Origin of the sequence: Burkholderia sp. BCC1998 (genome assembly GCF_905339875.1) — a bacterium.
Lineage (GTDB): Bacteria > Pseudomonadota > Gammaproteobacteria > Burkholderiales > Burkholderiaceae > Burkholderia.
Window position 1 is genome coordinate 335,098 of record NZ_CAJPHE010000005.1, and the last position, 82,781, is coordinate 417,878.

The 82,781-nt window shown below is 67.5% G+C and carries 79 protein-coding genes and 1 pseudogene (1 of these 80 running past the window's edge); 46 read left to right on the plus strand and 34 right to left on the minus strand.

Going from position 1 to position 82,781, the window contains the following annotated elements:
- Positions 1–605, minus strand: partial view of an oxidoreductase gene (locus U5A56_RS12300; RefSeq protein ID WP_321922552.1) — the 5' portion only. 316 nt of this gene lie to the left of the window's left edge; 605 of the gene's 921 nt are visible here — the first part of the coding sequence; it begins with the start codon at positions 603–605; the stop codon falls past the left edge of the window.
- A 162-nt stretch (positions 606–767) separates the two neighbouring features.
- Between U5A56_RS12300 and U5A56_RS12305 the strand changes: the two genes are divergently transcribed.
- From U5A56_RS12305 to U5A56_RS12380, 16 genes are all read left to right on the plus strand, one after another.
- The gene (locus tag U5A56_RS12305; RefSeq protein ID WP_321922554.1) at positions 768–1,355 is read left to right on the plus strand and encodes a TetR/AcrR family transcriptional regulator; all 588 of its coding nucleotides are present in this window, start codon (positions 768–770) and stop codon (positions 1,353–1,355) included.
- 569 nt (positions 1,356–1,924) lie between these two features.
- Complete coding sequence (locus U5A56_RS12310; protein WP_321922556.1) at positions 1,925–2,188, plus strand: hypothetical protein; 264 nt, start codon at positions 1,925–1,927, stop codon at positions 2,186–2,188.
- A gap of 520 nt (positions 2,189–2,708) precedes the next feature.
- Entirely contained in the window at positions 2,709–2,981 is a 273-nt protein-coding gene (locus U5A56_RS12315; protein ID WP_321922558.1) for a DUF4148 domain-containing protein, read from the plus strand.
- Positions 2,982–3,103: 122 nt separating this feature from the next.
- Positions 3,104–4,234: a CocE/NonD family hydrolase gene (locus U5A56_RS12320; protein ID WP_321922560.1), complete on the plus strand. Its 1,131-nt coding sequence runs from the start codon at positions 3,104–3,106 to the stop codon at positions 4,232–4,234.
- 779 nt (positions 4,235–5,013) lie between these two features.
- A complete protein-coding gene (locus tag U5A56_RS12325; RefSeq protein ID WP_321922562.1) occupies positions 5,014–6,048 on the plus strand; it encodes a hypothetical protein in 1,035 nt (344 codons plus the stop codon).
- A gap of 129 nt (positions 6,049–6,177) precedes the next feature.
- The gene (locus tag U5A56_RS12330; RefSeq protein ID WP_321922564.1) at positions 6,178–7,083 is read left to right on the plus strand and encodes a LysR family transcriptional regulator; all 906 of its coding nucleotides are present in this window, start codon (positions 6,178–6,180) and stop codon (positions 7,081–7,083) included.
- A 79-nt stretch (positions 7,084–7,162) separates the two neighbouring features.
- Positions 7,163–8,056 carry a LysR family transcriptional regulator gene (locus U5A56_RS12335; RefSeq protein ID WP_321922566.1) on the plus strand — a complete coding sequence of 298 codons (894 nt, stop codon included), beginning with the start codon at positions 7,163–7,165 and terminating at the stop codon, positions 8,054–8,056.
- A 270-nt stretch (positions 8,057–8,326) separates the two neighbouring features.
- Entirely contained in the window at positions 8,327–9,523 is a 1,197-nt protein-coding gene (locus U5A56_RS12340; RefSeq protein ID WP_321922567.1) for an MFS transporter, read from the plus strand.
- Between the two features lie 353 nt (positions 9,524–9,876).
- Positions 9,877–10,344: a (2Fe-2S)-binding protein gene (locus tag U5A56_RS12345; protein ID WP_321922569.1), complete on the plus strand. Its 468-nt coding sequence runs from the start codon at positions 9,877–9,879 to the stop codon at positions 10,342–10,344.
- A gap of 57 nt (positions 10,345–10,401) precedes the next feature.
- A complete protein-coding gene (locus U5A56_RS12350; protein WP_321922640.1) occupies positions 10,402–12,666 on the plus strand; it encodes a xanthine dehydrogenase family protein molybdopterin-binding subunit in 2,265 nt (754 codons plus the stop codon).
- Positions 12,667–13,640: 974 nt separating this feature from the next.
- On the plus strand, positions 13,641–14,477 hold the full coding sequence (locus tag U5A56_RS12355) for a 4-hydroxyproline epimerase (protein ID WP_321922571.1): 837 nt from the start codon (positions 13,641–13,643) through the stop codon (positions 14,475–14,477).
- Positions 14,474–15,766: an FAD-binding oxidoreductase gene (locus U5A56_RS12360; RefSeq protein ID WP_321922573.1), complete on the plus strand. Its 1,293-nt coding sequence runs from the start codon at positions 14,474–14,476 to the stop codon at positions 15,764–15,766. Before U5A56_RS12355 ends, U5A56_RS12360 begins: the two co-directional genes overlap by 4 nt.
- Before the next feature lie 21 nt (positions 15,767–15,787).
- Positions 15,788–17,269, plus strand: a complete 1,482-nt coding sequence (locus U5A56_RS12365) for an aldehyde dehydrogenase family protein (RefSeq protein WP_321922642.1) — start codon at positions 15,788–15,790, stop codon at positions 17,267–17,269.
- Between the two features lie 15 nt (positions 17,270–17,284).
- Entirely contained in the window at positions 17,285–18,331 is a 1,047-nt protein-coding gene (locus tag U5A56_RS12370; RefSeq protein WP_321922575.1) for a proline racemase family protein, read from the plus strand.
- Positions 18,332–18,395: 64 nt separating this feature from the next.
- Positions 18,396–19,103 (plus strand): GntR family transcriptional regulator, encoded by a 708-nt coding sequence (locus U5A56_RS12375; RefSeq protein WP_321922577.1) that lies wholly within the window; start codon positions 18,396–18,398, stop codon positions 19,101–19,103.
- Between the two features lie 401 nt (positions 19,104–19,504).
- Complete coding sequence (locus U5A56_RS12380) at positions 19,505–19,750, plus strand: hypothetical protein (RefSeq protein WP_321922648.1); 246 nt, start codon at positions 19,505–19,507, stop codon at positions 19,748–19,750.
- A 27-nt stretch (positions 19,751–19,777) separates the two neighbouring features.
- Here the strand turns inward: U5A56_RS12380 and U5A56_RS12385 are convergent, their stop codons facing one another.
- Positions 19,778–20,938: a DUF4382 domain-containing protein gene (locus tag U5A56_RS12385; protein ID WP_321922579.1), complete on the minus strand. Its 1,161-nt coding sequence runs from the start codon at positions 20,936–20,938 to the stop codon at positions 19,778–19,780.
- A 362-nt stretch (positions 20,939–21,300) separates the two neighbouring features.
- Here U5A56_RS12385 and U5A56_RS12390 point away from each other — a divergent pair, with 362 nt between their 5' ends.
- On the plus strand, positions 21,301–21,513 hold the full coding sequence (locus U5A56_RS12390) for a hypothetical protein (protein WP_321922581.1): 213 nt from the start codon (positions 21,301–21,303) through the stop codon (positions 21,511–21,513).
- Positions 21,514–21,573: 60 nt separating this feature from the next.
- Here the strand turns inward: U5A56_RS12390 and U5A56_RS12395 are convergent, their stop codons facing one another.
- The 3 genes from U5A56_RS12395 to U5A56_RS12405 form a co-directional block, all read right to left on the minus strand.
- On the minus strand, positions 21,574–21,873 hold the full coding sequence (locus U5A56_RS12395) for a hydrogenase maturation factor (protein WP_321802292.1): 300 nt from the start codon (positions 21,871–21,873) through the stop codon (positions 21,574–21,576).
- A gap of 86 nt (positions 21,874–21,959) precedes the next feature.
- Complete coding sequence (locus U5A56_RS12400) at positions 21,960–22,382, minus strand: NUDIX hydrolase (protein ID WP_124521180.1); 423 nt, start codon at positions 22,380–22,382, stop codon at positions 21,960–21,962.
- Between the two features lie 98 nt (positions 22,383–22,480).
- Positions 22,481–23,869, minus strand: a complete 1,389-nt coding sequence (locus tag U5A56_RS12405) for a uracil-xanthine permease family protein (protein WP_321922583.1) — start codon at positions 23,867–23,869, stop codon at positions 22,481–22,483.
- Between the two features lie 119 nt (positions 23,870–23,988).
- Between U5A56_RS12405 and U5A56_RS12410 the strand changes: the two genes are divergently transcribed.
- The 3 genes from U5A56_RS12410 to U5A56_RS12420 all read left to right on the plus strand — a co-directional run bounded on the left by U5A56_RS12410 (position 23,989) and on the right by U5A56_RS12420 (position 26,096).
- Positions 23,989–24,390, plus strand: coding sequence for an SDR family oxidoreductase (locus tag U5A56_RS12410; RefSeq protein WP_321922644.1), 402 nt, complete (start codon positions 23,989–23,991; stop codon positions 24,388–24,390).
- A 216-nt stretch (positions 24,391–24,606) separates the two neighbouring features.
- A complete protein-coding gene (locus U5A56_RS12415) occupies positions 24,607–24,942 on the plus strand; it encodes a putative quinol monooxygenase (protein ID WP_321922585.1) in 336 nt (111 codons plus the stop codon).
- The gene (locus tag U5A56_RS12420; protein ID WP_321922587.1) at positions 24,939–26,096 is read left to right on the plus strand and encodes an iron-containing alcohol dehydrogenase; all 1,158 of its coding nucleotides are present in this window, start codon (positions 24,939–24,941) and stop codon (positions 26,094–26,096) included. Before U5A56_RS12415 ends, U5A56_RS12420 begins: the two co-directional genes overlap by 4 nt.
- A gap of 164 nt (positions 26,097–26,260) precedes the next feature.
- Here U5A56_RS12420 and U5A56_RS12425 read toward each other — a convergent pair whose 3' ends face one another.
- A complete protein-coding gene (locus U5A56_RS12425; protein ID WP_321922589.1) occupies positions 26,261–27,169 on the minus strand; it encodes a LysR family transcriptional regulator in 909 nt (302 codons plus the stop codon).
- Between the two features lie 184 nt (positions 27,170–27,353).
- Here U5A56_RS12425 and U5A56_RS12430 point away from each other — a divergent pair, with 184 nt between their 5' ends.
- Positions 27,354–27,938: a putative glycolipid-binding domain-containing protein gene (locus U5A56_RS12430; RefSeq protein WP_321922591.1), complete on the plus strand. Its 585-nt coding sequence runs from the start codon at positions 27,354–27,356 to the stop codon at positions 27,936–27,938.
- A 20-nt stretch (positions 27,939–27,958) separates the two neighbouring features.
- Here the strand turns inward: U5A56_RS12430 and U5A56_RS12435 are convergent, their stop codons facing one another.
- The gene (locus U5A56_RS12435) at positions 27,959–28,951 is read right to left on the minus strand and encodes a sulfonate ABC transporter substrate-binding protein (RefSeq protein WP_321802297.1); all 993 of its coding nucleotides are present in this window, start codon (positions 28,949–28,951) and stop codon (positions 27,959–27,961) included.
- A gap of 214 nt (positions 28,952–29,165) precedes the next feature.
- Positions 29,166–29,573 carry a DUF427 domain-containing protein gene (locus U5A56_RS12440; RefSeq protein ID WP_257774924.1) on the minus strand — a complete coding sequence of 136 codons (408 nt, stop codon included), beginning with the start codon at positions 29,571–29,573 and terminating at the stop codon, positions 29,166–29,168.
- A 360-nt stretch (positions 29,574–29,933) separates the two neighbouring features.
- On the opposite strand from U5A56_RS12440, the gene U5A56_RS12445 reads away from it, so the two are divergent.
- Positions 29,934–31,595, plus strand: coding sequence for an ABC transporter substrate-binding protein (locus tag U5A56_RS12445; protein ID WP_321922593.1), 1,662 nt, complete (start codon positions 29,934–29,936; stop codon positions 31,593–31,595).
- Positions 31,596–31,637: 42 nt separating this feature from the next.
- Here U5A56_RS12445 and U5A56_RS12450 read toward each other — a convergent pair whose 3' ends face one another.
- The 6 genes from U5A56_RS12450 to U5A56_RS12475 form a co-directional block, all read right to left on the minus strand.
- The gene (locus tag U5A56_RS12450; protein WP_124521168.1) at positions 31,638–32,585 is read right to left on the minus strand and encodes a TauD/TfdA dioxygenase family protein; all 948 of its coding nucleotides are present in this window, start codon (positions 32,583–32,585) and stop codon (positions 31,638–31,640) included.
- 169 nt (positions 32,586–32,754) lie between these two features.
- Entirely contained in the window at positions 32,755–33,711 is a 957-nt protein-coding gene (locus tag U5A56_RS12455) for a TauD/TfdA family dioxygenase (RefSeq protein ID WP_321922595.1), read from the minus strand.
- 162 nt (positions 33,712–33,873) lie between these two features.
- Positions 33,874–34,725 carry an ABC transporter ATP-binding protein gene (locus tag U5A56_RS12460; protein WP_321922597.1) on the minus strand — a complete coding sequence of 284 codons (852 nt, stop codon included), beginning with the start codon at positions 34,723–34,725 and terminating at the stop codon, positions 33,874–33,876.
- Between the two features lie 35 nt (positions 34,726–34,760).
- Positions 34,761–35,585: an ABC transporter permease gene (locus U5A56_RS12465; RefSeq protein WP_321922598.1), complete on the minus strand. Its 825-nt coding sequence runs from the start codon at positions 35,583–35,585 to the stop codon at positions 34,761–34,763.
- A 24-nt stretch (positions 35,586–35,609) separates the two neighbouring features.
- On the minus strand, positions 35,610–36,449 hold the full coding sequence (locus U5A56_RS12470; RefSeq protein WP_044843864.1) for an ABC transporter permease: 840 nt from the start codon (positions 36,447–36,449) through the stop codon (positions 35,610–35,612).
- A 14-nt stretch (positions 36,450–36,463) separates the two neighbouring features.
- A complete protein-coding gene (locus U5A56_RS12475; protein ID WP_124488394.1) occupies positions 36,464–37,546 on the minus strand; it encodes an ABC transporter substrate-binding protein in 1,083 nt (360 codons plus the stop codon).
- A gap of 176 nt (positions 37,547–37,722) precedes the next feature.
- Between U5A56_RS12475 and U5A56_RS12480 the strand changes: the two genes are divergently transcribed.
- The 13 genes from U5A56_RS12480 to U5A56_RS12540 all read left to right on the plus strand — a co-directional run bounded on the left by U5A56_RS12480 (position 37,723) and on the right by U5A56_RS12540 (position 48,874).
- Positions 37,723–38,004: a hypothetical protein gene (locus U5A56_RS12480; protein ID WP_321922601.1), complete on the plus strand. Its 282-nt coding sequence runs from the start codon at positions 37,723–37,725 to the stop codon at positions 38,002–38,004.
- A 352-nt stretch (positions 38,005–38,356) separates the two neighbouring features.
- Positions 38,357–38,539, plus strand: coding sequence for a Flp family type IVb pilin (locus tag U5A56_RS12485; RefSeq protein ID WP_257774932.1), 183 nt, complete (start codon positions 38,357–38,359; stop codon positions 38,537–38,539).
- 88 nt (positions 38,540–38,627) lie between these two features.
- Positions 38,628–39,107, plus strand: coding sequence for a prepilin peptidase (locus U5A56_RS12490; protein ID WP_044843867.1), 480 nt, complete (start codon positions 38,628–38,630; stop codon positions 39,105–39,107).
- Positions 39,108–39,126: 19 nt separating this feature from the next.
- Entirely contained in the window at positions 39,127–40,161 is a 1,035-nt protein-coding gene (cpaB, locus tag U5A56_RS12495; RefSeq protein WP_321922602.1) for a Flp pilus assembly protein CpaB, read from the plus strand.
- A 53-nt stretch (positions 40,162–40,214) separates the two neighbouring features.
- Positions 40,215–41,594, plus strand: coding sequence for a type II and III secretion system protein family protein (locus U5A56_RS12500; RefSeq protein WP_321922603.1), 1,380 nt, complete (start codon positions 40,215–40,217; stop codon positions 41,592–41,594).
- 14 nt (positions 41,595–41,608) lie between these two features.
- The gene (locus U5A56_RS12505) at positions 41,609–41,992 is read left to right on the plus strand and encodes a CpaD family pilus assembly lipoprotein (RefSeq protein ID WP_044843870.1); all 384 of its coding nucleotides are present in this window, start codon (positions 41,609–41,611) and stop codon (positions 41,990–41,992) included.
- A gap of 22 nt (positions 41,993–42,014) precedes the next feature.
- The gene (locus U5A56_RS12510; RefSeq protein ID WP_321809841.1) at positions 42,015–43,238 is read left to right on the plus strand and encodes an AAA family ATPase; all 1,224 of its coding nucleotides are present in this window, start codon (positions 42,015–42,017) and stop codon (positions 43,236–43,238) included.
- Positions 43,235–44,647, plus strand: a complete 1,413-nt coding sequence (locus U5A56_RS12515) for a CpaF family protein (RefSeq protein ID WP_321809842.1) — start codon at positions 43,235–43,237, stop codon at positions 44,645–44,647. Before U5A56_RS12510 ends, U5A56_RS12515 begins: the two co-directional genes overlap by 4 nt.
- Positions 44,644–45,621 carry a type II secretion system F family protein gene (locus tag U5A56_RS12520; protein ID WP_044843872.1) on the plus strand — a complete coding sequence of 326 codons (978 nt, stop codon included), beginning with the start codon at positions 44,644–44,646 and terminating at the stop codon, positions 45,619–45,621. Before U5A56_RS12515 ends, U5A56_RS12520 begins: the two co-directional genes overlap by 4 nt.
- Entirely contained in the window at positions 45,618–46,562 is a 945-nt protein-coding gene (locus U5A56_RS12525) for a type II secretion system F family protein (RefSeq protein ID WP_124488402.1), read from the plus strand. Before U5A56_RS12520 ends, U5A56_RS12525 begins: the two co-directional genes overlap by 4 nt.
- A complete protein-coding gene (locus U5A56_RS12530) occupies positions 46,559–47,416 on the plus strand; it encodes a tetratricopeptide repeat protein (protein ID WP_321922604.1) in 858 nt (285 codons plus the stop codon). Before U5A56_RS12525 ends, U5A56_RS12530 begins: the two co-directional genes overlap by 4 nt.
- Positions 47,413–47,841: a TadE/TadG family type IV pilus assembly protein gene (locus tag U5A56_RS12535; RefSeq protein WP_044843875.1), complete on the plus strand. Its 429-nt coding sequence runs from the start codon at positions 47,413–47,415 to the stop codon at positions 47,839–47,841. The genes U5A56_RS12530 and U5A56_RS12535 overlap by 4 nt, the downstream gene beginning before the upstream one ends.
- Positions 47,834–48,874 (plus strand): TadG family pilus assembly protein, encoded by a 1,041-nt coding sequence (locus U5A56_RS12540; protein WP_124668360.1) that lies wholly within the window; start codon positions 47,834–47,836, stop codon positions 48,872–48,874. The genes U5A56_RS12535 and U5A56_RS12540 overlap by 8 nt, the downstream gene beginning before the upstream one ends.
- Here the strand turns inward: U5A56_RS12540 and U5A56_RS12545 are convergent.
- Both U5A56_RS12545 and U5A56_RS12550 read right to left on the minus strand, forming a co-directional pair.
- Positions 48,838–50,100 carry a glycosyltransferase family 87 protein gene (locus tag U5A56_RS12545; protein ID WP_321922605.1) on the minus strand — a complete coding sequence of 421 codons (1,263 nt, stop codon included), beginning with the start codon at positions 50,098–50,100 and terminating at the stop codon, positions 48,838–48,840. The two genes, U5A56_RS12540 and U5A56_RS12545, sit on opposite strands and share 37 nt — an antisense overlap.
- Positions 50,101–50,116: 16 nt before the next feature.
- The gene (locus U5A56_RS12550; RefSeq protein WP_321922606.1) at positions 50,117–51,193 is read right to left on the minus strand and encodes a glycosyltransferase family 2 protein; all 1,077 of its coding nucleotides are present in this window, start codon (positions 51,191–51,193) and stop codon (positions 50,117–50,119) included.
- A 289-nt stretch (positions 51,194–51,482) separates the two neighbouring features.
- Between U5A56_RS12550 and U5A56_RS12555 the strand changes: the two genes are divergently transcribed.
- A complete protein-coding gene (locus U5A56_RS12555; RefSeq protein ID WP_321922607.1) occupies positions 51,483–51,857 on the plus strand; it encodes a phage protein NinX family protein in 375 nt (124 codons plus the stop codon).
- 30 nt (positions 51,858–51,887) lie between these two features.
- On the opposite strand, the gene U5A56_RS12560 is transcribed toward U5A56_RS12555, so the two are convergent.
- Together U5A56_RS12560 and U5A56_RS12565 are read right to left on the minus strand one after the other, a co-directional pair.
- The gene (locus U5A56_RS12560) at positions 51,888–52,877 is read right to left on the minus strand and encodes an ABC transporter substrate-binding protein (protein ID WP_321922608.1); all 990 of its coding nucleotides are present in this window, start codon (positions 52,875–52,877) and stop codon (positions 51,888–51,890) included.
- Between the two features lie 131 nt (positions 52,878–53,008).
- Positions 53,009–53,887: a LysR family transcriptional regulator gene (locus U5A56_RS12565; RefSeq protein ID WP_321922609.1), complete on the minus strand. Its 879-nt coding sequence runs from the start codon at positions 53,885–53,887 to the stop codon at positions 53,009–53,011.
- 100 nt (positions 53,888–53,987) lie between these two features.
- Between U5A56_RS12565 and U5A56_RS12570 the strand changes: the two genes are divergently transcribed.
- Entirely contained in the window at positions 53,988–55,556 is a 1,569-nt protein-coding gene (locus tag U5A56_RS12570) for an MFS transporter (protein WP_321922610.1), read from the plus strand.
- A gap of 110 nt (positions 55,557–55,666) precedes the next feature.
- On the opposite strand, the gene U5A56_RS12575 is transcribed toward U5A56_RS12570, so the two are convergent.
- From U5A56_RS12575 to U5A56_RS12585, 3 genes are read right to left on the minus strand one after another with little or no spacing between them, the layout of a single operon-like run.
- Complete coding sequence (locus U5A56_RS12575) at positions 55,667–56,848, minus strand: LysR family transcriptional regulator (protein ID WP_321922611.1); 1,182 nt, start codon at positions 56,846–56,848, stop codon at positions 55,667–55,669.
- A 24-nt stretch (positions 56,849–56,872) separates the two neighbouring features.
- Complete coding sequence (locus U5A56_RS12580) at positions 56,873–57,601, minus strand: aspartate/glutamate racemase family protein (protein WP_044843884.1); 729 nt, start codon at positions 57,599–57,601, stop codon at positions 56,873–56,875.
- Between the two features lie 22 nt (positions 57,602–57,623).
- A complete protein-coding gene (locus tag U5A56_RS12585; protein ID WP_321922612.1) occupies positions 57,624–59,156 on the minus strand; it encodes an NCS1 family nucleobase:cation symporter-1 in 1,533 nt (510 codons plus the stop codon).
- Positions 59,157–59,411: 255 nt separating this feature from the next.
- Here U5A56_RS12585 and U5A56_RS12590 point away from each other — a divergent pair, with 255 nt between their 5' ends.
- Complete coding sequence (locus tag U5A56_RS12590; protein ID WP_321922614.1) at positions 59,412–59,669, plus strand: hypothetical protein; 258 nt, start codon at positions 59,412–59,414, stop codon at positions 59,667–59,669.
- 193 nt (positions 59,670–59,862) lie between these two features.
- Positions 59,863–60,429, plus strand: coding sequence for a DUF3005 domain-containing protein (locus U5A56_RS12595; protein WP_044843885.1), 567 nt, complete (start codon positions 59,863–59,865; stop codon positions 60,427–60,429).
- 60 nt (positions 60,430–60,489) lie between these two features.
- On the opposite strand, the gene U5A56_RS12600 is transcribed toward U5A56_RS12595, so the two are convergent.
- Positions 60,490–61,254 (minus strand): DUF4397 domain-containing protein, encoded by a 765-nt coding sequence (locus U5A56_RS12600; RefSeq protein ID WP_044843886.1) that lies wholly within the window; start codon positions 61,252–61,254, stop codon positions 60,490–60,492.
- Between the two features lie 444 nt (positions 61,255–61,698).
- The gene (locus U5A56_RS12605) at positions 61,699–63,006 is read right to left on the minus strand and encodes an MFS transporter (protein WP_044843887.1); all 1,308 of its coding nucleotides are present in this window, start codon (positions 63,004–63,006) and stop codon (positions 61,699–61,701) included.
- Between the two features lie 536 nt (positions 63,007–63,542).
- Here U5A56_RS12605 and U5A56_RS12610 point away from each other — a divergent pair.
- Positions 63,543–63,989, plus strand: coding sequence for a MarR family winged helix-turn-helix transcriptional regulator (locus tag U5A56_RS12610; RefSeq protein ID WP_044843888.1), 447 nt, complete (start codon positions 63,543–63,545; stop codon positions 63,987–63,989).
- 36 nt (positions 63,990–64,025) lie between these two features.
- Here U5A56_RS12610 and U5A56_RS12615 read toward each other — a convergent pair whose 3' ends face one another.
- The 5 genes from U5A56_RS12615 to U5A56_RS12635 all read right to left on the minus strand — a co-directional run bounded on the left by U5A56_RS12615 (position 64,026) and on the right by U5A56_RS12635 (position 69,893).
- On the minus strand, positions 64,026–66,308 hold the full coding sequence (locus U5A56_RS12615; RefSeq protein WP_321922617.1) for a xanthine dehydrogenase family protein molybdopterin-binding subunit: 2,283 nt from the start codon (positions 66,306–66,308) through the stop codon (positions 64,026–64,028).
- 224 nt (positions 66,309–66,532) lie between these two features.
- Positions 66,533–67,180, minus strand: a complete 648-nt coding sequence (locus tag U5A56_RS12620) for an isochorismatase family protein (protein ID WP_321922618.1) — start codon at positions 67,178–67,180, stop codon at positions 66,533–66,535.
- A gap of 19 nt (positions 67,181–67,199) precedes the next feature.
- Positions 67,200–68,240: a 2,5-dihydroxypyridine 5,6-dioxygenase gene (locus U5A56_RS12625; RefSeq protein WP_321922621.1), complete on the minus strand. Its 1,041-nt coding sequence runs from the start codon at positions 68,238–68,240 to the stop codon at positions 67,200–67,202.
- Positions 68,241–68,283: 43 nt separating this feature from the next.
- The gene (locus U5A56_RS12630) at positions 68,284–69,114 is read right to left on the minus strand and encodes an alpha/beta fold hydrolase (RefSeq protein WP_321922623.1); all 831 of its coding nucleotides are present in this window, start codon (positions 69,112–69,114) and stop codon (positions 68,284–68,286) included.
- A 26-nt stretch (positions 69,115–69,140) separates the two neighbouring features.
- On the minus strand, positions 69,141–69,893 hold the full coding sequence (locus U5A56_RS12635) for an Asp/Glu racemase (protein WP_044843893.1): 753 nt from the start codon (positions 69,891–69,893) through the stop codon (positions 69,141–69,143).
- Between the two features lie 298 nt (positions 69,894–70,191).
- On the opposite strand from U5A56_RS12635, the gene U5A56_RS12640 reads away from it, so the two are divergent.
- The 4 genes from U5A56_RS12640 (at position 70,192) to U5A56_RS12655 (ending at position 75,066) form a co-directional block, all read left to right on the plus strand.
- Entirely contained in the window at positions 70,192–71,355 is a 1,164-nt protein-coding gene (locus U5A56_RS12640; RefSeq protein ID WP_321922624.1) for an FAD-dependent monooxygenase, read from the plus strand.
- Positions 71,356–71,540: 185 nt separating this feature from the next.
- A complete protein-coding gene (locus U5A56_RS12645; RefSeq protein ID WP_044843895.1) occupies positions 71,541–72,047 on the plus strand; it encodes a (2Fe-2S)-binding protein in 507 nt (168 codons plus the stop codon).
- Positions 72,037–74,493, plus strand: coding sequence for a c-type cytochrome (locus tag U5A56_RS12650; protein WP_415749124.1), 2,457 nt, complete (start codon positions 72,037–72,039; stop codon positions 74,491–74,493). The genes U5A56_RS12645 and U5A56_RS12650 overlap by 11 nt, the downstream gene beginning before the upstream one ends.
- A gap of 240 nt (positions 74,494–74,733) precedes the next feature.
- Positions 74,734–75,066: a hypothetical protein gene (locus U5A56_RS12655; RefSeq protein WP_044843897.1), complete on the plus strand. Its 333-nt coding sequence runs from the start codon at positions 74,734–74,736 to the stop codon at positions 75,064–75,066.
- A gap of 106 nt (positions 75,067–75,172) precedes the next feature.
- On the opposite strand, the gene mmsB is transcribed toward U5A56_RS12655, so the two are convergent.
- The 3 genes from mmsB to U5A56_RS12670 form a co-directional block, all read right to left on the minus strand.
- Positions 75,173–76,063, minus strand: a complete 891-nt coding sequence (mmsB, locus tag U5A56_RS12660) for a 3-hydroxyisobutyrate dehydrogenase (protein WP_321922626.1) — start codon at positions 76,061–76,063, stop codon at positions 75,173–75,175.
- 16 nt (positions 76,064–76,079) lie between these two features.
- A complete protein-coding gene (locus U5A56_RS12665) occupies positions 76,080–77,606 on the minus strand; it encodes a CoA-acylating methylmalonate-semialdehyde dehydrogenase (protein WP_044843899.1) in 1,527 nt (508 codons plus the stop codon).
- A gap of 122 nt (positions 77,607–77,728) precedes the next feature.
- Positions 77,729–79,048, minus strand: coding sequence for an MFS transporter (locus U5A56_RS12670; protein ID WP_321922627.1), 1,320 nt, complete (start codon positions 79,046–79,048; stop codon positions 77,729–77,731).
- 157 nt (positions 79,049–79,205) lie between these two features.
- Here U5A56_RS12670 and U5A56_RS12675 point away from each other — a divergent pair, with 157 nt between their 5' ends.
- A complete protein-coding gene (locus U5A56_RS12675; RefSeq protein ID WP_124521113.1) occupies positions 79,206–80,165 on the plus strand; it encodes a LysR family transcriptional regulator in 960 nt (319 codons plus the stop codon).
- A 145-nt stretch (positions 80,166–80,310) separates the two neighbouring features.
- Here U5A56_RS12675 and U5A56_RS12680 read toward each other — a convergent pair whose 3' ends face one another.
- Positions 80,311–81,219, minus strand: a complete 909-nt coding sequence (locus U5A56_RS12680; protein WP_321922629.1) for a hypothetical protein — start codon at positions 81,217–81,219, stop codon at positions 80,311–80,313.
- Positions 81,220–81,266: 47 nt separating this feature from the next.
- The gene (locus tag U5A56_RS12685; protein ID WP_321922631.1) at positions 81,267–81,989 is read right to left on the minus strand and encodes a haloacid dehalogenase type II; all 723 of its coding nucleotides are present in this window, start codon (positions 81,987–81,989) and stop codon (positions 81,267–81,269) included.
- A 321-nt stretch (positions 81,990–82,310) separates the two neighbouring features.
- On the opposite strand from U5A56_RS12685, the gene U5A56_RS12690 reads away from it, so the two are divergent.
- Positions 82,311–82,538: a hypothetical protein gene (locus U5A56_RS12690; RefSeq protein ID WP_321803911.1), complete on the plus strand. Its 228-nt coding sequence runs from the start codon at positions 82,311–82,313 to the stop codon at positions 82,536–82,538.
- 126 nt (positions 82,539–82,664) lie between these two features.
- Here the strand turns inward: U5A56_RS12690 and U5A56_RS12695 are convergent.
- Positions 82,665–82,781, minus strand: a pseudogene (locus U5A56_RS12695) (hydrolase); the annotation flags it as partial.

Sequence of the window (82,781 nt, forward strand, 5' to 3'; positions counted from 1 at the left end):
ATCTTCGAGCCGGCTGCTCGCAGCCGCCTGTCCAGCTCAAAGAAGAACAGTGCGTTGGCGAGCTTGCTGGCCGCATAGCGTTGCATACGGTTGTAGCTCTTCTCTGCATTGAGGTCGTCCCAATCAAACGTCGCACCATGGTGCGCCACGCTGGAGGTCGTGACGACTCGCGACCCAGCAGTGGCGCCCAACTGCGGAAGCAGCAACGCCGTCAGCGCGAAACAGCCCAAGTGATTGACGCCGAATTGGAGTTCGAAGCCCTGCTTGGTGTGCATCAGCGGGGGCGTCATGACACCGGCGTTGTTGATGAGCCCATCCAGGCGTGGCTCGCTGGCGATGTGCTTGGCCATGTCCCGGATGCTGTCCAGATCCGCGAAGTCGATGGGCATGAAGCCCAGATTGGCACGCGGCGTAGTCCGCGTGATCTGCGCCATCGCCTCGTGCGCCTTCGCCTCGTCCCTGCATGCGAGCAGCACGCGCGCACCGTGCTGCGCCAGGACCCGCGTGATTTCATAGCCAATGCCGCTGTTGGCGCCGGTAACGATAAAACACTTGCCAGTTTGATCCAGTACATCGGCTTCCGTGAAGCCTCGGGGTTTCGACATGAGATTGCTCCTCGTGAGGTGAAGTGGGTTGCAGTAGGCGACTGCTCTCACCCTTGCTATCAGCGCAAAACGCGTTGTTAGCTTCGACGCTCAGGACTAAAATGAGGCAGCCTCCGAATAATAAGCGGAGCCATCCTCCGTTTGCAAGGGAGTTCAATTTGGATGTCGGAAAAAAATATGAGGCGCAAGCCACGCGCTGATGGCGAGCGAAATCGCAAGCGCCTGCTGGAGGTTGCGCGGGTGGCTTTTGCCGAGCATGGCTTATCTGCCAGCCTGGAGGACATCGCGCGGACGGCGGGGGTGGGTATCGGCACGCTGTATCGGCATTTCCCCTCGCGCCAGGTGCTGGTCGATGAGATTTATCGTGAGCAGGGAGAGCGCCTGACGGCCGCGGCCGCTGAGCTGAGCCGAAGTCACACTCCTGTCGATGCCTTGCGCGAGTGGTTGATGTTGTTCATCCAGTCGCTGGAGAACAAGCAGATCATGGCCGGGGTGCTCGCATGCATGTCGGAGGACGGCGGCGCGGACTACTGCGCCTTGTCAGGCGAGCTGCTTGTGACGGTTTTGGACGGCTTGCTGCAAAACGCGATCCGAAGCGGGAGCATCGGCCAGAAGATCGAATCGCTTGACCTGCTGTGCGCTATTGCGGGCATCGCGAGCTATAGTCCAGATCCCACCTGGGAACAGAGCGCCAAGCGCCTCGTGAATGTTCTCCTTGCAGGGCTGAAGTGTTCTGAAGGGCAGCTCTAGCCCCTAGCCATCTCTTGGCAGCCTTCCACCGCTGAGGCCGCCCCCTCGGCGCTACTTTCTGAGGTTGTCGCATCGCTTGTCACCAGCAGACGAATGCCAAGCGCGACCATCACGACGCCGGTGAGGCGCTCCTGCCAGGTCTGCAGGCACGGCCATCGAAGAAGCCACTGCCCCATAGTTCCAGCAGCGAGAGCCACCCCACCGAGAGACAGAACGCCAACGAGATTCTGGATCGAGCCCAACACAAGCAGCTGAAGCCAGACCGGGCCGGCTGATGGATCGACGAATTGCGGCAGGAACCGCTGGGTGGAGCAACCATGCTGGCATCAGGCAGCGCAGCACGAGGCGCAACTGCACTGGATCGACCATACCCGTGACGCGTACCCGGTCGTGCGCGGCGGTCCACTGACCTGACAGCATGAGAGCGAGGATGCCGCGCGGATCGACAAGGGGTTCGCTCATCGCATGCGTCTCACGTGAGGATTCAGTCACCCTGCAGCGCCTGCTGCACCAGGTGACTGTCTACATACTACTCCATGCTCACGATCATGCCTTCCTTGAGGCGGTAGATGCAGATCATGGCGGGGGTACTGAGTTGCATGTCGGGCGGCGGCGACGAATTCTGTGCGTTGTCCGGTGAGGTACTTGTGGCGGCATTGGACCGCCTGCTCGAGCGTGCGGTCCAGAGTGGCGACATCGTCCGGGCGGTCGAATCGCTCGACCTGCTGTGCGCGATCGCGGGCATTGCGAGCTACGGTCCAGAGCCTGGTTGGGAAGCAAGTGCTAGGCGCTTGGTGTCCATTCTGATTGCGGGGATGGTCCGGTCTGAATAGGCCCTTGGCCATTTCCGTGGCATAAGCCTTCTTGGTGTCGCCTCATTGCCGCTATCGGGAAGCGCAAAACCGTCTGCCGTGTACCTGCCTCATCGGCGATTGGTCGTTTCACGTCAGAGCGATCAGGTTTCCGAACGTCGGCATACATTCGGCGCGACCGCTCGTCGGCGCGCTTCGCATCTGTACCTGAGCGCCTCGGAGGCTTGCGCGCACGCGAATCCCGTCGTTGATTTATGAATGGAGCTAATAGGTCTTAGCAATTTTTGCTATCCACCTGATGATGGACAAACGATAAAGTGCAACGAACAGGGGTGTGCCGCGGCTGTGCGCGGAGCCCCGAAAACCAAATGCACAGTATTCCAGGAGGATCGATATCGCGTGGAGACGCTGTTCCCGGCTGCCGGTCGCATTGTGCGCAGTAGCGCGTAGTGCGCGGTCATCGACACAAGCGCGTCGACATTCTGTCGCTGCTTGATCGGGAATCGGGTAAGTCGCCACCATTCATTCTGGAGTACTTAAGTTGAAACGGAATCTTCACATCCTCATTATCGCGGTTGGTCTTGCTGCCCCGATTTTTGCATCTGCTCAATCGCTAACGAAGGGGCCAACGCGCGAACAGGTTCGTCAGGAAATGATCGAGTACGCAGCCGCTGGCTTTAACCCTGCACATCTGAATCCTGCCACATGGGTTGACGACGCGCGCGCGGCGTCGGCGAAAGTCGCTGCTGGTCGGGTAGCGGTCGCGCACTCGTCGCAATGGGTGGCCAGCAGCGAATCCAGCAACTGCGACTGATCCTCCGGATCTTGTCGCTCCGCCTCCGACATCGGTGACAGTAAAAGTCGTGTATTGCGCATTTTTTTGGTGTGCGTTCAACGAATCGATTCAGCCATTTCATCTCGACAGGAGCATTAGCAATGAGCAAGTCACCCAACACTGATTCCAATCTCGGCGATGAGGTTATCCCGATGGACTCGGAACGTCGCGACTTCCTGAAGGCCGCCGGCATGGGTGCCGTGGCGCTTGGTGCGCTATCCGTCTCGGGCGGGCTGGCCCTTGCGGCTGATGCACCCCAGGTCCAAAGCGCACCCACGGGCGCGGACAACTTTTACAAGAGCGACAAGGTGACTCTCCAGCGGGTCACATTCAAGAATCAGTATCAGATGTTTATCGTCGGAAATCTTTTTGTTCCGAAGAACCTGGATCGGAGCAAGAAGTCGCCGGCTATCGTCGTTGGGCACCCGAATGGTGCCGTCAAGGAGCAGAGCGCGAATTTGTACGCTCAGAAGATGGCGGAGCGCGGCTTCGTTACCATGTCCCTTGATCTGCCTTTTTGGGGGGAAAGTGAAGGCGCGCGCAATGCCGTCGCGCCGGACATGTACACGGAAGCCTATATGGCCGCTATCGATTTCCTTCGTGCGCAGCTGATTGTCGATCGCAATCGCATTGGCGGGCTCGGCATTTGCGGTAGCGGATGTTACATGGTCAACGCGGCGAAGATTGATCCTCGCATCAAGGCCATCGCAACCGTGAGCATGTACGACATGGGCTCTGTCAACCGGAACGGGTTGAACCACTCCCAATCGCTCGAGGAGCGCAAAAAAGCTATTTTGGCTGCGGCTGAACAGCGCGACATCGAGTTCGCGGGCGGGCCCGTGAAGCATGTCGACACCATGCTCGTAAAGCTGCGACCCAACGCCGATCCGATCGAGCGAGAGTTCTTCAACTTCTACCGCACTCCTCGCGGTGCCTACGTGCCGGAGGGCACAACGCTGTATCTCACGACGAACCGGCCGATCACTGCTGAAATCAAGCAGATGAACTTCTACCCGTTCAACGACATCGAGACGATTTCCCCGCGTCCGATGCTGTTCATCACGGGCGATCAGGCGCACTCCAAGGAGTTCAGCGAAGACGCATACAAGCGCGCGGCAGAGCCGAAAGAGCTTCACTACGTTGCGGGTGCCGGGCACGTCGATCTTTATGATCGCGTGAACTTGATTCCGTGGGACAAGCTCAACGCATTCTTCGTCAAGAATCTCGCATAAGCGTATATCCCATGACAAGTCGGGCTTTCAATGTGTCGGCGGCGGCGATCTGGCCTCGCCATGAGGCCGGCCATTGGCGCGTCGCTTTGGCAGTGACGCTGTGTGTCGCTGCGCAGCCCGCCTTGGACATCTACGTGACGTTGCTGACACGCTTTGCCGGATTGCTTAATGGAAACGAAGCCCTGGCAACTTACGGAATCGCGATATCCGGAACCTCTGCCGTACTTGGTGACCTATTCGTCACGGCCTTGGACGATATGACATACCGCAAATTTTCGTTGCTGCCAATTGTCTCGCTGGGAGGCGTCTTTGGCGTGGCTGTAGGTGCGCGATCCAATCGGGTCATCCACTTGGTCAGGCGCGCGCTAACGGCCGTGTTGGTTAGCAGTTTCTCGATGACGTCGGCTGCAATGTCTACGAGGCAGACACGGCTTCAACGTATCAGCAAGGTACTGAGGGTCATCATCGGCGGGACGGTTCCGGTTACTGTTGTCAGCGCTCCGTTGGGGTGCTATTTCGGACAATTCATCAGTCGGCGTGAAACGTTGTTCTGCATGGTACCGGTGGCGCTCGTTGCCTTCGTCTGTCAACGGCGGTGGAGCGCCAGACACTCACAACCCACGTGATGTGAACTCCTCTCCACCTGCGCGCTATTCATCGTCGGAGGTATCCAACCGAAGCCCGCTCCAACTCATCGGCAGGGTAAGGGGGAAGGGATGTTTCAACAGTGCAAAGGATGTCGGCCCTCTACCCCGAGCTAGGAGTTGGAGCGCACAGTGTTGACGGGTACGACTTTCGATAAATCAACGATCAATACAACGGATACCGACGTGGCGCTTTCTTCCTTTATGGCTGCGATTGCGGCTTCGGCGATACTTGGGTATTCGACACTAGCTGTTGCGGATGCGCCAGAGCGACCTTCAACGATAACCTTCGCCGCCGATCAGCTCTACCCGGAAACAGCAAGCTGGTCAGAAAAGGAAAAGGTCTTCTTTGTTAGTTCCATCCGTCACGGCACGGTGGGAAAGGTTGCAGTCGATGGACAATATACGCCGTTCATTTCCGACAATAGGCTTGTTTCGACTGTTGGGCTTCTCGCTGATGACGCGCACAACACATTGTGGGTGATCAATGCTGATCCCGGCCTCGGCGTACGTTCCAGTGCGACGACGCAGGGCAAGCTGGCCGGCGTCGCAGCATACGACGAATCTACCGGCGCGCTGCGCGCTTACTACGACTTGACGAGTCTGAGCCAAGGCGCACATTTCGCAAACGACCTTTCGGTTGACGATGCCGGGAATGCCTATGTCAGTGACAGCTTTGCGCCGATGATTTTCCGCATCGGTACGGATGGCAAGGCATCGATCCTTGTCCGTAATGAAACATTTGGCACGGGGGAGAACTTCAATCTCAATGGCATCGCGTGGGCCAAGGATGGCTTTCTGATCGTCGGGAACACGACGACAGGAGAATTGTTTCGTGTGAGCACGGCTGATCCCGTTCAAGTCGACAAGATCAAACTTTCCGAACCATTGATCGGGGTCGATGGCTTTCATCTGATGGATCGTCGCCATCTTGTCATCGTTCAGCAACGTATTGCGGCCGGAGGGGGCGGCGACGAATGGATCAAGGAACTGGTTTCGACTGACGGCTGGAAAACCGCCAGGGTCGTCCGTCGTGCGAAGAGTGTGGCGTCGGCGCCGACTTCCGTTACCCAGGTCGGTAACACCATCTACGCACTTGCGTCGCGGATAGATACCCTCGCTAACCCGAAGGCATTAAAGGTTAGTGACTACGTACTGCAAAAATTTTGAGCTTTCGCTGAAATTTCGCCTTGCAAGAGGTCGTGTGCAAAACATGATCTCCCGGGGCAGGGAATTGGCTGCGCGTCGCATACGGCAGTGGTATGGTGCTGTCAATGACGAGACGGCGAATCATCGATCATGGAAGACAGTACACTGCGCGATTCCTTTGGCGGGCTGACGGCATTCATCGCCGTCGCCCGTGCAAAGAACTTTACTCGAGCTGCCGTGCAGTTGGGCGTGTCCCAATCCGCAGTAAGCCACGCAGTTCGTGCGCTGGAGGAGCGGCTCGGCGCCCGTCTGCTCGCGCGCAATTCGCGCACCGTCACGCCGACAGAAGTAGGGGAGCGGCTCCTTCACGTCGTTGCGCCTCGCTTGAAGGAAATCGACGCAGAGATGTCCGCTCTGTCGGATCTCCGCGACAGCCCGAGGGGCTCCATACGCCTCACCGCGCCGGACTATCCGAGCCGCACGATTCTCGCTCCCAAGCTGAAAGAGTTTCTGCCTAAATATCCTGATATCAAGGTCGAGCTGTGTATCGACAATCGCTTTGTCGACCTTGTGGCTGAGCAGTTCGATGCTGGCGTCCGGCTCGGCGAATCCATTGCGCAGGATATGATCGCCGTTCGAATCGGTCCTGACGTTCGTTTCACCGTCGTCGGAACGAAACGGTACTTTTCCACCCATGTGGTGCCTCGAACCCCCGGCGATCTTGTACACCATAGCTGCGTCAACTTGCGACTGATGGCGCACGGCGGATTTTGGGCCTGGGAGTTCGAAAAAGGTGGACGACCTGTCAATGTTCGCGTCGATGGTCAGTTGGCGTGTAACGACATTTACGAATGTTTGAACGGCGCAGTGGCGGGGCTTGGGCTAGCGTATGTTCCAGAGGATCTCGCCGAGCCGTATATCAAGGCGCGGCACTTGATCCCCGTTTTGACGGACTGGTGTCCGTTTTGGGGCGGGTTCCACCTGTACTATCCCAGCCGGCGACAGTTATCGGGAGCCATGGCACTGCTCGTTTCCGCGTTGCGTCATGAGCCATAGCGGTGCGAGTTTTTTCACATCTCGTCCGCCTGTGCCAGGTTGCAAGAAGGCTTCGTGTCTCTATGCATGGAATCAATAAATGTCACGGGAAAACTACAGCGAACTGCTGGCATTGATCGCGGTTGCGCGCGAACGAAGCTTTACTCGCGCCGCTGCGCAGTTGGGTATCTCGCAGTCGATGCTCAGCCACACGATTCGTGGGATGGAGACGCGGTTGGGAGTGCGTCTGCTTACACGTACCACGCGCAGCGTCTCTGTGACGGAGGCTGGAGAGCGGTTGCTGCAGGTCGTCGAACCGAGGTTCAACGACATCGAAGCAGAGCTCAAGGGCATCATCGAAATGCGGGACGTTCCAGCGGGAACGATTCGTATCACAGCGCCAGAGCACGCGATAGATACGTTGCTCTGGCCGAGACTTGCGAAGATCCTCGCGTCATATCCGCAGATCAAGCTGGAGCTCAACGCCGACTATGCTTTGACAGATATCGTCCAGAGCCGGTATGACTTTGGAGTGCGTCTCGGCGACGAGCTGTCGAAAGATATTTCCGCGGTCCGTATTGGGCCTGACCAACGTTTCGCGATCGTGGCTGCGCCATCGTACTTCGCGTCACAAGCAATGCCAACCAAGCCGCAAGATCTGGTCTCTCATGATTGCATCAACCTTCGGCTTCCGACACTGGGAAACCTGTACGCCTGGGAACTCAGTAAAGGCCAGCGAAAAGTAAACGTCCGGGCCGACGGGCGGCTCGTATTCAACGGCATCTATCAGGTGTTGAACGCTGCTCTATCTGGTTATGGGTTGGCTTACATCCACGAGGACTTGGCGCAGCCTCATCTTGCCGCCGGAAGATTGCTGCCGGTGTTGAAACCTTGGTGGCGCACGTCCCCGGGATATCACATCTACTACTCCACTCAGCGCGAGGTTTCACGTGCGATGCAAGTCCTGATCGACGCACTTCGGCACACGAAGTAGCTGCTCGAGTCGTCGAGGCGGTCGAGTAATCCAGTGCGTGCTCGGCGTCGCATTTATCAATCTGATTCATCGGTCCATTCCGCATTAAGGGTATTCACTGATGGCTTCCCGGCCCTACTATGGGTTCCGAAGCCGGGGCCGCTAGCGATGAATTCCCGTCGCGCATGTCGAGCCCTCGGCAGTCAATACCTTCGTTGAGATGCACCAATGCTACATCCGCGCGTCGGATGGACGGGCGTTGCTGCGTCCTGCATTTTGGGAGCGGACATCATGACCCCTTCATCTTCTTCATTCGTTTCCTCGAGGCGCCAGATAGGAAGTGCGGTAGGCGCCATGGCGCTGTGTGTGGCAATGCTGATTGCCTCGGAATTCATGCCCGTCAGCTTGCTGACGCCGATTGCGCATGATCTGGATGCAACCGAGGGCCTCGCTGGTCAGGCAATCTCGGTTTCCGGTTTCTTCGCCGTCCTGGCTAGCTTGTTCGTCGCGCCGATCGCGGGGCGTTTCGATCGTCGGCATGTGTTGATGAGCATGACGGTGCTGATGCTGATATCGCTCGTGCTGATCGCCGTGGCGCCAAACTTCGCTGTGCTGATGATCGCACGGGGATTCCTGGGGCTCGCCGTCGGAGGTTTCTGGTCGCTGTCCACCGCGACGGTGATTCAATTGGTGCCGGTGCAGCGCGTACCCAAGGCGCTTGGAATGATCTACATGGGGAATGCGATCGCAACAGCCTTCGCTGCTCCGATCGGCGCGTACGTCGGTGGCCATCTGGGTTGGAGGTTCGTTTTTGCTGCGCTGGTGCCACTGGTACTGGTGAATCTGCTATGGCAAGCGGTAAGCCTGCCGAGCATGCCTCCACGAGCGGCGATTCCCGTCACCAGGTTGTTCGGGCTGCTGAAGCGTCGCAATGTTGCAGTCGGAATGGTCGCGGTCATGCTTACCTTCGCGGGCTCCTACGGAACGTTCACCTACTTCCGCCCGTTTCTGGAAACGGTAACCGGAGCCGACGCCAATCAACTGTCGATGCTGCTGCTCGGATTGGGTATGGCCGGTTTTGCCGGCACTCACTTCGCGGGCACGATGCTGCATCGCAACCATGTTTACCCTCTGTTGCGCTGGTTGCCGATCGCGCTGGCCGCCGCGACGCTGGGGCTGGTGCAGTTCGGACACCTGTTCGTGGGCGCGGCGATGATGATGATCGGATGGGGCGCCGTGAATGCGGCGATCCCCGTAACCTGGTCCACCTGGCTGGCGAAGGAAATCGACGATGAGCCCGAAAGCGGTGGCGGCTTGATGGTCGGATCGATCCAGTTGGCGATCATGCTGGGCGGAGCGCTCGGGGGAGCACTCCTGGACCACATCAGCGTGTTCGCTCCTTTGGTGGGCGGGGTGGTGTTGCTCCTTCTGTCAGCGTTGCTCATTGGTAATGGCGCACGCCTGAAGAAGACGGAAAAGCTCGACTGACAAAGTTCTGGGCGCACGTACGCTCGATTTTGTAGGTGCGTCGCTCAGCAAAGGTTCGAAATTGCCCGAAGTACTGGTTGCTGCGCAGCAGTGTCAGCTGCAACGCAGCCAGTGTGGCACCGCTCAACGCTCATGATCGTGGCTCGACGATGTGGCATTGCCGGAGCGTTGAAGTCTGAGGTGCTCCATGTCGAAGCGTTCCGGGCATGCGCGAACACCGCGCATCACTGCGTGCTTGGCCCGGGGCGGATTAATCAATCCTGTTCATGCCCACATTCAACAATTCGAGGTTCTGCGCAGGCCGCGTAACCGTAACATCGCGACTTGCGTAAATCTCAGATACGGACGGCGTCATGGTAAAGCTTACTGTCAATGATGAGAATCGCTCGTTCGAGGGCGATCCGAGTATGCCTGTGCTTTGGTATTTGCGTGATGAACTCGGGCTGACGGGGACGAAGTTCGGTTGTGGCATGGCGCTGTGTGGCGCGTGCACCGTACTGGTCGATGGTAGTCCGGTTCGATCGTGTCTGACGCCGCTTGCGAATGTCGCAGGTCGCAAGGTAACGACGATCGAAGCCGCCGAGCAATTGCGCATCGGCCAAGCGCTGCAGGCCGCCTGGATCGAGCACCAGGTGCCTCAATGCGGCTATTGCCAGTCCGGGCAGATCATGTCGGCGATCGCATTGCTTTCCACGAAGCCTCGCCCGACCGACGACGATATCGATGCAGCAATGAGCGGAAACGTGTGCCGATGCGGCACCTATGTCCGGATTCGCGCTGCCATACACAAGGCCGCGAATGTGCTCGCAGCGCGAGCGTAACGCCGGCCGGAAACCTTGGCCATCACGACGCTCGTGACGAAAAACAGGATGCAATCCATGACGAACCACTCCGGTGTTCCGAACGAAGGCGCAGAGTCGAGTGTGAGCGACAGTCCTTCCATCGCAATGTCTCGCCGCAACTTTCTCGGGAGCATGGCAGCGTTCACGCTTGCGCTCAGCGTCCACGGAGGCGTAGCCCGTGCGGCGGCCGTAGTCGGAAAGTCGGCGGCACCGTTGACTTTCGAGCCGAATGCCTTCATCCGCGTTGCCGAGGACGGCAAGGTGACCGTGATCTCGAGTTACCTCGAAATGGGCCAAGGGACGTTTACGGGGCTGGCTACTCTCGCCGCCGATGAACTCGACGTGAGCTTGAGCGAGATCACCGTTACGGGGTCTCCGGCCGATCTGGAGCATTACATCAATCCTGTCCTCGCCGCGCGAGGATTCAAGGTGCAGGCGACCGGCGGCAGCACGGCGATGGCGGGAGCCTGGGTTCAAATGAGGCACGCGGCGGCCACCGCCCGGACCATGTTTGTGGCTGCTGCGGCCAAACGGTTCGGCGTGCCTCAGGGCGAACTCGTGGTAGAGAGCGGCGTCGTTGTCCACGCGCGCTCGGGACGCCGGGCAACGTACGGTAGCCTGGTGGCCGCTGCCGCCGCAGAACCCATTCCCAAGGAGGTCGTGCTCAAAGACCGAGCCCAGTTCCGGTTCATCGGCAAGAACGGTACGCGTCGCGTGGACATTCCCGCCAAGGTCAACGGTAGTGCGATATACACGCAGGACATCCGACTTCCCGGCATGCTCGTCGCCGCGATCGCGCATCCTCCGAAGCTGTGGGCGAAGGTGCGCCGTGTCGATAGCGCTAAGGCGCGGTCTATCCCCGGTGTGGTCGAGGTGGTGCAGGTTCCCGGCGACAACGAGATTCAGGGTGGTGTGGCGGTGCTGGCCCGCAACACGTGGGCGGCCCGTCGGGGAAGGGACGCGCTGAGAATCGAGTGGGACGAGCGGGGCGCGCTGACTGCGGACTCTTCCACTATCGTCGCGAAGTTTCGCGAACTGGCCGGTATGCCGGGCGTGGTGGCGAAGGAGCGCGGCAAGGTGCTCGACGGCACGCCCACCGGTGCCAAGGTGATCGACGCAGTCTATGAGCAGCCGTATTTGGCACATGCGCCGATGGAACCACTGAACTGCGTCGTGCATTTGACCAAAGACCGCTGCGAAATTTGGAACGGCGAGCAATGGCACACGGGCGATAGCACCGCAGCCGCGAAGGAACTCGGCTTCGCATTGAACCAGGTTCAGCTGCATCAGCTCTACGCAGGGGGGAGTTTCGGCCGGCGCGCCAATCCGAGATCGGATTTTGTCCGCGAAGCCGTTCGCATTGCGATTGCCGCACGTAAAGCGGGCATCGACGTGCCGATCAAAATGGTGTGGATGCGCGAAGACGACATGCGTGGCGTTCAATATCGTCCGCTTACTGTGCATCGTGTGCGTGCGGTCGTCGATGCTTCGGGGCAGCTGGCGTCCTGGCACCATCGTGTCGTCGGGCAGAGCTTTTTTCCGTCGTCCGATCCCAAGGCGGTGGACCATAACCTCGTGGAAGGGGTGGCCGACACGGGCTATGCCATTCCGAATTTCCGGGTGGAACAACATAGCTACAACGCGTTCGCGATACCCGTGGCATGGCTTCGCTCGGTGGGTCATACACACACCGCGTTTGTTGTGGAGACGATGATCGATGAACTGGCCGCGGCGGCCGGGAAAGATCCCTATGCGTTTCGACGGCAGCTGTTGCAGTCAAGCCCACGCGACCTCGGTGTGCTCGATCTCGCCGTCGAAAAGGCGGGATGGGGCAGGCCGCTGCCTGCCTCAAAACCCGGCGATCGACGCGCGAGAGGAATTGCTGTCCACGAATCGTTCGGTACGCACGTCGCGCACGTAGCGGAAGTCACGCTACATCGCGACGGCTCCTACTCCGTGGACCGGATCGTATGTGCAGTCGATTGCGGCACGGTTATTAACCCTGACATCGTCGCCTCCCAGATCGAGGGCGCAGCCGCGCTCGGCCTTTCGTTCCTGCATCAAGCCATAACGTTCAAGCAGGGACAAGTCCAGGAAAGCAATTTTCACGACTATCCGATTCTGCGAATGAATGCGATGCCGCGTGTAGAGGTGTACATGGTGCCTTCGACCGCCGCGCCTACGGGCATTGGCGAGCCTGGCACGCCGCTCCCTGCGCCGGCCGTGGCGAATGCTCTTGCTGCCATCACGGGCCGGCGGATTCGCGCATTGCCTTTGCGTGACGACGTGCTCGCATCTTGAGCAGGAATATGCAATTGAGACGAATTGATACCATGAAGATCCTCCGCTGGATGGCTTGCGTCGGTCTGGCGGCCGTTCTCGCCATTGCAGGATGGCTCGCATACAGCGCGCTTCGACCGTCCGGACCGGAACCGGCGCCGCCTTTCGCGGGCGTGCCGGCGGATCTGCCGGCAGGCGTGGCACGCGGCGGCTACCTCGCGACGGCGGCGGATTGCATCGCATGTCATACGGCTCCGGGTAGCAAGCCATTTACGGGCGGCCGCGCGTTCGATTTGCCGTTCGGAAAGATCTACTCCACCAACCTCACGCCCGACAAGGAAACCGGGATAGGCGGCTGGACTGACGATGAGTTCGTCAGGGCTGTGCGCCAGGGCGTGGGTCGGGCCGGGCACTTGTATCCCGCGATGCCTTATACGTCATATACGGCAATGAGCCGCGAAGACGTGTTGGATATCAAAACGTATCTGCTTTCCCAGGCACCAGTGCGACAGGTCGCGCCGGTCAACACGCTCGAGTTTCCGTTCAACCAGCGTTGGGGCATGGCGCTCTGGAACGCGATCTTCTTTCACGAGCAGCGATTCAGGCCCGATCCCGGGAAAAGCGTGGAGTGGAATCGCGGCGCGTATCTGGCAGGCCCGCTCGGGCACTGCGGCGAATGCCACACACCACGAAATGCCGGGTTTGCAATGCAATCTCGTGCGTACCTGTCGGGTGCCGACATCGATGGTTGGAAGGCGTATAACACGACGCAGGACGATCTTTACGGTATTGGCGCGTGGCGGGACGAGCAGATTGCCGGCTATCTTTCGACGGGGCACGCACCTGGCCGCAGTTCCGCGGCGGGCCCGATGGCGGAGGTTGTCGAGCATAGCCTTCAACATTTGACGCCAAACGACATCAGCGCATTGGTCGCATACCTTCGCGGGATAACGCCTGTGAAGGGTGGTGATGCAGGGCCCGTGGAGCTTGCGCACATGTCGGGCACGATCTTCTATCCGCCCGTCACCGACGACGCCGATTTCAGCCTGCTGTTCATCGAGACTTCAGGCTGCCTGCCGATGTGCGGCCACGCGACGATCGGCTCGATCGCGTTCGCGATCGAGGAGCGGCTCGTCGTGCCGAAGCGGCCGGGCACGGTGACGGTCGACGTGCCGGCCGGGCAGATCGTCGCGCGCTACGAGATGGACGGCGGGCGCGTGACGTCGGTGCGCTTCACCAACGTGCCGAGCTTCCTGCTCGCGCGCGACGTCGAGATCGACATTCCCGCGCTCGGCACGCTGGCCGTCGACATCGCGTACGGCGGCAACTTCTATCCGATCGTCGAGGTTCAGCCGAATTTCCCCGGCTGTGAGCATTTCACGCCGGACGAGCTGCTGACGTGGGGCCGCGACGTGCAGCGCGCGGTCAACGCAGCGCTCGACGTCGTGCATCCCGATGATCCTGCGATTCGCGGCGTGCATCACTGCATGTGGACGGGCAAGCCGATCGCCGACGATGCGCACGGGCGCGCGGTGGTGATCGCCGGCGACAGTCTCGTCGATCGCTCGCCGTGCGGCACCGGCAGCTCCGCGCGCGTCGCGCAGCGCTTCGCACGCGGCTGGCTCGCAGCCGGCGACGCGTATTGCCACGAGAGCCTGATCGGCAGCCGCTTCATCGGCCGCGTGGAATCGGTCACGCGCCTGAACAGCGGGCTCGACGCCGTGCGCCCGAGCATCGAAGGGCGCGCGTGGGTCACGGGCCGCGCGCAGTATCGCGTCGATCCGTCCCAGCCGTATGCGCACGGCTTCAGCCTGCAGGAGTTCGTCAATTGAACGCGATTCCGCGACAACACGCGCCCGCCGCCCCCGGCACCGCACGCGAGGAAACGGCCGTCGTGATCGGCGGCGGGATCGTCGGCGTGTGCTGCGCGCTCTATCTGCAGCGCGACGGCCGTGCGGTCACGCTGATCGATCCGGCCGCGCCCGGCGACAGCACCGCGAAATGGAGCTGCGGACAGATGGCGGTCAGCGAGGTCATTCCGCTGTCGAAGCCCGGCATCCTGATGAAGGTGCCGCGCTGGCTGATGGACCAGAAAGGGCCGCTCGCGTTGCGGCCCGGCGCGCTGCCGGGCATCCTGCCGTGGTTCTTCCGGTTCGTCGCGTCGGCCCGTCACGCGAAGATCGTGTCGATCGCGCAGGCGATGGCGACGCTGACGCACGACGTCTATTCCGATTACGCGCCGCTGCTCGATGCGTGCGGCGATCGCGCGCTGCTGGGCCAGCGCCCGGTGCTCGAAGTCTTCGACGATCCGGCCGGCATCGCGCACGAACAGCCGCATCTCGAGCTGCGGCAATCGCTCGGCTTCGCATCGCAGCGGCTGAACGCCGCCGAGATCGGCGATCTCGAACCGGCGCTCGCCGGCCGGTTCAAGCACGGGCTGCTGTTTCCCGACTGGCGCGCGGTCAACGATACCGAAGGCTTCATCACGGCGCTGACGGCCAGCTTCGAAGCGCAGGGCGGACGCCGCATCCGCGCGAATGCGGCGCGCATCGATGAGGCGAACGGACGCGCGACCGGCGTGACGCTTGCCGATGGCGAGCACATCGCGGCCGATCACGTGATCGTCGCGGCCGGCACCGGTTCGCGGCAATTCTTCAGCCAGCTCGGCGTGCGCGTGCCGCTCGAAGGGATCGCCGGCTACCAGGCGCTGGTGACCGACCCGGGTGTCGAGTTTCGCCACTCCGTGATCTATGCGGACGGCGGCTTCTGCTTCAGCCCGATGACGCGCGGGCTGCAGATCGGCGGCACCATCGAGTTCGCGGGCCGCAATGCGGCGCCGAACTTCCGGCGCGCGGACATCATCCTGGAGAAGGCCCGACGCATCCTGCCGGCGCTACAGACTTCGCGCGTCGAATACGGCGTCGGCTATCGGCCGTTCCTGCCCGACACGAAGCCGGTGATCGACCGCTCGAAGCGGCTGCCGAACGCGATCATGGCGTTCGGCCACGGCCAGCTCGGCCTCACGCTCGGCGCGACGACCGGGCGCCTCGTCGGCGACCTCGTCGCCGGCTGCCCGACGCGGCAGGACCTCGCGCCGTTCAGCGCTTATCGCTTCGCCTGACATTCGAGACCTTTCATGCTCATGCACTCCTACGAACGACTTTTCATCGACGGCCGCTGGGTGGCGCCCATTCAGGGCCGTACCTTCGACACGCTCGATCCGTCCAACGAAACCGTGATCGCCAAAGTGGCCGCCGCGACCGCGGACGACATCGACGCGGCGGTCAACGCCGCGCGCCGCGCGTTCGACGAAGGCCCGTGGCCGCGCATGACCGGCGCGCAGCGCGCCGCCGTGCTGCGCGCGATCGCGCAACGCATCCGCGACCGCCTGCCCGAACTCGCCGAACTCGAAGTGCGCGACAACGGCAAGCCGCTGCCCGAAGCGCTGTGGGATCTCGGCGACGCCGCCGGCTGCTTCGACTTCTATGCCGGGCTCGCCGAACAACTCGACGGCAACGCCGAAACGCCGGTGCCGCTCGCGGACGAACGCTTCAGCACGGTCGTCCGCAAGGAGCCGATCGGCGTCGCCGGCGCAATCATCCCGTGGAATTTTCCGCTGCTGATGGCCGCGTGGAAGGTCGCGCCCGCGCTCGCGGCCGGCTGCACGATGGTGCTGAAGCCATCCGAACTGACGCCGCTCACCGCGCTCGAACTGGCCGGCATCGCCGACGCGGCCGGGCTGCCGGCCGGCGTTCTGAACGTCGTGACGGGGCTCGGCGCGGACGCCGGCGCGCCGCTCGCCGAACATCCGGGCATCGACAAGCTCGCGTTCACCGGCAGCGTGCCGACCGGCAGCCGGATCATGCAGGCCGCCGCACGCGACATCAAGAACGTGAGCCTCGAACTCGGCGGCAAGTCGCCGTTCATCGTGTTCGGCGACAGCGATCTCGAAGCCGCGGTCGAATGGATCCTGTTCGGCATCTTCTGGAACCAGGGCGAAGTGTGCTCGGCAACCTCGCGCGTGCTCGTCGAGCGTTCGTTGTACGCGCCGCTCGTCGAGCGGCTCGCGCAGGAAGCGCGCAAAATCACCATCGGCAACGGTCGCGACGACGGCGTGCTGCTCGGCCCGCTCGTGAGCCGCGGTCAGTACGACAAGGTGCGGGAAGCCATCGCGCGGGGCCGCGACGAAGGCGCGCGACTCGTGACGGGCGGCCGGCGGCCCACGCATCTCGAACGCGGCTACTTCATCGAGCCGGCCGTGTTCGCCGACGTGCCGGAAGACAGCTGGATCTGGCGCGAGGAAATTTTCGGGCCGGTCGTCTGCGTGCGGCCGTTCGATACGGAAGACGAAGCGGTTCGCTCGGCCAACGATTCGCGCTTCGGGCTTGCCGCGGCGGTCATGTCGGCCGACCTGCCGCGCTGCGAGCGCGTGGCACGCGCACTGCGCGCGGGCATCGTGTGGATCAACTGCTCGCAGCCGACGTTCACGGAAGCGCCGTGGGGCGGCTACAAGCAAAGCGGGATCGGGCGCGAGCTCGGCGAGTGGGGCCTGAACAACTACCTCGAGATCAAGCAGATCACGCGCTACGACAGCGACAAGCCGTGGGGCTGGTACATCAAGTAGGAAGGTGAATCGATCATGCGCTGGAACAAAACGCTGCAGCTCGTCGACGTGCATTGCGAGGGCGAGATCGGCAAGGTCATCACCGGCGGCGTCCTCGACGTGCCGGGCAAGACCATGCTCGACAAGATGAACTACATCAACGAAACCGACGACAGCTTGCGGCGCCTCGTCGTGCTCGAACCGCGCGGCTGCCTGCAGATGTCGGTCAACCTGCTGCTGCCGCCGACGCGGCCCGACGCGCACGCCGGCTTCATCGTGCTGCAGGCCGACAAGGCGCATCCGATGTCCGGCAGCAACTGCATCTGCGTCGTGACCGCGCTGCTCGAACTCGGGATGGTGCCGATGCAGGAACCCGAGACCACCGTCGTGCTCGACACACCAGCCGGGCTCGTCACCGCGCGGGCCGCATGCGGCGACGGCCGCTGCGTCGGCGTGTCGCTCGACATGGTGCCGGCGTTCGTCGAACACCTCGACGTCGACGTGCACACGCCGGAGTTCGGCACGATCAAGGTCGACATCGCATTCGGCGGCGTGTACTACGCGCTCGTCGACGTCGGCCAGATCGGGCTCGACATCGCGCCGGACAACGCGCGCCAGCTCGCGACGCACGGCGTGCGGCTCAAGGAGATCGTCAACCGGCAGGTGGCCGTGCAGCATCCGCTGTACCCGGAGATCGACGAAGTCGCGTACGTGATGTTCCGCCACCGCGTCGACGACACGCTGTACCAGACCTGCACGACGCTGCCGCCCGGCCGGGTCGACCGCTCGCCGTGCGGGACCGGCAGCTCGGCCAACCTCGCGACGCTTGCCGCGCGCGGACGCGTGCAGGTCGGCGACCGCCTCACGTCGCGCTCGACGATCGGCGGCGAATTCCGCGTTGAGCTGCTCGGCACGACCGACGTGGGCGGGCGACCGGCCGTGCTGCCGCGCGTCACCGGGCGCGCGTGGGTGTTCGGGTTCCAGCAGCTCGGCGTTGATCCCAACGATCCGCTGGCGGCCGGATTCATGCTCAGCGATACGTGGGGCGACGGATTCGGGCCGTCGGCCGCATCGGGCACGTGAGGACGCGATGCTAAACTCCAGAGCGCGCCCGGCGACCCGGGCCGATTACAGGAAGGGTAGCGAGATGAGCAAAGAGGCCGTTGAAACCGAAGGTGGCGGCCGCCGGCACGGCGGGCGGTATGTGTATGAGGAATTGCGCAAGCAGATCCTGACGCTCAAGCTGAAACCCGGCGTGCAGCTCGACGAAATCTCGCTGGCTGCGCAGTTCGGGCTGTCGCGCTCGCCGGTGCGCGACGCCATCGCGCGGCTGAGCAGCGAAGGGCTCGTCACGATCCTGCCGAACCGCACGACGCTCGTCACACCGTTCGAGATCGAGGAATTCCCGAAATACATCTCGGCACTCGACCTGATCCAGCGCGCGGTCACGCGGCTCGCGGCCACGCAGCGCTCCGAAGCCGACCTCGCGAAGATCCGCAAGGCCGACGACGTCTACATGGAAGCCGTCGCGAGCGGCGACTTCCAGGCGATGTCGGAGACCAACAAGGCGCTGCACATGGCGATCGCGCACGCGGCGAACAACCCGTACTTCGTCGGCTACTACGAACGGCTGCTCGGCGAAGGGCAGCGCCTGCTCCATCTGCATTTCGACTTCACCGTGAGTTCGCCGACGGCCGCGAAGCTCGGCCGCGACCACGACGAACTGATCGACGCGATCGTGCGGCGCGATGCGGACGCGGCCGAGCGTGCCGCACACGAGCACACGATGCTGTTCCAGAAGCGCTTCCTCGATTACATGAAGCAGAACATGACCGAATCAATGGCAGTCGTCTAAGTGTGCAGTTACTGGTTGGCCTGAAAGCTGCCCCAGTCTTACTCGAAAGACTCCAACTCTGGCGTGATTGTATTGACGATTTCGTGGGCAACGTCAACTCGGTTTCCTGTCGTAAGGTGGTCGCCCGCGCATCGGTGCTACCTCGCATCGGCTTTGAGTTGTTCGGTCCGGGTGCCGAAGCGCAACTTTGCGGGTATCTTGTCGGGAATCTGCCCGGTGCCCCTTTGTGATCAAGACATTGCGGCCGTTATTCGATTGCGGCCCGGCTAAATATGGGTAGGATCGTGGGTAGGGCGCCATCTGCGATTGAGGGAGTCTTACCTGGCGGGTCTCCGCGAGCGATGGTTGTAGTTGGCTGCCTTCCGCCATTCCGCCGCCATGCCCGTCATGCAGCGACCACCATGACGACCAACCATGAAAAAGGCCCGCAAAATACGCGGGCCTCGTGCAATCAGCAATTGCCTTTCTTCGCCTGTCCGGGCGGGCAGAACCCGTTCCCCGGCCCGCCCTGCGGTGCCACGACGACCGGCGGACCCGGCACGTATGCGACGCACCCGCTGAGCGCGCCGACCACGCTCGCCGCGGCGAGCAATGCGATAACCCCTTTCTTCACTTCGTTCTCCCGTTTATTGAGGAAAGGGCTGTGAGGCCCTTTCGATGATGCTGCCGATGCGTCAGAAGCTGAAATTGACGTTCGACTGACTGGTCGTCGCGTTGACGTTCGTCGATTGCGTTGCGCCCGACGCTGCGTCCGCTTCGATCGTGTATTGTGCCGCGGCGGTCGGCGATGCGGCCAGCGCGACCGGCAGCGAGCCCGAGTACGTGCCGACGATCGGCGCGGCCGTGGGCACGTTGAGCGCATACGTACCCGTATCCAGATTCGCGTTGATCGACGTGATCTCGTACGCGTTCGCATCGACGGTCTGCAACGCGCGCACGAACGCGTTGGCGCTTGCCGTCACCGTGCCGCCGACCGTGCTCATCGTCGATGCCGGCAGCGTGATCGGGGCAGTCGACGCCGACACGGCCGTGGTCGTGTTCACCACGACCGGGACCGAGCGGACGATGCCGGACGCGAAGTCGTTCTGCACGATCACGACGTCGTAGTTGCCTTGCGTCGAGCTCTGGATCAGCGGCGACAGCACGAATTTCCCGGTGTTGTCGGCAACCGTGCCGCGGACCACCTTGCCGCCTTGTTCCGCATACACGGTCGCGCCGGCTTCGGCCGAGGCGACATAGCCGGAGATCGCGCCGCTCACGACGGTCGGGATCGCGGTGACGACCGGCTTCAGCGCATACGTGCCGTTGCCGCGCTGGACGATCGACTTGCACGCGTTGAAGTCGAGCACGAGGTCGACGAGCGTGTTCGGCTGGACCGTGAAAGGCTGGATGATCTTGTAACCGCTTTGCGTCGCGCTCGGCGTCGCGAGCGCCTGTTCCGTGCCGCCCGTCGGGACGACCGAGTTCGCGAGGGTGTTGCCCTGGTTCGGCGCGAGAACGAGGCGGATCTGCTGATACTGGCCGGCCGGCAAGGCGGTCTGGCCGATATCGGCGAGCACGCCGTTGGTCAGCGACAGCAGGTCGATCTTCTGCGGTGTCGCCAGCGTGATGGTCGACCAGCCGGCGTCGTTATCGGAAGCATTCCCATTCGCATTGACGCGGACCTGAGAAACGGTCACGAATACGTGATCGAAGCCGCATGACGGTGCATCGGTCATCGCGACATGCAGCGTGCCGGTTTGCGCGCTGCCGCCATCGTCGCCGCCGCCGCATCCTGCGAGTGCGAACGGCACCGCTGCCGCGCATAGTGCGGCCTTCCAGAATGTGTTGTTCATTGTTTTGTCCCCCTTCGAGGTTATTGTGCGTGCAACGAAGCATAGCCGCGGGGAACGCCCACAGTATGAGCAGCTTTGAAACGAACCGTAAATCCTGCGTCGGAGCGTAAGAACCGCTGCCCGTCGATCGATATTCGCGACGCAATGGCAGGCAATAAGGCCCACAGCGAAGGAATCCTGTCCGGATCGATCGAGCAGGGCATGAGTCGCCGGGACACGGCATGTTCGCGATCGGCAAAAACTTGATCGGTGAAAGCACTAAATCCGCCCTGATTATTTCGCCGCTATAGTCGAATCACGAATGGTAGATGCGAGCGCCATGCGCCGCCGCCATTCAGGCAAAGACTGTAGACGGGTGCTGTATGAAAAACACAATCGAAAAGACCACCGGACCGGTGTGGGGTGTGGCGGCAGGCGTGTTTCTGGCTGCCGCAGGACTGAGTCTCGGCATCTTCCCGAAATCGCTGAACAGCACGGGAACCGCAAACGACTTCCTGGCGTCCGGCGTCGCGATGCTGGGAATCTTCCTCGTCGTCTATTCCACGCACGAACTACGACGAAAGCGCCTGCACTGAGCGCTGGCACACGCGCGTTCCGCCAAACGCCGCAAAGATGATGCCGGGCCGATCGACGGCTCAGGAATGCGCGCGTCCTTTTGCCTGGCCCGTATCGACCAGCAGATCGTCGACGAGGATTTCGCCGGCCGCGCGGCCTGCGCGCAACGCATTGCGGGTGTTGCGGAACAGGTGGCCGCCGTCGTCGGCGAGGCGAATCGGTCCGAGCAGGCGCGGCGCGCTGCCGGCCGAGCGCACCTGCACGACCGCGACGAACCCGAACCGCAGCGGGGCGGGCGGCGCGTGGTCGCGCGATTCGTCGAGCCGGAATTCGCAGCGGATATCGATTGTGTATCCGCGGTAGGTGTACGCACTGTTCATCTGCAGCTCGCTCGGAAGGGAACGCGGTGATGGACCGTGGGCGCATCATATCGGCTCGCGCGAGCCGGCGGGGGTGGGGTGTCTACCTACTCGAGGATTTCGTGCTCGTAGACGAGCTCGACGATGCGTTTCGTCGGGATGCTCGCGCGCAGTTCGTCGACGTTGTCGATGCGAAACCACTTGCACTTCTCGATCTCGTTGCTCGCCTGGGCCGTGTGCTCCGGGCCGACTTCGGCGAAGAACACGTGATGCACCTTCGCGAGCCCCGTGAACTGCATCGAATAGACGAGGTCCTGGCCGGTGATGCCGGTCTCTTCCTGCAGCTCCCGATGCGCGGCTTCGAGCGGTGTTTCGCCGCGCTTGATCGTGCCGCCGGGCAGCGCCCAGCGCGACGATGCGCGCGCGACGAGCAGGACCTGCCGTTCGCGGTAGCAGACGACGGTCGCGCGTTCCTTGACGGGAACCGCACTGGCTTCCGGCGCATTCGTGGAGATGGGGGCTTGAGGCATGAACGGATTCTAGCGAGACTCGGGCGCCCGGCCAAGCCGGGCTCGTCGAGCGCGACGCGGCCTGTCGGCCGGGCCGCGTCGTCATGGAGTCCGTAGCGTTACTTCTGTTCCGGCAAGAACCAGTTCATCACGAGCGCGCAGATGCCGCCCGTCGCGACACCCGACTCCAGCACGTTCTTCAGTGCATGCGGCAGGCTGTTCAGAATGTCCGGCACTTGCGACACGCCGAGGCCGAGCGCGAGCGACACCGCGATGATCAGCAGCGCGCGGCGATCGAGCTGGACGCCGGACAGGATGTTGATGCCCGACGCGGCCACCGCGCCGAACATCACCATTGCCGCACCGCCGAGCACGGGCTCCGGCACGGCCTGCAGCGCGCCCGCGACGACCGGGAACAGGCCGAGCACCACGAGCATGCCCGCGATCCAGATGCCGACGTAGCGGCTCGCGACGCCGGTGATCTGGATCACGCCGTTGTTCTGCGCGAACACGGAGCTCGGGAACGTGTTGAACACGCCGGCCAGCAGCGAGTTCGCGCCGTTCACGAGCACGCCGCCCTTGATCCGCTGCATCCACACCGGCCCTTCGACCGGCTCCTTCGAGATCTTGCTGGTGGCGGTGACGTCGCCGATCGCTTCGAGCGACGTGACGAGGTAGATGATCAGCATCGGCACGAACAGCGACCATGAAAAGCCGATGCCGAAATGCAGCGGCGTCGGGACCTGGAACAGCGCGGCCTGGTGCACGCCGGTGAAGTCGAGGCGGCCGAGCACGGCGGCCGCGGCATAGCCGATCACGAGCGCGATCACGAGTGCGGTGCTGCGCACCCACACGATCGGCACGCGGTTCAGCAGGATGATGGTGCCGAGCACGAGGCACGACAGCGTCAGGTTCTGGGCGCTCGCGAACGTGCCGTTGGCCATCGCGCCGTAGCCGCCGCCCATGCTGATGAGGCCGACCTTGATCAGCGTGAGGCCGATCAGCAGCACGACGATGCCGGTGACGAGCGGCGTGATCAGGCGCTTCACGAACGGCAGGATGCGCGACACGCCCATCTCGACGAACGAACCGGCGATCACGACGCCGAAGATCGCGGCCATCACGGTCTCGACCGGCGTGCCTTGCTTGACCATCACGCTGCCGCCGGCGATCAGCGGGCCGACGAAGTTGAAGCTGGTGCCCTGCACGATCAGCAGGCCGGCGCCGAGCGGGCCGAAGCGCTTGCACTGCACGAAGGTCGCGATGCCGGAAATCACCAGCGACATCGACACGATAAGGGTCGTATCCCGGCTCGATACGCCGAGCGCCTGGCAGATCAGCAGACCGGGCGTGACGATCGGCACGATGATCGCTAGCAGGTGCTGCAGCGCGGCGACGAAGGCGACCATCGGCGCGGGCCGGTCGTCGGGACCGTAGACGAGATCGTGCGACAGGTCTGCATCGTCGGCGCCGTGGGCAGTGGAGCGGGCGGGGGAAGCGGGTTGCATGGCGAGCGGGCCGGACAAGGTGGAAAGTGCGGCATTTTAGCCGAAGGGCCCACCGGCGCCGCCCGGGGGCGATGCAATAGCCGGAATTCGGAATTCTGCTCGCCGCGCTGCAGGAGCGTATCGCCGGGCCGGTCCATGCGATCCGCGCCGCGTTGCCGCTGATGCCCGCGACCGGCTCGATCGTGCTCACCGGCGGACAGCTGGCGGACCGTCCGTCCGGGCAAGGCACGTCGGTCATCGCGGCCGCCGTGCGCGGCGTCGAAGCACTGGCGCAGTCGCTTGCGCTGGAGCTCGAGCCGATTCGCGTGAACGTCGTCGCGCCCGGTTTCGTCGACACGCCGCTGTACGACGCATTCGGCCCGGAAGCGCGCGACGCGATGCTCGGCCAAGCGGCGGCGGCGCTGCCCGGCGGACGCGTCGGTCGCGCCGACGAAGTCGGCGGAGCGATCGCGTTCCTGCTGGGCGACGGCTTCGTGAATGCCGAAATCCTGCATGTCGACGGGGGCGGCCGGCTGGTGTGACGCGCGGGCATTCGACGGCCCTGCCGTGAACCCTTCGCGCGAAGCGTGCCGTCGCATGCATGGCGCGTGCGCGGCGCAAGCGGCACCGATTCAATACAATGCGACGACGAGGCGTCGGCACCGTGTCGGGCCGCCGACCGCCGCCTTCGACGAGCGACCGCGCATGGTCGAATGACGACCCGTCATGACGGGCCGCTGGCGAATACGGAGCGCAGCATGAACGAACCTTACCTGCAGGTCATCGCCCATTTCTTCGCGAAACCCGGCAACGGCGACCGCGTAATCGAATTGCTAGCGGAACTCGCGCCGGCCACGCGGGCCGAGCCGAAGAACCTCGACTATGCGTACTTCCGCTCGCCGGTCGATTCCGACCACATCGTGATCCTCGAGCGTTACCGCGATGCCGACGGCCTCGACGTGCATCGGGAAACGCCGCATTTCCAGCGGCTCGGTGTCGGCGCGATCATTCCGTTGCTCGATCGCCGCGACGTGACGCAGTACATGGTGCAGCCGGACACCGGCACGGCGACGCCACCGGGAGGCACCCGATGAACCCGTTTCAATTCCGTACCGTGCCGACGCAGATCGTCGAATTCGGCTCCGCGCGCCGGCTCGGCGCGCTGTTGCGCGAACGCTTTCCGGCGCTCGCGCGGCTGTGCGTCGTCACCGACGCGTTCCTGCATCGCAGCGGCGTGCTCGCGCCCGCGCTGGAGAGCCTCGCCGCGCACGGCTGGCAGGTGACCGTGATCGACGACGTGATCGCCGATCCGCCCGAGCACGTCGTGCTCGAGGCGACCGCGCGGGCGGTGGCGGCCGATGCCGAGATCGTGCTCGGCCTCGGCGGCGGTTCGTCGATGGACGTCGCGAAGCTGATCGCGGTGCTCGCGCCGGGGCGGCAGGCGCTGGCCGACATGTACGGCGTCGACAAGGTTGCCACGTCCCGGCTGCCGCTCGTGCAGATGCCGACCACGGCCGGCACCGGCTCCGAAGTGACGGCCGTGTCGATCGTCACGGTCGGCGAGGCGCGCAAGATGGGTGTCGTGTCGCCGCAGCTGTTCGCGGACGTCGCGATTCTCGACGCCGAGCTGACGCTCGGGCTGCCGCGCGCGGCAACCGCCGCGACGGGCATCGACGCGATGGTGCACGCGATCGAAGCCTATACGTCGTCGCGGCTGAAGAATCCGGTGTCCGACATGCTGGCCGTGCACGCATTGACGCTGCTGTCGCGCAACCTGCTGAAGGCCTGCGACGACGGCAACGATCGCCGCGCGCGCGAAGCGATGCTGGTCGGCGCGATGTTCGCCGGCCAGGCGTTCGCGAACGCGCCGGTCGCGGCCGTGCATGCGCTGGCCTATCCGGTCGGCGGCATGTTCCACGTGCCGCACGGGCTGTCGAACGCGCTCGTGCTGCCGCACGTGCTGCGCTTCAATGCGCCGGCTGCCGCGCCGCTGTATGCGGAACTCGCGGCGATCGTCGCGCCGTCGGCCGCGGGGAGCGACGAAGCGAGGACGCAGGCGCTGATCGACGAGATCGATCGCCTGATCGTCGCGACGGGCATTCCGCGCACGCTGCGCGAGGTCGGCATCGGTGAGGGCGACCTGCCGAGGATGGCGTCGGATGCGATGCTGCAGACGCGCCTGCTCGTGAACAATCCGCGCGAGGTGACGGAAGCCGACGCGCTGGCGATCTATCGGCAGGCGTGGTGACGCGGCGCGCGTGACTGCGTGGCGGCTGCACGGGCAACGACGCGACGGCGCCGGCAAACGCGTGGCCGCATGGAATCGAATCGGATCGAATCGACGGACGGGTTTCGAGGCGAGGCTTCGGTTATCCGGAAAGCAGACGGTACCGCTCGGGCGGGTGTGCGCGCTCAGGGTTTGCTTCTGTCCAAAAGCGCCGGAATCTCCTTCTTCAGCAGATCGACGACGACCCGCACGCGCGGCGGCAGCGGCCGTTGCGCCTGGACCAGCGCGTTGAGCGCGAATGAGGGAATCGTGTATTGCGGCAGGATCTCGACGAGCTTGCCGTGCGCGAGCGCATGGGCGCAGGCCGGCGTCTGCACGACGCCGATGCCGCCACCGGCCAGGATCGTGTCGAACATCGGGCGCCAGTGGCTCGTCGTCATCACCGTCTGGATCCGCGCGTATTCGAGCGTCTTGTCTTCGCGTTGCAGCGGCAACTGCTCGTTCGCGAAGATGCCCTTGACGCGGATGAACGGGTGGTTCGCCAGATCGGCCTTCGTGTCGATCGGGCCGTGGCGGTCGAGATAGGCGGGCGCGGCCACGAGCACGCGGTCGACCTGGCCGAGCGGATGCGCGACGAATCCGCCGTCGTCGAGCTGGCCGAGGCGGATCGAGATGTCGACGCCTTCCGTGACCGGATCGACGATGTTGTCGTTCAGCACCAGGTCGATGTGCAGTTGCGGATACGCGGTGCGGATATGCATCAGCGCCTGCGGAATCACGACCTCGCCGAAGCATTGCGGCGCGGCGAGCCGGATCGTGCCGCCGAGCGTGTTTTCCGTTTTCGATACCGCTGCGATCGACGCTTCGGCCGCTTCGAGCAGCGCCTTGCTGTGTTCGTAGAAAATGCGGCCTTCGTCGGTGCACGTGAGCGTACGCGCACTGCGCATCAGCAGACGTGTGCCGAGACGTTTTTCGAGCTTTTCGATGCGCTCGCTGACGGCCGGTTGGCCCATGTCCAGATCCCGTGCCGCGCCCGACATCGTGCCGCGCTCGACGACCCTCACGTAGATGCGCATCGTCGCCAGCAAATCCATGAAATCACGCCCCTTGTCCGGTTCGGGTGATGCCGAGCGGTGATGGTACCAAAGCAGGACCGGTACCGAAGGTGCGCGACGAGCCGATACTCGGTATCGGTACGAAGGCACGCGCCAGAAAAAGGCCGTGAGATCATCGACGCCGTGAGCGAAAATCCGGCTCATGCGATCGACGGGAGCCGACATGACACAACGGGACGAAGCGGCGCGCACGCGCTGCGTCGCATGGCAGATCGCGCAGACCTGGCAGGCGGCCGAATGGTGCCGGCTCGCCGAGACGCGTGCGGGCATCGACCTGTCGGGAGCAGTGGCGGGCGCGCTCGACGGCACGCCGTTTCGCGTCGACTATGCGATCGTATGCGGCGCCGACTGGCTGACGCGCTCGGTGCGCGTGACATACTGGCTCGGCGCAGCGCCGCCCCGGCAACTCGCGATCGAATGCGACGCGGGGCACTGGACGATCGACGGCGGCGCAGCGCCGGCCCTCGCGGGCGCGACCGATATCGATCTCGGCTTCAGTCCGTCGACCAATACGCTGCCGATCCGGCGTCTCGGGCTGGCGGTCGGCGCATCGGCCGTCATTCATACCGCGTGGCTACGTTTTCCGTCGTTCGAGATCGTGCGAGGCGAGCAGCGCTATGCGCGCACGGCGGAGCACGTGTACCGCTACGAGAGCGGCACGTATGCAGCCGATATCGCGGTCGACGACGCGGGTCTCGTCACCGATTACGACGAATGGCGGCGGATCGGCGCGACGCGTTCGCCGTAACGCGTCGCAGCAGCGGTGCGTCAGCGCGCGTTGGCGACCGTCACCTTGCCGGGAATCAGCTTCAGCGTGCTGAACGCGTCGGCGATGCCCTGCTGGTACGCCAGCGTCGCATCGGTGACGGGCTGCACACCGTAGCCGGCACGCTTGAGCGCGACTTCGAGCGTCGGCGCATCGAGGCCGACGAGCGGCGACAGTTGCGCGGCGACTTCCGGAACATGGTCGCGTCCCCAGCGATCGACCGCGTCGACTTCCTCGAGCAGCGTGCGCAGCACCTGCGGCTGCGCGGTCGCATACTTGCGCGCGGCGAGGTAGTACTGCGTGTTGCGCACGAGCCCGTCGCCGTCCGCGACCACGCGCGCGCCGAGCTGCCGTTCGGCCGCGGCCAGGTACGGATCCCAGATCACCCACGCGTCGACGTTGCGCTGCACGAACGCGGCGCGCGCGTCGGCGGGCGTCAGGTAGATCGGCTGGATGTCGGCATACGTGAGGCCCGCATGCTCCAGCGCCTTCACGAGCAGGTAGTGGACGTTCGAACCCTTGTTGAATGCGACCTTCTTGCCGCGCAGCTGCGCGACGGTGCGGATCGGCGAATCGGGCAGCACGACGATCGCCTCGCCGTGCGGCGCGGGCGGTTCGTTGCCGATATAGACGAAATCGACGCCCGCGGCCTGCGCGAAGATCGGCGGCGTTTCGCCGACCGTACCGACGTCGATCGCGCCGGCGTTCAGCCCCTCGAGCAATTGCGGACCGGCCGGGAATTCGAGCCACTGGACCGCCACGCCCTGGCTTGCGAGCCGCTTCTCGAGCGTGCCGCGCGCCTTGAGTATGACGAAGTTGCCGTATTTCTGGAAACCGATGCGCAGCCGCTTGTCGCTGCCCTGGGCCAGTGCAGGCATGCCCGCGAGCGGGCCGAGCGCGAGCCCGGCCAGTCCGGCGGCCGCGCTGTGCAGCCACTGGCGGCGGCGCGGGCTTGCCGGGGTTGTTTCAAGATCTGCGTGCGGTAGGTCGTTCATTGAGGCGTCCTGCTGGCGGGTTCACGGGTCGCGCGGCCTGGCGGCGCGATCGGCGCGGGACGCAGCCGGATGCGGGCGATGCGCGCAGCCGGCCGGCCCGCGCCGGATGCACGACGATACGGCCGCGCGGGCCGGCGGCCAACCAACGAATCCGCATATGCAAATCAGCGGCCGGACGATACGTGAACGCCGGGGCGGCGGCGCGCCGCCGCGCTCAATCGGTGCCGAGCGGGCTTTCCTCGATCGCGTCGACACGATCCGGATAGAACGCGAGGTGCGCGCGGATCGATTCGACGGCCGGGTTCGGATGCTCGTACGTCCACACCGCGTTGGTCGAGCGCTCGCCGCCGGCGGGAATCGAGTAGTACGCGCAATCGCCCTTGTACGGGCAGTACGTCGCATGGTCGGTGCGTTGCAGCAGCGCCATGTCGGCATCCTCGCGCGGAACGTACAGCACGGCCGGATAGCTGGCTTCACGCAGCGCCAGCGCACGGCGCGTATCGGCGACGATCTTGCCGGCCACCTTGACCACGACGCGCGACGGGTGCGGTTCGATCGTGATCGGATGATCGGGGCCCGGCGACTTCACGGGACGAGAGGGCGTAGCGGGGTTGAGCGACATCGTGGATCCTCCGGGAAGGGGCGGCGCGCCGGCAGGCACGCCGCGCCGGAACGCGCGCGCCGGGCGTATCCCCGCGCACCGCTGCCGGCGTTGACCAACCGATACGATGCGCCCATTCCGGAGAACCTGCAGGGGGCCGGAAGGACGGGTCGCGAACGGCGTCGATGCACGACGTGGGGCGGGCCGCTGCAGCGGCATTCGCACGCATGTCCCCGGTGCTCGCGCGGACGTTTCCATGCGGCGGCAGCGGGATGCATCCGCGGCGATAAGCAACGCGGAATTAATTGGTAAGCGATCGGCGGGCGGCGCGCGAAGATCGGCGGTCGTCATTCGCATGACAGTCCTTCCCTGACCGCCACCATGAAGATTCCATTCGTTTCATCGGCCGCGCATCGTGCGCGGCATACGTCCGTTGCCGTTGCAGTGCTGCGCGGCGTTGCCGCATCGCTGCTGTTCGCCGGCACGGTCACGCACGCGTTCGCGGCGCCGGCCGGCAAGACGCTCGTGTACTGCACCGAAGGCAGCCCGGCCGGCTTCGATCCGGGCCAGCACACGACCAGCACCGATTTCGACGCGAGCACGTACACGGTCTACAACGGGCTCGTGCAGTTCAAGCGCGGCACGCTCGATCTCGTGCCGTCGCTCGCGACGAGCTGGGACGTGTCGGCCGACCAGCGCGTCTACACGTTCCACCTGCGGCGCGGCGTGAAGTTCCAGACGACCGCGTGGTTCACGCCGACGCGTCCGTTCCAGGCGGACGACGTCGTGTTCACGTTCCGCCGGATGCTGGATCCCGACGATCCGTTCCGCAAGGCCTACCCGGTCAGTTTCCCGTACTTCAGCGACCTCGGGTTCGACCGCAACATCGAGCGCATCGAAAAGCTCGACGACGATACGGTGCGCTTCGTGCTGAAGCAGCCCGACGTCGTGTTCGTGCGCAATCTCGCGATGGCGTTCGCGTCGATCCTGTCGGCCGAATATGCGTCGCAGTTGACGGCGCGCCATCGCGAAGCCGACATCAACCAGCTCCCGGTCGGCACGGGGCCGTTCCAGCTGCGCGCGTACCAGAAGGACGCCGTGATCCGCTACGACGCGAATCCCGACTACTGGAAGCCGGACGACGTGAAGCTCGCGCATCTCGTGTTCGCGATCACGCCCGATCCGGCCGCGCGCCTGCAGAAGCTCACGGCCGGCGAGTGCCAGGTGTCGGTGTTCCCGCGGCCGGCCGATCTCGAGACGGTGCGGCGCGATCCGAAGCTGACGCTGTTTTCGGGGACGGGCTTCAACGTCGGCTTCGTCGCGTACAACACGCAGCATCCGCCGCTCGATCGCGTCGACGTGCGGCGCGCGCTCGACATCGCGATCGACAAGACGGCGATCATCAAGACCGTGTTCAACGGCGACGCGACGATCGCGACGAACCCGATGCCGCCCGCGCAATGGTCGTACAACCCGCGCCTGAAGGATGCGCCGCGCGATCCGGCCGCCGCGAAGGCGCTGCTCGCGCAGGCAGGGTTCCCGAACGGCTTCGACCTGACGCTGTGGGCGATGCCGGTGCAGCGCCCCTACAACCCGAACGCGCAGCTGATGGCGCAGCTGATCCAGCAGGACTGGGCGAAGATCGGCGTGCGCGCGAAGATCGTCAGCTACGAGTGGGGCGAATACAATCGCCGCGCGAAACGCGACGGGCAGCACGACGCGATCCTGTACGGCTGGTCGGGCGACAACGGCGACCCCGACAACTGGCTCGGCACGCTGCTCGGCTGCGAGGCGGTGCACGGCAGCAATCTCGCGAAGTGGTGCAACGCGGATTTCGAGCGGCTCGTCAGCGCGGCGCGCACGAACTCGGACGTCGCGAAACGCACGTCGCTCTACGAGCAGGCACAGGTCGTCTTCAAGGATCAGGTGCCGTTCACGCCGATTGCGACGTCGATCGTGTCGCTGCCGATCTCGAAGCGCGTGCACGGGCTGACGTTCTCGCCGCTCGGCGGGCACCGGTTCGACGGCGTGTGGCTGGATTGAGGCAGGAAGCCGGCGCGCGTGCGCCGGCTGTCGACACGGCGGTCAGTTCAGCGCGACCGCGGCCGCTGCCTCGACCGGCGAGCCCTCGAGCGCGACGGACGCCCGGCCGTCGGGGCCGACCGGCACGTCGCCGATGAGCGTCGTGCGGTAGAGCTGGCGATCGAAGTCGAGATCGAAGATGTCGACCGGCGCGAGATGCGCGGTCGCGCGGTTGTCCCAGAACGCGATGCTGCGCGGCTCCCACTTGAAGCGGATCGTGAATTCCGGCCGCGTCACGTGTTCCCACAGCAGTTCGAGCAGGGCCTGGCTCTCGCGCGGCGTCAGCCCGACGATCGACTTCAGGAAACTCGGGCTCACGTACAGCGCGCGTTCGCCAGTCTCCGGATGCACGCGCACCAGCGGATGCTCGGTCACGAGCGGGCGGCGCTCGACGGCTTCGTCGAATGCGCCGGTCGCGCGTGCACCGGGCGGCGGCGTGAAGCGATGGATGCCGCGCAAGCCGTCGACGAAGCCGCGCAGCGGTGCGGACAGCGTTTCATAGGCGCGCACGAGGTTGGTCCAGTGCGTGTCGCCGCCGTACGGCGGAATCGTCACGCCGCGCAGGATCGACGCCCACGGCGGATTGACGGCGGCCGTCACGTCGGTGTGCCAGCCCGTCCACGGCCGGCGTACCGGCTCGCCTTCGAAACGCGTCGCCTTGCGATGCTTCGCGATCGAATAGACGGCCGGATGACCGTCGACGTGGCCGAACACCGGGTGGCCGACGGTCGGCTCGCCGAACTGCGCGGAGAACGCGACGTGCTGCTCGTGCGTGAGGAACTGCTCGCGGAAGAAGATCACGCGCCATTTCAGCAGTGCGGCGCGAATCGCGGCGATCTGCGGCGTGGTCAGCGGCTGGGTGAGGTCGATGCCGCGGATCTCGGCGCCGATGTGGGCGGACAGCGGGATCACGTCGACCGGCTCGGCGGCGGGTACGGGTAGGGCGCTCATGCGACGCTCCTGGCGGAAGTGAACGGGGTGGACGGACTGCGACATCGTTGCGCATGCAAGCGTCGGCCCGGTGGCGGGAAGGTCATGGTCGGATCCTCCGGTCGGGAAGGCAGGAAGGCAGGGTGGCGCCGGCACGGTGGCGACCGAAGCCGCCACCGTGCAGCGAACGTCATTGCAGCGTCGCGCCCGGCCCCTTCAGCACGACGCTGCGGCGGCCGTCGATGCCGACCGGCACGTCGCCGTGCACGGTCGCGCGACGCACGACGCGGCGCGCATCGCCGTAGTCGTTGATCGCGTAGTGCTGCGTCGCGCGGTTGTCCCAGATCGCGACGTCGCCTTGCTGCCAGTTCCAGCGCACGGTGTTCTCGAGGCGCGTCACGTGTTCGTGCAGCACCTGCAGCAGATGGGCGGAATCCTGCGACGACAGCCCCTTGATCTTCTGCACGAAGTGTCCGAGCACGAGCGTGTGCTCGCCGGTCTCCGGATGCACGCGCACGACCGGATGTTCGGTTTCGTAGACGGTCGACGTGAACACTTCGCGGTAGCGCTTCAGTTGCGTGTCGTCGGCATGCACGTGCGTCGACGCGTAGTCGTACGCGTTCGTGTGCACCGCCCACAGCGTGTCGGCGAGCGCGCGCAGCGACTCGGGAAGATGCGTGTATGCGGCCGCCGTGTTGGCCCACACGGTGTCGCCGCCGAACGGCGGAATCACGACCGCGCGCAGGATCGACACCTTCGGGTACGCGTCGACGAACGTCACGTCGGTGTGCCACGAATTGGCGCGCGCGCCGTGCGCGGAATCGAGTTCGAGCAGGTGCGCGCTGCCGTCGACGGAGGGCACGGTCGGGTGGGCGACCGTCTCGCCGAAGCGGCGCGCGAAGGCTTCCTGCGCGGTGTCGTCGAGATGGCCCTGGTTGCGGAAGAACAGCACCTTGTGGCGCAGCAGCGCGGCCTGGATCGCGTCGAACGTCGCGTCGTCGAGCGTGCCCGACAGCCGGACACCGGCGATTTCGGCGCCGATCCGGCCGGCGACCTGGCGAAGCTGAAGCGGGACGGCGGCCGTGCGCGGCGCGGCGGCGTGCGAAGCATGCGATGACGGGTGAGCGGCGTGCTGGACTTCGGACATCGGGAGTCTCCTGGGTCGGGTCGATCGAGTCTCCATTCAAGCAGGGACCGCGCGGAACCGGAACCGATGAATCGTCACAACCTTAGTGCGCGCCGTGATGATCGATATGTGTCGGCATGCTGAGCGTTTCGGGCACGGCATCGGGCCCGCCGCGTGAGCACATCACCACGCGAGCCGCCATGCGCCGATCCGATGCGTATCGAGCGCCTCGTCACGGTTTGCCCGGCTGCCGCTGCCGCCGTTGCCGGGCGGTTCGAGATCGTCGAAATCGGCGAGCACCGCGTCGCGCAGCCGCGCGAATTCCGGCGAGTCGCGCCGGCGCGGCCGCGGCAACGCGACGTCGAGGATGCGCTCGATGCGCCCTGGACGCGGCGCCATCGTGACGACGCGATCGCCGAGATACACGGCTTCGTCGACGTCGTGCGTGACCAGCACCATCGTGATGCGTTCCTGTTCCCAGATGCGCAGCAGTTCGTTCTGCATCCGCGCGCGCGTCTGTGCATCGAGTGCGCCGAACGGTTCGTCGAGCAGCAGCACGCGCGGGCGATTCACGAGGCCGCGCGCGATCGCGACGCGTTGCGCCATGCCGCCCGACAGCTGGTTCGGGTACGCATGCTCGAAGCCGTTCAGCCCGACGAGCGCGATGTGCTCGGCTACCGCGCGCCGCCTGGCCGGCGCGTCGAGCGGCGCATTGCGCAGTGCTGCCTCGATGTTCTGCGCAACCGTCAGCCACGGGAACAGCCGGTGATCCTGGAACACGATCCCGCGCTGCAGCGACGTGTCGCGCACCGTTTCGTCGCCGGCGCGGATTTCGCCCGCGTAGTCGGTATCGAGCCCGGCGATCAGGCGCAGCAAAGTCGACTTGCCGCAGCCGCTCGCGCCGACGATCGTGACGAACTCGCCGGCACGCACGTGCAGCGACACGTCGTCGAGCACGGCGAGCGACGCGCCGCGTTGCGCATAGCGTTTGCTCACGTGGAGGATATCGAGCGAATCGGAAGCGGGAGTCGTCATGGCGGAAAGGGAAGCAACGGGAAGGAAGAGGGCGATCAGCGGCGCAGCTCGCCGCGCCGGGCCAGCACCTTGCGCTCGATCGCGCGCGCGACCGCGTTCAGCGCCCAGCCGGTCACGCCGACGACGATGATCCCGAACAGCACGAGATCCATCCGGAACTGCTCGCTGCCGTCGATCAGCGTGTTGCCGATCCCGGCGCCCGCGACGAGCAGGTACTCGGCGCCGAGCGTCGCGAGCCACGAGTAGATGAGGCCGAGATACAGCCCGGTGAAGATCGACGGCAGCGCGGCGGGCAGGATCACGTGGCGCACGAGCTGAAGCCGCGAATAACGCAGCGCGCGGGCCACGTCGACGTAGGTGCGCGGCACCGCATGAATGCCGTCGCACGTATGCGCGGCGACCGGCAGCAGCGCGGCGAGCGACAGGAACACCACCTTGGCGACGTCGCCGAGGCCGAACCAGACGGAAATCAGCGGAATCCACGCGAACAGCGAGATCTGCTTGAACGTGTCGAAGCTCGGGCCGACCAGGCGCGCGGCGACGCGCGACAGCCCGAGCGCGGTGCCGAGCAGCAGGCCGCCGGTCGCGCCGATCGCGAAGCCGCACGCTTCGCGCGCGAGCGATGCCGACAATGCACGCGCCAGCGCGCCGCTGGTCGTCTGGGTCCACGCGGTGTGCAGCACGTCGGCCGGGCCGACCAGCAGCCCGCTCTTGACGAGGTGCGCGGACGACACGGCCCACCAGAGCGCGAGCGTGGCGAGCGGCAGGACGAAACCGCGCCAGTCGGGCACGGGAAAGCGACGGGCGATCCTGACGGCGGGCGCTGGGGCGTCCGATGCGGACGTGGCGTCAAGCGGCATGGGAGGAGAATCCTTGAATCGGGTTCAACCGCGGAATGCGGACGGCACGCCGCGGCGCAGCCGTGCTTCGAGCGCGTCGAGCAACCGGTTGATCGCGAGGCCGACCGCGCCGACCACGATCACCGCCGCCATCACGAGATCGAGCTGGAACAGCTGGCGCCCGTACACGATCAGGTAGCCGAGCCCTTCCGACGACGCGACGAGTTCGACGACGACGAGCGCGAGCCACGATTTCGTGAATGCGAGCCGCACGCCGGTCGCGAGCGTCGGAATCGCGGCCGGCAGCACGACGTGGACGATGCGCTGGCGGCGCGTATAGCCGAACACGCGTGCGGCTTCATCGAGCGCGGGCGGCGCCTGGCGGAACCCCTGCAGCGTGCTCATCGTCACGGGGACGAGCGCCGCATGCGCGATCAGCAGGTACTTCAGCGGCTCGCCGACGCCGACGAGCAGCAGCAGGAACGGCAGCCAGCCGAGCACGGGAATCTGCACGAGCGCGTTGAAGCCGGGCAGCACGTAGGCTTCGAGCGTGCGCGACAGGCCGAGCGCCGCGCCGGTCGCGAAACCGAGCAGCGTGCCGGCCGCGAAGCCGACCAGCACGCGCTGCAGGCTGATCAGCGTGTGGCGCGCGAGATCGCCGCTGGCCGCGAGTTCGGCGAGCGAGTCGGCGACGTGCGCGGGCGGCGGCAGGATCTGCGGTGCGATCCAGCCGCGCGCGCTGCCGACGGTCCACAACACGAACAGCAGCGCGGGCAGCGCCCACGGCGCGAGCAGCCACGCCACGCGTTTCGCGGCCGCCGCGCGGGACGGCGCGGCGCGCGCGTGCGAATCGGACGACGGAATCGGGATCGCGGTGTCGCTCATCGGGCGGGTCCGGGTCAGGAGAGGGGCTTGCCGGCCGCGTCGTAGCGCGGCCAGTAGTGCTCGAGGTGCTGCGCGCGCAACGCGTTGTCGAGGTACTTCGGCTCGAACCAGCCGTCGACGTCGACCGGCTGGCGGATCAGTTTCAGCTTCAGCGCGTCCTGCGCGACGGCCTTGTAGCGCGCGACGAGGAACGGATCGATCAGCGGCGACAGGCGGTCCTTCAGGCGCTGGTTCGCGTAGTCGGCCTGCCACGACGCATAAGGCACGCCGCTTTTTTCCCACAGCCTGAACAGCGCATCGCGGTTCGCTTCGTCGGACGACCATTGCGCACCCTTGACCAGCGCGTTGACGACGCGTTGCACGATGTCCGGATGCGCGTGCTCGAAGTCGTCGAGCACGAGCAGGTGGGTCTGCCGCGTGTATTGCGGGCCGTCGTTCTGCGATTCGTAGATGATTTTCGCGAGGCCCGCGTCGCGCAGTTTGTACAACTGATAGTCGCCCACCGACGCGTCGATGCCCTTCGACGCGAGCGCGGCGAGCGAACTCGCGGAGTCGAGGTTGATCACGCGCAGGTCGCGTTCGCCGAGGCCGTTCTTCGCGAGCGCGTTGTCGGCGACGAGCTGCAGGTTCGTGCCGCGGAAGATCGACACGCGGCGGTCCTTCAGGTCGGTGATCGAACGGATGCCGGAGTCGGGCGGCACCGCGATCTTCACGCCCGAGCGCACGCTCGCGGCGAGCAGCAGGCGCGTCCTGATGCCGTTCGAGCGCGCGAGCACGGCCGGCAGGTCGCCCTGGTAGGCGAAGTCGAGCGCCTTGTTGGCGATCGCCTCGTTGACGGCCGGGCCCGCGCCCTTGAAGAACAGCCACTGCACCTTGATACCGTCGGCCGCGAATTCCTTTTCGACGAGTTGCTGCAACTGCGCGGTGGCCGCGCTCGACCCGCCGAAGGTCGGCGGATCGCCGGTGCCCTGCTGGGCGACGCCGATGCGGATCGTGGCGGGCTTGTCGGCGTGCGCGGCGGCAGCGGGCAACGCGACGAGGGACGCGATCAGCAGCGATCGCAGCAGGCGCAGTGGAGACGGGAATCGGTCGATCATGGTGCGTCGGATGGTGAGGAGTCGAAATCGGGCCGGAGGGTGTCGAACCATTCTGGAGGACGCCTCGGGCGCGGGACAAGCAACGATTTGAACTATGCTTATCGCCGCGTTTCGGGTTGGCAAATCACGCGTGGCGCCGATTGGAAATGGCGAGACGGGCGAGCGCGGCGTGCGGATTGCGCACGCCGATCGGCGGCGAACCGAGCGTCGGTGACAGCGGCGCCAATCCGGATCGGGCAATGCGATCGGGTGCGCAAAATTTTCCGAATCATGCCGGTGTGCGCGAAAAAGATGCCGGGGAAGGCACGCGCGAGTCCGTTTCAGGTTCGAACAGGAAAATCACGCGGCATATCGGAAAACTGAATAAAAATCATCGAATTGCAACGGCGTCGGCAACGATGCATCCCGTTATTAACATTCTTACTGCACGCCGCGCCGGGCTTGTTGCATCATGCTGAAAAGCGGTAAATGGCATGCGCAAATTTCATCGCTGAAGGGCGTCGCCCATAAATGCACTCCGACGCTAAATAATTTGAAATCGCCGAAAAAATTGTCTATACCCTAGACGAATCAGTGAGAATTGCATTGTGCCAATGCAGCTATGCAACAAGCGCGCGCATGTAGCGGCGGATTCCATTGCCGACCAGCGCGCGTTGCAGCGATCGAATGGATTCCGGGGGATGCGCATGGCCCGACGACAGGGCTGCCGCATGAGTCACGAATGGGCGAAAACGCCGTGCGTGCCACCGAAGCAGCGCCGCTTCTTTTCACTCAACGGTCGATCACCGACCCCGTCACACGGAGGTTGTCATGCTGCAATACGTCAAGACCTTGCTGCGCGATGAACGCGGCGTCAGCTCGCTCGAATACGCGGTTCTGGCCGGCATCGTCGTGGTCGCACTGGCGGCGGTCGGGGTCATCCTCAGCAGCTCGTCCGGCGGCTTGCCGGCCGTGTTCACCGCGCTGATCAACAAGGTCACGGCGTTGATCTGATCTCCTGAACCCGCGCGCCGCCGACGAACACACGGATCCGCAGCGGTACGACGTATCCAGCCGGGGCGCGCCGACGGACGGCTCTCCGATGCTCTTTCTCGTACAGTCGGCGGCGACGCTCGTGCTGGTGTCGCTCGCGACGCAGGATGTGCGCGCGCGGCGCCTGTCCAATCGCGCGGTGCTGGCGTTCGCGATGCTGTATTTCGTTGCGGCGGCACTCGCGCGCGAAGGGCTCGCGCACGTCGCCGGTCACGTGGCGACCGCCGTGGCGATGCTGCTGCTGTTCGCCGGCCTGCGTCACGCGGGCTGGATCGCCGGCGGTGACGTGAAGCTCGCGGCGGCGGTATTCCTGTGGGCCGGCCCGGCGCTCGCGTTCCCGGTGTTGACGATCGTCGGTGCGAGCGGCGCCGCGTGCGGCCTCGCCGCGTTGGCGGCCGTCGCATGGCAGCGTCGCGCCGCGCCGGCGCGTACGATTGCGACGCGCGGCGTGCCGTACGGAATCGCGCTCGCGCTCGGCGGGGCGCTGGCCGTCTGGGCGCCGTTCCCTCACGCGGTTTCGCTTGCCTAGACCGGGGACGCACGCCGCCATGCCCAAACCCCTGAGAATGACCGTGCTGATCATCGCTGCCGCGATCGGCGCGTTCATCCTGCGCCAGCTGTATGTCGCCGCGTCGACGCCGCCGGTGCCCGGCGAAGCGGCCGAGGTACGCGTGCGCGTCGCGGCGGCGGACCTGCCCGAAGGGCTGCTGCTGCGCGACAACGATCTCGCGTGGAAGCGCATGCCGCGCACGCAGGTGCCGGCCGGTGCGTTCGTCGAGTCGCAACCGGGCGCGGACCTGAAAGGCGCGCTGCTGCGCAATCGTGTCGACGCCGGCGCGCCGATCCGTGCGGACAACGTGATTCCGGGCGCCGCGCCGGATTTTCTCGCGGCCGCGCTGCAGCCCGGCATGCGCGCGATCTCGGTGCCGGTCGACGACGTGTCGGGCAATGCGGGGCTGATCCAGCCGGGCGACTTCGTCGACGTGGTGCTCACGCAGGAGATCGGCGGTTCCGCGACGACGCCCGGCACGTTCGAAGCGGAGACGGTCGTGCGGCGCGCGCGCGTGCTCGCGGTCGGCTCGGAATTCCAGCGTGCGAAGACGCCTGCGAGTGCGCCGGACGTGCCGGCCCGCGCGCGCACGGTCACGCTCGAGGTCGCGCCGCGCACCGCGCAGGTCGTGCTGGTCGCGACGCGCCTCGGCTCGCTGTCGCTGTCGCTGCGCAGCTTCGCGACGAGCGATCGCCGGCAGGCGGCGGGCGGCGACGAAGCGGAGCCCGATACGCCGCCGGTGTGGGCCGGCGACGTGTCGCGCGCGGCGCGCGGCGCGCAGCGGGCGCCGGCCGCGAGAACGGACGCCGGCACGCGGCCGGCGGCGCAGGGCAATACGGTCGTGATCTATCGCGGCTCGTCGGTCGACGACGGGTCGCGTGGCACCGGCAGTGGCACCGGCACCGGCATGCCGGGCCTGCCGCCGCTGCCATCCGGTTGGCCGGGCACGCCGGCGGCGCCCGCGGCGCCCCCGGGCGGCAATGTCGCCGCGGATGCGACGGCGCAGGTGCCACGGATCGCGGCGCCGCAGTGAGCAGTGACGATTCGGGCCGGCCGCCCGGCGGCCGGCATTTGACGGGAACACGCATGGTGCGCATGGTTCGTTGGATCGCTTTCTGGTGCCTGGCCTGCATCGTCGCGCCGGGCGTCGCACTCGCGCAGCGCGCGGGCGCGGCGGACGCCGGCGCGGCGTTGTCGATCGCGACCGGCAAGGGCGAGATGCTGTCGCTGTCCGAACCCGCGACCGCGATGTTCGTCGCGGACCCGAGCATCGCGGACATCCAGGTGCCGTCGCCGCGCACCGTGTTCGTGTTCGGCAAGAAGGCCGGCACCACCACGCTGATCGCGCTCGGCGCGAACCATCGGCCGATCCTGCGCCGCACGGTGATCGTGCAGGTCGACACCGCGTCGCTGCAGGCGGTGCTCGACAGCCGCTTTCCGCAATTGAAGCTGTCGGTGTCCGGCGCACCGGGCTCGCTGATGGTGTCGGGCAAGGTGCCGAGCGCGGCCGACGCGGACGCCGTGATGCAGTCGCTCGCGCCTTACGTCAACGACAAGGAAAAGATCGTCAACCGGCTCACGCTGTCGCGCCCGATCCAGGTGAACCTGCGCGTGCGCGTGACCGAGGTGAGCCGCAACGTCACGCAGCAGCTCGGCATCAACTGGAGCTCGCTCGGCTCGGCCGGCAACTTCTTCGGCGGCTTGCTCAGCGGCCGCACGCTGTTCGATCCGACGACCAAGGTGTTCAACCTGTCGCCGACCGGTGCGTATTCGGTGCTCGGCGGCTTCCGCGCGGGGCGCTGGTCGATCGACGTCGTGCTCGACGCGCTCGATCAGGAAGGCCTGATCACGATGCTCGCGGAGCCGAATCTCACCGCGATGTCCGGCCAGACCGCGAGCTTTCTCGCCGGCGGCGAAATTCCGATTCCGGTCGCGCAGGCCGGCAACACCGGCGCGATCACGGTCGAGTTCAAGCCGTTCGGCGTGTCGCTCGACTTCACGCCGACCGTGCTCGCCGACAACCGGATCAGCCTGAAGGTGCGCCCGGAGGTGAGCGAGGTCGATTCGAACAACAGCGTGACGACCGGCAGCGTCAGGGTGCCGGGACTCTCGGTGCGGCGCGTCGAGACGACGGTCGAGCTGTCGAGCGGGCAGAGCTTCGCGATCGGCGGGCTGCTGCAGAGCCAGACGGCGGATACCGTGGCGCAGGTGCCGGGGCTCGGCCGGCTGCCGATCATCGGCCGGCTGTTTTCGTCGAAGAACTTCCAGGACAACAAGACCGAGGTCGTCGTGATCGTGACGCCGTACATCGTGCAGCCGACCGGCCCCGGCCAGCTCGAGCAGGCGCTCGACACCGTCGCGCGGCCGAGCAGCGATCTCGAGTTCGCGATCCAGCGCAATCTCGGGCTCGACCTGCTGACGGGCGATACGCCGCGCCTCGTCGGCGCCGCGGGCTTCGTGTACTGACCGGAGGAGCGCGCATGCGAGTTCGAACCATCGTCGCCGCCTTGCCGCCGCTGGTGCTTGCGGGCTGCTTCTCGGCGCCGCCGCCGCTCAACCTGCCCGATGCGCGCGCGATCGGCTTCGACGGCGTGCACGCGGTGCCGCCCGACTGCGCGAAGCTGATGCAGCCGTCGCATCTCGTCGATGCGGGGTTCGGGCGGCCCGGCGTGCCGTTCGGCTGCGCGACCTACACGAATCTCGCGACGATGCTCGCGCGGCCGGAGGATCTGGTCGCGCCCGTGCCGTACGGCGGCGCCGATGCGCAAGTCGCCGCCGACGCGGTGCGCCGCTACGTCGAGGATCGCGTGAAGCAGCCGGCTCCGGACAAGACGCTGACGACGACCGGCTCGCCCGGCCACTGACCCGCTCCCGATGCCCATCGCGATGCCGCCCATGAACGTCCTCGATCGCCAGAATGCCAAGCGCGCCGCCGCAGCCGGTGCGGCGGATCTCATCGCGGTCGTGTCCGATGCCGGCAGCGAAGACGTGATCCGCCGTGTCGCCCAGGACCTGTCGATCACGCGCGCCCACGTGCAGCCGGGCAACTGCGACGACGCGATCCGGCTGCTGCAGCAGCACGAGCGCTCGCCGCGCCAGCTGATCGTCGACGTGTCGGATTCGGTGCTGCCGGTGTCCGACCTGATGCGGCTCGCCGACGTGTGCGATCCGTCCGTGAGGGTGGTTGCGATCGGCACGCAGAACGACGTCGGGCTGTTCCGCAACCTGCTCGGCATCGGTGTGCAGGACTACATCGTGAAGCCGCTGACCGTCGAGTTGATGCGGCGCGCGTTGACCGCGACGGAATCGGTCGTGCAGGTGCGCACCGGCAAGATCGTCAGCTTCGTCGGCGCGCGCGGCGGCGTCGGCACGACGACGGTCGCGGTGAGTCTCGCGCGCTGCCTGGCGGGCGAGAAGCGCCGCCGCGTGGCATACGTCGACCTGAACCTGCACGGCGGCGGCGCGAACTCGCGGCTCGGGCTGTCGAGCAACAACGGGCTGATCGAACTGCTGAACATGGAACAGCGTCCCGACGACGCGTTGTTCGACCGCATGTTCGTCACGAAGGGCGACCGCCTGCACGTGCTCTCGGCCGAACTGGCGTACGGCGACGACGCGCCGCTGCGCGACGATGCGATCGCGTCACTCGTCGAGATGCTGAAGGACCGCTTCCATTACGTGCTGTTCGACGTGGGCAACCGCGCCGGCAAACTGTTCGAGGATGCGCTGACGGTGTCCGATCTCGTCTATATCGTCGCGGATCGCTCGGTGCATGCCGCGTACGAAGCCGCCCGGCTTGCGCGCTTCGTGAGGGAGCTGCCCGGCGAGCGGCTGCTGTCGATGATGCTGAACAACCCGCTCGAGCCGGTCAAGGGGCGCGTCGCACAGGCCGACTTCGAGGACGCATTCGGCGGCGTGCGGCTGCGCGAGCTGCCGCACGAGCCGCAGACGCTCGCGGTCGCCGAGAACCTCGGCGAGCCGATCGAAGGCACGAAACGCCGCGGCTTCCTGGACGAGATCCGGTTGCTCGCGAACGGCATCACCGGCGAATCGATGGCCGTCGCGCAGCCGTGGTACGCGCGCTTCGTGAAATGGAGGAAAGGATCGTGACGTTCGGTACCCGCAAACGGCCGACGCCTGCGCCCGGGCCTGCGGCTACTCCTGCCGCGCCGCGCGACGACGCGACGGCACCGGTCCCGACAGCGAGCCAGGCGCCCGCGTCCGCGCGCGGGCTTGCGGTGGCCGATACCCACGAGGCGCTGATTCGTTCCGGCAAGTTCGACGCGATTCGCACCGCGGTGTTCTCGTCGATGAACATGTCGGCGGCGCTGATGAAGACGCGCGACGAAGTGCGCGCGGGCATCGAGCAGGTGGCCGCGCACACGGTCGAGCGCGAGCGCCTGAAGATCACGGCGGGCGAGCAGGTGCTGATCGTCGACGCGATCCTGAACGACATGTTCGGCGTCGGGCCGATCGAGCCGCTGCTCGCCGACGACACCGTCTCCGACATCCTCGTGAACGGCCCCGACCAGGTGTACGTCGAGCGCGCGGGCCGGCTCGAACTCACGCCGCTGAAGTTTCGCGACAACGCGCACGTGACGAGCGTCGCGCAGCGCATCGCGGCCGCGGTCGGGCGCCGCGTCGACGAGAGCAGCCCGATGGTCGACGCGCGGCTTGCCGACGGCAGCCGCGTGAACGTGGTGCTGCCGCCGATCGCGATGCGCGGCGCGTCGATCTCGATCCGCAAGTTCGCGAAGCGCGACATCACGCTCGCGCGGATGGCGCATCAGGGCAACATCTCGCACGGGATGCTGCAGGTGCTGAAGATCGCGTGCGCGTGCCGGCTGAACATCGTGATCTCGGGCGGCACCGGGTCGGGCAAGACGACGCTGCTCAACGCGCTGTCGCAACACATCGAGGAGCACGAACGGATCGTGACGATCGAGGATGCGGCCGAGCTGCAACTGCTGCAGCCGCACGTCGTCAGTCTCGAGACGCGGCCGGAGAATACGGAAGGGCTCGGCGGGATCTCGCAGCGCGACCTCGTGCGCAACGCGCTGCGGATGCGGCCCGACCGCATCATCCTCGGCGAAATCCGCGGCGCGGAGGCGTTCGACGTGCTGCAGGCGATGAATACCGGGCACGACGGCTCGATGACGACGATCCATGCGAACTCGCCGCGCGACGCGATCAGCCGGCTCGAAAGCATGGTGATGATGGCGAACGCGAACCTGCAGCTGCTGTCGATCCGGCGCCAGATCGCGAGCGCCGTGCACCTGTTCGTGCAGGTCGAGCGGATGCGCGACGGCGTGCGCCGGGTGACCCGGATCACCGAGATCGTCGGAATGGAAGGCGAGGTGGTGATCACGCAGGACCTGTTCGCGTTCCGCCAGGAGGGCGACACGACGCGGGACGTGGTGAAAGGCGTGTTCGAGGCGTCGTCGCTGCGGCCGGCGTTCGCGCCGCGCGCCGCGTACTACGGCGTCGAGGACGCGCTCTCCGAGGTCTTCCGGCAATGAGCGCCGCGGATCTGCTCGGGCTCGGCGCCTTCGTCGTGATCCTCGCGGCGGGCCTCGCGCTGTCCGCGTGGCTGGACCGTGCGCGCCACACGCCGGAGCAGCGCATTCGCGAGCGGATGCGGCACCTTGCGCCGTCGCTGGCGGGTCGGGAAGCCGGTGCGGCCGCTGCACCCGGCATCGCGCTGTTCAACCTGCCGCGGCGGCAAAGCCGCGCGCGCGCGTGGCTGCAGCGCTACGTGACGCGCGTGCGCGCGGTTGGCGGCGAACGCGGGATGCGGATCGTCGTCGCCGGCACGATCGCCGGCGCGATTGCCGCGATCGTGGTGGTGCAACTCGTCGCGTTGCCGCACGCACTCCATCCGCTGATCTACGTCGGGCTGCCGCTGGTGGCGATGCGCGCCAGCTATCGCGCGCTGGTCGAGCGGTTCCGGCTGCGTTTTCTCGAAGCGTTCCCGGACGCGATCGACCTGATCGTGCGGGCGGTGCGCGCGGGCATTCCGGTCACGCAGGCGATCAGCACGGTGGGCGACAGCGCGGCGGAGCCGGTGCGCTCGACCTTTCGCTCGATGGGCGACAGCCTGCGCGTCGGCGCGGATCTGAAGGACGTGCTGACGCACGCGGCAGACCGGCTGATGATCGCGGATTTCTCGTTCTTCACCGTCTACCTGCTGCTGCAGCGCGAGACCGGCGGCAGCCTCGGCGAGACGCTCGACGAGTTGTCGAGCATCATCCGCACGCGCCGCGACATCCGCCTGAAAACGCGCGCGTTGACCGCCGAGGGGCGGATCACGACGAAGATCATTTCGGCGGTGCCGTTCGTGATGATCGGCGCGCTGTTCCTCGTGAACCGCGCGTACGTGATGCTGCTGTTCGACACGCATGCCGGACGCGTGATGCTGACGATCGCCGCGGTGCTGCTGACGATCGGACTGCTGACGATTCACAAGATCTCGAAACTGGATACCGCGCGATGACGATGTCGATGCTGGCCGCCCGCGGCCTCGAACTGTTGCTGCTGCTCGCGTGCGTCGCGGCGGCGCTCGCGACGCCCGGCGGCGGCACGCGCCGGCGGATCGCGGAGCGCGTGCAGCAGGCGGCCGGGCAACGTCCGCTGTCGCTGGTGGCGGGGCGGCTGCAGCCGGGCGAGGTACGTCAGGACCTGACGCGGCGGCTCGCGCAACTCGGCGAGCGGTTGCCCGTGCTCGACCCGATGCAGCGTGTGAAGCTCGGGCTGCAGCTGACGCGCGCGGGCTTTCGCGAGCGGCGTGCGGTGTCGTCGATGATCGGCATCAAGCTGAGCTGCGGCGTGCTGCTCGCGGGCGTCGCGATCGTGTTCAGCCCGTACATTCCGCGCTTCGGCGAATACGTCGTGATCCGGGCGCTGGCGATGGTCGCCGCGTTCGTGATCGGCGTGATCGTGCCGGAATACGTGCTCGGCGCAATGATCCGGCGGCGCCGGCGGATCATCGCCGCGTGCTTTCCGGACGCCCTCGACCTGCTGGTGATCTGCACGATGGCCGGCAACAGCCTCGTATCGGGCGTGCGGCGCGTCGCGCGCGAACTCGAGCGCATCTGCCCGCCGCTCGCCGACGAGCTGACGGTATGCGCGGACGAGCTGACGCTGAGCGGCAACGTATCCGAAGCGCTCACGCATTTCGCGACGCGCGTCGACTTTGCGTCGGCGCGCTCGCTTGCCACGACGCTCACGCAATCGCAGCGCTTCGGCACGCCGATCACGCAGGCGCTGCGAACGCTGTCGCGCAGCGAGCGCACCGAGCAGATCGTCGCGCTCGAGGAGCAGGCCGCGAAGCTCGCGCCGAAGATCACGCTGCCGATGATGCTGTTCATCCTGCCGACGGTCGGCCTGATCGCGGCGGGCCCGGCGGCGATTCGCCTGCTCGAGGTATTCAAATGACACGATCCGTGATCCGTGCGTTCGCATTCGCGGCGGTGTTGCCGGTGCTGGCCGGCGGCTGCGCGCCCGGCATCCAGACGCGGCCGGCGTTGTCGCACAAGAGCGACGACCCGCAGGCCGAACTGCGCATTGCCGACAGCGCGCTCGCCGGCGGCAACGTCGATCTCGCGTCGACGCTGTACGAGAAGGTGCTCGCCCGGCATCCCGATTCGCTCCCGGCGCGCCTCGGGCTGGGCGACGTCAGCTACCGCGCGGGCGATCTGGAGCGCGCGCGGATTCTCTACGAGCAGGCACGACAGCAGGCACCCGCGGAACCCGGGCCGCAGGTCGGGCTCGCGCGCGTCGCGTTGCGGCAGCGCCGGCTCGACGAGGCCGCCCAGCGCTACCGCGAGCTGCTGGCCGCGCAGCCGAACCTGCCGCTCGCGGCGGAAGGGCTCGGTACGGTGCTCGACCTGCAGGGCCGCCATGAAGACGCGCAGGCCGTATACCGCGATGCGCTGCGCGCGCATCCGGATGCGCAGGGCTTGCGCGTCGACCTCGGGCTGTCGCTCGTGCTGAGCAACCGGCCGCGCGAAGGCGTGAACGTGCTGCTCGACGTGGCCGGGTTGCCCGATGCGCCGTGGCAGGCGCGCCAGAACCTCGCGTTCGCGTATGGCGTGCTCGGCAACACCGATTCGGCGAAGAAGCTGTTGTCGGCGGATCTGCCCGCATCGGCGGTGGCCGACAATCTGCGCGTCTACGAGGCAGTGCGCGCGCAGCTTGCGGCGCGCCCGGCGCGCGCCGCCGCACGACCGTCGACGGGGGCCGCGCTCGACCCGCACGCGCTGCCGCCCGCCGCGGGGGCGGCAAGATGACACGCCAGGCGATGGGCGTCCGTCACGCGCGCGGCGTCGTATCCCTCGAGTTCGTGCTGATGCTGCCGTTCCTGCTGATGGTGCTGATCGGCATCATCGACACGAGCCTGCTGCTGTGCGACAAGGCCGTCATCACGAACGCGAGCCGCGAGGCCGCGCGCGCGGGCGTCGTGCTGCGCGTGCCGATGCTGACCCCGACACAGATCGCCAACGTCGCGTCGACCTACACGCAGAACAGCCTCATCACCGGCGGCACCGCGACGACGCCGACCATCACCGTGACGCAGGCGAACGGCACGACGGCCGGCACCGCGCTGACGGTCACGGTGACCTACACGTATTCGGGGCTGGTGCTGGGGTCGGCATTCAGCGCGCTGACCGGCCCGGTGACGATCTCGGCCAGCTCGGTGATGCTCTATGAATGACGCAGCCGGCACGCCATGCATCGGCGCCACGCGCGAGCGCGGCTCCGTCGCGCTGTTCTTCCTGCTGTTCCTGATTCCGCTGCTGTCGTTCGGCGCGCTGGCGATCGACATCGCGTGGGTGGCCACGGTGCGCAACCAGTTGCAGAACGCCGCCGACGCGGCCGCGCTCGCGGCGGCCGACGCGATGATGTCGCCGACGGGCGGTGCGCTGAACTGGTCGCAGGCCGCGCCGGCGGCGAACGGCGTGATCGCGCAGAATGCGGCGGCAGGCGCGCCGCTCGCGACCGGCACGGTGACGACCGGGTACTGGAACGTGACGCGCAACCCCGCATCGATGCAGCCGACGACCATCACGCCCGGCCAATACGACGTGCCGGCGGTTCAGGTGACCGTGTCGCGCGCGCCGGGCGTGAACGGCGGCTCGATTCCGCTGCTGCTCGGCGGGCTGCTCGGCATTCCGGGCGCGTCCGGCAGCGCGACCGCGATCGCGGTGCTCGCCGCGCCCGGCGGGGTGGCGGCGGGCGGGCTCTTTCCGGTCGCGATCGACCAGTGCGTGTACAACCAGTACTGGAACACGCTGACCAACCAGCCGCTGATCAATCCGCTGACCAACCTGCCGTACGAATTCTCGATCACGAACGGCCAGACCTACGGCACGCTGTGCATGGGCGGCCAGTGGACGTCGTTCCAGTCGACCGCGAGCGACACGACGACGATGGGCGGCCTGATGGTGACCGGCAACCCGACGACGCTCAATATCGGCGACAGCATCTATCTCGCGACCGGCGTGAAGGCGACGCTCTACACGTCGGTGCCGGTCGGCACGACGGTCGTGCTGCCGGTCGTCACGCAGACGGCAAGCAGCACCTACGTGCCGATCGTCGCGTTCGCGGCGTTCCGTATCGACGTGTCGCTCGGCGGCACGTACAAGTACATCCAGGGGCACTTCGTCGCCGGCGTGAAGATGACCGGCGTCGCGACGGGCGTCGGGCCGTACTACGGGCTGTACGTGCCGCCGCGGCTCGCGTTGTGAGTGTCGTGCCGCGCGCGGCGCAGCAGCACGAGCAGCGCGAAGAGCGTCACGGCCGGGCCGATCTGCGGCAGCAGCAGCCACGGGTTCAGGTATTCGGCGACCGGCAGCGCCCACATCAGCGCGATCGCGGCCTGTTCGCCGCGCAGCCAGCCGTCGCGCCAGCCGATCGACAGCATGCAGGCGATCGCGATGGCGAGCCACGCAAGTTCGTAGTGCCACACGTACGGGTTCGCCACGAGCGTCGCGACCGCCAGCACGGCGGCGCGCACGCGGGTATCGCGCGATTGCGTCCATGCGATGCACGCGGCGGCGATCGCGATTGCCGCGATACACGCTTGCGCGGCATAGGCGGCGCCGAGCGGCACGCCCGCAAGCCGGAACGCCGCGAACGGCGTCGGCGACGCGAGCCAGAACACGACACCGTGTTCGAGGACGATCGATCGCGCGAGTCCGGTGCTGGCGACGAACAGGCGCAGCGACTCGATGCCGCAAATCAGGACGCTCAGCGCGACGAACGTGCCGGTGGCGAGCGCGGCCCATGCGATCGTGCGCCATGCGCGCACGGCGACCAGCACGAACGGGAACAGCAGCGCCATCTGCGGCTTGACCGACAGCAGGCCGATGCAGAGCCCCGCCCAGATCGGACGCCGATCGGCCCAGTGGACGGCCAGCGCCGCGCACGACGCGGTCAGGAACGCGTTTTGCCCGAGCGTCGCTGTGACGAACACGCAAGGCGCGGCGGCCAGCGCGAGCGGGCCGACGCGCGATGCGCCCGGAATCGTGCCGAGACGCGAAACGCGCCACGCGACGAGGCCGAGCACGACGACGCCGATCGCGACGAACACCGGGTAACCGAGCGCGAAGGGCAGTAACGCCAGCGGTGTCACGAGCAGCAGATAGGTGGGCGGGTACAGCCACGGGGCGAAGACGTCGCGGCGAAGGTGCGTGAACAGCCCGGTCGTCAGCCGCGAGAAGGTTGAGAAGTCGTACGCCTGCGCCGGCGAGCCGTGCAGCATCACGTACGAGGCCGACCAGAATACCGAGAAGTCGGCACCGGGGCGTGCCCCGATGCTTCCGGATCCGTGACGAACGACGGTCGTCCAGATCGTGATGAACAGTGCGTCGAGCACGAGCATCAGCACGCTGTACACGACGACGCGCCGCGGCGTGAGCCACGCGCGCACGGGCCGCTCCGCCGAGCGTATCGATTGGTGGGGAATGTCCAATTGGCGCGGTCCGGTTCTACTTGAACGACGCTTTGCGGGCGGCGGCGCCGGCGACTGCCGGCATCGCCGCCCGGCGGCGGGCCGCGGGCGTGCGCTTCAGCGGAAACTGCAGCAGCTTCGATGCCGGCTGGGCGGCGGCATCGCGCTCGGCTCGGTAGCGCCGCCTCACGAGATAGACGGGGCGCTGCTTGGACTCGTGATAGATCCGCCCGAGGTATTCGCCGATCACGCCGATACCGATCAGCTGGATACCGCCGACGAACAGCACGACGGAAATCAGCGACGGGTAGCCGTGCACCGGATTGCCGTACAGCAGCGTGCGCACCACGATGAAGGCGCCATACGCGAGCGACAGCATCGCGAACGTGAGACCGACGTAGGTCCACACGCGCAGCGGCACGGTGCTGAAGCTCGTGATGCCCTCGAGCGCGAAGTTCCAGCGTCGCCATCCGGAGAACTTCGAGCGGCCGCCGCTGCGCGGCGCACGCGTGTATTCGACGATAGCGGTGCGAAAGCCGACCCACGCGAACAGCCCCTTCATGAACCGCCGCCGCTCCGGCAGCGCGCGCAGCGCTTCGACGACCTCGCGATCCATCAGGCGGAAATCGCCGACGTTTTCCGGCATTTCGACTTCGGACAGCGCATTGTGCACGCGATAGTAGAGCGCCGCCGCCGCGCGCTGCAGGTACGGGTCGCACATGCGGTCGGTGCGTTTCGCGGCGACGACTTCGGCACCGGCGCGCCAGTGTTCGATCATCGCGGGAATCAGGGCGGGAGGGTCCTGCAGGTCGGCGTCGATCAGGATCACCGCGGCGCCGGCGGCCTCGTCGAGGCCCGCGGTGAGCGCCGCTTCCTTGCCGAAGCGGCGTGTGAGATCCACGACGTGTACGCGCGCGTCGCGGGTGGCGATCGCGACCAGCCGGTCGAGCGTGCGATCGCGGCTGCCGTCGTTGATGCAGACGATCTCGAAGCGGACCCCGGCGATCGACTCGAGAACGGGCAGCGTTTCCGCAAAGAACGCGTCGATCGTGTCTTCTTCGTCATGAAACGGCACGACGAGCGATATCAGCGGTTTCCTGGCGTGCGTGGACATGCTGCGGTCTCCCGAGAGATCCGGCCTGCGCTGCACCGTATGGTTCCGGTTGTCGTCCGCCGAACGGGCCCGGCCCGGTTCGGCGTGAATGCGGTTCCGGGATGCGTGCCCACCGCCGCCCGGACGATACGTGTTGCGTTCATTGTACGCAGGAATCGCCGATTCGTAACACGTATCGGCGGTTTTGCACGACGGGCGCGCTTGCCGGGCAACGCACCGGTCGCGGCGTGGCCGGCGCATCGCGCGCGGCAGCGCTAGGATGGCGTTTTCACGACCGCGGGAGGGCGCGATGCAGGTTCACGATCTGGTCGGTGCGCCGCTCGATTTCTGGGTGGCGATGGCGGAAGCACTCGGCGCGCCGCGCGTCGACGCCGCGGGATGCACGGTCCTGCGCGAACCGGGCGGCACGCCGGTGCCGTACGCGCCGTCGTCGTCGTGGGTAGACGGCGGGCCGCTCGTCGAGCGTTTGCCGTTCGGCGCGTTCGAGCGCGACGGCGGGCACGGTGCGTGGCGCGCGGTGCTGCATCGGGCAGTGCCGGCGGCCGGCGAGCGTTGCACGTTCAACCAGTCGGGCCCGACGCTGCTGCTCGCCGCGATGCGCACGCTGGTTGCGTCGACGTTCGGCGACGACGTGCCGGATCTCGACATGGCGAAGCCGCGTTGAACGTCCGCACAGGCGACGACGTGCAGCCGGTTACGCGGCCGGCAGGTTGCGCACCGCGATCGACGCGACGTCGACGCGCTTCGGCAGGATCGCGTCCGCGGCCGCGCGATCGGCGACGCGCTGCAGCACGTCGATGTCCGCGTCGGTGACGCCGCGCTGCGCGAGCGCCGCCCGGCGCGCGATGTCGGCGGCCGCCTCGCGCGGCAGGCGCGTGAGCGACGCATAGACGGTCGCGTAATCGGCGGGATGCCCGAGCGCCCACTGGCCGGCTCGGGTGAGCCGCGCGAGCACGTCCGACAGCGCCGCGCGCTTCGCGCGATCGTCGAGCGTGTCGACCGGCGACGTGAGGAACGCGAGCCCGGAATTGATCCCGCTGCCGTCGCGCACGATGCGCGCACCGCGCCGGACCACGTTGCCGTAATACGGATCGAAGGTCGCCCAGATACCGATCTGCTTCGCCTCAAATGCGGCGAACGCGTCGACCGGCAGCACGAAGCGCACGTCGACGTCGCCCGGCGCGAGGCCGTGTTCGCGCAGCGCGCCGTAGAGCTGGTATTGCGAGATGCTGCCGCGCGCCGACGACACGACGACCGTGCGCCCCTTCAGGTCGGCGACGGTGCGCACCGGCGAATCGGGCTGCACGACGATGCCGAGCGACGTCGGCGAGCCGACGCGCGTGGCCACGATCCGCAGCGCCGGATCGCCGAGCGCGGCCGTCAACACCGGCAGGTCGCCGGCCGGCGCGAGGTCGATCGCACCCGCGCGCTGTGCTTCGAACAGCGGCGCGGCGCCCTGGAAATTCGCCCAGCGAAACCGGTACGGCACGCCGTCGAGCACGCGCGCGGCTTCGGCCAGCGCGCGCAGGCCGCCGGCCTGGTCGCCGAGCACCAGCGTCACGTTGGACAGGTCGGGGCCGGCCGCGCGGACGGGCCGTGCGGCGGCGCCGGCAAGCGGTGCGGCGGCCAGGGCGGCCACGCGCAGCAGTGCGCGGCGGCGGGCCGGGGCGGAGGGCGAAGTCATCGGCGGCAGGTCCTCGGTGATCCGCGCGAGAGGCCGCGCGGCTGCCGGGCAGATTACGGAATCGGTTTCGCGCCGGCAAACATCGAATCGCGAAATGCTTATTCGCGCGTCCGTTATCGGCGGGACAGGCGCTAGCCCGCGGCAGGGACGGCGCGCAGGAACGCGCGTACCGCGGGCGCCTTCTCGAAGCGCCGGTGCGCGAGCGCGAGTTCGGACATGATCGGCTTGCCGGCGATCGGCCGGTACACGACGCCCGGCAACGACACGCAGCCGGCGAGCGCGTCCGGGATCACGGCGACCCAGCCGTTCACCGATACGCACGCGAGCACCGCGAGCAACCCGCCCGGCCGCGCGGCGATCACCGGCGCGAAGCGGCCGCGGCGCGCGACTTCGAGCGTGCCGCGCTCCTGTTCCGGCACGGCGAAGCGCGCGTCGGCGAGATCGGCGGCACGCACGGTGGTCATCGCCGCGTAACGCGAATCGGCCGGCACCGCCGCGACGAATACGTCGCGCTGCAGCGTGACGATCCGCAGCCCGCCCGGCAGCGGCAAAGGCGGGCGCACGTACGCGAGGTCGAGCCGGCCCGCGTCGAGTTGTTTCGCGACGTCGTCCATCGGTACCTCGCGCAGGTTCAGCTCGATGCGCGGATGCGCGGCGCGGAACGCGCCGACCGTGCGCTGCAGCGTGCCCGAATAGACGGCCGACGACACGTAGCCGATCTCGATCCGGCCGAGTTCGCCGCGTTCGGCGAGCGTCGCGAGTTCGCGGCCGCGCTGCAGATGCTCGACCGCCGCGCGCGCCTCGGCGAGAAACGCAATGCCTGCCGCCGTCAGCGAAACCTCCCGGCGCGAGCGCTGGAACAGCCGCACGCCGAGCAGCCGCTCGGCCTCCTGGATCCGCCGCGTGAGCGCGGGCGGCGCCATGTCGAGCGCGTCGGCCGCGCGCGCGAAATGCAGGTGCTGCGCAACGCTCAGGAACGCGCGCACGTGACGGAATTCGAGCGGATTCATGATTGCAATTTTCGTTAATGAAACTGCATCGGTATGTCAATGACGGGTAATACCGGGAAAGCCTAGCATACGGCTCGTTCCTCTCGTTCCGGAGCCGTCGATGTCCCAGTCTTCTCCCGCCCCGCGCGCAGGCGCGCCTGCCGTCGCGCGCACGGGCACCCGCCTGCCGGCCGCCGCGACGCTCGCGGTCGCGTCGGCGACATGCTCGTTGATCGTCCTCGACACGAACGTCGTCGCCGTGTCGCTGCCGAGCATCGCGCGCGGCTTCCATGCGAGCTTCGCCGACATCGAATGGGTCGTGAGCGCCTACATGACCGCGTTCGCCGCATGCCTGCTGCCGGCCGGCGGGCTGGCGGACCGCTTCGGGCGCAAACGCATGCTCGGCGCGGGGCTCGCGCTCTTTTCGCTCGCGTCGCTCGGGTGCGGGATCGCGCCGTCGGCCGGCTGGCTGATCGCCGCGCGCGCGGCAAAGGGCGGCGGGGCCGCGCTGTTGCTGACGGCCGCGCTTGCGGTGATCGCGAACCGCTTTCCGGACGGACGCGAACGGGCGCGTGCATGGGCGATCTGGGGGATGTGCATGGGGATCGCGACGGCCGTCGCGCCGCTGGTCGGCGGCGCGATCACGCAGTGGATCGGCTGGCGCTGGGTGTTCCTGCTGAACCTGCCGGTGTGCGCGCTGCTCGCGGCCGGCGCGCGCGTCGCGATCGACGAGTCGCGCGATCCGCACGCGAAACGGGTGGATGCCGCCGGCAGCCTGCTGTTCGGCGCGGCGCTCGCCGGTGCGATCGCGGCGCTGATCGGCGCGCCGTCGCATGGCTGGCTGTCGACCGCGACGCTCGGCCGGTTCGCGCTGGCCGCCGCGCTGCTGGCCGCGTTCATCGGTGCGGAGCGCTGGCAGGCGCGGCCCATGATCGATCTGACGTTGTTCCGCCAGCCGCGCTTCGTCGGCGCCGTGCTCGCGATGTTCGGCTATGCGGCGTGCGCGCAGGTGATGATGACGTTCCTGCCGCTGTACCTGCAGAACGCGTTCGGGATGTCCGCGATCGACGCGGGGCTCGGGATGCTGCCGTTCGCGTTCGCGATGATCGCAGGGCCGTCGCTCGGCGGCCTGCTCGCCGCGCGCGTATCGTCCGGCGGCGTGCTGGCGGGCGGGCTCGCCCTGATCGGCGCGGGCAATCTCGCGACCGCGGCGCTGACGGCCGGCGGCGACTACCGGCTCGTCGCGCTCGGCATGTTCGTGACCGGCTGCGGCGCGGGCATCATGAACGGCGACACGCAGAAGGCGATCATGGCGTGCGTGCCGCCGAGCCGTACCGGGATGGCGTCGGGCATCAGCACGACCACGCGCTTCTCGGCGATCGTGACGGCCGTCGGCGTGCTCGGCGCGGTGCTGGCCGCCAGCACGCACGCGCACCTCGACCGGCTGCTGTCCGCCACGCCGGGCATGCGCGCGTTCGTCGACGCGCCGTTCATGTCGAGCCTGCTGGCCGGCGATCTCGCGCAGGCGCTCGCGCACGTGCCGCCGTCGGCCGCGCGCACGCTTGCCGATGCGGCACCCGCGGCCTTCGCGAGCGGATTCGCCGCGGCGCTGACGGTCAGCGGCGTGCTCGCGCTTGCCGTCGCCGTCATCGCATACAAGTTGCTTGCGCAACCGATGCGCGACGCGTGATGCGTGCGGCGGGCGTTCATGCCCCGCTCATTGCACGCGACGATACGGAGCCGCCGGGCTTGCGCGTTCAGGTTTCACGCAGCGTGTTCAGGATGTCGTCGGCGATCGATTCAGCGCGACTTCGTCGCCTTCGTCGCGACGCGATGAACGCGCGCCGCACGCGCGACACGCGGCCGTTGCGATGCACCGCAATGCGTCGCCTGCCGGCGGCGCGTGCGTCGGGTCGGTTCCGGCGGGGCATCGGCGATCGGCACATTCGCCCGCGCATCCGCATCCGCATTCGCGGCAACCGCCGCGACGGCCGGCTGCGCGGCCTCCGCGTCGAGCCAGCCGCGCGTCGCCTCCGCGATCAGCCCGCGCAGCCAGCGAACACCGTCGACGCAGGCGCCCGACTCATTCCACGTCATCCGGTACACGATCGCGGGCGGCTCGGCCGGCAGCGCCACCGCGCCGAGCGGCAGCAGCTTCGCGTAGTGGCGCGCGAGCCGGTACGTGGTGGTGAGGATCAGATCGGAGCGCACGAGCGCATGCGCGGCGAGTTCGAAGTGCGGCAGCGTGACGACGATCCGCCGCTGCAGGCCGACGCGTTCGAGCTGCCGGTCGATCGCGCCGGACGCTTCGAGCCATGACGGTGTCGGGCACAGCTGCGCGGCTCGCGCGAATTCGGCGGCCGTCATCGCGCCGCGCCGTGCGAGCGGATGCGTGGCGCGCATCAGGCATACGACGCGATCGTCGAACAGGTCGTCCTGCCGGAACCGCGACAGGCGGGCAGGGCGGTTGTCGATCACGACGTCGAGCTCGCCGTCGGCGAGCGCGCGTTCGTCGTCGTAGCCGTCGCCGAGCGGATGGAACACGAGCTGCGCGTTCGGCGCGCGTTCGCGGAACAACGCGACGAGCTTCGGCACGAACAGCACGTTCAGGTAGTCGGGGCAACCGATCCGGTAGGTGCGCACCGACGTGCGCGCATCGAAGGTCGGCTGCTGGATGCGGATGAAGTCGATCACGCGCAGCGCGTTGCGCAGTGGCTCGATCAGCCGCGCGCCGAACTCGGTCGGCACCATGCCGTAGCGGCTGCGCACCAGCAGCGGATCGCCGAGCAGCGTGCGCAGCCGCTTGAGAGCGGCGCTCGTCGCCGGCTGCGACATGTTCAGCCGCACGGCCGCGCGCGACACGGTGCGCTCGGTGAGCAGCACGAGCAGGATGCGCATCAGCCGCGCGTCCAGACCGTCGAGCGCACTCCTTGCGTCGGACGCATCGAGGGACAGGCCGTTCGGCGCCGGTGCGTCCCGCATGTCGCTACGCGTTCCCGCGGCCCGTCATTTGACGAAGGTGCCCGGCCAGCCGACGATCCGCTTCGGGCGCGGCGGCGCATAGGTGCGGACCTTCGACGTCTTCAGCTTCAGGCGCACCAGCGATTCCGCGAGCGCGACCGCGGCTGACACGCCGTCGACGACGGGCACGCCCGTGCATTCCTCGATCTGCCGGTCGAGGCCGGCCATCCCGCCGCAGCCGAGGCAGATCACTTCCGCGCGATCGTCCTTCACCGCGCGCGCGGCCTGGTCGACGATCGACTCGATCGCGCGGGCAGGGTTCTCCTCGAGCTCGAGCACCGCGAGACCGCTCGCGCGCACCGACGCGCAGCGCGCGTCGAGCCCCGCGAGCTTCAGGCGATCCTCGATCAGCGGCACCGTGCGGTCGAGCGTCGTGACGACCGAGTAGCGGTGGCCGAGCAGCATCGCGACGCTCGCGGCCGCTTCGGTGATGTCGACGACCGGCACCGTCAGCAGTTCCTGCAGCCCTTCGCGGCCGTGTTCGCCGTAGCCGGCCTGGATCACCGCGTCGTATGGCTCGTCGTAGCTCAACACGCGGTCCATCACGGCGATCGCCGCGAGGTAGCTCTCGAAATTGCCTTCGACCGATTCCGCGCCGAAGTGCGGCGTCAGCCCGACGATCTCCGTGCCCGGCGACGCGGCGGCGCGCGCCTGCGCGGCGATGGCGTCGGTGATCGACGCGGTCGTGTTGACGTTGACTACCAGGATTCTCATCGGTGCACTCCGTATGCTGCGTTCAGTGTCGGGCGCAGGCGACCGCGATGGGTTCGCCCGAGCGCTCGTCGTATTGCCGTTTGCGATCGGCCGTCAGCCAGTACACGCTGCCCGCGATGGCCGCGCCGAGCAGCCAGGAGAACGGCGTCATCGCGCTGAAGGCCGGCACGACGGCGAGCGTGATCGAGATCAGCGCGGACGGCACGAGCGCCGCGAGCGCCTTGCGGTTCACGCCGCGCGTGTAGAAATACGCGCCGCTCGGCGCTTCGGTATATAGGTCCGGCACGTTCACGCGCTGCTTGCGCACGAGCCAGTAGTCGACCGTGATGATCCCGTACAGCGGGCCGAGCAGCGCGCCGAGGCCGGACAGGAAGTAGACGATCACGATCGGGCTGTTGTACAGGTTCCACGGCAGGATCAGCACCGCGACCGTCGCGCTGATCAGGCCCGCGCGGCGGAACGTCAGGCGGTGCGGCGCGAGGCTCGTCAGCACGAAGGCCGGCGCGACGAAGTTCGCCATGATGTTGACCGCGACCGTCACGATCAGGAATGCGAGGCAACCGAGCACGAGGAACAGCTTGTTCGGCACCGTCGCGATGATTTCCGTCGGGCTGTGGATGATCTGGCCGTTCAGCTTGAATTGCGCGCCCGCGAGCACGAAGCTGATCGTCGCGAACACCAGGATGTTCACCGGCAGGCCCCAGAAGTTGCCGACCCGCACTGTCTTCGCGCTCGGCGACGCGCGCGCGAAATCGCAGAAGTTGAGCACCAGCGTGCCGTAGATCGCAAGCCACAGCGCGCCGCCCGCGAACACTTCGGTCCACATCTTCAGGCCGGTCATCGGCTTGCCGATCGACATCGCGAGATGGCCGCCGGTGCGGCTGAACATCCATGCGGCGAGCGACAGCGTCGTGACGAGGATGATCGGGCCGGCGAGCCCTTCGTATTTGCGGACCATCTCCATCCCGTAGGTGAGGATGCCGATCTGCACCAGCCAGATCGCGACGAACGTCACCCAGCCGAGCGTCGACAGCCCGCAGATCGCGTTCTGGTCGAACGCGACGAGGCCCGGCCAGATCGCGGTGAGCAGCACGCGCAGCACGACCGATGCGAGGTAGGTCTGGATGCCGAACCATGCGATCGCGATCACCGCGCGGATCATCGCGGGCAACAGCGCGCCGTAGATGCCGAAGCTCATTCGGCTGATCACCGGGAACGGCACGCCGGTTTTCTGGCCCATGTAGCCGGTGAGGTTCATGAAGCCGTACACCAGCACCGCGCCGATCGCGAGCGACGCGAGCATCTGCCAGCCCGACAGGCCGAGCGCGAACAGCCCGATCGCGAACGAGTAGTTCGCGATGTTGTGCACGTCGTTGGTCCACAGCGCGAAGATGCTGTAGCGGCCCCAGGTGCGGCCCTCCGCCTTGGTCGGCGCGAGGTCGGGGTTGTGCAGCCGGGGGCTCAGCGCGGGGTCGCGCGTGGCCGTATCGGTTCGCTGCAATGCGTCGTGCGCGCCGAGCACGATGCCCGCACGGTGGGTGGCTTCCAGTTGCACGCTCGTCTCCTTCCATGTGCGGGGCGCGAACCGGCAGCGTGTGCACGCAGCGCAGGCCCGGCCGCCGTGGACGTTATGTCTCGGATTTGTTCGCGAGTATGGGTGGCCGTCGCGGCGATGGGAAATTAAATATTCGGCTGGGGGGCATTTGAAAAATGAATGGGGCCGGGTCGCCGGCGGTGGCGATGGAGGAGATGGACGGCACGCGCATTGCTCGCCACAGGTCTCCATCCAGTCGACATCAGCGGAGGTGTCATGCAGCGATATTCCATTCGTCACGTATCGCGGGTCGTCTTCGCCGGCATCCTGATTGCCGGCCTGGCGGCGGGTGCGGGTTGTCAGAAGAAGAGCGAGAGCGACACCGCTACCGGCGGGAGCTCAACCGGCTCCACCAGCAGCATGGCGCCGGCGCCGTCCACCGCGCCGTCGGGCATGCCGGGCAGCGGCACGGCCGGCGGCCCGGCGAGCATGCCCGGCGCCGCTTCCGCGCCCGCGGGAGCAAGCGGCGGCTGACGGTCGGCGCGGGCGGCATGCGCGGGCCCGTCGCCCGCGTGCCGCCGGGACGGCTGTCGGCGCGGCACGCGTGTCGCAGGGCACGCGTGGGCGGCGCCGTGCGCGTGAAAGATTTGCAACGACCGTTGTAGCGATTCCCGGACCGGCGCCGGCTGCATCCCGCCGGCGCACGCCGCCCGGAACAGGAGGTGCGATGCACAACGCGGAATCGAACCCAACCCCGAAACAGCAGCGCGAACAGATCGCGAAGAGCCCGGTGCAGACGCCGGCGGCCGGCGACATGCCCGATGCGGCGACCCAGGCCGCCGAGGTCGCCGAAGCCGCCGAGGTCACGAAGCGGGCGCTGACCCCTGAGGCCGTCGCGGCGAAGACGCCGACCGGCCTGCCGCCGATCGACGTCGGCGCGCATGCGGTCGACAGCGGCGATCCGGTGCGTCGCGCCAGCGGCAGGATCGTGACGCTCGACAACGCGAACATGGCGATGACCGACAACACGGTCGACGTCGACGGCAAGGGCATGGAGGCGCGCAGCGGCGCGACCGAGTGGCACGACAACGTGATCTATTCGAATGCGTCGCTCGACGACGCGGTCGAGACGCCGGACGAAGGGCTCGGCGGCATCGACAGCCGGCCGGGCGGCAACGTGCCGCAGATTGCGACGCGGCCGGGCTGGCGCGTCCGGCATGTCGGCGATGTCGATGTCGAGCACGGCGACGGTACGCGGGTCGAGCATGTGATTCGTCTCGAGCGGACCGACTGACGACGTAGCGAGGGCTGCCGGGCGGACCGCCGGCCGGCGGTCCGCCGAAGCCGCTATCCGTTATTGCGGGCCGAGTTCCTGCGCGGACGTGTCCGCATCGTTGCCCTGCGCGACGAGCACGTGAATGTCGTTCGGCGTCACGTCGCCGATGCCGCCCGCCGGAATCGTCACCAGCAGCCAGTCGGCGTTGTTGTTGATCGCGACCGGCGCGGTCTTCAGGATCGGCGCCTTGCTGCCGGCCGTCGTGACGATCACCTGGTAGGTTCCGCCGTTCAGGTAGATGGAATCCTGTGTGGATGCCGGCACGGCGTTCTGATACGCGGCGCCCGCCAGCGTCGGGCTTTGCGTGTTGATGTCGGTGCCCGGCGGCACGACGTACACGTCGACGTTCTGCGTGTTCGGCGACGCGTTGAAGCTGCGCACGCGCGCCTTGTCGGACAGCAGCTTCTTGTCGAACGGATCGTCGATCAGCGAAATCGCCGACGAGGTGCTCGGCAACGCGATGGTCGTGTAGTGGTGACCGTTCGCCGCGCCGAACGATTGCGACGCGACGGTCGTGGTCGTTCCCGATACGTCGTAACTGGCGGTCTGCGTGCCCGAATCGATGTCGTGATAACGGGTCACGCCCTTGTACGCGACACCCGACGCATCGAGCTTCGCGTTCAGGTAGTAGTCGAGATTCGGGCCGGCCGGCACCGCGTTGATGAAGCGCGCCTGCGGCTTCGAGATGCCGAGCACGGTGCCGACGTCGTTGCTGTCTCCGCCGCACGCCGTGAGTACGGAAATGACCGAGCACAGGGCCACTATCGTTCGTATGGATTTCATGTCGTCCTCTCGTTCAGGGGGAACCCTGCTTGCGATGCGGAATCGCCGCGCGAGGACTCGCGCGGTGTGCAGCGCCGGGTTGAAGGAAGGATTGCCGTCCGCCCCGGGGGGCGGGCGCGTTGATATCGCAAACGACGTGCCTGCACGGCAGAACATGCGCACGCGCCGGTGTGGCGGGATGCGGCGCGAGGAGGTGCGGCATGCCGTGCGCGAACACGCGCGCGAGGTGACGTGTTTGTAAAAAGGCAGTGCGGCACGTCGCGAGGCGACCTGTGCGCGAGTGCTGCGCCCAGGAAAGCTGGTCAAGCCGTCAGCCGGGGGCGCTGCGACGAATACGGAAGGGCGAGAGGGGGCATGCGCGCATATCGTTGGGCACGCATCGATACGCGGAGAGTCGTGCGAATCGCGCGCGACGACCTCGGGTCGCCGCGCGCATGGAGCGCATCAACGGTTCACGAGCTTCGCAGGATACGCGAGCGCGAGCGCGCATCCGACCAGCATGCATGCGGCGAAGCCGTACAGCCCCGCGCTTTGCGAATGGAACGTATCGCGCAGCCAGCCGATGAAGTAGGTGCTGCCGAAGCCGCCGAGGTTCGCGATCGAGCACGCGAACGCGATCCCGCCGGCGGCGGCCGAGCCCTTCAGGAACGTGGACGGCAGCGCCCAGACGACCGGCATCGCGGCGGCCGCGCCCGCGTTGATCAGCGAGAACAGCAGCACGGTCGCGAGCGTGCCGTGCGACGACGCGGCGGCAAACGCGAGCGCGACGGCCGACACCAGGAACGGCACGACGATATGCCAGCGGCGCTCGCGCGCGCGGTCGGAGCTCGCGCCGCAATACAGCGTCGCGAGCACGGCCGCGGCATTCGGGATCACCATCAGCCAGCCGATGTGATACGCGTCCTTCACGCCGGTGTCGCGCAGGATCGTCGGCAGCCAGAAGCTCACCGCATACAGCCCGAGCAGCACGCACAGGTCGATGAGGCCGAGTGCCCACACCTTCGGATCGGAGAACGCGCGGCCGAGCGCGTGGCTCTTGTTGCCGGACGGATCGGCATCGAGGTTCGCGCGCAGCGTGCGCTGCTCGTCCGCGTTCAGCCAGCGCGCGGTCTCGATGCTGTTGGGCAGCCAGCGCAGCACCGCGAAGCCGAGCAGCACCGACGGCAATGCCTCGAGCAGGAACAGCCACTGCCAGCCGCCGAGCCCGTGGGCGCCGTCGAACGCACGCATGATCCAGCCGGAGATCGGGCTGCCGATCATGCTCGACAGCGGCAGCCCGACCATGAACAGCGCGACGATGCGTGCGCGGCGCGCATCGGGATACCACTGGGTCAGGTACAGCAGCACGCCGGGCAGGAAGCCGGCTTCGGCGGCGCCGAGCAGGAAGCGCACGACGTAGAACTGCATCGGCGTATGCACGAACATCGTCGCGCCCGACAGCAGGCCCCACGTGATCATGATCCGTGCGATCCACAGCTTCGCGCCGACGCGCTGCAGCACCAGATTGCTCGGGACTTCGAACAGGATGTAGCCGGCGAAGAACAGGCCGGCGCCGAGCCCGTACACGGTGTCGCTGAACTTCAGCGCGTCGAGCATCTGCAGCTTCGCGAGCCCGATGTTGATGCGGTCGAGATAGGCCGCGAAATAGCACAGGCAGAACAGCGTGATCAGGCGCAGCGTGACCTTGCGGTAGAGCGCGCCGTGCAGCGTGTCGTCGGCGGAGACGGCGGCGCTCGGGTGTGCGGTAGACATGGGATTGCCCCTGTTCGAATGTGACGGATGAAGTGGGTGGCCGTTCGACGCGAGCGAAGGTTCGCCGCGCGCTGGAGTCTGTATAGCACGCCAATTACATAGCGTACACACTAGAAAATACGGAATCGCGCAGGCATGGAAATGAACGCCTCGGGATAGATCGATAAACCGGATAAGCCCCAAATTTTTCGGGGATTTATACGGGAATATGCACATACCAGCATGGTTTTTGCCCGGCCTATGGTATGCACGAAATTCGTGCGTATACGCTCAAAAGTGGAGTGTGTGCACGCCAGTGCTTCGGCGTTCGGGGCGCGCGCGTCCGGCAGCCCGCCGGATCGCGCGAGCCGCGGGCGTTGCAGCGGCGATGTCCGCGAGCAGGCCGACATGGTCGGGCGCTTGTCGGGCGCGACGCGGGTAGGGCGCGAAGAACCCTGACGCACCGCAACGAAGCAGCGGCCGCGTGACCGGATGCACCGATTTGAGGGTGTACACTGCTTGCCTTTCCCATTCATGCCGCGCGAGCCTTCATCTTCATGGCGTCTTCCAAGGATTCCTACGACTTTCACGACCAGGTCGGGCACCTGCTGCGCCGTGCCTATCAGCGGCACGTCGCGATCTTCCAGGAAGCGATCCCCGATTCGGACCTGACGGCCGCGCAGTTCGTCGCGCTGTGCGCGGTCAAGGAAAAGCAGGCGTGTTCGCTGAACGACATCGTGAAGGCGACCGCGATCGACCAGGCGACCATTCGCGGCGTCGTCGAGCGCTTGAAGACGCGCGCGCTGGTCGAGGTGCTGCCCGACCCGAACGACGGCCGCAAGCTGATCGTGCGCGCGACCGCGGCGGGCCTCGCGCTGATCGACCGCACGGTGCCGTTCGCGCGGCAGGTGACCGAGCGCACGTACGGGCCGCTCAATCCGGGCGAACGCGTCGCATTGCAGTACCTGCTGCGCAAGATGATGGAGGCCGACGGCGACGCGTGACGCGCGGCGCCGTCCGGCCCTCGATGCAAACCGGCCTCATGCGGCGCTTGCCGCGACACTCGCTTCGGTAGCCGGAAGCCGGCCGGCCTCGCGCAGCGCGGCGCGCACCGTCTCCGGCGTGAACGGCGGCGCGTAGAGGCGCACGCCGGTCGCATCGAACAGCGCATTCGCGACGGCGGCGGGCCCCGGCACCGACGCCGATTCGCCCGCGCCGAGCGGCGGCTCGCCTTGCCGCGGCATCAGCACCACGTCGACGTCCGGCACTTCGTCGAAAGTCAGGATCGGATAACTCGCCCATTCGCGCGACGCGACCTTGCCGTCGGCAAACCGCACGCGCTCCTTCAGCGTGCGGCTCAATACCTGGATCACGTTGCCGTGGATCTGGTGGCGCACGCCGTCGGGGTTGATCATCGTGCCGGTGTCCTGGCCGACCGTCACGCGTTCGATGCGGATCTCGCCCGACACGCGATCGACGCTCAGGTCGACGATCCATGCGGACCAGGCCGCGCCGAAACCGGGGAAGCGGCTGTGGACGTAGCGTGCGTATGCGATACCGCGTCCGCGGACGACGCGCGCTGCTTGCGCTTCATTTCCGCGATCCACGCGCCGCGGCGTCCAGCCCGCGCGATCGGCGACGGCCTGCAGCAGGTCGGTCGCGCGCGCGTCCTTGAGATGGCGCAGCCGGAACGCGAGCGGATCGATGCCGGCCAGCGCCGCGCATTCGTCGACGAACGCATCGTGCGCGAACGAGTTCGGCAATGCCGACACGCCGCGCAGCCACGAGGCGCGCACGAGCGGCGCGAGATCCTCGCAGACGAAGCGGCGGTTCGGGCTTTCATACGGCGACACGGCGGTGCGGTCGCCCATTTCGAACACGCGCGGTTCGGGCGCGATCGCGCCGGTCAGGAGCGTCGCGAGCAGCGGCGCGTCGTTCGACGGATAGCGCGTCGTGAAGTCGTAGCCGAGCAGGCGGCCGTCGCGCGTCACGGTGCCCGTCACCTGCATCAGCTGCCCGGCGCCCTTCGGTTCCCACAGATGCTCGTCCGCGCGCGACAGCTGTACGCGCACCGGGCGGCCGACCGCGCGCGACAGCAGCAGCGCGTCGCCGCAGACGTCGTCCGCGCCGTTGCGGCCGTAGCAGCCGGCCGCTTCCATCCGCACGATGTCGATATCGGCTTCGTCGCGCGCCACGAGCGTCGCGAGGTCGTAGCGCAGCGATACGGGATTCTGGGTGCCGGACCATACGGTGATCCGGCCGTCGCCGGGCGCGCGATAGTCGGCGAGCGCGCACGACGGGCCGATCGAGCCGTGCATCTGGAACGGCCACGCATAGGTGCGCGACAGCGTGATCGTGCCGGGTTGCGCGCGTGCCGCGTCGACGTCGCCTTCTTCGAGCAGCAACCGGCGTTGCGCGGGCGCGGCGGCGATCGCGGCCGCGGGCGTGTCGAGCGGCGGCAGCGCGGGATGCGGGCGCCACGCGATGCGCAGCTGGCGTGCCGCGCGGATCGCGTGTTCCTCGCGCTCGGCGACGACGCCGACGAAGTCGCCGAGCGCGACGACCGCCACGAGCCCGGGCACGTCGGCGACCGACGCGCGATCGACGTCGACCAGCGACGTGCCGACGAACGCGCCGCTGTCGTGGCCCGCATACGGCGGCCGCACGACGCGGCCGTGCAGCATGCCCGGCACGCGCATGTCGTGCACGAACGTGAGCTGGCCGGTGGCTTTCGCAGGCAGGTCGACGCGCGGCGACGACCGGCCGACGATCCGGTAGCGGGCGGGATCCTTCGTGCGGGCGTTCAGGTCGAGCGTGAGCGCGATGCGGCGCGCCGCGACGAGCGCGGCGAACGTTGCGGTGTGCCCGCCGGCCGGCGCTGCGATCGTCCCGTCGTCGATGCTCAGTTGCGCCGGGTCGACACCGAAGCGCTCGGCGGCCAGCGCCAGCAGCGCGTGGCGTGCCTGCGCGGCCGCGCAGCGCAGCGGCGTCGCGGAAATCTGGATCGTCGCGCTCGCGATGGTCGGACCCTGGTTCGGCGTCGCGGCCGTGTCGCCGAGCACCATCGTCACGCGCGCGGCCGGCACGTCGAGCTCCTCCGCCACGATCTGCGCGAGCGACGTGCGGATGCCGGTGCCGAGGTCGACGTGGCCGTTGAACGCGAGGATGCGTCCGTCGTCGAGGATCGCGACGAACACCTCGGGCAGCGCCGGCACGTACGACGACAGGCTGCCCGGCTGGCCGGGCGCCGGCTTGGGCGGCGGCGCGGGCCGCCGGATCACGGTCAGGCAGCCGTCGCGCGCAAGCAGTTCGGAGCGGTTCACGGTTCAGGTGTCCTGTCGGGGAGGGCGCGACCGGCGGCCGGTCGCGGCGCCTGCGCCTGCGGCGCTGCTGCCGCGTGCCGCGCACGGGGCGACGGCCCGGGCGTGCGCGATGGCGCACGCGGTCAATCTAGGTCGCCAAAAGCGCAGCGTCAATCGCGCGCCGGCGCGGGCACGGCTGCCGTTCGTACCACCCGTGCCGCACCGCCCGCGATCGGCGCGGCGGCTCAGCGCGCGTGCATGGCATCGATCGCCGCGATCGCATCGTCGAGCGGCATCACGGCCGCGTATTTCTGCTGCATGTCGAACAGGTTCGCGTCGTGCGGCGCGATCGCGCGATCGCCGACGCAATCGGCGAGCACGAGCGGGCGGAACCCGTGCGACATCGCGTCGACCACGCTCGCGCGCACGCAGCCGCTCGTCACCGCACCCGCGACGAGCAGCGTCTGCACCGCGCGCTGCGCGAGCCACGGCGCGAGCTGCGTGCCGAAGAACGCCGACGGCACGGTCTTGCGCACGACGAGTTCGCCGGCGGCGGGCGTGAGTTCGGGCACGATCGCGCTGTTCGGATGGTGCTCGGTCAGCGTCGCCATGCCGGGCACCTTCAGCGAGAACACGTTGTCGTCGCTGCCGTCGTCCGCATACACGATGCGGCTGTGCGCGACCGGCCAGCCGCGTGCGCGCGCGAGCGCGAGTGCCCGCGTCGTGCGCGCGATCGCCGGCGCGATGTTGCCGCCGCCGAACGTCGCGGGATCGGCGAAGCCGACCACGAAGTCGACGATCAGCAGTCCGATGTTGCCGTGCGGCGGCAGCGGCGTGCCGAAACCCTGCTGGCGGTAGACGTTGGCTTCGGCGTGGCGGGAAAGATCGGTCATGGTGTCGGGCACTCGTCGGTCAGGCAGGTTGATCGGTCACGCGGCCTTCGCGCACGACGGTCTCGCCGTCGAGCTCGACCGTGCAGCGGCGCAGCGGGATGTCGATGTGGCAGGTCGTCGTGCGGGTGCCGCCGCCTTCGTTGTTCGGGCCGAGCGAGAACAGGAAGTTGCCTTCGAACGCACGCGCATCCATCCCGATCGTCGCCTCGCGGTCGTACAGGCCGAGCGTCGACCAGCGCGCGCGCGGCTGCAGCCCCCAGCCGATGTGCGAGATCGCATAGCCTTCCGGGTCCGCGAAGGTCTCCATGTAATCGCGCAGCAGGTCGGCATCGACGCCGCCTTCGATGCGCGTCGCGTAGCCGCCTTCGACGGTCAGCGCGATCGGCTCGCTCACGTAATGTTTCTGCGGCAGCAGGATGTCGCCGCGATCGATCACGATCGTGCCGCGCGCGGTGCGGTCGTTCGGGTAAGTCAGCGCGAAGCCGCTCGGCCAGTGATCCCAGCGGCCCGGCGCGTCGACGAAGCCGTATTCGGCGGTCGGCGGGAAATCGCCGAGCGGGCACACGAGCGCCGTGCCGGCCGCGGAGGTCACGCGCATCTCGCGCGCGGCGGCGATTTTCTTCGCGGCGCCGAGCACGCGCGTGCGGTCGGCCAGTGTCGGCACCATCCGCACCAGCACTTCGGGCGGCTCGACCGCGAGCAGGATCTTCGTGCCGGATTTCAGGATGTCGTGCTGCTCGGGCGAGAACAGCAGCGTCATCAGGTCGAGCACGAGGTCGCTCTCGCGCAATGCGGCGATCGCGGCGCGGTTGCCGGTGAGCGGCGTCGTGCCGAGATACGCGAGCGGGTCGCGGCTGAACGCCTTCTCGCCGTTCACCGGCGGCAGGTCGAGCCGGTTGACGATCGCGCCCATCGATTGCGTCGCGATCAGCGCGCACGACAGCGTCTGCGGATGAGTGGCCGCGCTCGTCAGGATCGTGACGGTCTGGCCCGGTTCGAGGCGCGACAGCGTGAGCACCTGCTTCCACGCGTCGATCAGTTGATAGTCGCTGACTGGCATCGTCGGCTCCGGTAATGGCGTGAAGGGAAAGGGGGGGGCGAAATCAGGCCGCGAGCGGCGCGCCGAGGAAGTTGCCGAACGCCGCGTAGAAGCCCGCCGCGTTGTCCCACGGGATCATGTGGCCGGCATCGGGCACGCGCACGTGCTGCATCGACGGCGTCGCACGCTGCAGTTCGGCGACGTCGTCGTCGCGCACCACGTCGCCGCGCTCGGCCGTGATCAGCAGCGCCGGCACGGCCAGTTGCGCGGCATCCGCGTGGAAGTCGTCGGTGTGGAAGCCTTCGTACGACGTGCGCACCGCGCGCTCGTCGCAGGTATGCAGCCACTCGGCGCGCAGTTGCAGTTCGGCATCGGTCCAGGTCGGGCAGAACGCGCGCATCCTTTCGGCGTCGGTGCCGGCGCGCGCGAGCGCCATCGAGTCGATGTACCACGGCAGCTTGCCCGGATAGTCGCGGCGGTTCGGGCCGGACACCGGCGGATCGACGAGCACGACCGATTCGAGCCCGCGGACGCCGCGCCGTGCCGCGCGCGCGGCGATCCGCGCGCCCATCGAATGGCCGACCAGGCTCGTGCGCGGCAGGCCGAGCGCGGCGACGAACGCCGCGATGTCATCGGCTTGCGCATCGAGGCCGTAGTCGAGCGACGGCGACGCGTCGGACAGCCCGCGGCCGCGCACGTCGAGCACATAGGTGTCGAATGCCGCGCCGAACACCTCGCCGACGAAGCCCCACGTGATCGCGGGGCTCGTGATGCCGGGAATCAGCACGATCGCGGGGCGCGACGCGCGCGCGCCCGTGGCGCCGCCGTAGCGCAGGTAGTGCTGGCGGATGCCGTTGGCGCGGACGTTCGCGCCGTACAGGAAAGTCGAGGACATGGCGATGCTCCGAAGTAGCGGGGCGCTCAATACGCGCCGGACAGCAGCGCGCCGGCGCCGGGCACGATCGGTTCGAGATCGAGTTCGCGCAGCATTGCGTAGGTCGTCGCGATCGCGGCCGTGATCACGGGCTTGCCCGTCATCGCCTCGACTTTCGCGACGGCCGGCAGCGACGGCATCTGCACGCACGCGGACAGCACGATCGCATCGGCGTCCTGGTAAGGCAGCGTCTTCACGATGTCGGGCAGGCGCGCCGGGTCGTGGCGGCCGACGTCGAGGTTGTCGGGGATCTCGAGCGCGCGATACGCGATCACGTCATAGCCTTCGTTGCGGATGTAGTCGACCACGAGCTCGGTCAGCGGCAGCATGTACGGCGCGACCACCACGATGCGCTTCGCGCCGATCACCTTCAGCGCATCGACGAGCGCGCCCGCGCTCGTCAGCACCGGCGCTTGCGCGCCGTTGTCGGCCGTGTGCTTCGTGAGGCGCGCCTGCGACACGCGGTGATAGCCGTGGCCCATCGCCATGATCGCGACGAGGCACGCGTAGCCGAGCACGTCGACGCGCGCATCGCTCAGTTCCACCGCGCAGCGGTCGGATTCGGCGTCCATCGCCGCGAGTTCTTCCTTGACGACCTTCTTCATCCGCATCCGGCTCGAGTGATACGTGAAGCGCTCGGGCCGGATCGCCTCGCGCAACCGCAGCATCGCGGGAATCTCGGTTTCCATCGTCGTGTTGGAACTCGGCACGATCTGGCCGATGCGGTAGGTCTTGCTCATGACGGGAGGCTCCGTGTCGGTAAGGGTGGGGCGGCCCGCTGGCGCGGGATCGCCTGGTTTCGGGGAAAGTCTAGTGTGTACATTTGAAAATGACAATGGGTCAAAATGATTCCTTTCAGGCGTAGATCGTTTATTTTCGGATATATATGAGGTTTTATTGGTGTTTTCCCGGATGTGGCGGCCACCGGAAATAATCCTCTTGTCTTGAATAAATTGAGTGTGTACGCTACATAAACACCATTCAATTCGCCCGTTCTCGTGCCGCGTCCGGCGCCGGGCTCACGATCAGGAGATCCGCATGAGCAAACCCCGTATCGCAATCATCGGCGCCGGTCTCGGCGGCACGGCCGCCGCGGCGCTGCTGCAGCGCCGCGGCTACGACGTCGCGCTGTACGAGCAGGCGCCGGCGTTCTCGCGCCTCGGCGCGGGCATCCATCTCGGCCCGAACGTGATGAAGATCATGCGGCGCATCGGCTGCGAGGACGCGCTGGAGACGATGGGTTCGCATCCGGATTGCTGGTACAGCCGCGACTGGCAGACGGCCGACGTACTGTCGCGGATTCCGCTCGGCGACTACGCGCGCAGGACCTACGGCGCGAGCTACCTGACCGTGCATCGCGGCGATTTCCACGCGCTGATGACGCAGGCGGTGACGCCCGGCACGATCCGCTTCGGCAAGCGGCTCGCGGCGGTGGAGGACACGGGTGACGCGGTGCGCCTGACGTTTGCCGACGGCAGCGTCGAGACGGCCGACATCGTGATCGGCGCGGACGGCGTGAACTCGCGGATCCGCGAGCATCTGCTCGGCGCGGAGCCGCCGCGCTATACGGGCTATGTCGCGCATCGCGCGGTGTTCCCGGCCTCGCTGCTCGGCAACAAGCCGTACGACATGTGCGTGAAATGGTGGTCGGAGGATCGCCACATGATGGTCTACTACGTGACCGAGAAGCGCGACGAGTACTACTACGTGACCGGCGTGCCGCAGGCCGAGTGGCCGGAAGGCGTGTCGATGGTCGACAGCAGCCGCGATGAAATGCGCGAGGCGTTCGCCGGCTTCCACGCCGACATCCAGCACCTGATCGACGTGTCGCCGTCGATCACGAAGTGGCCGCTGCTCGAGCGCGACCCGCTGCCGTTGTGGAGCCGCGGCCGTCTCGTGCTGCTCGGCGACGCATGCCATCCGATGAAGCCGCACATGGCGCAGGGCGCGGCGATGGCGATCGAGGATGCGGCGATGCTCGCGCGCTGCCTCGACGAAGTCGGCATCGGCGATTACGCGGGTGCGTTCGCGCTGTACGAGGCGAACCGCGCGGCACGCGCGTCGAAGGTGCAGCTCGTGTCGCACAACAACACGTGGCTGCGCACCAACGAGGATCCGTCGTGGGTGTTCGGCTACGACGTGTTCGACGTGCCGCTGGTGTCGCCGTCGCCGTCGCGCGGCAACGTGGCGGCCGTCGCCTGACGCGCATGCGGTGTCCGCGCCGGATGCCGCGCCGCCGTATCGGTGATCGATGCGGCGGTACGCATTTCGGCGTGTTATACGTGAGCGCTGCGCGCGACGCCGGCCTGTCGCGAGCCGGCGGCCGTGCCCGCTGCCGGCCCCAAGTCACGGCCTGCCGGCCCGCGCCCCGCATTCCGGATCCCTTCATGTCCCATCCCGCTTCCCCGTCGCGGCCGCTCGCGTTTCGCGTGAACGGCACGCCGCACACGTTCGACGCTGCCGCGCCCGACGCGCCGCTGCTGCTGGTCCTGCGCAACGACTGCGCGCTCAACGGCCCGAAGTACGGCTGCGGATTCGGGCAGTGCGGCGCGTGTACGGTGCTGGTCGATGCTCAGGCGACGCGCGCGTGCGTCGTGCCGGCCGCCGCCGCGCACGGGCGCGACGTGACGACGCTCGAAGGGCTCGGCTCGCGCGACGCGCCGCATCCGATCCAGCGCGCGTTCATCGACGAGCAGGCCGCGCAGTGCGGCTATTGCCTGAACGGCATGATCATGAGCACGAAGGCGCTGCTCGACCGTAATCCGTCGCCGGACGATGCGGCGATCCGCGACGCGCTGCGCTTCAATCTCTGTCGCTGCGGCACGCATCTGGAGATCATCCGCGCGGTGCATCGGGCCGCGCGCTATCTGCGGGACGACGGCGATGAAGCATGACCTGAGCGTGCCCGCGCAGCCCGAAGCCGATGCGAGCGATGTGCGGCGCGATGAAGCGGTGGCCGGTTCGGCGCCGCGTGCGGACGACGCGGCGCGCATGCACCGCGCACACTACGAATGGCCGATCGGCGATGCGCGTGCGCACGCGTCGTTCGAGCTCGAAACGCGGACCGCCGCCGATGGGCGGATGACGACGTGGCGCTATCGCGCGCAGGCCGGAACGACACCGGATGCGCGGCGCGCGGCGGCGCAGGGCGGGGCATCGGCTCGGTCGTCGCCGTTCGTCTATCGACATGCGCAGACGTCGATCGAAATGGCCGACGTCCACCACGCGATTCCCGGCCACGCGCACGCATTCGCGCGCGAGTCGTTCGTCGACGAACTGGCCGGTGCGCTGCGGCGCGATCCGGTCGCATTGCGCCTGCAGCATCTCGATGCGTCGCGCGATGCCGGGCCGCGCGAGATCATCCGGATGGTCAGCGAACGCGCGGCGTGGGGCGAACCGGCCACGGGCCGTGCCCATACAGCGGCGCAGGACCGCCTCAGTGGGCGCGGCTTTGCGTTCGACGGTGCGGGCGTGCTCGAGGCGCCGTCCGCGGGCGAAATCCCGCACGCGGACGCGGGCCGCGACAACGGCCGCGACAGCGATCCGCACTGGTCCGCCTGGGTCGTCGATCTCGACGTCGATCGCGCGACGGGCGACGTCGCGGTGCGCCGCGTCGTCGCCGGGCAGGGCGCGGGCGAGCCCGGGCAGGCGTCGATGGCGGGCTTGCCCGCGTGGCAGATCGAGGCGGCGATTTCGCGCGTGATGGGCGCGCGGCTGTCCGCACGGCCGGCGCATGACGAGACCGGCGGCGATGTCGCGCCGGATGCGATCGCGCATGAACTCGTCGCGTTCGACGACGCAGAGCCGGGCGCCGGTCGCGCGCAGTCGCTGTCGGCATACGACGCGCAACGGATCGAACAGGCGGCCGCGCCGGCGGCGGCCGCGATCGCGAACGCGCTGTATGACGCGACGGGCGTGCGTTTTCGCGCGCCGCCGTTCGACGCCGCACGCATTCGCGACGCGCTGGCCCGGCCGGAGCCGGCCGATGTCGGCGAGCGCAGTGCCGGCGCGCCGCGCCGCGCGTCATCGCGCTGGCGCCGCTGGCTGGCCGGTGGCGGCGCGGGCGGGGTCGTCGGCGGGCTGATCGGGCTGGCCTGCGCGATCCTGCCGGGCCCAGCGCCGATCGCCCCGGTCGCACCCGGCGGCGCGGACGGCGCGATGTGGAGCGCGGCGACGCTCGAACGCGGCCGCCTGATCGCGCTCGCCGGCGATTGCGCGGTCTGCCATACCGCGCCGGGCGGCGCGGCCAATGCGGGCGGTCTCGCGCTCGACACGCCGTTCGGCACGATCTACACGACCAACATCACGCCCGATCCGGAAACCGGCATCGGCGCATGGTCGTATCCGGCGTTCGCGCGCGCGATGCGCGAAGGCATCGGGCGCGACGGCTCGCATCTGTATCCGGCGTTTCCGTACACCGCGTTCGCGAAGCTGAGCGAGCCCGACCTGCTCGCGCTGTATGCATACCTGATGTCGCAGCCGCCGGTGAAGCATGCGCCGCCGAAGACGAAGCTGCCGTTCCCGCTCGACCAGCGGCGCCTCGTCGCCGGATGGAACTGGCTGTTTCACGACGCGCGGCCGTTCGTGCCGGATCCGGCGCGCTCCGCGTCGTGGAATCGCGGCAAGTATCTGGTCGACGGCGCCGGGCACTGCGGCGCGTGCCATACGCCGCGCAACGCGCTCGGCGCGGAACGGGGCGAGCGCGCTTATCTGGCCGGCGGCGAGGCCGAGGGGTGGGTCGCGCCGCCGCTCGTCGCGTCGCCGGCGTCGCCGGTGCCGTGGACCGAAGGCGCGCTGTTCGACTACCTGCGCACGGGCTTCTCCGCGCAGCACGGCGTCGCGGCCGGGCCGATGGCGCCGGTCGTCGCGGGGCTCGCGGCGCTGCCCGAATCGGACGTCCGGGCGATCGCGCATTATCTGGCGTCGCTGTCGCCGCCCGTCGATGCCGCGGTGGCCGTCGACGCGGCGACCCGCCGTGCACGCGGTGCGGAAACGGTCGCGACGCTCGGCCTCGAGAGCGGCCGGCGCGCGTTCGATGCCGCGTGCGCGGTCTGTCACGCGGAGACGGGCGGGGTCGGGCATTTCGGCGTGCGTCCGCTGATGGGGCTCAACACGAGCGTCAGCCAGGCGGCGCCCGACAACCTGCTGCGCGTGCTGCACGACGGGATCGACCATCCGGCCACCGACGGGCTCGGCTACATGCCGGGCTTCCGCGACGCGTTCGACGACCGGCAGATGGCCGAGCTCGCCGCATACATCCGCGCGCGCTATGCGCCCGGCCAACCGGCGTGGCGAAGCCTGGAGGAGGCTTCGGCGAGAATCCGGGCGCGTGCGCACTGACCGGCGCGCCGGCCGATGCCGGTCGCCGGGCAGAAACCGTGCGTCGGCCGGGAAGCCGGGAAAAGCGACACGCTGCGCAACGACGGGCGTGACGCGGGCCGTAAATCCTGCCGGCAGCGCCCATCGTTTAACCATTCGAAACAATGTGTTCACTGAAAAGGGCATGATCTCCGGCGATCGGGCAGGCATACTGTCGCCTATGTTGCTCAATGCCGTCGAATCGACGCGCGCTTGCCCCCCATGTCCATTGCTCTATCTTTTCGATCCCTGCGAGGGTTGACCATCGCGGCCGTTGCATGCTTGCTCGCCGCATGTTCGACCGCTTCCGACGTGACCACGACGTCGAATCCGAACGTCTTCACCGTGACGACGCGCACGCTCGGCGTGTCGACGACGTGGGCCGACGCCCATGCGAAAGCCGTCGACGAAGCGACCAACTACTGCACGCAGCGCGGCATGCGCGCGAGCCTGAAGCAGGAGTCGGTGACCGGCGGCCGCCGCGTCGACGCGCGCTCCGAACTCGCGTTCGAGTGCCATCCGACCTTCGAGACCGCGTCGAATCCGCGCGGATAAACGCCGCGTCGCCCGCGCGGCCGTAACCTCCGCACCGCTCCGGATGTGAACCGACCCGCGATGCCGTTGACGGGCAGCGCGGGCCGTCGCACGTCCGCCGGCCGCGTTACGCGGGCTGCGCCTCGTACAGCTTCACGCACGCGGAGAAGTCGAGCGTGCCGAGCCCGTGCTGGCTCATCGACTGATAGAGCTGCTGCGCGAGCGCGCCCATCCACACCGGCTGCCGTGCGCTGCGCGCGGCTTCGGTCGCCAGCCCGAGATCCTTCAGCATCAGGTTCGCGGCGAAACCGCCCGAGTAGCCGCGCGCGGCGGGTGCCGCGTCGTTCACTCCCGGATACGGGTTGTAGCTGTCCGAGCTCCAGCAGCGGCCGGTCGACGTGTTGATGATGCCGGCCAGCACGGCCGGATCGATGCCGAGCGCGGCGCCGAGCGCCATCGCTTCGGCCACGCCCATCATCGAGATGCCGAGCAGCAGGTTGTTGCAGATCTTCGCGATCTGCCCGGTGCCAGTGCCGCCGCAGTGCACGACGTTCTTCCCCATGTCGAGCAGCACCGGGCGGACGCGCTCGAACAGCGCGCCTTGCGCGCCGACCATGAAGGTCAGCGTGCCGGCCTGCGCGCCGCCGGTGCCGCCCGACACCGGCGCGTCGGCGAGCGGGAAGTCGCGCTGCGCGGCGGCGTCGGCCATCGCGCGCACGGTGCCCGGATCGATCGTGCTGCAGTCGACCAACGTCGCGCCGGCACGCGCGCCGGCCAGCACGCCGTCGTCGCCGAGGTAGACCGCGCGCACGTGCTGCGCGGCCGGCAGCATCGTGATCACCAGCGACGCGCGGGCAGCCGCGTCACGCGGCGACGCGGCCGCCGTCGCGCCCGCGCGCACCGCCGCGCCGACCGCGTTCGCGTCGAGGTCGAACACCGTCAGCGCGTGGCCGGCCTTGAGCAGGTTGGCGGCCATCGGGCCGCCCATGTTGCCGAGTCCGATGAATGCGATTTCCATGTGCGGGCTTCCTTGATCAGCGCAGCGCGATCGTCGTGTTCACGCCGCCGGCCGTCGCGTCGTCGTCGAACCAGCGCGCGGTGACCGTCTTCGTCTGCGTATAGAACTGCACGACCTGCTTGCCGTACGGGCCGAGATCGCCGAGCTTCGAGCCGCGCGAGCCGGTGAAGCTGAAGTAGGGGACCGGCACCGGGATCGGGATGTTGATGCCGACCTGGCCGATGTCGATCTCGCTCTGGAACTTGCGCGCGGCCGCGCCGCTCTGCGTGAACAGGCCGACGCCGTTGCCCATCGGGTTGCGGTTGACCAGCGCGATCGCGTCGTCGAGCGTGTCGGCTTCGAGCACGACCACCACCGGCCCGAAGATTTCTTCCTGATAGATCGACATGTCGGTCGTCACGTTCGAGAAGATCGTCGGGCCGACGAAGTTGCCCTGCTCGTAGCCGGGCACCTTCACGTCGCGGCCGTCGAGCAGCAGCGTCGCGCCTTCCTTCACGCCCGCGTCGATCAGCGACAGGATGCGGGCCTTCGCCGCCTTCGACACGACCGGGCCGACGTCCGTGCCGGCTTCGGCGCCGGCGTTGACCTTCAGCGCCTTCGCCTTCTCGACCAGCTCGGGCAGCCAGTCGCGCGCCTGGCCGACCAGCACGACGACCGACGTCGCCATGCAGCGCTGGCCGGCCGCGCCGAAGCCCGCGCCGACCAGCGCGTTGATCGACTGCTCGCGGTGCGCATCGGGCAGCACGACCGCGTGGTTCTTCGCGCCCATCATCGACTGCACGCGCTTGCCGTGCTGGCTGCCGAGGTTGTACACGTGCGTGCCGACGCGCGTCGAGCCGACGAACGAGATCGCCTTGATGTCCGGGTGCGTGCACAGACGGTCGACCACGGTCTTGCCGCCGTGCACGACGTTCAGCACGCCCTGCGGCACGCCGGCCTCGATCGCGAGTTCGACGAGCTGCATCGTCGACAGCGGATCCTGTTCGGACGGCTTCAGCACGAACGTGTTGCCGCACACGATCGCCATCGGGAACATCCACAGCGGGATCATGCCGGGGAAGTTGAACGGCGTGATGCCCGCGCACACGCCGATCGGCTGGCGCAGCGTGTAGGTGTCGACGCCGCCCGCGACGTTCTCCGCGAATTCGCCTTGCTGCAGCGTGCCGATCGAGCACGCATGCTCGACCACTTCGAGGCCGCGGAAGATGTCGCCCTGCGCGTCGGGCAGCGTCTTGCCCTGCTCGGCCGTCAGCGTGTGCGCGATCCGTTCGAGATTGCGACGCACGAGGTCCTGGAACTTCAGCATGATGCGCAGTCGCGCGCCGATCGGCGTCGTCTTCCAGGTCTGGAACGCGCGCTGCGCGGACGCGATCGCGGCATCGACCTCGTCGAGCGTCGCGTACGGCACGCGGCCGATCACTTCCTGCGTCGCGGGGTTGACGATGTCGCCCCATTCGGCGCTTTGCGATTCGACGAACGCGCCGTCGATCAGCAGCTTGGCGGTGGGCAGGGCGAGGGTGGTCTGGGGAACTGCGGCGTTCATGGAACTCTCCGGGAAACGGTGATGCGAAGAAAAAACGTGGGCTGCGTCCGTCGCGCGTGCGGCCACGGCGGACGGCAGGTCGAACTGAAATCGGGGCGATGCGGATCGATGCAGGCCGATGCTTACGCACGCGCCGGACGCATCAACGCGGTACACGCGAGCGCGAACACGCCGAAGCCGACGAGGTACGCGATCACGTAGTGCGGCTGGCCGCCGCCGGCCTTGAGCAGCGACGTCGCGATCATCGGCGCGAAGCCGCCGCCGATCACGCCGGCGAGCTGCACCGACAGCGAGATGCCGCTGTAGCGGATTTCCGCCGGGAACTGCTGCGCGAACAGCAGCGACTCCGGCGCATACAGGATCGGGAACACGATGCCGAGGCCGAGCACGATCGCCCACCATGCGGTCGACGTCTGCTGCGTGCCGAGCATCAGGAAGAACGGCGCCGCGAACAGGCACATCAGCACGAGGCCGATCGCGAACATCCGGCGCTGGCCGATGCGGTCGCTGAGATGCCCGCACAGCGGCATCGTGACGAGCGACAACGCCGCGCCGGCCGTGATCGCGTGCAGCATCTCGGCCTTCGGCAGATGCAGCTGCTGCGTCGCATACGCGAGCGCGAACGTGACGACCATGTAGAACCAGGTGTTTTCCGCGGCACGTGCGCCGACGATCGTCAGCACCTCGCGCGGATGGCGGCGCAGCGCGGCCGTCACCGGCGACTTCTCGGCCTTGCCCTGGCGCTGCATCTTCTCGAAGTCCGGCGACTCGGGCACCTTCGCGCGGATGAACCAGCCGAGGCCGACCAGCGCGATGCTCGCGAGGAACGGCACGCGCCAGCCCCACGACAGCATGTCGGCTTCCGGCAGCGCGGCCACCGCCGCCATCGCGACCGACGACAGGATCAGCCCGAACCCGACGCCCGTCTGCGGCAGGCTGCCGAACAGCCCCTTGCGGCCCTTCGGCGCGTGCTCGACGGCCATCAGCACCGCGCCGCCCCATTCGCCGCCGACCGCCATCCCCTGCAGGAAGCGCATCGCGATCAGCAGCGCGGCGGCCCAGTAGCCGATGCGGTCGTACGACGGGATCAGCCCGATGATCATGCTCGGCACGCCCATCAGCAGCAGCGTGATCATCAGCATCGACTTGCGGCCGATGCGGTCGCCGAAGTGGCCGAACACGATGCCGCCCATCGGCCGGCCGATGAAGCCGACCGCGAACGTGCCGAACGCGGCGAGCGTGCCGACGACGGGGTCCAGCGACGGGAAGAAGATGCGGTTGAACACGAGCGCGGCGGCTGTGCCGTAGAGGAAGAAGTCGTACCACTCGATCGTGGTGCCGGCCATGCTGGCCCAGCCGGCCAGCAGGTAGTGCCGCGCGGTGCGGGCGGGCGCCGGCGTCGCGATGGCTGCATGCTCATCGAGGGTGGATCGCGTCTGCATGGTGTCTCCGTATTTATTGCCCGCGGCTCATGGTCCGCAGGTCACGGTCGAGTATAGTTATGCGCGGATCCATGATGTACCGACAAGAAAACCGGTTGGATGTGCATTTATGCATATCGGAACCCGGCCCCGAGACACCTGCCCTTTTTTCCCGCCGATGCGACACGCCACCGAGCCGGTTTCCGGCAACCTGAACTGGGACGACCTGCGCTTCTTCCTCGAAGTCGCCCGCACGCAGCGCGCGAGCGGGGCGGCGAAGCGGCTCGGGGTCGACTACACGACCGTCGCGCGGCGCATTCGCGCACTCGAGGCCGCGATGGGTACGCTTTTGTTCGACAAGTCTCGCTCGGGTGGCTTCACGCTGACCGCCGAGGGGCAGCGGCTCGTCGCGTATGCGGACGCGATGGAGACGACCGTGCAGTCCGCATGCGACCAGGTCGCGAACACCGGCGAGGCGCTGTCGGGCCACGTGCGGATCGGGTCGACCGAAGGGTTCGGCTGCTTTTTCCTCGCGCCGCAGCTCGCGCGGTTTCGCGTCGCGCACCCGCATGTGACGGTCGACCTGCTGCCGGTCCCGCATTTCGTCAACTTGCCGAAACGCGAGGCCGACCTCGCGATCACGCTCGAGCGGCCCGAACGCGGGCCTTACGTGGTCACGAAGCTGTGCGACTACCAGCTGCGGCTCTACGCGACGCGCGACTATCTGGCGAGTCATCCGCCGATCGCCTGCACCGACGATCTCGCGCGGCATGCGTTCATCAGTTACGTCGACGATCTCGCGTTCAGCAGCGAACTGCTGTACCTGGAGCGCGCGGTGCCCGGCGCGACGGCCGGGCTACGCACGACGAGCGTGATCGCGCAGGTGTTCGCGGCGCTGCAGGGCGGCGCGCTCGCGATCCTGCCGTGCTTCATGGCGGCCACGCAGCCGGCGCTGGTGCCGGTGCTGCCGGACGACGTGGTGGTCACACGGTGCTTCTGGCTGACGTGTCGCGAGGACCTGCGCAAGCTGCGGCGCGTGACGGCGCTGTGGGATTACCTGCGCGCGGCGGCGGACGCGAACCGGGCGTTGTTGATGGGGGAGTCGGAGCGGCTCCGGTTCGTCGGGGATCCGGAATAGCGGGGCTGGAGGCGGCGGTGATTTGCGCAGCGGGCGGGTCGGGGTTCACGCGGTTCCAGGTGCACCGCGTTGCGGCACCCCCGCGGCGGCGTCACGCGAGCGCGGCGAAGGGGCCGCCGCCAGGCAGCCGGCCGCCTGGGCGTGCCTAGGCGTAATAGATTCGCCCGACATCCGTGTCGCGTAATCGTCCGGTGCGTTCGGCGTCGTCGAGCGCATCGCCGAAATCGCGCGCGCACAGGTCCGGTCGGCCCAATGCAGTGAGGATGCGCGACACGCGCCACGCGGGCAGCCAGTCCGACCATGCAAGGCGCACGCCGATGAGCAGTGCCAGCATGACGCCCAATGCGAACGGTCCGCCGAGCAGCGTGAGAACGACGAGCGTCGGATCGGAAAATCCGCTGTCGCTGGTCCAGATGCCCAGCAGCATGAGCGGGATCAGGAAACAGGTCATGCCGATGAACATCCATTTCCACGCGAGCCAGAGCGTGTGCGTCAGCCCGGCCAACCCGGTGTCGCCACACGTGTAATCCATGACCATGTGGCGCCGGTCCGGAGACGACAGCGCAAGCAGGCGGCCTCGGCGATCGACCACGGCAACAACGTCGTCGCCGGCGTCGAAGCACTGTCCGCCGAGGAAGCCGCGGTACGTGTTTCCGCCGATTTCGATTTCGACCGGGAGCTTCGCGAACAGGATCCTGCCGTTTTTCCCGACGGTGACGTAGGCGTTTTCCGATGCGAAGGTCTTGCTGCCGCGGATATTCGCATACGACCACGTCGCCGGATGCTCGACCTTGTCGGCCGCGGCGTTCAAGCTGGCCAGGGCGAGGTCTTCGTCGGCTTGCTGAAACACCAGCGCATTGGCGGCGGCACCGTTGCCGGTGAGCGCCGCGGCAATCGGCACCACATAGTGCGTGAACCGGTAGCCGAGCGATTTCTTCCGGGCTTCGGGATCGACGGGCGGCACCTGATGGCGCGCGGCGTCCTCCCGATCGGGACGCTCCAGAAAGCGCATCGCGGTGAGCTTGCCTGCTACCAGACGCAGGGATGACGACATAGGCCGGGGCTGAACGGGGTCGGGGTTCGGAGTCTACCAGCCGGCACTCAGCCCGGACAACCGAGCCGATCCGCGAGTTCGTGCAGATCCTTGACGTCGAAGTCCCACGCGTCGTCGGCTTTCAGGTCGGTCGTCTGGTTCGGCCCGTGTTCGGTCGGCCGCAGCACGAACGCGGTCGCGAGCCCGAGTCGCCGCGCGGCGGCCAGATCGCCATTGTGCGCGGCAACCAGGCACAGCTCGGCCGGCTCGAGACCGAGAATCTCGACCGCTTCGGTATAGACCTTCGGCGACGGCTTGTACGCGTGCGCGACTTCGGCGCCGAGGATCGCGTCCCACGGCAGGCCGCCGTGCTTCGCGACGTTGATCATCAGCCGGATATTGCCGTTCGACAGCGGCGCGATCACGTAGCGCCGCTTCAGCCGCTGCAGCGCCGAGACGGAGTCGGGCCACGGATCGAGCCGGTGCCACGCGAGGTTGAGCGCGTCGACCTCCGCGTCGGGCACGCGGTCGATCCCGTAGCGGTCGAGCGTGCGCACCAGGTTCTCGCGGTGCAGCACGTCGAGCCGCACGTAGCGCCTGCGCCCGCTGCGGATTTCCTCCATCGACGGCGCATATTCGCGGCGCCACGTATCGGCGAATTCGAACGGATCGCGATCCGGCGCATGGCGCGCCAGGAACGTGGCGGCTTCGCGTGCGACGCCGCTTCTCCAGTCGACGATCGTTCCGAACACGTCGAAAACGAGCGCCTTGATGTCGGCAGGGTTCGTCATGGGATTTTCGTGAAGGTCGGTCGAGGGGGACGCGATGCGCGCCGTGGCGGCAGCGCGCGACGCCGGTTCGAATGACATTGAATCACGTATCCGCGAAGACGGCTGGCGGCGTCGCGGCGATGGCGGCGCGCGGTGCGGCATCGAGGGTGCATGAGGGTGCATGACGGCGAGGCGGAGCGGGGAAAACAGGTGTCGCACCGCCCGTCACGGGCCTTCGGCCATGACCTTCGGCACATTCCGGCCCGCGTGTGCGGCGCCTACGCTGGGCAGGTCGCCGGTGCGTGCCGGCGGCGTTCCCCAACCAACCGACGAGGACATGCCATGCCGACCATTTCAGTTTACGGGTTCAATCCGGACGGTGGCCCGAGCGCGCTCAGCGCGCAGGCCACGCGCGACAACCTCAACGAGGACCATCCGACGTGGGCCGTGACGCTGGCCTACACCGCGAGCACCACGACGGCCGCCTTCACGTCGGCCACGGCGTCCGACGCGGATCTCAGGGCCGCGCTGGAGACGGCGTATCCGCCGGCAAGCTACCACGTGGTTTAGGTATCGCGGGCACCCGCCCGGGCCGGCCGGCCCGGGCGGGGTCGTTCATGTCGCGCAACGCGCGCTTGCGGCTGCGACGCGGGCCCGGTTCGCGCCGCAAGCGCGGCGCGTGCGGACGTGCGGCAATCAGCTCTTGTCGTACGAGAACTGGATGCCCGCGGTGCCGCCGGTTTCGATGAACAGGTTGATGAACGCGGGGACGGTCGCGCTACGGGCCCAGTCGCGCTGCAGTTCGCAGAACAG

Coding starts and splice junctions, on each gene's coding strand:
- U5A56_RS12305 (WP_321922554.1), top strand. CDS start 768: ATGTCGGAAAAAAATATGAGGCGCAAGCCACGCGCTGATGGCGAGCGA.
- U5A56_RS12310 (WP_321922556.1), top strand. CDS start 1,925: ATGCAGATCATGGCGGGGGTACTGAGTTGCATGTCGGGCGGCGGCGAC.
- U5A56_RS12320 (WP_321922560.1), top strand. CDS start 3,104: ATGAGCAAGTCACCCAACACTGATTCCAATCTCGGCGATGAGGTTATC.
- U5A56_RS12330 (WP_321922564.1), top strand. CDS start 6,178: ATGGAAGACAGTACACTGCGCGATTCCTTTGGCGGGCTGACGGCATTC.
- U5A56_RS12335 (WP_321922566.1), top strand. CDS start 7,163: ATGTCACGGGAAAACTACAGCGAACTGCTGGCATTGATCGCGGTTGCG.
- U5A56_RS12340 (WP_321922567.1), top strand. CDS start 8,327: ATGACCCCTTCATCTTCTTCATTCGTTTCCTCGAGGCGCCAGATAGGA.
- U5A56_RS12345 (WP_321922569.1), top strand. CDS start 9,877: ATGGTAAAGCTTACTGTCAATGATGAGAATCGCTCGTTCGAGGGCGAT.
- U5A56_RS12350 (WP_321922640.1), top strand. CDS start 10,402: ATGACGAACCACTCCGGTGTTCCGAACGAAGGCGCAGAGTCGAGTGTG.
- U5A56_RS12355 (WP_321922571.1), top strand. CDS start 13,641: ATGTCGGGCACGATCTTCTATCCGCCCGTCACCGACGACGCCGATTTC.
- U5A56_RS12365 (WP_321922642.1), top strand. CDS start 15,788: ATGCACTCCTACGAACGACTTTTCATCGACGGCCGCTGGGTGGCGCCC.
- U5A56_RS12370 (WP_321922575.1), top strand. CDS start 17,285: ATGCGCTGGAACAAAACGCTGCAGCTCGTCGACGTGCATTGCGAGGGC.
- U5A56_RS12375 (WP_321922577.1), top strand. CDS start 18,396: ATGAGCAAAGAGGCCGTTGAAACCGAAGGTGGCGGCCGCCGGCACGGC.
- U5A56_RS12380 (WP_321922648.1), top strand. CDS start 19,505: ATGACGACCAACCATGAAAAAGGCCCGCAAAATACGCGGGCCTCGTGC.
- U5A56_RS12385 (WP_321922579.1), bottom strand. CDS start 20,938: ATGAACAACACATTCTGGAAGGCCGCACTATGCGCGGCAGCGGTGCCG.
- U5A56_RS12390 (WP_321922581.1), top strand. CDS start 21,301: ATGAAAAACACAATCGAAAAGACCACCGGACCGGTGTGGGGTGTGGCG.
- U5A56_RS12395 (WP_321802292.1), bottom strand. CDS start 21,873: ATGAACAGTGCGTACACCTACCGCGGATACACAATCGATATCCGCTGC.
- U5A56_RS12400 (WP_124521180.1), bottom strand. CDS start 22,382: ATGCCTCAAGCCCCCATCTCCACGAATGCGCCGGAAGCCAGTGCGGTT.
- U5A56_RS12405 (WP_321922583.1), bottom strand. CDS start 23,869: ATGCAACCCGCTTCCCCCGCCCGCTCCACTGCCCACGGCGCCGACGAT.
- U5A56_RS12415 (WP_321922585.1), top strand. CDS start 24,607: ATGAACGAACCTTACCTGCAGGTCATCGCCCATTTCTTCGCGAAACCC.
- U5A56_RS12420 (WP_321922587.1), top strand. CDS start 24,939: ATGAACCCGTTTCAATTCCGTACCGTGCCGACGCAGATCGTCGAATTC.
- U5A56_RS12425 (WP_321922589.1), bottom strand. CDS start 27,169: ATGGATTTGCTGGCGACGATGCGCATCTACGTGAGGGTCGTCGAGCGC.
- U5A56_RS12430 (WP_321922591.1), top strand. CDS start 27,354: ATGACACAACGGGACGAAGCGGCGCGCACGCGCTGCGTCGCATGGCAG.
- U5A56_RS12435 (WP_321802297.1), bottom strand. CDS start 28,951: ATGAACGACCTACCGCACGCAGATCTTGAAACAACCCCGGCAAGCCCG.
- U5A56_RS12440 (WP_257774924.1), bottom strand. CDS start 29,573: ATGTCGCTCAACCCCGCTACGCCCTCTCGTCCCGTGAAGTCGCCGGGC.
- U5A56_RS12445 (WP_321922593.1), top strand. CDS start 29,934: ATGAAGATTCCATTCGTTTCATCGGCCGCGCATCGTGCGCGGCATACG.
- U5A56_RS12450 (WP_124521168.1), bottom strand. CDS start 32,585: ATGAGCGCCCTACCCGTACCCGCCGCCGAGCCGGTCGACGTGATCCCG.
- U5A56_RS12455 (WP_321922595.1), bottom strand. CDS start 33,711: ATGTCCGAAGTCCAGCACGCCGCTCACCCGTCATCGCATGCTTCGCAC.
- U5A56_RS12460 (WP_321922597.1), bottom strand. CDS start 34,725: ATGACGACTCCCGCTTCCGATTCGCTCGATATCCTCCACGTGAGCAAA.
- U5A56_RS12465 (WP_321922598.1), bottom strand. CDS start 35,585: ATGCCGCTTGACGCCACGTCCGCATCGGACGCCCCAGCGCCCGCCGTC.
- U5A56_RS12470 (WP_044843864.1), bottom strand. CDS start 36,449: ATGAGCGACACCGCGATCCCGATTCCGTCGTCCGATTCGCACGCGCGC.
- U5A56_RS12475 (WP_124488394.1), bottom strand. CDS start 37,546: ATGATCGACCGATTCCCGTCTCCACTGCGCCTGCTGCGATCGCTGCTG.
- U5A56_RS12485 (WP_257774932.1), top strand. CDS start 38,357: ATGCTGCAATACGTCAAGACCTTGCTGCGCGATGAACGCGGCGTCAGC.
- U5A56_RS12490 (WP_044843867.1), top strand. CDS start 38,628: ATGCTCTTTCTCGTACAGTCGGCGGCGACGCTCGTGCTGGTGTCGCTC.
- cpaB (WP_321922602.1), top strand. CDS start 39,127: ATGCCCAAACCCCTGAGAATGACCGTGCTGATCATCGCTGCCGCGATC.
- U5A56_RS12500 (WP_321922603.1), top strand. CDS start 40,215: ATGGTGCGCATGGTTCGTTGGATCGCTTTCTGGTGCCTGGCCTGCATC.
- U5A56_RS12505 (WP_044843870.1), top strand. CDS start 41,609: ATGCGAGTTCGAACCATCGTCGCCGCCTTGCCGCCGCTGGTGCTTGCG.
- U5A56_RS12510 (WP_321809841.1), top strand. CDS start 42,015: ATGCCGCCCATGAACGTCCTCGATCGCCAGAATGCCAAGCGCGCCGCC.
- U5A56_RS12520 (WP_044843872.1), top strand. CDS start 44,644: ATGAGCGCCGCGGATCTGCTCGGGCTCGGCGCCTTCGTCGTGATCCTC.
- U5A56_RS12525 (WP_124488402.1), top strand. CDS start 45,618: ATGACGATGTCGATGCTGGCCGCCCGCGGCCTCGAACTGTTGCTGCTG.
- U5A56_RS12530 (WP_321922604.1), top strand. CDS start 46,559: ATGACACGATCCGTGATCCGTGCGTTCGCATTCGCGGCGGTGTTGCCG.
- U5A56_RS12535 (WP_044843875.1), top strand. CDS start 47,413: ATGACACGCCAGGCGATGGGCGTCCGTCACGCGCGCGGCGTCGTATCC.
- U5A56_RS12540 (WP_124668360.1), top strand. CDS start 47,834: ATGAATGACGCAGCCGGCACGCCATGCATCGGCGCCACGCGCGAGCGC.
- U5A56_RS12550 (WP_321922606.1), bottom strand. CDS start 51,193: ATGTCCACGCACGCCAGGAAACCGCTGATATCGCTCGTCGTGCCGTTT.
- U5A56_RS12555 (WP_321922607.1), top strand. CDS start 51,483: ATGCAGGTTCACGATCTGGTCGGTGCGCCGCTCGATTTCTGGGTGGCG.
- U5A56_RS12560 (WP_321922608.1), bottom strand. CDS start 52,877: ATGACTTCGCCCTCCGCCCCGGCCCGCCGCCGCGCACTGCTGCGCGTG.
- U5A56_RS12565 (WP_321922609.1), bottom strand. CDS start 53,887: ATGAATCCGCTCGAATTCCGTCACGTGCGCGCGTTCCTGAGCGTTGCG.
- U5A56_RS12570 (WP_321922610.1), top strand. CDS start 53,988: ATGTCCCAGTCTTCTCCCGCCCCGCGCGCAGGCGCGCCTGCCGTCGCG.
- U5A56_RS12575 (WP_321922611.1), bottom strand. CDS start 56,848: ATGCGGGACGCACCGGCGCCGAACGGCCTGTCCCTCGATGCGTCCGAC.
- U5A56_RS12580 (WP_044843884.1), bottom strand. CDS start 57,601: ATGAGAATCCTGGTAGTCAACGTCAACACGACCGCGTCGATCACCGAC.
- U5A56_RS12590 (WP_321922614.1), top strand. CDS start 59,412: ATGCAGCGATATTCCATTCGTCACGTATCGCGGGTCGTCTTCGCCGGC.
- U5A56_RS12595 (WP_044843885.1), top strand. CDS start 59,863: ATGCACAACGCGGAATCGAACCCAACCCCGAAACAGCAGCGCGAACAG.
- U5A56_RS12600 (WP_044843886.1), bottom strand. CDS start 61,254: ATGAAATCCATACGAACGATAGTGGCCCTGTGCTCGGTCATTTCCGTA.
- U5A56_RS12605 (WP_044843887.1), bottom strand. CDS start 63,006: ATGTCTACCGCACACCCGAGCGCCGCCGTCTCCGCCGACGACACGCTG.
- U5A56_RS12610 (WP_044843888.1), top strand. CDS start 63,543: ATGGCGTCTTCCAAGGATTCCTACGACTTTCACGACCAGGTCGGGCAC.
- U5A56_RS12620 (WP_321922618.1), bottom strand. CDS start 67,180: ATGACCGATCTTTCCCGCCACGCCGAAGCCAACGTCTACCGCCAGCAG.
- U5A56_RS12625 (WP_321922621.1), bottom strand. CDS start 68,240: ATGCCAGTCAGCGACTATCAACTGATCGACGCGTGGAAGCAGGTGCTC.
- U5A56_RS12630 (WP_321922623.1), bottom strand. CDS start 69,114: ATGTCCTCGACTTTCCTGTACGGCGCGAACGTCCGCGCCAACGGCATC.
- U5A56_RS12635 (WP_044843893.1), bottom strand. CDS start 69,893: ATGAGCAAGACCTACCGCATCGGCCAGATCGTGCCGAGTTCCAACACG.
- U5A56_RS12640 (WP_321922624.1), top strand. CDS start 70,192: ATGAGCAAACCCCGTATCGCAATCATCGGCGCCGGTCTCGGCGGCACG.
- U5A56_RS12645 (WP_044843895.1), top strand. CDS start 71,541: ATGTCCCATCCCGCTTCCCCGTCGCGGCCGCTCGCGTTTCGCGTGAAC.
- U5A56_RS12650 (WP_415749124.1), top strand. CDS start 72,037: ATGAAGCATGACCTGAGCGTGCCCGCGCAGCCCGAAGCCGATGCGAGC.
- U5A56_RS12655 (WP_044843897.1), top strand. CDS start 74,734: ATGTCCATTGCTCTATCTTTTCGATCCCTGCGAGGGTTGACCATCGCG.
- mmsB (WP_321922626.1), bottom strand. CDS start 76,063: ATGGAAATCGCATTCATCGGACTCGGCAACATGGGCGGCCCGATGGCC.
- U5A56_RS12665 (WP_044843899.1), bottom strand. CDS start 77,606: ATGAACGCCGCAGTTCCCCAGACCACCCTCGCCCTGCCCACCGCCAAG.
- U5A56_RS12670 (WP_321922627.1), bottom strand. CDS start 79,048: ATGCAGACGCGATCCACCCTCGATGAGCATGCAGCCATCGCGACGCCG.
- U5A56_RS12675 (WP_124521113.1), top strand. CDS start 79,206: ATGCGACACGCCACCGAGCCGGTTTCCGGCAACCTGAACTGGGACGAC.
- U5A56_RS12680 (WP_321922629.1), bottom strand. CDS start 81,219: ATGTCGTCATCCCTGCGTCTGGTAGCAGGCAAGCTCACCGCGATGCGC.
- U5A56_RS12685 (WP_321922631.1), bottom strand. CDS start 81,989: ATGACGAACCCTGCCGACATCAAGGCGCTCGTTTTCGACGTGTTCGGA.
- U5A56_RS12690 (WP_321803911.1), top strand. CDS start 82,311: ATGCCGACCATTTCAGTTTACGGGTTCAATCCGGACGGTGGCCCGAGC.